This window comes from Paenibacillus sp. FSL R5-0887 (assembly GCF_038002305.1).
In the GTDB taxonomy this organism is placed as follows: domain Bacteria; phylum Bacillota; class Bacilli; order Paenibacillales; family Paenibacillaceae; genus Paenibacillus_AQ; species Paenibacillus_AQ odorifer.
In genome coordinates this window covers 2,536,445-2,651,787 of sequence record NZ_JBBOCE010000002.1, presented here as the reverse complement: position 1 = coordinate 2,651,787, position 115,343 = coordinate 2,536,445, and the positions used below count along the sequence as shown (strand labels likewise).

At 42.6% G+C, this 115,343-nt stretch carries 96 protein-coding genes, 1 pseudogene and 1 riboswitch (2 of these 98 running past the window's edge); of the genes and pseudogenes, 20 read left to right on the top strand and 77 right to left on the bottom strand.

The features are described 5' to 3' along the window. The 6 genes from MKY14_RS29475 to uvrB form a co-directional block, all read right to left on the bottom strand. Positions 1-467 carry the beginning of a U32 family peptidase gene (locus tag MKY14_RS29475; protein WP_340977985.1) on the bottom strand. It extends 2,056 nt beyond the left edge of the window, so only the first 467 of its 2,523 coding nucleotides appear in the window; it begins with the start codon at positions 465-467; its stop codon lies beyond the left edge, outside the window. A gap of 580 nt (positions 468-1,047) precedes the next feature. Further along, complete coding sequence (locus MKY14_RS29470) at positions 1,048-2,961, bottom strand: stalk domain-containing protein (RefSeq protein ID WP_340977984.1); 1,914 nt, start codon at positions 2,959-2,961, stop codon at positions 1,048-1,050. Positions 2,962-2,988: 27 nt separating this feature from the next. Beyond that, a complete protein-coding gene (locus tag MKY14_RS29465) occupies positions 2,989-4,086 on the bottom strand; it encodes a S1C family serine protease (RefSeq protein ID WP_076123778.1) in 1,098 nt (365 codons plus the stop codon). 128 nt (positions 4,087-4,214) lie between these two features. Then, complete coding sequence (locus MKY14_RS29460; protein WP_036678627.1) at positions 4,215-4,424, bottom strand: DUF2759 family protein; 210 nt, start codon at positions 4,422-4,424, stop codon at positions 4,215-4,217. 747 nt (positions 4,425-5,171) lie between these two features. After that, the gene (gene uvrA, locus MKY14_RS29455) at positions 5,172-8,045 is read right to left on the bottom strand and encodes an excinuclease ABC subunit UvrA (RefSeq protein WP_076137311.1); all 2,874 of its coding nucleotides are present in this window, start codon (positions 8,043-8,045) and stop codon (positions 5,172-5,174) included. Between the two features lie 460 nt (positions 8,046-8,505). After that, positions 8,506-10,497, bottom strand: coding sequence for an excinuclease ABC subunit UvrB (gene uvrB / locus MKY14_RS29450; protein WP_036678623.1), 1,992 nt, complete (start codon positions 10,495-10,497; stop codon positions 8,506-8,508). Positions 10,498-10,676: 179 nt separating this feature from the next. On the opposite strand from uvrB, the gene MKY14_RS29445 reads away from it, so the two are divergent. Both MKY14_RS29445 and MKY14_RS29440 read left to right on the top strand, forming a co-directional pair. Further along, positions 10,677-11,459, top strand: a complete 783-nt coding sequence (locus MKY14_RS29445; RefSeq protein ID WP_076123782.1) for a flagellar motor protein — start codon at positions 10,677-10,679, stop codon at positions 11,457-11,459. Further along, positions 11,456-12,286, top strand: coding sequence for a flagellar motor protein MotB (locus MKY14_RS29440; protein ID WP_340977982.1), 831 nt, complete (start codon positions 11,456-11,458; stop codon positions 12,284-12,286). The genes MKY14_RS29445 and MKY14_RS29440 overlap by 4 nt, the downstream gene beginning before the upstream one ends. 428 nt (positions 12,287-12,714) lie before the next feature. Here the strand turns inward: MKY14_RS29440 and gcvH are convergent, their stop codons facing one another. After that, positions 12,715-13,107, bottom strand: a complete 393-nt coding sequence (gcvH, locus tag MKY14_RS29435; RefSeq protein ID WP_036678614.1) for a glycine cleavage system protein GcvH — start codon at positions 13,105-13,107, stop codon at positions 12,715-12,717. Between the two features lie 226 nt (positions 13,108-13,333). Then, a riboswitch (glycine riboswitch) is annotated at positions 13,334-13,432 on the top strand. A gap of 186 nt (positions 13,433-13,618) precedes the next feature. On the opposite strand from gcvH, the gene gcvT reads away from it, so the two are divergent. The 3 genes from gcvT (at position 13,619) to gcvPB (ending at position 17,647) form a co-directional block, all read left to right on the top strand. Then, on the top strand, positions 13,619-14,731 hold the full coding sequence (gcvT, locus tag MKY14_RS29430; RefSeq protein ID WP_340977980.1) for a glycine cleavage system aminomethyltransferase GcvT: 1,113 nt from the start codon (positions 13,619-13,621) through the stop codon (positions 14,729-14,731). A gap of 106 nt (positions 14,732-14,837) precedes the next feature. Beyond that, positions 14,838-16,190 (top strand): aminomethyl-transferring glycine dehydrogenase subunit GcvPA, encoded by a 1,353-nt coding sequence (gene gcvPA, locus MKY14_RS29425; RefSeq protein ID WP_076279169.1) that lies wholly within the window; start codon positions 14,838-14,840, stop codon positions 16,188-16,190. Beyond that, positions 16,187-17,647: an aminomethyl-transferring glycine dehydrogenase subunit GcvPB gene (gcvPB, locus tag MKY14_RS29420; RefSeq protein ID WP_076182165.1), complete on the top strand. Its 1,461-nt coding sequence runs from the start codon at positions 16,187-16,189 to the stop codon at positions 17,645-17,647. The genes gcvPA and gcvPB overlap by 4 nt, the downstream gene beginning before the upstream one ends. A gap of 48 nt (positions 17,648-17,695) precedes the next feature. On the opposite strand, the pseudogene MKY14_RS29415 reads toward gcvPB, so the two are convergent. Together MKY14_RS29415 and MKY14_RS29410 are read right to left on the bottom strand one after the other, a co-directional pair. Then, positions 17,696-18,672 (bottom strand): annotated as a pseudogene (locus MKY14_RS29415) (reverse transcriptase domain-containing protein); the annotation flags it as partial. Between the two features lie 68 nt (positions 18,673-18,740). Then, a complete protein-coding gene (locus MKY14_RS29410) occupies positions 18,741-19,589 on the bottom strand; it encodes a helix-turn-helix domain-containing protein (RefSeq protein WP_340977977.1) in 849 nt (282 codons plus the stop codon). Between the two features lie 275 nt (positions 19,590-19,864). Here MKY14_RS29410 and MKY14_RS29405 point away from each other — a divergent pair, with 275 nt between their 5' ends. The 7 genes from MKY14_RS29405 (at position 19,865) to MKY14_RS29375 (ending at position 27,766) form a co-directional block, all read left to right on the top strand. Further along, the gene (locus MKY14_RS29405) at positions 19,865-20,335 is read left to right on the top strand and encodes a hypothetical protein (RefSeq protein ID WP_076123797.1); all 471 of its coding nucleotides are present in this window, start codon (positions 19,865-19,867) and stop codon (positions 20,333-20,335) included. 39 nt (positions 20,336-20,374) lie between these two features. After that, positions 20,375-20,596 (top strand): hypothetical protein, encoded by a 222-nt coding sequence (locus tag MKY14_RS29400; RefSeq protein ID WP_076123799.1) that lies wholly within the window; start codon positions 20,375-20,377, stop codon positions 20,594-20,596. A gap of 28 nt (positions 20,597-20,624) precedes the next feature. Further along, positions 20,625-20,837 (top strand): hypothetical protein, encoded by a 213-nt coding sequence (locus tag MKY14_RS29395; RefSeq protein ID WP_076123801.1) that lies wholly within the window; start codon positions 20,625-20,627, stop codon positions 20,835-20,837. A 519-nt stretch (positions 20,838-21,356) separates the two neighbouring features. Then, positions 21,357-23,582, top strand: a complete 2,226-nt coding sequence (locus tag MKY14_RS29390) for a peptidase domain-containing ABC transporter (protein WP_076123804.1) — start codon at positions 21,357-21,359, stop codon at positions 23,580-23,582. Beyond that, a complete protein-coding gene (locus MKY14_RS29385; protein WP_340977975.1) occupies positions 23,579-25,237 on the top strand; it encodes an HlyD family efflux transporter periplasmic adaptor subunit in 1,659 nt (552 codons plus the stop codon). Before MKY14_RS29390 ends, MKY14_RS29385 begins: the two co-directional genes overlap by 4 nt. A 16-nt stretch (positions 25,238-25,253) precedes the next feature. Then, positions 25,254-26,534, top strand: coding sequence for a hypothetical protein (locus tag MKY14_RS29380; protein ID WP_076123808.1), 1,281 nt, complete (start codon positions 25,254-25,256; stop codon positions 26,532-26,534). 44 nt (positions 26,535-26,578) lie between these two features. Next, positions 26,579-27,766 carry a copper amine oxidase N-terminal domain-containing protein gene (locus tag MKY14_RS29375; RefSeq protein WP_076123809.1) on the top strand — a complete coding sequence of 396 codons (1,188 nt, stop codon included), beginning with the start codon at positions 26,579-26,581 and terminating at the stop codon, positions 27,764-27,766. Between the two features lie 139 nt (positions 27,767-27,905). On the opposite strand, the gene MKY14_RS29370 is transcribed toward MKY14_RS29375, so the two are convergent. The 7 genes from MKY14_RS29370 to MKY14_RS29340 form a co-directional block, all read right to left on the bottom strand. Then, positions 27,906-28,712, bottom strand: coding sequence for a helix-turn-helix transcriptional regulator (locus MKY14_RS29370; protein WP_340977970.1), 807 nt, complete (start codon positions 28,710-28,712; stop codon positions 27,906-27,908). Positions 28,713-29,451: 739 nt separating this feature from the next. Further along, complete coding sequence (locus MKY14_RS29365) at positions 29,452-32,460, bottom strand: efflux RND transporter permease subunit (protein ID WP_076282445.1); 3,009 nt, start codon at positions 32,458-32,460, stop codon at positions 29,452-29,454. Positions 32,461-32,737: 277 nt separating this feature from the next. After that, entirely contained in the window at positions 32,738-33,892 is a 1,155-nt protein-coding gene (locus tag MKY14_RS29360) for a cation:proton antiporter (protein WP_076123814.1), read from the bottom strand. A 223-nt stretch (positions 33,893-34,115) separates the two neighbouring features. Further along, positions 34,116-34,439 carry an L-rhamnose mutarotase gene (locus MKY14_RS29355; RefSeq protein ID WP_038573529.1) on the bottom strand — a complete coding sequence of 108 codons (324 nt, stop codon included), beginning with the start codon at positions 34,437-34,439 and terminating at the stop codon, positions 34,116-34,118. A 122-nt stretch (positions 34,440-34,561) separates the two neighbouring features. Further along, positions 34,562-35,722 carry an ABC transporter permease gene (locus MKY14_RS29350; RefSeq protein WP_340977967.1) on the bottom strand — a complete coding sequence of 387 codons (1,161 nt, stop codon included), beginning with the start codon at positions 35,720-35,722 and terminating at the stop codon, positions 34,562-34,564. Next, a complete protein-coding gene (locus MKY14_RS29345; RefSeq protein WP_248549033.1) occupies positions 35,715-36,887 on the bottom strand; it encodes an ABC transporter permease in 1,173 nt (390 codons plus the stop codon). The genes MKY14_RS29350 and MKY14_RS29345 overlap by 8 nt, the downstream gene beginning before the upstream one ends. 17 nt (positions 36,888-36,904) lie before the next feature. Next, entirely contained in the window at positions 36,905-37,840 is a 936-nt protein-coding gene (locus tag MKY14_RS29340) for an ABC transporter ATP-binding protein (protein WP_036678569.1), read from the bottom strand. A 164-nt stretch (positions 37,841-38,004) separates the two neighbouring features. On the opposite strand from MKY14_RS29340, the gene MKY14_RS29335 reads away from it, so the two are divergent. After that, complete coding sequence (locus MKY14_RS29335; protein WP_340977965.1) at positions 38,005-39,162, top strand: sensor histidine kinase; 1,158 nt, start codon at positions 38,005-38,007, stop codon at positions 39,160-39,162. Between the two features lie 17 nt (positions 39,163-39,179). Next, on the top strand, positions 39,180-39,833 hold the full coding sequence (locus MKY14_RS29330) for a response regulator transcription factor (RefSeq protein ID WP_280753169.1): 654 nt from the start codon (positions 39,180-39,182) through the stop codon (positions 39,831-39,833). Positions 39,834-40,333: 500 nt separating this feature from the next. Here MKY14_RS29330 and MKY14_RS29325 read toward each other — a convergent pair whose 3' ends face one another. The 5 genes from MKY14_RS29325 to ftsE form a co-directional block, all read right to left on the bottom strand. Continuing rightward, a complete protein-coding gene (locus MKY14_RS29325) occupies positions 40,334-41,644 on the bottom strand; it encodes a PDZ domain-containing protein (protein WP_076144674.1) in 1,311 nt (436 codons plus the stop codon). Positions 41,645-41,758: 114 nt separating this feature from the next. Then, a complete protein-coding gene (locus MKY14_RS29320) occupies positions 41,759-43,225 on the bottom strand; it encodes a S41 family peptidase (RefSeq protein WP_076123824.1) in 1,467 nt (488 codons plus the stop codon). 124 nt (positions 43,226-43,349) lie between these two features. Continuing rightward, complete coding sequence (locus MKY14_RS29315) at positions 43,350-44,648, bottom strand: murein hydrolase activator EnvC family protein (RefSeq protein ID WP_076123826.1); 1,299 nt, start codon at positions 44,646-44,648, stop codon at positions 43,350-43,352. Positions 44,649-44,676: 28 nt separating this feature from the next. Then, entirely contained in the window at positions 44,677-45,591 is a 915-nt protein-coding gene (ftsX, locus tag MKY14_RS29310) for a permease-like cell division protein FtsX (RefSeq protein WP_076123828.1), read from the bottom strand. Beyond that, positions 45,581-46,267: a cell division ATP-binding protein FtsE gene (ftsE, locus tag MKY14_RS29305; protein ID WP_036678556.1), complete on the bottom strand. Its 687-nt coding sequence runs from the start codon at positions 46,265-46,267 to the stop codon at positions 45,581-45,583. The genes ftsX and ftsE overlap by 11 nt, the downstream gene beginning before the upstream one ends. Before the next feature lie 342 nt (positions 46,268-46,609). Here ftsE and MKY14_RS29300 point away from each other — a divergent pair, with 342 nt between their 5' ends. Next, positions 46,610-48,037: a VanW family protein gene (locus tag MKY14_RS29300; RefSeq protein WP_340977964.1), complete on the top strand. Its 1,428-nt coding sequence runs from the start codon at positions 46,610-46,612 to the stop codon at positions 48,035-48,037. Positions 48,038-48,190: 153 nt separating this feature from the next. Beyond that, positions 48,191-48,598 (top strand): CBS domain-containing protein, encoded by a 408-nt coding sequence (locus MKY14_RS29295; protein WP_340977962.1) that lies wholly within the window; start codon positions 48,191-48,193, stop codon positions 48,596-48,598. Between the two features lie 37 nt (positions 48,599-48,635). On the opposite strand, the gene MKY14_RS29290 is transcribed toward MKY14_RS29295, so the two are convergent. The 8 genes from MKY14_RS29290 to MKY14_RS29255 form a co-directional block, all read right to left on the bottom strand. Beyond that, a complete protein-coding gene (locus MKY14_RS29290; RefSeq protein WP_051491029.1) occupies positions 48,636-49,238 on the bottom strand; it encodes a DL-endopeptidase inhibitor IseA family protein in 603 nt (200 codons plus the stop codon). A 195-nt stretch (positions 49,239-49,433) separates the two neighbouring features. Continuing rightward, a complete protein-coding gene (pilO, locus tag MKY14_RS29285; RefSeq protein ID WP_339188706.1) occupies positions 49,434-50,039 on the bottom strand; it encodes a type 4a pilus biogenesis protein PilO in 606 nt (201 codons plus the stop codon). Continuing rightward, positions 50,023-51,624, bottom strand: coding sequence for a pilus assembly protein PilM (pilM, locus tag MKY14_RS29280; protein WP_339188709.1), 1,602 nt, complete (start codon positions 51,622-51,624; stop codon positions 50,023-50,025). The genes pilO and pilM overlap by 17 nt, the downstream gene beginning before the upstream one ends. A gap of 15 nt (positions 51,625-51,639) precedes the next feature. Further along, positions 51,640-52,389 (bottom strand): prepilin peptidase, encoded by a 750-nt coding sequence (locus MKY14_RS29275; RefSeq protein ID WP_339188711.1) that lies wholly within the window; start codon positions 52,387-52,389, stop codon positions 51,640-51,642. Positions 52,390-52,462: 73 nt separating this feature from the next. Next, on the bottom strand, positions 52,463-52,957 hold the full coding sequence (locus MKY14_RS29270; protein ID WP_312148767.1) for a type II secretion system protein: 495 nt from the start codon (positions 52,955-52,957) through the stop codon (positions 52,463-52,465). 189 nt (positions 52,958-53,146) lie between these two features. Continuing rightward, positions 53,147-54,352 carry a type II secretion system F family protein gene (locus tag MKY14_RS29265; RefSeq protein WP_036678542.1) on the bottom strand — a complete coding sequence of 402 codons (1,206 nt, stop codon included), beginning with the start codon at positions 54,350-54,352 and terminating at the stop codon, positions 53,147-53,149. Continuing rightward, complete coding sequence (locus MKY14_RS29260) at positions 54,352-55,401, bottom strand: type IV pilus twitching motility protein PilT (RefSeq protein WP_340977960.1); 1,050 nt, start codon at positions 55,399-55,401, stop codon at positions 54,352-54,354. The genes MKY14_RS29265 and MKY14_RS29260 overlap by 1 nt, the downstream gene beginning before the upstream one ends. 43 nt (positions 55,402-55,444) lie before the next feature. Further along, positions 55,445-57,109 carry a GspE/PulE family protein gene (locus MKY14_RS29255; protein WP_076099665.1) on the bottom strand — a complete coding sequence of 555 codons (1,665 nt, stop codon included), beginning with the start codon at positions 57,107-57,109 and terminating at the stop codon, positions 55,445-55,447. 364 nt (positions 57,110-57,473) lie between these two features. On the opposite strand from MKY14_RS29255, the gene MKY14_RS29250 reads away from it, so the two are divergent. Continuing rightward, positions 57,474-61,919, top strand: a complete 4,446-nt coding sequence (locus MKY14_RS29250; protein ID WP_340977959.1) for a DUF5057 domain-containing protein — start codon at positions 57,474-57,476, stop codon at positions 61,917-61,919. A gap of 70 nt (positions 61,920-61,989) precedes the next feature. Here MKY14_RS29250 and MKY14_RS29245 read toward each other — a convergent pair whose 3' ends face one another. Genes MKY14_RS29245 through MKY14_RS29235 form a run of 3 tightly spaced genes read right to left on the bottom strand, consistent with a single transcriptional unit; the run spans position 61,990 to position 64,919 of the window. Further along, complete coding sequence (locus tag MKY14_RS29245) at positions 61,990-63,786, bottom strand: hypothetical protein (protein WP_339245237.1); 1,797 nt, start codon at positions 63,784-63,786, stop codon at positions 61,990-61,992. 13 nt (positions 63,787-63,799) lie between these two features. Then, entirely contained in the window at positions 63,800-64,345 is a 546-nt protein-coding gene (locus tag MKY14_RS29240) for a prepilin-type N-terminal cleavage/methylation domain-containing protein (protein WP_339245239.1), read from the bottom strand. After that, on the bottom strand, positions 64,329-64,919 hold the full coding sequence (locus tag MKY14_RS29235) for a type II secretion system protein (RefSeq protein WP_340977958.1): 591 nt from the start codon (positions 64,917-64,919) through the stop codon (positions 64,329-64,331). Before MKY14_RS29235 ends, MKY14_RS29240 begins: the two co-directional genes overlap by 17 nt. A 188-nt stretch (positions 64,920-65,107) precedes the next feature. On the opposite strand from MKY14_RS29235, the gene MKY14_RS29230 reads away from it, so the two are divergent. Further along, the gene (locus MKY14_RS29230; RefSeq protein WP_076307514.1) at positions 65,108-65,896 is read left to right on the top strand and encodes an alpha/beta hydrolase; all 789 of its coding nucleotides are present in this window, start codon (positions 65,108-65,110) and stop codon (positions 65,894-65,896) included. Positions 65,897-66,009: 113 nt separating this feature from the next. Here the strand turns inward: MKY14_RS29230 and MKY14_RS29225 are convergent, their stop codons facing one another. The 30 genes from MKY14_RS29225 to MKY14_RS29085 form a co-directional block, all read right to left on the bottom strand. Further along, complete coding sequence (locus MKY14_RS29225; protein WP_038573568.1) at positions 66,010-66,846, bottom strand: phosphoenolpyruvate hydrolase family protein; 837 nt, start codon at positions 66,844-66,846, stop codon at positions 66,010-66,012. 43 nt (positions 66,847-66,889) lie between these two features. Next, entirely contained in the window at positions 66,890-68,098 is a 1,209-nt protein-coding gene (locus tag MKY14_RS29220; protein ID WP_339188727.1) for a Tm-1-like ATP-binding domain-containing protein, read from the bottom strand. Positions 68,099-68,247: 149 nt separating this feature from the next. Then, a complete protein-coding gene (locus MKY14_RS29215) occupies positions 68,248-69,447 on the bottom strand; it encodes a phosphoenolpyruvate hydrolase family protein (protein WP_076305766.1) in 1,200 nt (399 codons plus the stop codon). A gap of 138 nt (positions 69,448-69,585) precedes the next feature. Next, positions 69,586-71,001 carry an argininosuccinate lyase gene (gene argH / locus MKY14_RS29210; protein ID WP_076305767.1) on the bottom strand — a complete coding sequence of 472 codons (1,416 nt, stop codon included), beginning with the start codon at positions 70,999-71,001 and terminating at the stop codon, positions 69,586-69,588. Positions 71,002-71,094: 93 nt separating this feature from the next. Next, positions 71,095-72,330, bottom strand: a complete 1,236-nt coding sequence (locus tag MKY14_RS29205) for an argininosuccinate synthase (protein ID WP_076305768.1) — start codon at positions 72,328-72,330, stop codon at positions 71,095-71,097. Between the two features lie 292 nt (positions 72,331-72,622). After that, a complete protein-coding gene (gene argF, locus MKY14_RS29200; protein WP_036678521.1) occupies positions 72,623-73,591 on the bottom strand; it encodes an ornithine carbamoyltransferase in 969 nt (322 codons plus the stop codon). Continuing rightward, positions 73,588-74,874 carry an aspartate aminotransferase family protein gene (locus MKY14_RS29195; RefSeq protein ID WP_038573577.1) on the bottom strand — a complete coding sequence of 429 codons (1,287 nt, stop codon included), beginning with the start codon at positions 74,872-74,874 and terminating at the stop codon, positions 73,588-73,590. The genes argF and MKY14_RS29195 overlap by 4 nt, the downstream gene beginning before the upstream one ends. 69 nt (positions 74,875-74,943) lie before the next feature. After that, positions 74,944-75,774, bottom strand: coding sequence for an acetylglutamate kinase (gene argB, locus MKY14_RS29190; RefSeq protein ID WP_340977956.1), 831 nt, complete (start codon positions 75,772-75,774; stop codon positions 74,944-74,946). Positions 75,775-75,815: 41 nt separating this feature from the next. Continuing rightward, positions 75,816-77,048 (bottom strand): bifunctional ornithine acetyltransferase/N-acetylglutamate synthase, encoded by a 1,233-nt coding sequence (gene argJ, locus MKY14_RS29185; protein ID WP_076123867.1) that lies wholly within the window; start codon positions 77,046-77,048, stop codon positions 75,816-75,818. A 20-nt stretch (positions 77,049-77,068) separates the two neighbouring features. Further along, positions 77,069-78,124, bottom strand: coding sequence for an N-acetyl-gamma-glutamyl-phosphate reductase (gene argC, locus MKY14_RS29180; RefSeq protein WP_038573582.1), 1,056 nt, complete (start codon positions 78,122-78,124; stop codon positions 77,069-77,071). 177 nt (positions 78,125-78,301) lie between these two features. After that, positions 78,302-79,186, bottom strand: coding sequence for a YitT family protein (locus tag MKY14_RS29175; protein WP_076310004.1), 885 nt, complete (start codon positions 79,184-79,186; stop codon positions 78,302-78,304). A gap of 102 nt (positions 79,187-79,288) precedes the next feature. Continuing rightward, a protein-coding gene (prfB, locus tag MKY14_RS29170; protein WP_139330096.1) for a peptide chain release factor 2 occupies positions 79,289-80,402 on the bottom strand; the annotation gives its coding sequence in 2 pieces (ribosomal slippage) (positions 79,289-80,329 and positions 80,331-80,402; 1,113 coding nt in all). A gap of 342 nt (positions 80,403-80,744) precedes the next feature. Further along, positions 80,745-83,252: a preprotein translocase subunit SecA gene (gene secA / locus MKY14_RS29165; RefSeq protein WP_036678509.1), complete on the bottom strand. Its 2,508-nt coding sequence runs from the start codon at positions 83,250-83,252 to the stop codon at positions 80,745-80,747. A 269-nt stretch (positions 83,253-83,521) separates the two neighbouring features. Next, the gene (gene hpf, locus MKY14_RS29160) at positions 83,522-84,070 is read right to left on the bottom strand and encodes a ribosome hibernation-promoting factor, HPF/YfiA family (protein ID WP_036678506.1); all 549 of its coding nucleotides are present in this window, start codon (positions 84,068-84,070) and stop codon (positions 83,522-83,524) included. Positions 84,071-84,299: 229 nt separating this feature from the next. Next, the gene (locus MKY14_RS29155; RefSeq protein ID WP_340977954.1) at positions 84,300-85,736 is read right to left on the bottom strand and encodes an S-layer homology domain-containing protein; all 1,437 of its coding nucleotides are present in this window, start codon (positions 85,734-85,736) and stop codon (positions 84,300-84,302) included. Positions 85,737-86,052: 316 nt separating this feature from the next. Next, positions 86,053-86,250: a cold shock domain-containing protein gene (locus MKY14_RS29150; RefSeq protein ID WP_019915069.1), complete on the bottom strand. Its 198-nt coding sequence runs from the start codon at positions 86,248-86,250 to the stop codon at positions 86,053-86,055. Positions 86,251-86,501: 251 nt separating this feature from the next. Next, entirely contained in the window at positions 86,502-87,563 is a 1,062-nt protein-coding gene (locus tag MKY14_RS29145) for a glycosyltransferase family 2 protein (RefSeq protein ID WP_340977952.1), read from the bottom strand. Further along, complete coding sequence (locus MKY14_RS29140; protein ID WP_340977950.1) at positions 87,564-89,339, bottom strand: glycosyltransferase; 1,776 nt, start codon at positions 89,337-89,339, stop codon at positions 87,564-87,566. Beyond that, positions 89,340-90,494: a DUF1919 domain-containing protein gene (locus MKY14_RS29135; RefSeq protein WP_340977949.1), complete on the bottom strand. Its 1,155-nt coding sequence runs from the start codon at positions 90,492-90,494 to the stop codon at positions 89,340-89,342. Positions 90,495-90,582: 88 nt separating this feature from the next. Next, positions 90,583-90,939, bottom strand: coding sequence for a D-alanyl-lipoteichoic acid biosynthesis protein DltD (locus MKY14_RS30905; RefSeq protein WP_445669882.1), 357 nt, complete (start codon positions 90,937-90,939; stop codon positions 90,583-90,585). Between the two features lie 85 nt (positions 90,940-91,024). Beyond that, entirely contained in the window at positions 91,025-91,663 is a 639-nt protein-coding gene (locus MKY14_RS29130; RefSeq protein ID WP_340977947.1) for an acetyltransferase, read from the bottom strand. Positions 91,664-91,750: 87 nt separating this feature from the next. Further along, positions 91,751-92,416 carry a hypothetical protein gene (locus MKY14_RS29125; protein ID WP_340977946.1) on the bottom strand — a complete coding sequence of 222 codons (666 nt, stop codon included), beginning with the start codon at positions 92,414-92,416 and terminating at the stop codon, positions 91,751-91,753. After that, positions 92,407-93,174, bottom strand: coding sequence for an SDR family NAD(P)-dependent oxidoreductase (locus tag MKY14_RS29120; protein WP_340977945.1), 768 nt, complete (start codon positions 93,172-93,174; stop codon positions 92,407-92,409). Before MKY14_RS29120 ends, MKY14_RS29125 begins: the two co-directional genes overlap by 10 nt. 14 nt (positions 93,175-93,188) lie before the next feature. Next, positions 93,189-94,241, bottom strand: coding sequence for a ketoacyl-ACP synthase III (locus tag MKY14_RS29115; protein ID WP_340977943.1), 1,053 nt, complete (start codon positions 94,239-94,241; stop codon positions 93,189-93,191). A 2-nt stretch (positions 94,242-94,243) separates the two neighbouring features. Next, complete coding sequence (locus MKY14_RS29110; protein ID WP_340977942.1) at positions 94,244-94,483, bottom strand: hypothetical protein; 240 nt, start codon at positions 94,481-94,483, stop codon at positions 94,244-94,246. Between the two features lie 20 nt (positions 94,484-94,503). After that, positions 94,504-95,502, bottom strand: coding sequence for a ketoacyl-ACP synthase III (locus MKY14_RS29105; RefSeq protein WP_340977941.1), 999 nt, complete (start codon positions 95,500-95,502; stop codon positions 94,504-94,506). A 15-nt stretch (positions 95,503-95,517) separates the two neighbouring features. Next, complete coding sequence (locus MKY14_RS29100; RefSeq protein ID WP_340977939.1) at positions 95,518-96,573, bottom strand: glycosyltransferase; 1,056 nt, start codon at positions 96,571-96,573, stop codon at positions 95,518-95,520. Continuing rightward, the gene (locus tag MKY14_RS29095) at positions 96,563-97,714 is read right to left on the bottom strand and encodes a DegT/DnrJ/EryC1/StrS family aminotransferase (protein ID WP_340977937.1); all 1,152 of its coding nucleotides are present in this window, start codon (positions 97,712-97,714) and stop codon (positions 96,563-96,565) included. The genes MKY14_RS29100 and MKY14_RS29095 overlap by 11 nt, the downstream gene beginning before the upstream one ends. A 23-nt stretch (positions 97,715-97,737) precedes the next feature. Next, entirely contained in the window at positions 97,738-99,300 is a 1,563-nt protein-coding gene (locus MKY14_RS29090; RefSeq protein WP_340977935.1) for a glycosyltransferase, read from the bottom strand. Beyond that, on the bottom strand, positions 99,287-101,320 hold the full coding sequence (locus MKY14_RS29085; protein ID WP_340977934.1) for a glycosyltransferase: 2,034 nt from the start codon (positions 101,318-101,320) through the stop codon (positions 99,287-99,289). The genes MKY14_RS29090 and MKY14_RS29085 overlap by 14 nt, the downstream gene beginning before the upstream one ends. Before the next feature lie 195 nt (positions 101,321-101,515). Between MKY14_RS29085 and MKY14_RS29080 the strand changes: the two genes are divergently transcribed. Both MKY14_RS29080 and tagD read left to right on the top strand, forming a co-directional pair. Then, positions 101,516-103,006 (top strand): CDP-glycerol glycerophosphotransferase family protein, encoded by a 1,491-nt coding sequence (locus tag MKY14_RS29080; protein WP_340977932.1) that lies wholly within the window; start codon positions 101,516-101,518, stop codon positions 103,004-103,006. A gap of 13 nt (positions 103,007-103,019) precedes the next feature. After that, positions 103,020-103,409, top strand: a complete 390-nt coding sequence (tagD, locus tag MKY14_RS29075; RefSeq protein WP_340977930.1) for a glycerol-3-phosphate cytidylyltransferase — start codon at positions 103,020-103,022, stop codon at positions 103,407-103,409. A gap of 40 nt (positions 103,410-103,449) precedes the next feature. Here tagD and MKY14_RS29070 read toward each other — a convergent pair whose 3' ends face one another. The 15 genes from MKY14_RS29070 to MKY14_RS29000 all read right to left on the bottom strand — a co-directional run. Further along, entirely contained in the window at positions 103,450-105,429 is a 1,980-nt protein-coding gene (locus MKY14_RS29070) for a glycosyltransferase (RefSeq protein WP_340977929.1), read from the bottom strand. 22 nt (positions 105,430-105,451) lie between these two features. Next, a complete protein-coding gene (locus tag MKY14_RS29065) occupies positions 105,452-105,781 on the bottom strand; it encodes a hypothetical protein (RefSeq protein ID WP_340977927.1) in 330 nt (109 codons plus the stop codon). A gap of 11 nt (positions 105,782-105,792) precedes the next feature. Continuing rightward, positions 105,793-106,179 (bottom strand): flagellar export chaperone FliS, encoded by a 387-nt coding sequence (gene fliS, locus MKY14_RS29060; RefSeq protein WP_340977926.1) that lies wholly within the window; start codon positions 106,177-106,179, stop codon positions 105,793-105,795. A gap of 20 nt (positions 106,180-106,199) precedes the next feature. Next, the gene (gene fliD, locus MKY14_RS29055) at positions 106,200-107,723 is read right to left on the bottom strand and encodes a flagellar filament capping protein FliD (protein WP_340977925.1); all 1,524 of its coding nucleotides are present in this window, start codon (positions 107,721-107,723) and stop codon (positions 106,200-106,202) included. A 13-nt stretch (positions 107,724-107,736) separates the two neighbouring features. After that, positions 107,737-108,096 carry a flagellar protein FlaG gene (locus tag MKY14_RS29050; protein WP_340977924.1) on the bottom strand — a complete coding sequence of 120 codons (360 nt, stop codon included), beginning with the start codon at positions 108,094-108,096 and terminating at the stop codon, positions 107,737-107,739. A gap of 158 nt (positions 108,097-108,254) precedes the next feature. After that, entirely contained in the window at positions 108,255-109,025 is a 771-nt protein-coding gene (locus MKY14_RS29045) for a flagellin N-terminal helical domain-containing protein (RefSeq protein ID WP_340977923.1), read from the bottom strand. A 161-nt stretch (positions 109,026-109,186) separates the two neighbouring features. Continuing rightward, positions 109,187-109,930 carry a glycosyltransferase family 2 protein gene (locus tag MKY14_RS29040; protein ID WP_340977922.1) on the bottom strand — a complete coding sequence of 248 codons (744 nt, stop codon included), beginning with the start codon at positions 109,928-109,930 and terminating at the stop codon, positions 109,187-109,189. Between the two features lie 40 nt (positions 109,931-109,970). After that, positions 109,971-110,195, bottom strand: a complete 225-nt coding sequence (gene csrA, locus MKY14_RS29035; RefSeq protein WP_340977920.1) for a carbon storage regulator CsrA — start codon at positions 110,193-110,195, stop codon at positions 109,971-109,973. Next, positions 110,195-110,644 carry a flagellar assembly protein FliW gene (locus MKY14_RS29030; RefSeq protein ID WP_340977919.1) on the bottom strand — a complete coding sequence of 150 codons (450 nt, stop codon included), beginning with the start codon at positions 110,642-110,644 and terminating at the stop codon, positions 110,195-110,197. Before MKY14_RS29030 ends, csrA begins: the two co-directional genes overlap by 1 nt. An 85-nt stretch (positions 110,645-110,729) precedes the next feature. Continuing rightward, on the bottom strand, positions 110,730-111,638 hold the full coding sequence (gene flgL, locus MKY14_RS29025) for a flagellar hook-associated protein FlgL (protein ID WP_340977917.1): 909 nt from the start codon (positions 111,636-111,638) through the stop codon (positions 110,730-110,732). A 21-nt stretch (positions 111,639-111,659) separates the two neighbouring features. Beyond that, positions 111,660-113,243 (bottom strand): flagellar hook-associated protein FlgK, encoded by a 1,584-nt coding sequence (gene flgK / locus MKY14_RS29020; protein WP_340977915.1) that lies wholly within the window; start codon positions 113,241-113,243, stop codon positions 111,660-111,662. A 16-nt stretch (positions 113,244-113,259) separates the two neighbouring features. Next, positions 113,260-113,760: a flagellar protein FlgN gene (locus tag MKY14_RS29015; protein ID WP_340977914.1), complete on the bottom strand. Its 501-nt coding sequence runs from the start codon at positions 113,758-113,760 to the stop codon at positions 113,260-113,262. A gap of 12 nt (positions 113,761-113,772) precedes the next feature. Continuing rightward, positions 113,773-114,060, bottom strand: a complete 288-nt coding sequence (gene flgM, locus MKY14_RS29010; RefSeq protein ID WP_036678454.1) for a flagellar biosynthesis anti-sigma factor FlgM — start codon at positions 114,058-114,060, stop codon at positions 113,773-113,775. A gap of 103 nt (positions 114,061-114,163) precedes the next feature. Beyond that, positions 114,164-114,574 (bottom strand): TIGR03826 family flagellar region protein, encoded by a 411-nt coding sequence (locus MKY14_RS29005; RefSeq protein ID WP_076124340.1) that lies wholly within the window; start codon positions 114,572-114,574, stop codon positions 114,164-114,166. 169 nt (positions 114,575-114,743) lie between these two features. Beyond that, positions 114,744-115,343: the 3' portion of a ComF family protein gene (locus MKY14_RS29000; protein WP_256716465.1), read on the bottom strand. The gene runs 255 nt beyond the window's last position; only the last 600 of its 855 coding nucleotides appear in the window; its start codon lies off the right edge, out of view; it ends in the stop codon at positions 114,744-114,746.

Below are 115,343 nucleotides of genomic sequence, written 5' to 3'. Positions count from 1 at the left end.
ATTTGTTTCAAATTGTTCTCACGACCTAATACCACACGTTCCAAACTGAAAGGTTTAGTAAACTCGACCGCTTCCGGCGAAGTAATGGTCATCTGTGTCGATCCGTGAATCGGGAAATCCGGTGAGATTTCGCGGATCATTTTGACCAAACCTAAATCTTGTACAATTACTGCGTCTACGCCAGCATCCACGCACGCATCAATCAGTTCTTTTGCATCAGACAATTCATTTTCAAATACCAGTATATTAAAGGTCAAAAAGCCCTTCACACCATAGCTATGCAAAAACGCCATAATTTCCGACAGCTCGTCCATGCGAAAGTTGTTCGCTCTGGCCCGTGCATTAAACTTCTCTACGCCAAAAAAGATAGCATCCGCTCCGTTTGCTACCGCTGCACGCATGCAGTCCCAATCACCTGCGGGTGCCAATAGCTCCACGTCTTCTCTGCGTATTTGTTGCTCTTTCATTTATATCCTCCCAAACCGCCATTTGACGGGTCATTTCTAGTTGATTAACTTGATAATTGTATCAAATATCACACTTGAGCGCTATGCGTTTACCAACATTTATATAGAATAAAAGTCATAATGCTGTCAGGAAGCTGACTTCTTGCTTATTGCACTTTACTCCATGAATGTTGTAGAACATGCAACTTTATTGCCTAATCCAGTGCTTCGACAACTAAATGTTGTACATAAAGCATCATTCTCACACTCTAGTATCGACAACCGGCACAAAAAGTTGCAACATTTACAACAATTCACTAGGAATTCCGTGACATACGGGACATACGATAGAATGTTTTATCAAATACATCAATCCACCCTTTAGCTATTCACATTATACCCAACTTGGATAACATTGGCTCCGAACCTAGCGATATCAATAAATTGTGACAAACGATTCCAATCGTACACCTCATATTACTTTTCCCCCTTTATACAAAAAAAGAACGCCCCAAGCCAAATCGGCAACTGGGACGTTCTTCGTCTGATTGAATTACACGCTTCTATTCGTGTGTCAACTACGACATTGGTACTCTTTTAACTACTTGCTGCCTGTAAACCGAAACGATTGTAGTGTCTTGTCTAACAGAGCCTGCTGTTCTGCAGTGGCATTGGCATCATTCAGCGTAACGGTAATTGTGTAGACCACATCATTTTTACCAAACACAACCTGCTTACTGCGAAAAGGGATACCATTTTTGATTTGATGTGCAGTTATGATCGTAGCAGGGACATCCGCAATGGTAGACTCCACTACACCTTCTATACGAGGGCCTTTGGGATCATTATTTTTATTTTGATAAGCATCTTTGAGCACATTAACTGTATACTCCACTGAACCCTCGGGTTTTGAGTTGATCTGTAGACGTCCTCCGCTGAACCGATATTCAATCGACTGCGTCTCAAAAATATCCTGATAAGGTGTCCATAAACTTGGAATATCGATGGCATAGCCGTAGGTTTTGGATACTTTGGTTAATGTCTTATTTTTGAGCGTCTTATAATCATCACTAGCGAGCCGCCCGAAGTTCTCCTTCAGCAGAGCAAAATCAATATCAATAGAGGATATGATGGCTTTGAATTTTGCCTTATCGTCATCTTGCCCAACTGCTGTTACATATTCAAAATAATAACGATACCCATTTTTGAGTATGAGAGCTTGATATTCTGTAGTAACACCGTTGCCGTAATTTAGCTGTAGCTCATTAATTTGTGCGGATACGCCCGAGATCTCCGACTTGTTGCTGTCTTTCAGAATATAAGCATCCGCTACAAAGTTTTCTTTAGTTTTCATTTTCAGATCTTCAGCCCAGCTCTCTAGTGTAGAACCAGCAGGTGCCGAGGTAACTGCCACACTCAGATGACTTCCCTGCTTACTCTCGTAATAGAGATGCTGGTCGTCCTTACTCCAATCTGCGGGAACCTGTAGTGAAATCCCATAGTCCTCATTGTACGCGTCACGCAATCCACTTTTCACCGTAGAAAGATCACGGATTTTTTTGCTTTTAGTATCAAAAGAAGGCTGGAAAGAGTTAAGTAATCCTGTATATTTAGCAAAATCCTTATAATTAACTGCTTTGTTATCCGTCAAATAAATCTCGTAGAGTCGACCTTCAGCATATAACAGTCTGCTCTCCCAGAGCGCTCCACTGGAATCTTTACTGATCAATCTAGCATAAGGTACCGCGGCCTTGGGGAACGACTCCCGATCCAATATCAACTCCCCACCTGCCTCGACCTCCCGAACCAGCTGTTCCAGCAGCCCATCCGCATCCACCGCAACCGCCTGGTCACTTACATGAATCTCCACATAATATAGATTGTCCGCACTTGAAAAGGTAGCCACACTTTCATCTCCACCGCTATTTCCAGCAATCAGCCCAGAGGGATAATTCAGTGTCCATTGAAAATAGCTGTTCCCAATTTGAGTCTTACCAACATCGCTGTCAATCCCAGTCTCCTCTGGCGTTTCTTCTTCGTTGTCTATAGGCACTAGGGTAACCATTAGCTCACCCCCACTCCCTTGAGAGAGAGTCGCACCTAACACATCAGCTACAAAACGTAGCGGTACCATCAGCACGTCTGAAACCATCCGGGGCGCTGAGCCCAGTTTAACTTTGATCCCATCCTTCCAAGCGATATCACTCCCAATCGTCATCACCCCTGAATGAGCACCATAGGTTACTTTTACAACATTGTTCTGCTCTAAGGAAACAGTGCTGCCAAACGTCTTTTTAAAAACCCCAAGCGGGACCATAACCGTTCCATTCTCCGTATAAGGCCGCTCGATAGCCACCTTCTTACCATTCACCGTAGCTGAAGTACTGCCAACTTTTAGACTCAGCTGTAGCTTATCTCCTTGTGAAGCTAATACTGTTTGTATGGGTAATATAGAAAATAGCAGTAATAAGGTCAGCATCGCACAAAATCCTTGTTTTAAAATTTTAAAGCCCATTTACCGTCCCCCTCTCCAGTTTGCTAATCACTCTTCCGCGTGCTCGTCCCCATCCGTTTCATAATCATCTCCGCTTAACAATGGATCACCTTGAGTGAGCACGAGTTTACGGACGACGATATCCCCATCGCTTTGCATAACCAGCCGCACAGTTGCTCCCGGCAGGTAGCTTTTGAACAATTCATTAATATCAACTAGTGAGACCACACGATGCCCATCGATGCTATACAAGACGTCCCCTTCAGCAACCCCTGACTTGAGCGCTTCTGAAGACACCACCTTAGTGACGGACAGCGGGTCCAGCGTTGGCAATCCCACAATCGTAGACCAGCTCGCCTCCAGCTCTAGCCCTAGACTCGGATGCTGTACCTCACCATATTTTAAAAGCTGGTTCATAATATACTGCACAGTATTCGCTGGAATCGAAAACCCCATATTTTCCACACCCACCGCTGAGTATTTCAGGCTGTTGATTCCCAGCACCTCACCTTTCATATTTACAAGCGGCCCTCCGCTGTTTCCGGGATTAATCGCAGTGTCACTCTGGATAAGACGATAAGCCGCATCTACCTCACGGTTAAGACCACTTATAACGCCTACAGTCGCTGAGTTTCGTAGAGAAAAGCTAATCGGTGTTCCGATAGCAATAACCTTCTCCCCAACCACTGTTTTGCTATTCGCTGGAATAAACTTGGCGGGCTTTAAATGGGTGGCATTAATTTTGATCAGCGCCAGATCACTAACTTCATCCAGATAGGTTTCTTTAACGCTGTAGGTTTTGGAGTCCGAAGTGACCACTATGGCATTTTGCAGATCCTTGATTACATGAGCATTGGTTACAATCCATCCGTTCGATTTCACAATGATGCCGGAGCCATGCGTCAGATTGTACCGATCATCCGGGCCACTATTCCCGCCACTCTCGTCTTTGCCGATAATGCCCACAACAGAAGGAGTGATACTTTTAATAATTCCAGGTATCGGATCTTCTGCCGCTGCTTTACTAACCACCTTACTAGTACTATCAAAAGCAAACACCGACTGACTCCATACTCCCGACAGCACTACGCCGCACAGTAATAGACCTAATCCTTTCTTCACCAGCTTCTCCCCAACACTCCTCATTCCTCACCAGACCCTCTCTTTGCTCATGGATAAATTTTACATTATATTATTTGAAAAAAGACGCCTTCAATGCGCCCATGGCGTTAAAGGAGTCTTTTGGTGCAAAGCTGTTCAATTTAGTTCTTTCATTAACTTAACCAATGCATCACCATGGCATAGTCAGAGATCACAAAAACCAGCAAACTAACGGCTCCAAAACCAATGGCAAATTTGTTCTTCTGGGGAGCTTTCAATAGTCGAACAACCCCGACCAAAATCAAGATGGTAAATAAAATCATAAACACATCAAAGGTATGAAATTTAGACGGTCCTTGCGCGGCAACTTCTGCAAGCAGCATAACCTTACCTCCTCAAAAATGTTGTCAAGCAAGATCCAGTAATCCCCATATCACCTTCTATGTTATCGCTACCATTTGGGCGATGCAATAGGTTTTGTAGAAAAATTATGTATTTGTCGTAAAAAATATATTTTATACCTGCAAAATCCGTAATAACGATGAGATTAATCACTGACAATTGGGGCGGCTTAGTGAAAGTGCTGTGAGTCCAATCAACTCTTTCGTCGTGAAGGTTACAATAGAAAGTCCGTTAACTGCTTTAGAGATGAGATAAATTGAGCAGTGAATTGGAATTGGAATTCAGAACTTAGAACTTAGAACTCTGGGCTCGAAATTTAGGCTTTAATGAATTAGGCAAATTCTCCCTAATATTGACCGATTATCAGCTCATTTTGTGATTATCAGGGAGGTTTTCCCTAATCTAATAAACAGTTATTTGATAGAGTGATATGAAGGATTAATTATTCGGTTTTCAAGGAACTTTTGACCCTAATGTTAATCACTTACCCGTTAACTCTATCAACAGAATACTCCTCATTGAATCTTACTACGAACATGTCCTACATATGCCTACCTTACCTATTATTAAATCCATTTTTTCTATAGAATCCGTATAACTTTTGCTAGAAAGATCACATCATATATCTATGAGCCGTCTTTCGTATAATTACCGGATAATCCTACAATAAAAGCCCCGGCAAGATACCGAGGCCTTATTATACATAGGTTATATTACTTACTGTTTATTTAGAGGGTTTCCGCCGTCTCAAGCATAAGCGCTTCGGTCCGCTCTGTATCACGAATCAGAACCGGCTTCAGATACTTACCTGTGTAAGACTCTGTGACTGTAATGATCTTCTCCGGTGTCCCTGTTGCCAGGACGGTACCACCGCCGCTACCACCTTCCGGTCCCATATCGATGATATAATCCGCTGTCTTGATTACATCCAGATTATGTTCAATAACAAGAACCGATTCTCCGGAATCCACCAAACGATGCAATACCTCAAGCAGACGACCAATGTCATCTACATGCAGGCCTGTTGTAGGCTCATCCAAAATATAAAGTGTTTTACCCGTGCTGCGACGGTAGAGCTCAGAAGCCAATTTTACCCGCTGTGCTTCACCACCGGATAAAGTGGTTCCCGGTTGACCAATCTTAATATACCCAAGTCCTACATCCATCAATGTTTGCATTTTACGATGGATACGCGGGATATTTACAAAAAACTCTGTTGCGTCCTCTACCGTCATCTCTAACACATCTGAAATGTTTTTGCCTTTATATTTCACTTCTAGTGTTTCCCGGTTATACCGTTTGCCCTTACATACTTCGCAAGGGACATACACATCCGGCAAGAAGTGCATCTCAATCTTAATGATCCCGTCTCCACGGCAAGCTTCACAACGTCCGCCTTTTACGTTAAAGCTGAAGCGTCCCTTTTGGAAACCACGTACCTTAGCCTCATTTGTCTTGGAGAACAGGTCACGGATGTCATCGAATACACCTGTATAGGTTGCTGGGTTGGAACGCGGCGTCCGCCCGATTGGCGACTGATCGATTTCAATAACCTTATCGAGATTTTCTAGTCCACGAATTTCTTTATGCTGACCAGGACGCACCTTCACAGCCTTATTCAACTGCCGTGCCAGACTCTTGTAAAGAATCTCGTTGATAAGCGAGGATTTACCAGAACCCGATACACCTGTCACCGCTGTAAATACACCTAATGGAATCTTCACATTCACATTTTTCAGGTTATTCTCTTTAGCACCACGTATTTCTACCCAGCGATCATCGGTAGGACGGCGTTTAGCGGTAACCGGAATAAATTTACGTCCGCTTAAATATTCACCCGTTAATGAATTCGGATCTTTCATAATCTCTTCTGGCGTCCCTTGAGCCATAACTTGTCCACCATGAATACCTGCGCCCGGACCAATATCAATAATGTAATCCGCTGCCATCATCGTGTCTTCGTCATGCTCTACAACAATCAGCGTATTGCCTAAATCACGCATATGCGCAAGCGTAGAGATCAGGCGATCATTATCTCGTTGATGCAAACCAATACTTGGCTCATCCAGAATGTACAATACACCCATGAGACTTGAACCGATCTGAGTAGCCAACCGAATACGCTGCGCCTCACCACCGGAAAGCGAACCCGCTGCACGGCTAAGCGTCAAATAATCCAAGCCTACATTCACAAGGAATCCAAGCCGATTGCAGATCTCTTTTAAAATGAGATTGGCGATGGCTGTTTCTTTTTCGCTCAATTTTATCTCTTCAAACCAATGCTGACAGTCTCCTATTGAAAGGTCCGTAACATCAGAAATATTATGATCATTGATAGTCACAGCTAATATTTCTTTTTTCAGACGTTTACCTTTACATACATGACATGGCTTAGCACTCATAAATCCTTCGATAAATTCACGAATACCATCCGAAGCAGTTTCACGGTAACGCCGCTCGAGGTTAGGTATAATCCCTTCAAAAGCAACCATCGCATCTTTCTTTTGACCGAAATCATTTTCATAACGGAAGCGGACCTTCTCACTGCCTGTACCGTTCAGTAATTTATTCATATGATCAGGTGTCAGACTGCTTACCGGAACGTTCTGAGGAATTTTAAAGTGTTCACAAACCGACTTCAGAAATTGCGGATAGTAATTAGAAGTACTTCCAGTCCAAGCTAAAAAAGCACCTTCTTCAATGGATTTCTCAGCATCAGGAATAAGCAGGTCTGGATCGACCACCATCTTCATGCCAAGTCCATCGCACTCTGTACAAGCTCCAAACGGACTGTTGAAAGAGAACATCCGTGGTGCCAACTCTTCAATACTAAAACCACAAATTGGACAAGCAAAGTTAGAGCTGAAAAGCAGCTCTTCCTGGCCGATGATATCAACAAGGATTTTACCGCCCGAAAGCTTAAGCGCCGTCTCCAGTGAATCCGTCAGCCGGGTCTCCACATCGTCTTTAACAACGATCCGGTCTACCACAACTTCTATTGTATGTTTTTTATTCTTTTCTAGTTCAATATCCTCTGACAGATCTCTTAGCTCCCCGTCCACACGCACACGTACGAAGCCTTGCTTAGAGATATCTGTGAAAAGTCCTTTATGCTCACCTTTACGTCCTGAAATGATTGGCGCCAGGATCTGTAACCGAGTTTTCTCTGGATACTGCATAATCCGGTCTACCATCTGTTCAACGGTCTGGGAGGTAATCTCAATGCCATGCTCTGGGCAATGGGGATGACCAATACGTGCAAAGAGCAGCCGCAAATAGTCATAAATCTCCGTAACTGTACCTACCGTGGAGCGTGGGTTCCGGCTTGTTGTCTTCTGATCTATAGATATCGCCGGGGACAAACCATCAATCGAATCCACATCTGGTTTCTCCATTTGTCCCAAAAACTGACGTGCATAAGCCGACAAAGATTCAACATAACGCCGTTGTCCTTCAGCATAAATCGTATCAAATGCAAGCGATGATTTACCTGAGCCGCTAAGTCCCGTCAGCACGACGAAACGGTCACGTGGAATCGTCACATCGATGTTTTTGAGATTGTGCGCCCTCGCGCCTTTAATTACAATATTTTCGTTCGCCAACGGAACCTCTCCTTTTAAAAAAACTATTTCAACTTTATTTCAAAATATTCTCAAAGCCCTTTCAAAGCCCTTTCAAAGCCTTTCGATCCCTCCCAAACCCTCCCTTCCAAGGGAGGGCCCCAAGGGTTGCACCCTCTGGACACCCGCATTTTCTGGAGAAGGAGTATGGTGGGAGGTAACTTAGTGACTACGACGCTCGGAGCGCTTATCCCTGCGGGACCGCTTGGACATTCTCGCACTACCTAAAAGCAGGTACAAGCAACTGTCATAGACGTTGCATGGTGCTGTCCCTGCGGGATACGCATAAATGCCAAGTTCATTGCATGGTGCTGTCCCTGCGGATACGCATAAGTGTCATAAACATCGCGGGATACGCGACCCTCTATTGATTCAAAAAGAACGGTCTAGGACAGCACCGTTCAATACCTATTTTAAATATCGGTGATGCATTAATGGTTTGTTACTCAGCCCGAAGCTCCAGCAATGCGTCGCGTAGCTCTGCCGCGCGTTCGAATTGCAGGTTCTTGGCAGCGTCCTTCATTTCAGCTTCCAGACGCTGGATCAGACTTTGTTTTTCTTTCTTATTCATCTTGCCACCAACACCTGTGAGATAATCAGCTTTAGACTCAGCAACCTTCGTTGCCTCGATGATGTCACGCACTTTTTTATTAATAGTGGTTGGGGTGATGCCATGTTTCTCATTATGGGCAATCTGAATGGCGCGACGGCGCGATGTTTCGCTCATCGCCTTCTCCATCGAATCAGTGATCCGATCACCATACATGATTACACGACCCTCAGAGTTACGAGCCGCACGGCCAATCGTCTGAATTAGTGAACGTTCGGAACGAAGGAACCCTTCTTTGTCGGCATCGAGAATTGCAACTAAAGATACCTCCGGTAAGTCGAGACCCTCTCTCAGGAGGTTAATCCCTACCAGTACATGGAACGTACCGAGACGAAGATCCCGCAAGATCGCCATCCGTTCCAGCGTCTTGATGTCAGAGTGCATATAACGAACCTTAATCCCGATTTCCTTAAAGTAGTCTGTCAGATCCTCCGACATCTTCTTCGTCAAAGTGGTAACGAGTACACGTTCATCGCGTTCAACCCGGTCACGGATTTCGCTAATCAGATCATCAATCTGACCTTCTGTAGGACGGACCTCGATGATTGGATCCAATAGACCAGTCGGACGGATAATCTGCTGCACCATAGTTTCGCAGTGTTCCATTTCATAAGGTCCAGGTGTCGCGGAAACGTAAATGATCTGGTTTACTTTATCTTCGAACTCTTCGAACTGAAGCGGACGGTTATCCAGTGCAGAAGGCAGACGGAAACCATGCTCTACCAACACTGTTTTACGCGCCCGGTCACCGTTATACATCGCCCGAATTTGCGGAAGGGTAACATGGGATTCATCTACGACGATTAACATATCATCAGGAAAATAATCCATTAACGTATATGGAGTTGCTCCCGGTTCCCTGAAGGTTAGTGGCCCGGAATAGTTCTCGATCCCCGAACAGAAACCCACTTCCTTCATCATTTCAATGTCGTAACGTGTCCGTTGTTCCAAACGTTGCGCTTCCAGAAGCTTGCCTGCGTCACGAAGCACGGTCAGCCGCTCTTCTAGCTCCCGTTCAATATTGACTATTGCTACACGCATCGTTTCTTCCTTGGTAACAAAGTGAGAAGCCGGAAAAATGGCGACATGATCGCGTTCACCGATCAATTCGCCCGTTAAAACATCTATTTCAGTGATCCGCTCAATCTCATCCCCAAACAATTCAACACGAATCGCATGTTCACCCTGAGAGGCTGGGAAGATCTCAACCACATCACCACGTACACGGAATGTTCCGCGTACAAAATTGATATCATTGCGCTGGTATTGAATATCCACCAGTCTGCTCAGAATCTCATTGCGCGGTTTCTCCATCCCAACCCGCAAGGACAACAGCAAGCTTCCGTATTCCATTGGTGAACCGAGACCGTAAATACAAGACACACTCGCTACAATAATAACGTCACGCCGTTCGAACAAGGAGCTTGTCGCGGAGTGGCGAAGTTTATCAATCTCTTCGTTAATACTGGAATCTTTCTCAATATAAGTATCGGAGGAGGGAATATACGCCTCTGGTTGGTAATAGTCGTAGTAGCTGACGAAATAGTCTACCGAATTATTCGGGAAAAACTCCTTAAACTCACTTGCCAGCTGGGCAGCCAGTGTCTTGTTATGCGCAATAACCAGCGTGGGGCGATTTAATTTGGAAATAACTTGCGCGACAGTAAAGGTCTTCCCTGTACCTGTCGCTCCCAGCAGCGTCTGGTGCTTCTTACCCTGCCGGATGCCTTGTAGTAATTCATCTATGGCATGAGGCTGATCGCCCTGGGGTGTATACTCGGACTCCAATTCAAAAGTCTTCGTACTGACGACAATATCACTCATTTGCCCGTCTCCCCTCTATCGTCTAAACTAGATTAATATATTATAATTGTTGTCTGAATCTTCTCTCTCCATACGATAGTAAAAAATATGGAAGATAAGAATATGTGTTCCCGTTCATTATACAGTGTTGCTTAGATCGATGCAAACCATAATACACAGAAATGTTAGGAGCTTGAAGCATGGATATTACCGCAATAATCGGCCTAGTGGCCGGACTGGCTGCGCTAATCGGCGGCTACCTCTGGGAAGGCGGAAGCCTTTCCGGACTGCTGCAGCTTAATGCAGCTTTGATTGTATTTGGAGGTACGATTGCTGCCGTAATGATCAGCTTCCCGGCAGCTAAGCTACGCTCCATTCCCGCCGCTCTGCGCATGGCTTTTGGCCGCAATCCTGAACGTGATGAAGAGAAAGCAGAAGAGCTTATCGCAATGGCCACAGTGGCCCGCCGCGGCGGCGTTTTAATGCTCGAAAAACAAGCGGAACTGCATCCTGATCCTTTTACACGCGAAGGACTGTTGCTTATCGTCGATGGCACTGACCCTGAGCAGGTAAGACAGATTTTGGAATTGGAAATGGATGCGAAAGAATTGAAGCATGAAAGCTACGCCAAGATTTTTGAAGCCGCTGGCGGATATGCTCCAACGATGGGGATCATCGGTACAGTTATGGGACTCATTAGGGTACTGGGCAACCTTACGGACCCATCAAATCTAGGTACCTCTATCGCAGTAGCGTTCACTGCAACACTGTACGGAGTAGCCATCGCTAATCTAATATTTTTACCCATTGCTTCCAAAATCAAATCCCGCAGCCAAAGTGAGCTGCATAGCATGGAGATGCTTCTAGTAGGCATTCTTTCTCTACAGAACGGGGATCATCCGCTGCTGGTGCGTAAAAAACTGAACTCCTTCATTTCAGACACCACCACAGATGACCGTGCAGAAGCAAGAGGTTTTATATGAGACAAAGAGACCGGCGCAAACGGCGGGAAGAGAATCGAGAAAGCCGTGATCGTTGGATGATTACTTACGCTGATCTAATTACACTTTTACTTATATTTTTCGTTATATTGTATGCGATGAGCAGCCTGGACACTGACAAATATAATATCGTGACCGGCTCTTTATCCCAGACTTTCAAGTCGAACAGCACTGTTCTTGAAGGCGGGGATGGTATTTTAGATGCTGGAAAGACCCCTGACAACAAACCAGAGAGTACAGATGGGAATGCGAACGCAACTACAAAACCAAATGACGGTTCTGATGAACAAACGGAGAATGAAACACCTTCAGCACGGGAGTTGGCTTTTCGAGAACAAGAGGCGAAGCTTGCTGAGTTAATGGGTGTGATCACCCACTATGTGGAGGAGAATAATCTCGGTGAACAAATATTTGTAGCCGACAAACCGCAGGGCATAGAAATCACGCTCAGCGACCGTTTTCTTTTTGATGTGGGTAAAGCAGATGTGAAGTCACCAGCCCTTCCTGCTCTTCAGCAGTTGTCTGGCTTATTCAAAGATATCGGAGCAACGATCAGCATTGAAGGACATACGGATAATACACCAGTGTCATCAGCTTCACGTTATAACGACAATTGGGAGCTATCGGGTGCTCGTGCGCTTTCTGTGCTGCGCTTTTTCTTAGATAATGAAGGACTGAACCCGGACACTTTTCAATATGCAGGTTATGCCGATACCCGACCAACAGCAGATAATACTACGCTAGCAGGCAAACAGAAAAATCGACGCGTAGAGATCATTGTACTTCGACAGCTTCAAGAGGTGGAATAAAATATAGTTGCTTGCGCTCAGAGCTAAGTTCGGCGGCAGGGGCCTTTGCAATTACCACATTGAGCTTACAAGGGGCTTCATCCAATTTAATTAGGGAAAACCTCCCTGATTATTCACCTATTATCGTATCCAATCGCGGAATGAGGGAATTTCTCCCTGATTATTACTCTTTTTAGTCTGAAATAGTGGTTTTACCGAGATGATTAGGGAGGAATTCCCTAAAACCCTAACTCTCACGCTATAATCGTCTAAAATGAGGGAGGTTTTCCCTAATTCCATACTCCACTAGACCCTCAAACCACTCGATTGGGTTTACGAATACTCGCACAATCTACATAAGAAACACAAACAGCAAGTCCCCGAATCACAGAAACTTGCTGCTAAAAATATCACACTTGATCAGACTATTTTCCGTCCCCGATTTCCAATTATTCAGCAACTAACGCGCTATAACCAGCTGCATCTAACAGACCTTTTACAGCATCAGCATACTCTCCATCAACTTCAATCTCAAAAATCCAACCCCCGCCATACGGCTGATCATTGATAAGCTCCGGACTAGCTTCTAATCCATCATTCACCTTGGTAACCGTCCCAGAGACGGGCGAATACAACTCCGATACCGTCTTAACGGATTCGATACTGCCTACGCTGTCACCGGCCGAAATGGTCGATCCTACCTCAGGAAACTCAACAAATACGATGTCGCCTAATAAATGCTGAGCATGGTCCGTAATCCCAACACGTACTACTCGTCCTTCTACTTGCTGTGCCCATTCATGCTCTTCGCTGTAAAGAAGGTTGTCTAATACTTCACTCATTTCAAGCCGCCTCATTTCCAATTTGGAGTTCTAAATTTAGTTATAGCCTAAGTTATCCCGGCTCACAATGTCAATATTACTAACAGGAAATTTAAATTTGTCATTTTTTCGACGTTTTCTTGTTGACAGCGCCCGACTATACCCGTTTAATGGAGACATACAAGTAGAAATGACATTGTCGTCTTTTTATAGACAATAACCGTTTCTCGAAGAAATATAATTGCGGATGATGGCATAGGGAGAGACTGTCTCACTTGAAGACGGCGCCGAAGGAGTAAGCCCTAACAGGGGTGAATCTCTCAGGCAAAAGGACCTTTGTCGGACGTATCTCTGGAGAGCATCAGACGCAAGGCTAGATGCGTCAGATCACCAACGGGGAAACCTGCAAGCTAGTTACGGCAGGGTAACTCTCAGGTACAAAGGACAGAGCAGAAAGCGATTTGTGCATTTATGCATGATTGCTTCTGCCTGTCCTTTTTTCGTATGTAATCAGATCAAGGGGAGTGACGACATGGATGCTTTGAGAAGAACACCTTTTTATGATCTCTATTCCGCTTATGCGGAGTCCAGGTGCATTGACTTCGGTGGCTGGGAGCTGCCAGTACAGTTTACAGGTATCGTGAAAGAGCACGAAGCCGTTCGCCAGCAGGCTGGGCTGTTCGATGTCTCGCATATGGGTGAATTCATGGTGATTGGGAGCGGCGCAGAAGACTTTTTGCAAAAAATGACAACCAATGATGTCAGCCGCCTCACAGATGGTGCGGCGCAATATACGCTGCTCTGTTATCCAAATGGCGGAGTTGTCGACGACCTACTCGTGTATCGCCTAAGCGAAGGGCATTATATGCTCGTCGTTAATGCCTCCAACATCGACAAGGACTTCCAATGGCTGCAAGAGCATTTGACCTCTGAATTCGGCGAAGTCACGCTCACTAATGTCTCTGACGAGACGCTTTTGCTCGCCTTGCAGGGTCCTCTGGCAGAGACCATTCTCGCGGAAGTTACTGATGCCCCTATTTCAGCACTCAAGTCTTTCCATTTCATCGAACGCGCTACCGTTTGCGGTGTAGAGGTACTTATCTCCCGTACGGGTTATACCGGTGAAGATGGCTTCGAGATCTGCTCTCCGCTGGAAGGTGCAGAAACGTTATGGAATGGACTGCTTGCAGCAGGCGCGCCCCACGGATTAACACCTGCTGGACTGGGTGCCCGGGATACCCTGCGTTTTGAGGCGAAATTACCACTGTACGGTCAGGAGCTATCTGCTGATATCACCCCGCTTGAAGCAGGAGTACAGTTCTTCGTGAAGCTGGACAAAATAGACTTTATCGGACGCGATGCACTAATACAGCAAAAAGAAGCTGGCATTCCCCGTCGCCTTGTCGGCCTAGAAATGATTGATCGAGGCATTCCACGCTCCCATTATCCTGTCTGGGCAGATGGCGTTAAGATTGGTGAGGTCACAACCGGAACACAGTCTCCTACGCTGAAACGTAACCTGGGGTTGGCATTGCTTGATGCTGCTTACAGTGAAATAGGCACAGAGGTTTACGTAGAGATACGCGGCAAGCAGCTTAAGGCTGTAGTGATTAAGGCCCCTTTTTACAAGTATAAACGCCTTTAGCGTCCATATAAGGACGGTGAGCTTTTAAGCGAGAAATAGAAGAATAAAGTATAGCGTGAAAATTGTACTTTCTTATATTTTAAAAAAGCCAAGGAGTGAAACCTTAATGAAGCACCGTTATCTGCCCATGACAGAACAGGACCGCGTAGAGATGATGGAGGCCGTCGGGATTCAGTCTATAGATGAGCTGTTCTCCGATATTCCTGAAGCGGTACGTTACCAAGGCACTATGCCGATGTCTGAACCACTCGATGAATACGCCCTGCTGCGCCACATGAAAGGTTTGGCTGACCAAAATGCCGACTTTGATTCTCACGCCAGCTTCCTCGGTGCCGGATTATACGATCATCACATCCCTGTGGTCATCAACCATGTCATTTCCCGTTCTGAATTCTACACTGCCTACACTCCTTACCAACCGGAGATCAGCCAAGGTGAGCTGCAAGCGATCTTCGAATTCCAATCCTACATTTGCGAACTAACCGGTATGAAAGTTGCCAATGCCAGTATGTATGATGGTGCTACAGCTTTATCCGAAGCAGCGGTTCTCGCGGCTGGTGCTACCAAACGCAAAAAATTAATCGTCTCCCGTACCGTTCATCCTGAGGCTCGCCAAGTGCTACGTACTTCGGCTAATGCTTGGGGTCTGGAGGTGGTGGAGATTGACTATAAAGACGGTGTTACCGATCAAGCTAAGCTTGCTGAAGCTATCGATGGTGATACTGCCGCAGTACTGATGCAATCGCCTAACTTCTTCGGCAGCATTGAGGATCTTCGCTCGGTTGAGCCGCTGATTCACGCGGTTAAAGGTCTTCTTGTAGTCAGCGCCAACCCAATAGCTCTTGGTGTACTTGAAACTCCGGGCAAACTTGGAGCCGACATCGTAGTCGGTGATGCTCAGCCACTCGGTATTCCAGCTTCTCTCGGGGGTCCAACTTGCGGATTCTTTGCCGTAGCTGATCACCTGATGCGCCGCATGCCAGGCCGGATCGTTGGCCAAACGGTAGACCGTAATGGTAAACGTGGCTTCGTTCTTACACTTCAAGCGCGTGAACAGCATATTCGTCGTGAAAAAGCGACATCGAATATCTGCTCCAATCAGGCACTGCTGGCTCTCTGCGCATCCGTCTACTTGTCCGTTATGGGCAAAGAAGGCATGCGTGAAGTAGGCGAACTAAATATTCGCAAAAGCCATTACGCTGCTAATAAACTTAGCGGACTAACAGGTGCTGAACTTGCCTTCTCCTCCCCATTCTTTAACGAATTTGTTGTGAAGCTTCCTGAAGGCAGCAGCGTGACCGCTATTAATTCTAAGCTGCTGAAGGACGGTTATCTCGGCGGTTATGATCTGGGTCGTGATTATCCTGAACTTGCTGGACATATGCTGGTTGCCGTAACGGAAAAAAGAAGCAAAACCGAAATCGACCAATTCGCTAGCGCACTGGAGGGCTGTTTATGAAACCGGAGCAAAGTCTAATTTTTGAATTAAGCCGTCCGGGCCGCTCGGCCTACTCCTTGCCACTATGCGATGTACCACAGGAAGAAACCTTGGAGTCCCTGATTCCATCAGGTTTACTCCGTAGCGAACCCGTCGTACTTCCAGAAGTATCGGAAGTGGATGTCATTCGCCACTACACTTCTCTTTCACGTCGTAACTTTGGTGTAGACAATGGCTTCTATCCACTCGGTTCATGCACGATGAAATACAATCCGAAGATTAACGAAGATGTTGCCCGCTTCTCCGGCTTCGCCAAAATTCATCCCTACCAACCGGAAGAAAGTATTCAAGGCGCACTGGAATTAATGTATACCCTGCAAAATGATCTGTCCGCGCTGACGGGCATGGATGCTGTATCCTTACAGCCTGCCGCAGGTGCTCATGGTGAATGGACCGGCCTCATGATGATCCGCGCCTACCATGAAAGTCGCGGCGAGACGCGTACTAAGGTTATCGTGCCGGATTCCTCGCACGGAACCAATCCTGCTAGTGCCTCAGCAGCAGGACTTGAAACGATCACGATCCCTTCCACAGATAAAGGAATGGTCGATCTTGAAGCACTGAAAGCAGCCGTCGGTAGCGACACAGCCGCACTAATGCTGACTAACCCAAGCACACTCGGCTTGTTCGAAACCCAAATCGTCGAGATTGCTGAGATCGTGCATGAAGCAGGCGGCCTACTCTATTACGATGGAGCCAACTCCAATGCCATTATGGGCATTACCCGACCTGGCGACATGGGCTTTGACGTTGTGCATCTGAACTTGCATAAGACAATGAGCACCCCACATGGCGGTGGCGGCCCTGGGGCCGGACCAGTCGGCGTAAAATCCATCTTGATTCCATTCCTACCACAACCTACTGTGGTGAAGAGTGAAGATAGCAGCTTCTCACTCGACTTCGGCGGACCCGAATCCATTGGACGCGTGAAAGCTTTTTACGGAAACTTTGGTATTCTGGTTCGTGCCTATGCCTACATTCGCACCTATGGTCCAGACGGACTACGTGAGGTATCCGAAAATGCCGTGCTGAATGCGAACTATATGATGCACCGTCTGGCGCCGTATTTTGAAATCCCATATCCGGGTGTATGTAAGCATGAATTCGTTATGTCCGGCAAAAACCTCAAGCAATATGGCGTGCGCACCTTAGACGTCGCTAAACGATTGCTCGACTTCGGCTACCACCCGCCAACCGTGTACTTCCCTCTGACCGTTGAGGAATGCATGATGATCGAGCCGACGGAAACCGAAAGTAAAGAAACGCTAGACGGCTTTATCGATACGATGATTCAGATCGTTAAAGAAGCGCAGGAGACACCGGAAATCGTAATCAACGCACCGCATACCACAGAGATTAGCCGTTTGGATGAGACACAGGCTGCGCGTAAGCCGGTTTTGAATTGTTCTTGCGGTTAATATTTCAATAATAAATCGAGTAGGAGGGGGCGGCGAGCCCCCGGCCTCTCACACCACCGTACGTACCGTTCGGTATACGGCGGTTTTCCGTAAGGAGTTGTATCTGTCCAATACACTCTTTAATCCATTGGATTCCCAATATTGGTTATTCAATGCACGTTGCAGAATTGGACTCCCTGCAATTCGCCAATACCCTTTCCGAGTATTTCCCCACTCAAAAGGCTTATATCCTTAGGCACGCCTAAGGATATAAGCCTTTTGACTTTGGTTCTCGGGCTCTTCCATTGCTTCCAGAGACACATTCGCAATCTCCTTCGAATCCACATATCCATCGCTTTAAAGGCACTTGGCGTATCCGCCAGCGAGAAATATCCGTGCCATCCCATCAAGTATCGATTGAGCTCCTGGATTCGCTCTTCCGTTCGCATCGCTTTCTTCCGGGACGTTATCTCCCGAATTCGAGCCTTCGCTTTCTGCAAGGACTGTTTTGCTATCCTCACCTTGGGCTCTTTATCGCTACTAAAGCAAAACCCAAGAAATTTCCGTCTCCATGGGCGGTCCACCGCACTCTTCGCTTGGTTCACCTTTAGTTTTAGTCTTGTCTCAATGAATCTGGTGACGGATGCCTTCACTCGCTCTCCTGCTCTTAGTGTTTTCACATAGATGTTACAGTCGTCCGCATAACGGACGAAGCGGTGTCCACTTTTCTCGAGTTCCTTGTCGAGCTCGTCCAAAACGATGTTAGATAACAACGGACTGAGTGGACCACCTTGCGGTGTCCCTTCTGTTGTCGTATTTACTAGCCCGTTCTCCATCACACCTGACTGAGGATATTTACGAATCAGCAGGAGAACTTTCTTGTCCTTCACTTTAGCCGAAATCTTCATCATCAGTCGGTCATGGTTGACGCGATCAAAGAATTTCTCCAAGTCTAGATCGACTACGAATCGATATCCCTCTTTCATGAATGCTCTGGCTTTCCTTACCGCATCATGCCCTTGTCTTTTCGGACGAAATCCATAACTATCGGCTGGGCGCACTAAATAAAGGAGACCACTTAACACGTGGTCTCCTTTTCTCATATTAAAAAATGCTATTTTACATACAGAAGTTCTGGATTATGTACGGGATTAAATGAAAGTTTCTTAGTGAACTGCCAACGGTCAGTTACATTCATTTTGTTATATATGCTCTTCACTACATTTCTAACTGTACCTTCACTAATTCCCAACTCGTTAGAAATACACAATGCACTTTTTTCACATAACCACATTTGAGCCACCTCTTTTTCTCGGGCAGTCAAGTTGAATTGTTCAAAACTAAACTCTAGTCTAAGTAACTGCATCTCAGGGTTACTCCACATCCATTTCTCGGTAACGTTTTCAGCTATCTGTTGCATAAATGGAATAGCAAATTCGATTTGCAGTCCTTTGTAGAAAGAAATATCTACATAGCCTCTTATAACACCATCTGAGTAGAGAGGAGAACATACACAGTTCCAATTAGAAAATATAGAATTCGTATGTTCGCTCCCTTTAACTACTCCAATAGAATTCATTTCCATAGAAAGTGAAACACCATTTAGCCCGAAATCCTGTTTGGCAAAACTCTTCCCAACTCTTATTCCTGCCTTATCAAATTCTTCTTTTATATGTACTGAAGAGAAATACAGATCGAGAATTCCCCCCATATCATCTGTTAGAAAAGCCGCAAAATCTACCGATATATACTTACTAATTTTAATCATCTCGTTATGTAGGGAAAGAATCATTGCCTCGTGATAAATAGATTCCTGGCCAATCTCCTCAAAAGAGTGCGCACTCGTTCTTTGTGGGGCCTTTGAACTTTTGACTTTACCCAATGAAGAGATAGAATCCATTTGTTCCTTTTTTAGATCTTCAGCTGAACACCAAAGTTTTGTCTGATCGTATGTTACTGTCAATTCCAACTCCTCCTGATTTCCATCATTTATAATGTAAAATGATACCATTATATATTTAAATATTGAAGATTCAACCAACTATTAACATATTTATTCATATTAGTAAATATCCAATGGGGGATATTTTCAAACTTTGTTATAAAGACCATAATTACATTTGTAGAACTTAAATAACCGCTAGATGCCCCATTTATTATTAATAATTATCCTTACACTCTCTTCTATTCAATGTGCCTTAAGTCATAGAAAAAAGAAACCTCTAAGGAGATAACACAGTGGAATTGTATAAAATTAATGAAAAACAAACATTCCAGTATTTTAATTTAGTCTCATATCGCAACACTATTCCTTCCAGTTGTTTACATCATAAACTAAACGAATTTATCCTTTCACTAAACAACTATAACCTCCAAAAGAATGGTCCTTTAATCACTTCTACTCATTCTGTATCCCGAAATAATGGCATAGAGATGGTGGATTTTGAGATTATGGTACCAGTAAAAGGAGAAATTAAAAAAAATCCCCCTTTTATATATAAGCAAGAATTCAAGTTAATAAATGCAATTTGCTTGATGTATGAAGGTAAAATGAATGGCATCAATTCTGCTTATGAATTTTTAGTCAAATATATCTCTCAAAACAATCTACATCAAATAACATCCGCATATAATATAAACTTATCTGAAGGTACTAGTGAAAATATAAAAATAGATATTTGTATTGGCATCAATCCTAGTCTTCTTTAACTAGTCAAAACTCGTCTATCTCGAAAGGAGGTGAATAGAATGGAACTGAGTCTTAATAGTCAATTTTCAACATTGTCCAACATTGAAACGATGGAGATTTCCGGAGGTATAAATTGGGATAATGTTGCTTATGGAGTCTTGGGAATGGTAACCGTGGTAGCCGCTGTTACCACAGCACCAGTAACGATTCCTACTGCGATTATGGCAGTGGGTGGATCAATAGTATCTGGATATCTTACTGGTAGCGGACTAAAACATTAAATATCTGTTATAAGGAGTGAGGAATTAAATGCTTTCATATGCCCCTAGTTTTTCAGAACTTACACTTGAAGATAGTATCAATATTGATGGTGGCGTTGATTGGGCCAAGGTAGGTGCAGGAGTGTTAGGTATGGTTACAATCATGTCTGCTGTTGCTGCCGCACCAGTAACAGCCACAGCCGCAGTTGTCTACATAAGTGGTACAGTGGCTGCCGGATATTTAGTGGGTACTTCATTCTAAATTTTGATGGAGACATTCATCTTCAGATGGATATGTCTCCATCTTTTCTTCTATAAAAGAAGAGAATAATCATAAATAGATTGCGAGTGATTTTTTTGAAAATAGATAAATTAATATCGTATCTAATTAGAATAGACATTACTTTAGGGCTAGTAATATCATTCTTATTAATTGTAAGACCTAATATAATCCTCCCATCCCAATGGTTTATAATGAATTTCTTAATTTTTCTAACAGGTATATATATATATAAGAAAAATAAAAACAAGACATTTATAGCAGTTTTTATTTATGCTTTCATCTATTTTTCTTTAGTCATATTAGATATGTTAACTTCAAAAGGTATTATTCGAAGTGACAATAGATCTGGAGATATTTTATTAAGCGTAGGATTAGTGGCGTTAGGCCTGATCGGATTTTTCATTGCATTTTACATGAGCAACAAAGATAAATGATTCATTGTATAGCACAGGTCACAATATAAAATCATCATTTAATAATTGCTTTTCGGAGGATTATATGGCATTCACTAAATACCAATGTGTCAAACAACAAGATATTAAAGACTGCGGGGCTGCCTGTCTCGCCACTATAAGTAAAAACTATGGTCTCAACTATCCTATAACTAAAATTCGCGAGATGTCGGGAACCGATAAAATGGGTACCAGCGCCTATGGCCTTGTTAAAGCTGCTGAAAAATTAGGATTCACTGCCAAGGCTGTAAAAGGGACTCACGAGGCATTCTTCGAAGATTTCCCCCTTCCGGCTATTGCTCATGTGGTCATAGACCAAACTTTATTGCATTACGTTGTTATTCATAAAATCACAAAAAAAACAGTTGTCGTTTCGGATCCTGCGAAGGGCATTGTTAAATATACACCAGAAGACTTCTTTAAAATCTGGACCGGTGTTCTCATATTAATGGTTCCTACCCCTCAGTTCAAAAAGGGTGGTGAGTCCAAGGGTTTATTCACTCGTTTTTTTGGTTTACTTATTCCTCAGAGAAGAATGCTACTAGGAATTTTTTTGACATCCATGCTCTATACAATATTAGGTATATTATCAGCCTTTTATTTTCAATTTCTGCTAGATGAGATTCTTCCTTTTGGCTTAAAGAAGACTCTGAATATAGTATCCATTGGAGTAATCATTCTATATCTATTCAAAGTTTTATTGAACGCTTTTCGTAGTCACATTCTACTAACATTGAGCCAAAAGCTTGATATTTCGCTAATTCTCGGCTATTACCATCATGTGTTGAAGCTACCCATGAACTTTTTTGGTACTCGCAAGACGGGGGAAATCATCTCAAGACTTATGGATGCCTCTAAGGTACGGGATGCCATCTCCAGCGCAACCCTAACCATCATGATCGATATTATCATGGTTATTGCTGGGGGGATCATTCTTTATTCGCAAAGTGCCCTTTTATTTGGTGTAACTGTGCTGCTGGTTCCTTTGTATCTAGCGTTAGTGTGGGGATTCCACAAGCCATTCGACCGGTTAAACCGTGAACAAATGGAGAAAAACGCCCAACTTACCTCCTACATCGTTGAATCCATAGACGGTATCGAGACGGTCAAAGCCTACCATGCGGAGTCTAAAGTTGGCTTTGAGACGGAACAGAAATTCATCACGTTTCTGAAATCCGTGTTCAGCTTTGGTATTTTCAATAATATACAAGGCTCGCTAAAAGGTGTGGTTCAGTTGCTTGGAGGTGTAGCCATCCTCTGGGTAGGTGGTAATCAAGTAATAAAAGGAAATATGACCATGGGTCAACTTATCACTTATAACTCATTACTTGCTTACTTCCTTGAACCTATTCAAAATCTCATCAATCTCCAGCCTACCCTGCAAACAGCTGTTGTAGCGGCGGACCGATTGGGGGAAATACTCGACTTAGAAGCGGAGAAGCTTGAGGATGAGGACAAGAAGATTCAACCTGCTTCATTAAAAGGTGATATTAGATTTGATCGTGTCAGCTTCAGATATGGTACACGTTCCCTTGTACTTCATGATATTGATTTGAGACTTAGACAGGGCGAGAAAGTCGCCTTTGTCGGTGAGAGCGGCTCGGGTAAAACCACCCTGATCAAATTGATCATGCAATTTTACCAACATGAAAAAGGCGATATCTTAATTAACAACTACAATATTAAAGATATTCATTTAGATAGCTTGAGACAGCGAATCGCATATATATCACAGGATACTTTCTTTTTTAGCGGAACAATCCGGGAAAATTTATGTCTGGGTGTCAATCAGGATACGGATCTGGAACAAATTGTTTCGGCCTGCCAGACCGCACAGGCACACGAATTCATTAATCAGCTTCCACTCCGCTACAACACTTTGTTAGAAGAAAATGCTACTAACCTTTCCGGGGGACAGAAGCAGCGACTAGCTATCGCCAGGGCAGTTCTTAAACAGCCCGATATTCTTATAATGGATGAAGCCACTAGTAATCTGGATTCTACAACGGAGAAGGCTGTATCGGAGACGATTAATGCTTTTGAAGACATGACTACGATTATTATCGCTCACCGGTTGAGTACAATCATGCGTTGTGACCGGATTTATGTCATGGATCAAGGACGGATTATTGAGCATGGAACTCATCAAGAGCTTCTGGATTACCGTGAAAAGTACTATGAATTGTGGAAAGATCAACTCCCTGGAGTTGAACAAAAACAAGAACATAACCATCAATATGCCGCAGGAGTAGGCGAGGTGTCTCTTGTATGAGCGCACAAATACATAACTTATCAGAAATGACAGATAGCAGAGAAATCATGGAATCCAAGACCAGTCCTGTGATTTCCATTTTCATACTTATCTTATTCATTCTATTGGGGGCTGCGTTAGTCTGGTCCTATTTTGGCCAGATCGATGAAGTTGCCAAAGCCTCTGCTGTAGTTAGACCCAATGAAAAAGTCAGTACCATTCAGACTTCATCTATGGGAAAAGTGGAACAGGTATATGTCCATGAAGGGATGCAAATTAAGCAGGGCGAGCAGTTAATTTCCTTTGAGCATAAAGAACTTGATATAGAATTATCAAATCGTAATTCAGAAATCAATAAGCTCACTAAGAAACTGCACTATCTCGGGCTGTATAAACAAAGCATTAGCAATTTAGATAATCAGTTTTCTTCTGAACGTGCAGATGAGGGTTACTATTATGACATGGTAGAACAATTTCTCCTTGAATACAGCCAGCAGCAGCAGACCTTTCAAGGAACCCAGGATCAGCTTACAGCTGCCATTCACGAGAATATAGGCTTGCAAGATTCTGCTACCTTTAGTGCCGAATCTAGTTCGGATAAATCTCTTCAGAATAAAATTGAATTGGAACGAAAAAAGAAACTGCTAAATGTTGAAATTGCAAACGAGAAATTGCTTGTGCAATCCATCAAAGAGAATCAAAATCTTCTTCCAATTGAAGATACCAAACGGACGGAACAATATAATACATACCAAATTAAATATGTCCAACTGTCTAAACAATCTGCTGAGAAAAAAGAAATCTACAATCGTTCGCTCAGCTTGGGGGACCGCCTTGTGCCTCAATCCCAGATTACAGATGAACAGCATCAATATGAAAGTTCATATTTGCAAATCAACCAATTCCAAACCGAAGCCGTGCTCAGCTCAGAAAGCAATATCACCAATTACAATCAGCAATTGGTTGAAATAGAGGTCAGCCTCGATTTGCTAAAAAATGGGCACGATCCATCAGTTTCAGAACGAAAAACTTTAGAAATGCAAAAGAAACAGCTGGCTGAGCAGCAAAATGATCTACTGAATCAAGAGAAGCTTAACCGTTCATCTGAAGCAACCTCATTGAAAAAACTGAAACTTGACCGTATTGTACAGATTCATTCAGCAGTAGAAGAAAATAAAAGAACCTTAATTACGCTGCAAGAGGCTGTTAAGGGACTTGAGCTTGAACGAGACAAAAGACTGCTGATAGCACCAATTTCCGGGACCATTAATATTTTAAAAGAAACCAGCATCGGGGACATGGTACAATCCGGCGAAGCCTTGATCTCCATTATACCTAGCAACGAGTCAAAATATAAAATGAGCATCGCTGTACCTAATGCTGAAGCAGGAAAAATAGCGATTGGCAATAAAGTTGATTTCAGCTTTTCAGCCTTTCCTAAACAAAATTTCGGTTCCCAAAAAGGTACGATTACATCTATCAGCACAGATTCAATTGTTCAGCAAGACGGTCTAAGCTACTATCTGGTGGAGGCAACGATATCCAATGACCCACTTGTTAATCGCAGAGGTGAACGTGGAGAGCTTCGTGTAGGGATGATAGCGCAAGCCTCTGTTATTACCGACTCCAAGAAGATCATTGATTTTGTTCTTGAAAAAATCAACTTAAAGGAATAGTGAGGTTGCCAGCTAAATGTTAAAGAAATCAGCTCTCTTGATACTCTCCTTCTTATTACTCCTATTGCCGCATTCCATTACAGTTTATGCTGATACGCAGGTATCCAGCGCAATAAAATCGCTTTCCATGGAAGAAGCAATCCAGTTAGCATTAACTAACTATGTAGATATCAAGCTCTCACAATGGAATATTGCAGAAACGGATTCCAAATTTTCATATGTATCATCTGAAGAGAAAAAGTTGGAGCAAAAAAATGTAGTCACAACCAGCGGGCTGCTGCCAGTAAATCCTGATATTTTTATCAATAGTATTCCTGGTTACGGTGATTTAAGTGAAGAAGAACAGGCAGGGGTCAATCAATCCATTCTCATTCAAATTATGATTAACACATCTCTGAATCAATGGGTTAGCGCTCAGAATGAAAGCCAAAACAGTTACAATCAAGAGACTAAAACAGTGCAGCTTAAGGAATTTCATGACCAGTTACGCACATTAGAAACAGATAAAGTAATTAATCAGTTACGACTTCAAAAAACAGAAGCCCTCATCCGCTACTATGCTGTGCAGAAATATTATCAACTCTCTTCTCTAAAAAAAACGATTGAATATGACAAACAAGAAAGCCAATATTGGTTTCAACAGTCTGAGGATACCTTGCGGTCCTATGAGCATGGTCTTCTGTCTAAGAGAAGTTTGGACGATTTTAATCGTAAAAACATAGTACAAAAATCTATTTTTGAACGTAACCTTCGAAGTTATGAAGCTCAGTTAGAACAATTTAAGCTTGAGTTAGGATTATCATCCTATTCAGAAGTCCTTCTAGATGATGTCATTTCCAGTACACCAGAGCCTGTGAATTGTAATACAGTAATTAGCCTCTCTAGTAATTATGATTTACGCGAAGAAGATGCACGTATCACACTCGCCAAAGATAATCTTGACGCAGCTAAAGCTTCCGATGCTGAACTCATCACTTATTATTCAGTCCTATGGTCTAGCCAGATTGCACACAAAAATATAGTACAACAACAACTCGAAGAAAAACTGGCTAGTTATAAGCCGGAAGCAAATGAAATTGATTTTGAATATTCAGAACTAAAAGAGCAGCAATTGGAACTCGTACGCGTCTCCCAGGATAATGATACTCTCCTAAATAGCGGGTTAATCTCAGCGGCTCAGGCAGATCAGGACAAGCTGGATTTACTAAACTTAAATCGGCAATTCGATAAGCAAAAAGTAAAGTACGGTTTATTCCAAGCAAAAGTTACTTTGGCTCTTAGTGGAGTTATCCTCTAATAACCATTAATTTATCATTCATAACCCAAAGGAGATATCACAAGATGAAAACCATATCTAGCCTAATCGCAGCAACTCTTCTTTCTACCGCTATCGCCTGGCCTGTCCATGCCGCAGAGAAGCCAATCTCCATTCAGATCAATCAGCAACAGCTCGCACTGAAGGGACAGGCTCCCTTCAATGATAATGGTACAATTGTCGTTCCTTTTCGCCCGGTTTTTGAAAAACTAGGACTTTCAATCGATTGGAATCAAACCACAGGTACCATAACGGGTACTAAGGAAGGGCTTACGATTACACTGCAACTAGGCAGCAAGCAGGCCAGCGTCAATGGTGTAATAACCCAACTTTCTGTTGCCCCTAAGCTCATCAATAATTCCACTTACATTCCGCTGCGCTTCGTTGGGGAGGCTACAGGTAATGAAGTCTCCTGGAATGCACACTCGAAGACAGTAACCATTACAGGCAAGACTAACCAGGTAAACCCGCAGGAAATCAATGCTTTTTTTGAAAAATACGTAACCTATACCAACAATGAGAATTATGAAGGGTTCATGAGCCTAATCGATAGCAAGTCTCCTCTTGTGATCATCGGGCCACAGATTAAGAGCCAAATGGAACAATACGATCTGACCACTTCACTTGATCAATTAGAGGTTATCAGCCTTCAACCCACAGAGGCTACGGTTCACACCGTTGAAACGACTACACACCTCAGCGGTCCATTCACCTTAGACAATACCTCTGAATATATTTATAGCTTAACGCGTACTGCCAGCACTGAAGACTGGAAAATCAACAACCTGCAGATTAAAGGCGTACAATATATACTCCCAGATAAACTGCTGAACGCTAAGCCAGCTGTGACGAAGTCGGATGAAACGGATATATTAGCTGTGCTTAAGAGCAACTTGGACTATACCAATGCAGAGAATATTCAAGGTGTGCTATCTACTATTGATCCTGAGTCCCCTGCTCTCGAACAAACCAAACAGCTCTTCAGCCAAATTTTCACAGTCTATGATCTAAAGTTCACTCTGGAATCTGCCAAAATCATTCATTATACCCAGGATACCGCAGCCGTATATATGGTTCAGACGAGCATCAAGCTTAAGGGTCCTGAGTTTCAGGATAACCGCTCCACCTCTGTCACAACGCTGAAGAAATCCAAAGCAGGCAAATGGATGCTGGATCAGACCTATCCGATTAGTGTAGACAAGTTAACTCCATAATTATAAGGATTTGTAACAAAACAAAAAAACGGCAAGCCCCATTAACCCGGAGGCTTGCCGTTTGCTTATCTAAAGCGCCGGAGCTCAATCTTACCCGCTTCCCCTACGTTCTCTGGCTGATACGGATATAGAACAGTTCCTAAATAGTTGGGACCACAATGGCCAATCTTTCAATCAATTCCCATCTCTCGCTGATATTCATCTTACTGTAAATACTCTTAACGATATTCCGCACAGTTCCCTCTTTCACATTAAGGTCGTTGGAAATTTGCAGCGCCCCTTTTCTTAGTGCCCAGTGATACGCTACCTCTCTCTCTCTAGGGGATAATCGATATAAATCACACTTCTCCTGAAATATGTACTCAATTAACTTCGGGCTTCGTTCCTTCAACTTCAACACAATCTTTTCGGATAATTGTTTAATAAAGAGAATCGAAAAACCAAGTTGCCTCTCGGCTTCAAATGAGATGTCTATATATCCACATATACAATCATTTATCATTATAGGAGCGCATACACAATTCCACTCTTTAAACATTGGCATACTATGCTCTTCTCCACGCACTACTGCAATTGACTCAACCTCCATCGCTAAAGAAACTGCATTCACTCCAGAGATTTGCTTCGAAAGATTAGTTCCACTCCTAATTCCATAATGATCTACTTTCTCCTGAAACGTTTCGAATGGACTGACAATATTAATAATATTGCCGGCTCGATCTGTTAAGAAAAAGACAAAGGGCAATAAGAGAAATTCCATTACTTTCGCCAATTCTGAATGTAATACTTCAACTAAAATCTCGCAGGGAACCAGCTCTTCTATAGAAAAGGATTTTTCTGTTTTGAGGTTACTCCAGGGTTGGCAAAATTCACACACGGAATTATTAGATTCTTTATCTACATCATCTACCGTAAACCAGGCACGTTCGCATTCAACAATATTCAAACAATCCATTCTCCCAACTTATGGTATTAATGAAACAGAGCATATCATATCACTCCCTTCAAAGGAAAACAATGACATAATTAGTTAGGGTTGTGGGAGATTAGTAAGAATTGAAATAACATTGTTTGGGTTATTTTTCTATGGCCGATTATTTGATAAGAAATTTTCACCTGTCCTGTATTCTTGGAATTTCGTCAAAAAAGAATAGAGCATAACAATTACCACTTGTCTATATCCTACCTAGAATATATACGAAATCCATTTTTTCTATGAAAATAGGGATATTCGTTGATTAGAAAAAAATTTCACAATGGAGTCTGAGACTAGCGAGAAATCATGCTCAACATATTTATATCTGCTACCCTGAAAGGAATGAATTCCATCAAGAGTTTAGTAGGGATTTTCAGTAGAAGGTATACAAAGTCTATTCCATTTTTACTTTTGTTTTCATTATTTATATTGGCATTTTCTGCGGTAAATAGAATATTTCCAATAATATCTTTCTTAATAATTATGTTAAATGCTCTGTACATTGTTGTGAAAATAGCAATATTTAAAATTAAAAAATAAATATTTATTTCAGGGGGGGGATATTGCAATCTGGCAAAGCGCCTTTCAGCCTTTCCTAAACAAAGTTTTGGCTATTAGTGTAGACAAGTTAACTCCATATTTATAGGGATTTGTAACAAAACAAAAAAACGGCAAGCCCCATTAACCCGGAGGCTTGCCGTTTGCTTATTTAAAGCGCCGGAGCATTAGTCTTTTCTGCTCCTTTACGCTCTTTTGCCGATTTACGGAAGTAGAACAACTCGTAAATCGCCGGCACTACAATCAGCGTAAGCAGTGTTGCTGCGGTTAAACCGCCAATGACTACAATCGCCAAGCTTTGCGAGACGATGCTGCCCATCTCGGCATGGCCGAACAGCAGCGGTGTCATGGCGCAGATGGTGGCGATCGCCGTCATGAGAATCGGACGCATCCGTGTTCCGGCAGCTTCTAGAATAGCCTCGTGGATACTCATATTGGCTTCATTTTGCTTAATCCGGTCAATGAGCACAATGGCATTCGTAACAACAATACCTATTAACATCAACGCCCCGAACAGAGCTGTGAAGTCAGGCGTTACACCGGACACGATAAGTCCAACAATCGCACCAATCGCTGCGAGCGGCAAGGAGAACATAATCGCCAGTGGAGCCCGAAGGGTTTTAAAGGTGAGTACCATAATCAGATAGACCAACCCGATGGAGATCAATGCCGTCATGCCCAAGTCGTTGAAATCCTCTGACTGATCAACTGACGCTCCGCCTGCAAATAAGGTCACGCCTTTCGGAAGTGTAAGACTATCGGTTTCTTTTTTAATATTCGCACCGATCTCAGATACCTTCTTCGGATCAACCTCTGCTGTAATTCGTACATACGGCTTCCCATCTTTATGGAACAACATTGCAGGCTCATTCCGAACCTCATAAGTTGCGAGCTGAGACAGTGGCTTCGGCCCCTCAGCCGTCATGAGCGTCAGCGCTTTTAAATCCTGCTCCGTTTGCGGCTGAACCATAGGATCTAACACTACACCTGCTGCGTCACCATCGAGCTCAATTTGCCCCATTGGAATCGGATTAAGCATCGCTGACAGCTGCATTGAAATCTCTTGCGCATTACTTTGCGCCGGATCTACCTTAAAGGAAAATACAGGTTTCGTGTCCTCCATATTGCTGCTGACTTTTTGAATTCCCTCTACGGTCTTCAGCTTAGCGGTGACTTCTGTTGCTACAGTAGTAATATCTGTAAGATTATCTCCGACAATATCAATATATTCACTGGTAGAGCTGGATCCCATCATACTCATTTGGTTAGCAACAAGTGTTGCTCCAGTGTATGAATCTTTTACCTCACGAACATGATCAATAAAAGCCTGAGCATCTGCACCTTTTTTCATAACAACGGTATAGTCCACTAAGGTTTCAGAGGTAACACTCCCCCACTTAGCGGCGTCCGCACTATTCCCTGATTGCATGATTACCGTTTCTGCTTGTGGCTGCTTCATCAAATCTTGTTCTAACTGCTTTCCCTTTTCCAAAATATCTTTGACAGGAACATCCTTCGGATAATTCATCTGAACAGAAACATAGCTGGCATCCGAAGCATCGAGCGCCCCTTTGGGCATAGTCACATAAGCAGCAATGGAGCCAATCAGAAGCAGGAGACCCAACGATAAGCTAACCCATTTACGGCGAAGATTCCAGTCCAGAAAGCGGATAAACCATTTAGAAGGTTCGTGTTCTTTCATTGATGTTCTTCTCAGCAGCCATGAGCTTAAAAGAGGAACAACCGTCAAAGCTACTACTAGTGAAGTAAGCAATGAATAGGTCACTGTTAAAGCAAACGGCAGTAGGAAAGCTTGCAAACTACCACGCAAGAGACCCATCGGCAAAAATACTGCTACGGTAGCAATGGTTGATGAGGTAATCGCTCTAGCCACTTCCCCAGTTGCACTAATAATCATTTCACGGGAAAAGGGTTCTTTTTGCAGCCTACGGTAAATGTTCTCAATCACCACGATACTATCATCGACCAAACGGCCTACCGCAACCGCGACTCCCCCGAGTGTAATGATATTCAAGCTTATGCCGGAAATATTCAGCAGATATAAGGTGACTGCTAACGAAAGTGGGATGGATACTGCCGTAATCAGAGTAGCCCGCAGGTTACGCAGGAACAACAGAATCACAATCGTCGCAAATAATGCACCTAGCAATACCTCACGCATCATACTGTTCACCGAGCTAACTACCATATCCGATGTACTGAATACCACTGCTGCTTCTGCATTAGGAATGGTTGTATTAATATGATTTACGGCAGCCTGAATGTTATCTCCGACACTGACTGCATTCGCATTAGCCTCTTTGGTCACTATGGCGAATAGAACGTCTTTCCCGTTCGAACGGCTGACACTTTCCTGATCCTGCTTCAATTCGACAGCAGCGATATCCTGTAGCTTAACGCCCGCAGATACAGGAAGCTTTTTCAAAGTATCCATACTATCTATCGTAGAAACTACGTTAACATTGCCGGTCTGCCCACCAATCGTTTGCTCCCCAAGGGATGCCGATACATTACGTCCTTGAAGTAAACCTAATACTTGTGGAGTCGTGACTCCCTTCTCAGCCATTAATTTCGGGTCCAGCTTAACGCTGACCTGCGGAGTTACCTTACCATATAAAGCAACGTTCGCTACCCCTTCAGCTTTTTGCATCTCTGGAATGATAGTTTCTTCCGCAAGCTTAAGATTCTCTTTAGTCAGGCCTTCGTCAAAAGCAAGAGTAACCTGTGATACAGGAATCATGGAGGTATTCAACTGAAGTACAAAAGGAGCCATTACCCCTTCCGGGAACTTCAATGAATCGACGACCTTCTGAACCTCCTGCGCAGCATCCTTCATATTCGTTTTCGAATCATAAAAAATATTTACCTGCGCATATCCGTCTCCGGAAGTGGACAGTATTTCCTTCTTCCCTTTCACAAAAGCTGCTCCAGCTTCTATCGGCTTCGTTACATTAGTCTCCATAGCATGTGTATCCTGGCCAGGACCCAGCACAGTTACAGTCACTTGAGGATTATCCGCCTCTGGCATAAATTCCATCGGTAGCGAAGTGTAGCTCATCCCTCCCACCACAAGAGCCATGACTACTAAAAGCCCCACCGCAGCCTTGTTACCGAACGACCATTTTGTTAACCATTTCATTTTCTTTTTCCCCTTCCACTCCACATGATTTCTGGCACTCCCCTTATGTCTGTTTGATTATGTATTAATTTCCATCCCGAGATTTAGTTTAGTCATTTTTGGCTGAACTCAAAACAGCCCTACGGCTGGTTTCGTACTCAGTCTTAAGACGGGGAACTTTCCCCTTCTGTAGACAGATCCCCGTCCTTTTTCTTCATGATGGCAACTGGAACGTGAGCATAAAAAAAGAGCCCCGTTAGCCATATAAATGACCAACAGGACTCCCTTTTGTTATGGTTTATTTCCCTTCCGCACGTACTGGATCACGGAACATAAATTTCAATAGTGGCGGCGTTACAAGTGTAGTTACAATGACAACAATTATGACCGAAGTAAAATACTGTTGCTGTAACAAGCCGCTTTGCAGCCCTGTGGCGGCAATGATCAACGCAACTTCCCCCCGTGAAATCATCCCAGACCCAATAATGGCAGACGAGTGGTTATCAAAGCCTGTAAGACGCGCACCCAGACCGCCACCAAACAGCTTGGTCAGAATGGCAACAACCGTAAGCAAGATCACGAAGCCTATTTGACTGCCTACTCCTTCAAAGGAAACACTAAGTCCTATACTTACAAAAAAGACCGGCACAAAAATCGAATAAGCAATCGGCTCGAGCTTGGATTCTACCGTGTGCTTAAAGGAAGTTTGCGAGATAGCAATCCCAGCCGCAAAGGCACCAATGATTCCTGCCATCCCCATGATTTCAGCAAAATAGGCGAATGCGAAACAAATCATTAACGCTGCTGAAATAATCGCCTCTGTCACCTTCAACGGAGCCATCCATTTCATGACCCGAGGAACAATGAACCAGCCGGCAATAATCGCTACGGCAAAGAACAACACCTTTTTCCCAATTAAAAGACCAATAGAAACGTCTGTACCTGTACCAAAAAAGCTCATCAGAACAGCGAGCAAAATAACAACTAGAATATCATCTACTACGGCAGCCCCCAGAATTGTAGAGCCTTCACGTGTGTTCAGCTTATTCATATCTTTTAACACCTGCACCGATATGCTGACCGATGTTGCACTAAGAATAACGCCCATAAACAAAGCATTATGATAAGCAAAACCAAACATTTCTCCTAAGGCGAACCCACCCAAAAAGGGTAATATAATTCCACCGACGGCTACTGCAAAAGCTGATTTCCAGTTCTTGCGCAATTGATCCAGATCCGTCTCAAGCCCCGCTATGAACATTAACAGTAGAACACCGATCTCAGAGATATAATGAATAAACTCTCCATCCTGAACCCAGCCCAGTACCGCAGGCCCCAGTATGATTCCCACAATAAGCTTACCTAGCACAGCTGGTTGCCCAAGCCGCACAGATAGATCACCAGCTACTTTGGTGAACAATATGATCAGCATAAGATATAAAACAAACTCCATCTTTCAATCCACTCCCTTGTTGTATATAAGAACTGCCAACCAGGAGCTTCTCCAAGCCAAAAAAAGACAAAGAGGAGCCCTTGTTGACAGGCTCCTCCAAAAAACAAATAATTATTCAATTTAACTTTATAAATTATATTATACCTATATTTAAAATAACTGTAAACCAGATGCGCCGATAATATAAATTATGCACATTTGATTTGTTCTAGAATTGAATTGCTTATTTCAGATAGAACACTTCACGTAAGGGCTGCATAGGCACCTCATCATTGAAATCAAATGACCCTTCAACCATCTTAGAGGTAATCGCATTCCAGCGGTTGCAGGCATCACTTTTGGCAATGTAATCAAAAGCCGCCTTACTATCCTCACACTCATAACAGTAAAAAAATTGATTGCCATTCTGAAAGATGGAATAGTTAGAAATACCAGCCTTACTGTGCTCCTCCAAAATTTCTGGCCAAGGATTTAAATGCATAGCTACATACTCCTCTAAACATTCTTCCTTCACCCGCCATGTCCAAGCCAATTTATTGCTGCTCATCTGCTCATCCTCCTAGAAATCCCCTCTTTTACACATATTAAGAACTAGGGACATTTGATACCTATTATTGTACCTGAATAGAGTAGTCCAAGCTATGCATATCTATATGATCTGTAAATTTTTTAAGCGTTAATTCCGGCTTCACTCGGACGTAGAATAGCAGAACCAATCGCCAGCAGCACCGCGGCCATAAGACCCAAGATGGCAAAAGGCAGCCATAATTCATTCCAGCCTCCACCTGTAGCAGCGATATCGATCGCTTGGATCGCCCATTTTTGCGGTACAAAATTAGCTGCCTTCTGCATATAATCCGGCATAATGGATAACGGCCAGAAACAGCCTCCAAGCATACAGGTCGGGGTCAGGATCAGCGAATTAAGCATGCCAGTATTATTGGGATTGCGAATCAGACCTGCTACCGTACTGGCTAAGCCCATGGAAACGAGCATAAATGCTGCAAGAACCAAAAAATACAAGTAGAGCGGTAATCCAAAGTCAAACTGCAGTACATAACGGCCCAAAGCAAGTACTACAACAATTTGAATTAACCCAACAATGAAGCTTCCCAGAAAATTACCGAGGGCAATCTCATACGAACGAACCGGGGCACTGAACATACGTTTCATTGTTCGTTCTCTTCGATCATCCATAATAAGCGACACTGAACTTGTAACCAGCCCCATTAAGAACATCAAAGTAAATCCTGTGACGATGCTTAAGCCCTCTTTGGGATATAAATCATAATCTGTTCTTATACTGCCTACACTATGTTGCTCAGCTCTTTGCATTACGGCAGCAAACTGTGAGTCCGAGTCCGTAGCCTCAGTCCGAGCTGCTCCAATTAGTCCAGCAGTGTTTCGCATTTCATCAGCAATTACACTGATTTTCATTTTTACCATAATGGATGTTTCAGTAGCCTTAAGCTCATACACACTAATTTGTGGCTCTTCTCCAGCAAGCAGTGCGGAGGTGAAGTTTTGCGGTATCAAAATACCGGTTTCTCCGTTCTGATCGATAATACTCTCCCTCAAATCAGCCTCATCTGTCTTCTCTACCAGCTTATAATCACCGGTATTCTCCAGCTCGGTAAGCAAATGTTTGCCCGCTGCACCATCGTCCATATTCGAATATAAAATAGTAGCCGGTCTCTCACCCATACTTCCACTAATTGCTACTACCCCGGCCACGACAAGACATGGCAGAAGAATATACGAAAGCAGCCCATTCCGAGAACCAATCGTTCTTTTCACCATATTCCAAGCAATCGTTAAGATCTTATCCATGGTAACCTACCTTCCGGTACGAGATAACCGCTGCACTGAATAGAACCAGACAGATGATCGACAAGACCAGCAGATTCGGCAAAATCTCTGAGACCTCTGCATGCAGCATCATTTTTAGAACAGCTTGTAGTACCCAGTGATTCAGGGTAAATGCCCCGACCGAGTTCACCCATGATTCCGGAAGTGGAGCCATCCCTCCACTAATGAAGGTCATGACCACAGTGATAACATTAACAATACTTCCTGCACTTGCTTTAGTTTTGCAAAACATTGAAATAACAATCGATAATGTCATGGAAGCTATGATCATTAAGAGACAGAAGAGCAGCAGCAAGCCCGGACGATTGCCCCAATTTACGCCAAACAACAAATGAGTCAGGATAATAATCGCTGCGCACTGCACTACACTTACAACCCCTACGCCTAGCATTTTACCAATAAACAGCTCAGAACCTTTTACCGGCATTGAGGTTATTCGGAAGAGGGTGTGATTTTCTTTTTCATTAAAAAGAGAGCTGCTGACGGTCAAACCGCTATATAGCAGAAACATCAGCATCATGGATACCGCATAGAATTGGGAGGCTGTATAGGATCGGCCACCTTCACTGAGCGCCCCAACCTTAACAGAAGGCTGCTCTCCCAAACTTGGTGCAGTAGCAGTCAAAGCTTCTGGACCCAACGTCATAGCTACGGATTGCTTATAGTTAATATTGTTCAAAAAGTTATCGAATACCGTCCCCGCAACCATGTTATCTGTCCGATCTTTGCCCAGAACAAACTCTAACTGTGCAGTTTCGCCGCTTTGTACTTTCTTATCGAAGCCTAGGGGAACAATAACCGCATAACCATATTTCCCGGCGCGCAGGCCGCTTTCCGCTGTCTCTCGGCTCCCTACTTTGACCGGAATAATGATATCCTTAAGCTCCGGCGTCTTCAAAAAGCTGTCTATCATCGCCGAGCTTTCATACCCTTCTCCAGAAAGATTAACTACACCAACACGTACAGGGTCAATCTTAGACGCTGCCTTATCACCGATTACACTGGAGAGGGAAGCACCCAGCAGAAAGATCAAAAGCAGCGGTAGCAGAAACATATTAATGATGATTGAGCGTGAAATAAACAGCCTGCGAAGCTCATAAATCATAATTGTCCAAATATTTCTCAAAACGTTCTCTCCCTCCTTTAATCTCGCAATGTCCGTCCTGTCAAACTAAGGAATAATGTCTCCAGATCCGGCTCCTCAATATTTAAAGAACCAATAACGCCTTCATGTTTAGCAAAAATAAATAAGATATCCTGCAGCTCATCCTGTGAGGAGGGGAGATACATTTCTACCGTTCCCTCTTTACTTTCCACTCTCGTGATCCGCGGGTGTAGACTAAGCTCATTGATTAGCTCCGGGGTGATGTTCGTTGCTTTGACCACTATTTTTTCTTCTTGAGAAACCCGTTCCCGCAGCTCCTTTTCCGTGCCACAAGCAATGATATGTCCCTTATCCATAATCGCTACCCGATCACAAATGGCTGCAACCTCTTCCATATAATGACTAGTGTAGATGACAGTTGAGCCAAGTCGATTCAGCTCTTTGACCGACTCAAGGATATGATTACGAGACTGCGGATCAATCCCTACGGTCGGCTCATCCATAATAATCAGCTTTGGATGATGCATGATGGCACAAGCGATATTCAAACGTCTTTTCATCCCTCCGGAGAAGGTGGCTGGTTTTTCTTTGGCCCGGTCACTAAGTCCTGTGAAAGCAAGAGCTTCCGCCACCCGCTCTTTCAGCAATTTTCCCCGCAAGCCATACAATCTTCCGAAAAAAGTTACATTTTCAGCTGCTGTCATTGTATTGTACAAAGCCAAATCCTGCGGAACTAAGCCGATCTTTTTCTTAACCTCCAGTGCATACGAAGAGACTGATAACCCATCAATAACAATGTCTCCACTATCAATCTTTAGCAGGCCGCAAATCATACTTATAGTTGTACTTTTGCCCGCCCCATTCGGCCCTAGCAGGCCAAAGATCTCTCCTGCTTGAATCGTAACATTCACATGATCTACCGTTAATTTGTTCTCATACCGTTTCACCACATCGGTCAACACCGCGATTGCCATCTTTTATCTCCCCTGTCGTGTGTGCTTCTATATTTTCAATTTTATTCTAGGTTGAATTTTTACGGATGTACGAAAGGTCATTTTTTGAAGGTGACTAAAGTCATCTCCTGAAGTAGTGGGATAATATGCTAAGATTATTAAAAAACATAAAGGATGACTAAGGCGTGCCCAGAGAGCTAAACTTATTGCGTTACGGACTCATCTTAATCCCTGCGTTTATTACCATTTATGTCTATCAATATAACGATTATGGAATCTTCACGCTGCATATCCTGATGCTTCTATTCCTTGTGGTCATGGTGCCAAAGCTCCCTCGATCCATTCATGCTTTGATTAGTATCATTGAAATCTTGTTCACGGCCTGGTTATGTTATCAATATGGCAGCATGATGATTTTTCCTGCTATATCAGCACTGCTTTATTATTCCAGACTCCAGCCTAAAGCGGTGCCTTACGTGTTCACAGGTGTACATCTGATAGCTTTGAACGTTGCACTCCAGAATTCTCCATCGCTCGTAGTGACTTACATTAACCTTTCATTTCTGCTCACTGCCTACCTAAATAAGCTATTATTGAAAGCTGGCCAGCGGCGCGAAGACACTCTTCTTCTATATGATGAGTTGCGCAAAAAGCATTTCGAGCTTGATGAAGCTCGCAACCGCCTGCTGGAGTTCAGCGCGCAAGTAGAAGAGTCTGCCCAGTCCAAAGAGCGCGTCCGAATCTCACGCCAGCTCCATGACGATATCGGCCACCGGTTAATCCGGATTAAAATGATGATGGAGGCCGCCCTCCAGACCTTGCCCACCTCTCCCGAGAGCGGAATGCAAATGATGGAATTGATTCGTGACCAGCTGTCGGCTAGCATGGACGATATGCGGTCCGCAGTTAAACGTATCAACTATACCCCGAAGCTTGAGGGAGCTTATGCGTTAGACCGGCTGCTCGAAGAGATTGGGCGTGAGACGGGGATCGAGACCTCATACCAAGTACAAGGCATACCTTATCCGCTCTATCCTAGTATTCAAGTGATCCTGTACAAAAACGCCCGTGAGGCTATAACTAACGCCTTGCGGCATGGAAAAGCAACGTCCATCCGGATCAAAATTGACTATGTGCAAGCAGGAATCACTATGGAGGTTAGCAACAATGGATCACTTCCAGAAGAAGAGAAGCTCCGCAAATTATTGGGGAGTGGTGGGGACGGGATGAAAGGCATGTACGAGCGCACTCATCTGATCGGTGGAACACTCGAACTAAGGCAGGAGCCACATTTTACAGTCATTACGCGGCTGCCCATTTATAAGCAAGATGAGATTGTATAACGAAAGGAGCCATGCTAATGATTAAAGTGTTAATTGTTGATGACGACCCCTTTATTCGCCAAAGTCTGCAAGTATTGCTAGGGATGGACCCAGATATTGAAGTTGTTGGAGCAGCTTGTGAAGGTAACGAGGCTTTAGAATTACTTCAAGAAGGATTAATGGCCGATGTGGCTCTGATGGATATCCGCATGCCCGGCTGCGGTGGCGTTGAAGGAACGGAGAAGATTAAGCAGGCTTTTCCGCAAATTGCAATATTGATGCTGACCACCTTCGACGACGATGAATATATCATTGAGGCACTGCGTAACGGAGCTAGTGGATATTTGCTCAAAAACATACCGCCAGACCGGATCATCCAGGGCATTAAAACGGTTTTTGAAGGGAACATGCTTATCCACCCTGATATCGCCCGCAAGCTGGCAACCTTTCTGCAGCCTACGGCACGGCAAGAATTGCCACAGGTACAGCCACTGGAATCCTTCGGATTGACCAAAACAGAGCTGGCTGTAGTGGCTTCTATCGCTGAGGGGCATAGCAACAAAGAAATCGCCGGACAACTTTTTTTAAGCGAGGGCACCGTCAAAAATTACATAACGGATATATTAAGCAAATTAGAGCTCCGCGATCGTACGCAAATTGCAATTTTTTATTTGAAGAACATGCAAGGTTGAACTAGTAACATATAGCATATGAATAGTCCACTGCCAAAGTTAGTTTTTCTTACGGACTCCAGTGACGCGCTGCTCCTTGGACGCGGGTTCGGACTCCAGCGACGCTGCTCCTTGGGCGCGAGTTCGGACTCCAGTACCGTTACTCCTTGGGCACGGGCTCGGGTTCGGACTCCAGTGACGTTACTCCTTGGGCGCCGGTTCGGACTCCAGTGACATTACTCCTTGGACGCGGGTTCGGACTCCAGTGACGCTATTTACAATTTTATCGGCGTTTGAGCAGAGTTTCGGACCCCAGCGACGTTATTCCTCAGAAAGAGGCTCATTTGGGGTGTTTTTGATGCCAATAGCGCCTTTTGGGTCCGTTACCATTCTAAAAAAGCGAAGATGCTGTGATTAGGGGCAACTGGGTCCGATAGCAACTTCTCGCACGCGAAATTACCATCTAATCAAAAACAAAGATACCCCATTCACCATTTCATGGCTTATAGGGCATCTTCTAGTTATCCTTCCGCTGATTCCTGCTTGGCTTCAGTGGTTTTTTTTCGTTTAAGTTGGCCGTCCGGAAGATTCCGGCTGCGTATGCCTGTCTTCATCCCGATGATGCTGTAGATGCTGGAAGGCTTCGCCTCAGCGGTAATCATCCCATCTGTCTCCGGCACCAAAATAATGCCGAGCTGATGGTGATCCCCATCATAGATCGGGCTTTGAAGGTATTTACTCTCCCCTTCACGGTTCAGCACCTCCAGCTTGCAGAACGCTGGATTCATGCGCAGCGCCTCATGTAGCTGCGCCGCATCGGTCAACAGGACCCCGTTGACCTTCAGTAAGATCTCGCCGGGCAGGATGCCCAGCTCTTGACCGGGACTGCCCGGCAGCACGGCCAGCACTTTGCGGCCGCGCGGTGGATGCACGAAGATGGGGCTGATGCTGCGCTCTTCCAGAGCGCTGTACCAGCTTAACCCTTCGTGCAGCACAATAGCTGCGAGCGCCGCGACCAGAGTCAGCGGGCTCCACCAAGCGGCAAGCAGGCTTAAGCCGAGCAGGACGATGCTGTAGATCAGCAGTCGTCCTGCAGTGCGGGCCGCCTTGCGCCCGGGCAGCATGCCCTGTGTCATCTCGCTGAAGCCGATGATGACGGGCAAAGAGACGATGCCAAGGCTGCCGCCGAGCAGCGAGTGCCATGGCAAATCCGTTCCTGCTCCCGATGGGAGCAGCAGGAACAGCGGCAGCGGCCAGAAGGCCTGCAGCTGATAGCCGCCGACGACCATGCCGCGCTTTCCCTTCAGGAAGAGCGGCGTTGCAAGCTTGGCCCCTTGTCTGCGGGCCAGCAGTGCCTCCGCCATGTGCAGCAGCGCAGCTAACACTAGCAAAGCAGGAATATCCATCTCCCGTATGGCGGTGGTAATATTCCCTACCGTTCCACTATCTAAAGCATCTGGAAAGAAAGAAATTACAAACTGAATGATACCTAACAAGCCTATAGAATACGCAAAGCACAAATACCGTACACGCAATAGCGACAACACGAGACTAACTACCCAAATGCAGGCTACAGCGGTACCTGATAATGATATTCCTAGCAGAACGGCTGCTATAGAGACGACCAAACCCATGACTAGACCACTCCATACCGTCCGCCACGTTTCCTGACCCCAGCTATGTAATTTCACATGTATCAGCTTTCGTTCTAATGCCACCTGCCTACGGTAATATAACGCAATAAATATAATAGCAATGTAGTAATACGGCTGGATCAATAAGTGTAAGAACGCAGTGCCCAAGCTTCCTAACAGTTCCTGAATCACATTCAAACTGTTCGTCACACTCCTTTTCGTCCGATGACTGATTTGTATATATTCTAATTCCTCTACGTCGGTTGGCATTTTCTTATCTAAAAGAAAAAAAGAAGGCTGAATTCAGCCTTCTTACTTTTTCGACGCTGCCGCCTTAATTTCCTTCTGAATCTCAGCAATCCCTTTATTCCGTTGGTTGTCGTGAACAGGGTCTTGAATGACCTTGATCAGCGCCGCTTCCAGCGCCTCGGCTGTCTTGGCGTCAATTATGCCTGTGACTTGAAGCTTTGCTGTACTTTGGAACTTCTTCACTGCGTCCTTAGTGCCAGCATCGAAATAGCCATCTTTACGTCCAGGCTTATAACCCAAACCGTCCAGCATCGTCTGTGCACTCTTCACATCAGCGTTGTTCATATTATATTGCAGCGCCACGCTCTTGTTAATTGGAGCCACCGAGAAGTAATCCGGCTGCGCTACCGCGATATCCGGTTTAATGCCCTTACCGTGAATCCATGTGCCGTCTGGCGTAAGCCATTTGGCAATGGTAACTTTCAGCAAGCTGCCGTCTCCAAGCTGTTTGTCAAAGCTCGTCTGCACGGTACCTTTACCGAAAGAATTGTCACCGATCAGCTTAGCTCCTGCCGACTGTTGCAAAGCACCCGCCAATATTTCCGAAGCACTTGCGCTACCTTTATTCATCAGCACGACCACTGGATAAGCTTTACTCGATCCTTTTGAGGTACTAACTTCGCGTTTTTTGTCTTTATATTCTATTTGCACTATAGATTTGCCAGCTGGAACGAATTGCTCTGCCATTTCAATAACAATCGGAAGAACACCACCTGGATCATTACGGACGTCAATAACAAGTCCCTTCATGCCTTGCTTCTCCAGCTTCTCCAGCTCTTCCTTGAATCGTTCTGCGGTATTCAGGGAGAACTGCGTAACCTCGATTACACCCACATTGTCCTTTTCCATGGTAGCGTAGACTGTTTCAAGCTTCACATCATCCCGGGTAAGAACAAATTCGAGTGGCTCTACAGAGCCGGAACGTTGTATTTTCAAAGTGGCCTCACTGCCCTTAGGACCGCGAATCTTGGCAACAGCTGCATTCAGCTCCATGCCTTCCAGCGATTCACCGTTAACGGACAGAATAACATCTTTGGCCTGAATCCCAGCTTTCTCAGCAGGTGAGCCCTTGATCGGAGAGACCACGACTACCTTGCCATTATCCGAAGAGACCTCCGCACCGATACCTGAAAAGGAACCCTCAATGCTTTCTTCGAATTTCTCAGCTGTTTCTTTGCCCATATAGTTGGAATAAGGATCGCCCAGCGCTTCCATCATACCGTTGACAGCACCGTCTATCAGCTTCTCCCGATCTACTGTCTCGTAGTAATTGCTCTCAATCAGACTGAGAGCCGTTCCAAGCTTCTGGGATTCCTTCTGCTGAAGGCCAGTAACCTGCAATGCCGAGGCCAGTCCTTCTCCTGCAGCTTGTCCAATAACATGACTATAACCCGTCACGCCCAAGGTCACCAGACTACCGCATAGCAGGGCGGCGATAATCATAAACGCCGCTGTGCTTTTTTTTAACATGATGTTCCCACCGTCCCTTCTTGTCCATCTCGCAAACAACTCCATAAGTCCGTCCTGAAAGGTACGGTATCTCTTCCAGTATATGCCGTACGCTCAAATAATATGAGTTATAAGTTCTTAAAAATTAGAGATAAGGCATCGGATTTACTGTCTTGCCGTCGATCCGAACTTCAAAATGGAGATGGGGGCCCGTCGAATTACCTGTAGAACCGGATTCAGCAATCACATCCCCACGATTGACTCTATCCCCAGGACTAACCTTGATACCACCTTTACGGATATGTCCGTAGAGGGTCCAAACTCCGCCGCCATGATCAATAATTACACAATATCCATAACCGCTATACCATTCAGCTACGATTACCGTTCCCGAATCAGCCGCATGAATATTGGTTCCTTGTGGAACTGCAAAGTCTACCCCGGTGTGTACTTTCCCCTTCTCCCCCGTAATAGGGTGTGTCCGTGGTCCGTAAGAGGAAGAGATTCTTGCCGAGCCTACAGGGAGCAGGAAGGGTCCATCTCCACCAGCATACGCAGTTGAGGAGCTGGAGCTTGAACTGCTGCTTGCCTTGCTGGCTGCGGCTTTCTTGGCAGCTGCTGCTGCCCGGCGTGCCGCTTCTGCTTTGGCGGCTGCTGCTTTGCGCGCTGCTTCCTCAGCTTTAATCTTATCCTTTTGGGTTTCCAAAGCAGAACGTTCGCTTGCCAGCTTAACCAGCTTCTCATTCTGCTCTTCACTTAGATCATCGCTTTCTTGAATCTGCTTATCATAAAATGCGATAAGCTCCTGCTTCTCCGCTTCCTTCTCTTTCAGCAGGCTTCTCTGATTTTCCAAGGAGGTGTATAACTGCTTGGCTTGAGCATATTGCCCCTCAAGCTCCTGCTTTTTCTCTACAACTGTCTGCTTGTCCAGCTTGTGTTGGACTAACAGCTCCTGATCCTGATCCACAATCATCTTAAGCGAATCGGTGCGGCCCAGAAAATCAGAGAAGCTTGTCGATGAGAGCAAAACATCTAGGTAAGATACCGCTCCATCCGTGTACATCAACCGGACACGGGATCCTAAGAGTTCTTCTCTTGAGGCCACTCGTGCCTCTGCTTCATCCAATTCCGTTGCTGTAACATTAAGAGATTCTTCTGTATCGGAAATTTTGTTAGAGATTTCGGTCATTTTGCCTTTAACTTGATCCACTTGCTGCAATACATATTGTAAATTGATATTTGTCTTATTCTTATAGTGCTGCGCTTCCTGCGTTTGGGACTCCGCTTTCTCTTGCTGCGCCTTAGCTTCCTGCACCTCTTGTTGCAGCTGCTTTAATTGCTTATCGATTTCGGCAACACTTGTTTTTTTGGCATATCCATCAGAGGGTTGGAATATAGTGACAGCTAGTAACATTACGGCTAGTCCGGCGGCAATCTTCTTCAACTCGCACTCCCCATCCTTCACTCTTAAATTAAACTTTCAAAAACTTACGAATAGAAACCGTACTTCCCCAGACGCCGATCAACACACCTAGTCCAACTAACAGACCTACGAGCAGCAGCCAAATATCACTGAAAGGGATCAGCTGCAATCCGAGCATTGGATCTCCCTGTATCGAAGATTCCAAACCCTTGTAGCCGGCATATAAAACACCCGAAGTAATCAATGATCCAATGAGTCCAATTAATGCCCCTTCTATAAAGAAAGGCCAACGAATAAAATAATTTGTCGCGCCTACCAGCTTCATAATCCCAATCTCTTTACGCCGGGCAAGAATCGTTACCCGAATAGTATTGGAGATGAGGAACATAGACATAAGTGCCAGCCCCGCTACAAAAATAAAGCCAATGTTGCGTACGGCACGCGTGATTTTAAACAATGTTTCTATCGAGCCTTTGCCATATTTCACTTTGTAGATAGGCTGTTCGGTATGTGTCTTGTTAAGGGCTTGAATCTTCTCAGCCACAAAAGCAACGGTAGTAGGTTCAATAACTTCTACCTGAAGGGTATCTGGAAGAGGGTTATTGTCTTCATCGAACCCTTCCAGAAGCTCTGCTGCCTCCTCGCCCATATCTGCGCGGAGATCTTTAAGTCCCTGTTCCTTGGAGATGAACGTAATCTTGCTGATCTCCGGCATATTGCCAATTTCAGTCTGCAGGGTCTCACGCATCTTCTGATCTGTATTCAAAGCTAGATGCACTTTGATCTGTACCTGACTGTCTGCCTCATCAGCTACAGAATTTACGTTAAGAACAAGAAGAATAAATACACCTAGAACAAAAAGAGAAACAACAATCGAAGTGATTGAGGCGATCGACATCCAGCCATTACGGAATACGCTTTTGAAGCCTTCCCGCACATGTCGCAAGAAGGTTTTAAAACTCATAACCATATTCCCCTCTCGCTTGGTCTCTGACAATGTTTCCATTCTCAATCGCAAGCACCCTTTTGCGCATTTTGTTCACAATATCTCTGTTATGGGTAGCCATTACAATCGTTGTTCCACGAAAATTAATCTCGTCAAGCAGCTGCATAATGCCCCATGAAGTCTCGGGGTCTAAGTTACCTGTAGGCTCGTCCGCAATAATAACAGAAGGATTGTTGACGATAGCCCGTGCAATAGCGATCCGTTGCTGCTCACCACCAGAAAGCTGTGAGGGCTCACGATTTGCTTTACTTCTCAGTCCAACCAAATCAAGAACCTCATTCACACGTTTCTTGATGACTTTTTTCGGCGCTTCAATAACTTCCATAGCAAAAGCTACATTCTCGTATGCCGTCATTCTGGGCAAAAGCCGAAAATCTTGAAATACAACGCCGATATTACGGCGGACATAAGGGATTTTGCGTGGTTTTAGCTTTCCTATATTGAAACCTCCCACCGAAATCTGTCCTTTGGTAGGCACTTCTTCTCTATAAATCAATTTCATAAAAGTAGATTTACCCGCGCCGGAAGGGCCGACAACGTACACGAATTCATTGCGGTCGATTTTCACTGAAACTCCTTGCAGTGCGTGAGTTCCGTTAGGGTACGTTTTCCATACATCTTGCATTTCAATCATTTTCTCACTTCCCAATTATGACATTTTCCACTTGTGCGAATCGACATTGTCCACCTCAAGTTTCCATAAACTTCAATATTTCCGCAATGTATCTATTGTAACAAATCTGTAACTGATTGAGTACCCCGTAACTGCACGACTATTCGAAAGTTTTGTAGTGACTGGACATATACATATAAAAAAGCACCTAGCGGTGCCTGTTATCAGATGTCGTAACTCCCTTTATTAGAGACTACTTATTTCTTACTAATTTATTATCGGTATCCCACGAAGTGTTCTTTAAGTTCTGTTACAGGGCCGCGCCTGCTTAGCGCAATCCAAATCCCCAAAAGGAGATTAATCATGAAAAAAATCCATGCTGCCCTCATAGTGGTCATCGCACTCGTCCTTATCGGCTCCTGTATTTACGGAGGGCTTCATCTATATGGCAGCAAAACCACGCTTCCAAAGGGTACAACCCTTGCCGGCTGGCAGGTCGGAGGCATGACTCTCACCGAGGTCCGCTCCCAGCTGGATAAACGGCTGCATGCCCTCGAAACCGTCCCTCTAGTGCTAAAAGTGGAAGGCAATGCAGATCTCTCCCTAACCCTTAATAAGACTGGGTTGAGCTATGAAGCCTTTGCTTTTCAGCAGGGCTTAAAAGAGCTTGCCGAAGGAACGCTTTGGGAGCGGGTAAAGGCACGCTATAACTTCCCTAAGTTGTGGAAGCTTGAAACCCATCTGGAAATCGCACAATTTCAAAAGATTCTAAGTCCCAGTTGGGAGAAGGAGTCCTTTGGTGAACCAGTGGACGCTACACGACGAATTACAGGCGATGACCGAATCGTATATACTTCTGAGAAAACTTCCCTGGAGGTTGATTGGGCAGCTCTGGAGACTTCCTTAGGAGCAGCTGCCCCCACCAGCTTTAATCATCTGAATGCCCTGCTGGAGAAGGGAATCACGATGCAGGTCCCTTTGTTAATCCTGCAGCCTGACATAACTTTAAAGAAATTAAAGGAACAAGGTATCGAGCGAAAAGTAATGCAGTTCAGCACCTCTCTAGGTGCAAGTGGACCTGGACGAAGCTACAACGTGGAAGCTGCTGCCAAAGCTGTGGATGGAACCATTCTCCCGCCTGGAGCCGTCTTTGATTATGGAAAAGCTATAGAAAAAGCAAAGGTAAATTACGGCTTCCGTGAAGCGCCGGTGATTGTGAACGGCAAGCTGCAAGCAGGTGTTGGTGGAGGGATCTGCCAAGTGTCGAGCACTCTTTACAATGCCGCACTGCGTATAGGGCTAGAAATTGTGGAACGCCGTAATCATTCCTTGCCCGTCAACTACTTGCCCAAAGGTCAGGACGCAACATTCGCTGAAGGTTATATCAACTTTCGTTTTCGCAATACGACTGGCAAATATCTCATAATTAAAGCAGCTGTGCAGGGTAAATCACTGACCATAAAGCTGTTCGGCACGTTTCCGCAAAATGTCACTTACAAAGTTCATTCAAAAACAGTAGAGGTGCTCCCTCCAGTCGATAAATACGTAAACGATTCTTCACTGCCTCGTGGCAGCTCACGCGTTATTCAAAATGGGAAAACCGGATATATTGTTGAAACCTACATTACAAAGTATGTTGACGGTAAATCCACTGAGGTGAATAAACTGTCCCGCGACGTATATTACGCACAAAAACGATTAATCGCCATTAATCGTGGAGGCGTGAGCAAATCCATAATCCCGGATGTCCCCCGAAAGCAGCTGGTGGAGGACGGCGTCCGCAGTGAATAGCTAACAACAAATAACCGGTCAGAGCCCCTAAGGTCTGATCGGTTATTTGTGCCAGCAATCTATTTTACCTGTAGCTTACGTTACCCGGCTTTGAAATTTACGATTCAGGGGTACATTAGAAGTAGACCCATAATCAGAAAGGATGAACATCCTATGACAACAGCTCTTGTAAATGATCTTACTGGTATTGTCCGCAGTGCTCCTGCTATTTTTGCCTCACGCACTTGCAGAGAAGCCCTTCGCGTCATGTTTCAGCATCCAGAATCCAAATGTATCGTCGTCTGCAATGCTACGAATGAACCCCTCGGATTGTTGATGAGCGAACGTTTCTTTTTGAAAGCTACAGGAAGATCCGGAGTAGATCTATTCTACAGAGAACCTGCCATGAAGCTTATGAACAAAACCCCGCTCATTCTTGACATTTCCACTCCACTCGATATGGTATTGAGCCTCGCTATGAACCGCCCAGATCCTATGAAAAATGATTGTGTCATTATCACTCGCAAAGGTAAATTCGCTGGTGTTGCATATACCTCTGACCTTATCCGCGCCCAAGCGTAGAACCTCTTTACCTTTCCTCTTCTACCCTAAACCTTCCTCAAAAAAGAATATCCGGTGACGTATCAATTCTCCAGTATCCATTCACCTTTTTCAGCTTCACATACACCGACTCACTGCCTTCCTGCCCGCTCGAATAAGGAACTGTTAAGTCAAATTCAGCGGTTGTTGCAGTTTTGGAGAGCATTCGGGCGGTGGCTTTTTCAAACATCAATGAGTTTCCAAGATCCGCATTCACCTGTGACATTCTACCTTCATGCTCCAAAAATTGAGTCTGCACATAATAAGCTGCTGCATTATGCGTGTAGGCTTTTTTTATGTAATTCATCAGCTTCGCCTTTGTCCCAATATCATTGGAAAGGTAACGGTACTCTTGCGCTTTATACATGAAGGTTTCCATCGGGAAAAAGTTGCCCCCGCGGCTAGTATAGAAATAGATTGCTCTGGCATGTACAACAAGCGGTACAACACTTTTTACCGTCAAATTGTTTATGGTAGCTGGACCTTCTTTTCCTGTACCAATCACAGCCACATTTTTTATTGCCGAGCTTCCCACTGATGATGAAGCTGCCATAACTCCGCTACCTGCTGATAAAAGGCCTAAGGAAAGGGCCAACGAACCAAGCATCCATTTTTTGTTCATCTGAAGTTCCTCCTCTTTCATCTAAAAAATACAGGCGATCGCCACTGTTTCAGCTTATGCACCCCGCAAGCTAAAATACCCAATAAACAGAGGAATGAAAACGTATTACAACTCTTTTGGAAATATAAAAAACTCCACCCTCCTGATTCACAGGAAAAGCGGAGTAATATAATTAAATAAAGTAGTACTAGAACCCTAATTGGATGCTGCTGCGGTGGCCTCATAATACGCTGTAAAAGCTACGTTAGCAGTCAAAATACTCTCCGTATTGTTCTTAGTACGATCCTCGTAGGATTGCTGAAAATTGAAAGAGTCCACATTCACAATACGAGGTAAGGCTTGTAGTTCATCCATCCATTGCCGTATCCCCGAATATGTCCCCTCCACCACTGCAGTCATTTTGATCTGTTTGACCGTCGGGAATGACACCTCAGCTGAACCTGTCATTTGCTGAATCGGATTAGCCTCATCCAAAACAAAACTAAGATCCTTTAGCCGCGCTTGTGAGGACGTGCTAACCTCCCGCAAATCAACAATCAGACCTTCGCTGTCATCGCCCTTTGGGAGTTCCCCCAGTAATTCCTTCTGTTCTAGATCTCCCTCATTGCCGCTGCCCTTCAGCTCATTGATTTTGGTTTGGAGCATTTCTGCTTCCTTTTCCAACTGACTGATCTCGCTGCTCTGTGCGGAAATTTCCTTAGTAGTCGGCTGAACACCCAGCATATAGAATGCAAACAATATCAGGAATAGAATTAACACCCCTAGTACGATGGGAGAGCGATATTTATTGATCTGTTCCATCGCTGCTCACCTCCCCTTGGCTGGCATCCGTTTCACTGTTTTGCTGCTTAGCCGCTGCTAAGTTCACTTTATAAATAGCCGTATACGTATTGTATGAAATGGCATCGGCGGCACCTTCAGTAAGCTTTTGAATAGAGGCATCGGCCGTAAAAGACATTTGGCGAAGTTGTCTTAAATAGTTGGAAGCATCCTCCATAGTGGATACATTTACAGTCAGATCTATAGATGTCCGGTAGGTATAGTTAATATCACGGATTAGTGCCTCCTTAGGCAATCCTTCCACTAATTCGTCCAAGATAGGGACTGCAATCACCTTATTGTCCTGAAGCACTGTGATGGCTGCTTTCCGATCTAGCTGTCCAGGTCCGCTGTTCTTAAGCTTCGCGAGCTCTACTTGGAGCATTAAACTGCGATCCTGCAGGCCTTGCAGCTCTTCTTTACCATTAGAAATTTGACCCTTATTGGCCGAAAAATAAATCCCCGTTCCGATCATCCCCAGCAGCCAGATCGCTACAAGCCCCATCGTGACATAAGGAAATAGCAACGTCTCTCGATCTTCTCTCGGCAATAGATCAATCGTATCCGTGTTGATGCTATTTTTTAGAGCGGTCCCGGCAGCTACACGGTAATCATTTAGATCAGGGTCAGAAACAGCAGCACTAGCCATCTGTTCCAGACTTATTGGTGTTATTTCAAGTTCAGCTAGGGACTGCTGGAGCTCCAGGTCCAGTTGTTTACGAATCGAGGGAGTGCCCGTAATCACTAAATTGTTGATACGAGTGGAACCGTCATGCAAGCTGTATTGATAAAAGCTGAGCATACGGGAGATTTCCGCAGTGATTTCCACCATTTGCTCGGGTGATAAATGTTCTTCCACAGCGACAGCTGTTTCTGCCAAGGTTTCACTGTCTGACAAAAGATCCATTCCCGCTAAATTTCTTCCTTTATGTAGATCAAGTAAGTTTATCGTACGAATGAAGACCGGATTCCCGTTTCTGAACATATAAATGTCCATTACCGATGGCTCCATATTAATCAGCATCGTCTCCGCAAAGCTCTCCCCGTGCCCAGTGGTTATAGCACGCGCTAAGGCGGTTGCCGAAATTTCGACACTACTTATCCGAAGACCCGCCCGCTCCAGAATTTCTACGTAATCCTGAATCGATTTTCGCGGAGCAGCAAATACGAGCAGGTGACTTTGCTCCTCATCCACTTCGAGCGTTACATAGTCGTAGACAGGATTTTCAAAAGGTAAATGCAGTCCCGTCTCCACTTCCAGCTTCACGAGTTGTTCTACCTGTTTGTCATTGGTACTAGGAATACTCATTTTACGGATAATGATCTGCGAAGGTGGAATGGACAAAGAAACCTTACTTCCCCTTAACCCTTCCTTCTTCACCCACTGCCTTACCCGATCATAAAGCGCCTCGCTATCCGCCACCTGATTCTCAATGATCATGCCTGGAAGGAGCGGGAGAAACCGTTTTTTACGGACTTCCCATGACTGTTTATTCTTAAAACTAATATAACGGATTCCGGCAGCTTCAATTGAAAGTCCGGCCACTTTGGGGCCTAATCCAAGCATGTGATCGATGTCCTCCTATCCGATGAGCGAGAGATACGCGCCGATGATGTGTGAACCATATCCAAAACTAATTAAAGCTCCTATAGCTAACCATGGGCCGAAGGGTACCGGCTGTTTACGTTTGATTACACCGAGCAGCATCAGCAGTCCGCCCACCACGCTCCCAAGCAGACAAGCCACAAAAAAGGCCAAAATCACATTCAGAAAGCCAATCACCAAGCCCAGCAGCGCAAATAACTTCACATCTCCAGCCCCCATGCCACCTAATAGAACAAAAGGGATAAGGCCCCCTCCCCCAAGCACAGCTCCTAGCAGATGATGCCATATCGGTCCTTCTGGAAATAGTAGTACAAGAATCAGCAGCAGCGGTAAAAAAAACAACAATACCTTGTTGGGAATCAGCATGTACTTCAAATCCGCAACCGTCACGATAACCGCTAAACTCACAAGAATGAACCCGATGATTCCCTTACCCGTCAGACCAAATTGCAAATACACCCATAAAAAAAGCAAACCCGTTGCCGCTTCTCCAAGCGGGTATAATGGCGAAATCCTTGTGCCGCAGTATCGGCACTTGCCTCCTGACAGCAGGTAGCTTACCACCGGAAGCAAATCCCGCGCTTTCAGCCGCGTATTGCAGTTCGGGCAATGTGACGGCGGATTAAGCAAGGATTCCTTGGCCGGCACCCGCAGCGCTACTACGTTATAGAAGGAGCCTAGAACCAGGCCCAGTAATGTGATGTAACTTGCGATAAATATCGTCATGGCTGTCCTCTGTTAGCTTCTGGATTTTAAAAAAGGAATCGGGAAGTCCGATTCCTTGAAAGTCTAATTCATTTTATTTTTTTGATTTCTCAGATTTGAGAACATCGGCAACAACAAAAGTATGATCTACCGCTGCTGGGGCAGTCCCTCCTGATGGAGTACTACCAGTTGTACTTAGAGAAAGAGCTGTTAATGCGCCATCAGTAAAGGTAACTGTGCCTGCGGTAATTGTATGTTTATTGCTGGGCAACAACAGATTAGGCTCAAGATAATGACCTGCTATTAATTCTGCAACTGTAACATTAACTGCAGTACCAGTTGTCGTAGTGTCAGAGTCGAATGCTCCATTTAACTCGGAAGTAATATACATACGAGTTGCATCATAAACTTGACGAGCAGTAGCAACATCAGCATCCTCTTTTGTGTTATTAATTATTCCACCAATCATCGGAATTGCAATAACCGCAATAATCCCCAAAATAACAATAACCGCCAGCAACTCAATCAGCGTAAACCCCTTTTGATTTTCCTCTTTGCTTAATCTTCTTTTAATCGCTTGTGCTAACATTTGATTTCCCCCTCTAAGTGGTGTGTGATGATAAGACCTATATCCTTTATTTCAGTGAATCCAGCATCAGCTTTCTTGTGCTTACGGAAACAGCTCGTCCATCGTCGTCTAATCGCCAGCGTAAGTTCGTGGATCTTGCCCCGCCTCCCCGGCGTCACCCCTCTCAATATATACAAGGAACCAAGAGGTTCACATATTACCGTACAGACTGAACATAGGCAGCATAATGGCTGCTACAATGACACCTACAACAGCGGCTAGAAAAGCGATCAATAGTGGTTCAAGCAGCGATTTCAGACGGTCGACGGTATTCTCCACGTCCATCTCATAAAAATCAGCTACCTTAGACAACATCGTGTCGAGCGCCCCTGTCTCTTCGCCAATCGCTATCATCTGCGTAACTAGTGGCGGAAAGACCCAAGCTTTTTTTAGCGGCTCAGATAGTGGATTACCTTGTCTCAGCGAATCCCCTGCACTACGGATGAATTTCCCGATGACCTTATTTCCTGCTACCTCCTCAACAATCACCAAGGACTGTAGGATCGGTACAGAGCTGGCATAAAGAGAAGAAAAAGTACGCGTAAACTGAGCAATCGAGCCTTTTTGATTCAGCTTACCGAACACAGGTATCTTAAGCTTGGCATAATCCAGAGCGTAAGCACCCTTTTCCGTACGTTTTGTAATCTGAAAAGCTATCACTAGGAGAAGTACTCCGAGTATCCAGAAATACCATTGACCTTGAATGCTTTTGCTAAGTGCCAAGACCATCTGTGTAATTGCCGGAAGCTCGGCATCCATCGATTCAAACATCGTTACAAACTGTGGCACAATCGCCCAAAGTAGATAGATAACCGCGGCAATCGCCATAACCCCTACGGTAATCGGGTACGTAAGCGCTGATTTTATCTTCTCTGTCGTGGTGTGCTGTTTCTCAAAAAACATAGCCAACCTGTCCAACGTCCCCTCAATATCACCGGATTCCTCACCGGCACGGATCATGCTGACAAATAGCTGCGGGAAGATTTTTTTATGATCCTGAACGGCTTGTGAGAACGATATCCCGCGCATCAGGCTGGAATTAACATCTACTAACGCTTTGCGCAGTGGCTTACTCTCGGTCTGCTCTGCCAAAATACGCGTTGCATCCACAATCGATACCCCCGCCCGCATAAGCGTGGCAAATTGTCTGCAATAAATGATGAAATGAAGCGGCTTAACGGGATTACCAATATAAATGTCCATCGATAAAATCGTGGTTTTGCGCTCAATCAGTGAAAATACCGTAAGTCCCCGCTTGCGTAGCTCCTCCATCGCCGTAGGTTTATCGGTTGCTGTTAGTTTCCCTTTGATAGATTTGCCCGCGGATGTCTTCACCTGATATTCAAAAAGAGGCATCAGCTGCTCACCTCCGCCATAAACGCCTTAGCTGCTGCTGGATCAATAAGCCCCTGCGATAAATAGTCACGGATGCTCATGTCCAAGGTGTGCATGCTTTGTGAGCGCCCGGTTTGCATTACATTTTTGATCTGATGTGTTTTTTCGGTACGAATAAGATTGGCTACGGCTGGTGTATTGATCAAAATTTCCGTAGCGCATAAACGCCCCCGAACTCCAGCCCTTGGGAACAACCGCTGACTGACTACTGCCAGCAGCACTGATGCTAATTGTGAACGAATCTGTCCCTGCTGATGGCCCGGAAAAGCGTCGATAATTCGGTCAATCGTCTGTGGTGCGTCTGTTGTGTGTAAGGTTGCCATCACAAGATGACCTGTCTCTGCGGCCGTAACCGCTGCTGAAATGGTCTCCAAATCCCGCATCTCACCAACGAGAATAACATCCGGGTCCTGACGTAAGGCAGCACGTAATCCATTAGCAAAACTAGCCGTATCACTTCCCACTTCACGTTGATCTACTAGACAGGTTCCATGGTTATGTAGAAATTCTATCGGATCTTCCAACGTCACTATATGCTTGCTCTCCGTCTGGTTAATATAATTCAGCATAGCTGCAAGCGTAGAAGATTTGCCGCTGCCTGTGGGTCCTGTAACCAAAATTAGACCTTGTGGCTTAAGCGACAAAGTAGTTAAAATCGAAGGCATCGACAGCTGTTCCAGACTCGGAATCTCTGCAGGAATGGCCCGGGCGGCGATACTAACCTCGCCCCGCTGACGATAAACGTTCACCCGGAATCTTACCCCACCATCAAGCGGATATGAAAAATCCAACTCGCCCGCATTCCGAAATGCTTCAATTCGTTCACTACCAAGTAGCATTTTGGCCATATCTGCCGCTTCTTCAGCAACCACGGATTCACCCTCAAGCGAGTGCAGCTTTCCATCCATCCGAATAACCGGCGGTGATCCTACGGAAATATGTAAGTCAGAAGCTTTGGAGGAGTAAGCCGTTTGTAATAGTTGTCTAATATCCCGCATATACGTTGGCATTAGCCGCTCCCCCTAAGTTAGAATGCTAAATCCCTGTTAACCTCTAATGTGAGACCGTCTCGCGCATGACTTCTTGAAGCGTTGTAATTCCTTGACTGACCTTGAGCAGTCCGTCATCCATCAGTTGAACAAGCCCTCGAGCTTTACCTGCTGCACGCAGTTCTTCTACTGAGGCAGTGTTTGTAATGAGCTGCCGTAAGTGATCATCAATACTGAGTACTTCATGAATCGCTATTCGTCCACGGTAGCCAGAATTGTTACAGCTACCACAGCCGCGTCCACGCTGTAATTCTTCCGCAGGTAGTCCTAAGCTACGTAGCATAATTGCTTCCTGTTCAGATGGTTTGTAGGTTTCTTTGCAGTCAGTGCAGATTTTGCGCACCAGCCGCTGTGCTACCACACCAATCAGCGAAGAAGCGATCAAATAAGGTTCTACCCCCATATCCCGCAATCGGGAGACGGAGCTAATCGCATCGTTTGTATGTAAAGTAGACAACACTAGATGACCCGTTAATGAGGCGCGAACAGCAATTTCAGCAGTTTCAGCATCCCGTATCTCACCGACCATTACGATATTCGGATCTTGTCGAAGAATCGAACGTAGCCCAGCTGCAAAGGTTAGTCCAATAGCCGAGTTTACGTGCACCTGATTTACTCCTTCAAGCTGGTATTCCACTGGATCTTCGACTGTGATAATATTTGCGCTTTCTACATTAAGTTGATTTAACGCTGAATATAAAGTTGTTGTTTTTCCGCTACCTGTAGGGCCCGTGATTAGCAAAATCCCATAAGGACGAGCTATCATCTCCTTAAAAGCTTCTGCATTCCCCTCACTGAATCCCAAAGCATCTACGGATTTGACCCCTGTGCTTAAATCTAGCAGCCGCAGCACAATCTTCTCTCCGTGCATCGTTGGTAATGAAGACACACGAATATCTACCATTTTGTAATCGAACTGCATTTTGATCCGCCCGTCCTGCGGCAAACGCCGTTCTGCGATATTCAGGCGGGCCATTATTTTCAGACGGGCGGTGATAAAGCCCTGCATCTGCTTAGGAATAATCCGCTCTGTCCGTAAGGTTCCGTCAATGCGGTAGCGGATGGTTAAATTATTTTCACCTGGATCCATATGTATATCAGACGCCCGCAGGGCAACTGCCTGCTGAATCATCTGGTTGACCAAACGTACGATCGGAGAGTCCTCATCTGTAATCTCGGTCTCTTCTATTTCTTCCTGTGTCGGGAGTTCTACCAGCATCTGATTCATAGAATCGCGCATGCCATAGTGACGCGCAATCGCCCGCTGCAGCTCATCTCTCGTAGAAATAGCGGGTTCGATCCGGAAGCCAGTACTCATACGTAAATCTTCTATCGCAAAATAATCCAGCGGGTCCGCCATCGCAACCATCAGCTTGCCGCCCTCTTTTAAGAATGGAAGCACCTGATATCGCTTAGCCATACTTTCAGGGATAATCTGCGTGATTGCGGGATCTATCTGGTATTTAAATAAACTGACATGCGGGATGCCGAGTTGAAATTCAAGCACTTCAATCAGCTGCTGCTCCGTGATATAACCTTGAGAGATTAGCAGATCGCCGAGCTTACGTTTGCTCTTACGCTGTTCCGCGAGAGCCTCAAGCAACTGGTCCTGCGAAATAATATTATTTTCTACCAGCAAGTCGCCCAGTCTCTTTTTCGCGATAGCCAAGTCTATTCATCTCCGTATGCCGTTATTTATGCCGGCTGAAATAATGGATATTTTTTATAGAAATAGAAATCAAACTCCCAGCAAAATTCGCTCAAAAACGAAAGATATAATTACCATAAATACACCTTCCATAAATTTGTCAATTTTGAGTATTTTTCAATATAACTAGGACTTTAGTTATAATTTAATAGGTATATTTCAATAGATTTATGTTGTCTATCAATGCTGAATGTCCTAGAATGTATATAACATAGATTGGATAATTTTACAACGACACGGAATGAAAAAGGCTGTCGGAATCTAGCATATACGAGACGGAATACGACCATATCTGCCAATAGTTAACAATCAGGGAGAGATGACAATGAAACTTGCCAGTAACAAAAAAGTTTTTATTTTTACAGTAACTACCCTGCTTCTCCTTCTGCTTGTTCTGCCAATCAAAAATCACTTTATGAATGTCGATGCCAGTTCTAATGAATACCAAATTCGTATGCTGGAGGTTACAGAGAGTGGGGTTAGTGAGCTTGCGTCTCTAAAAACGGGAATATCTAACCTTACCATCGACACGATGAGTATGAAGCGCTTTGTGGCGCTGCGGGATGATCTGGACGGAAGATATGATGCGGTATATATCGGGAAGGGGACTTACAGTACAAGTGGGGTCTCCGGAAAAGATCATAATACCAAAGCAGTTATGAATGACATAACTGCCCTGAAAGCCAAAGAAATTACCGACTATTTTATTAATAAAGGACTTTACGTATTACTCAACAAAGAGCCGTTTGATACGCAAACAACTAACCAACGCGGAATATTGTACAACACCTTCAATACCTACCGGACATTAACACCAAAATCAAATGTTCTATTCTTCAATGATTCTGAGTTAAATGCCTTTATCTCCGAATTGAAAAAAAGTAATTCCACTTATTTGTCCAAAATGAAGCAAAGACCTCAACTAAACATTACTAACAAGAGTCAAATTATCGAATACGGTGCGACTGTGCCCAAGATCTATACGCCCGGCGACGAGCTCACATTCAAGTTCAATGTTTCAAATGTTAATTTAGGAACGAATCCTATACTTGTTAAGCTCTATCTGGGCTTAGATAAGTCCATAAAAATGACTGAAGATCAAGTCGTTGCTACCACGTCCTTGAGCACTTCGCCAACCGGTGAAATCAAATATAAGCTTCCTAAAACTTATTCAGGTCTATTATATTGGAAGCTAGAAGCAGTAGATTCTTTGAATCAAAAGGTTCTAAGTGATTTCACTACCGGTACTATTCAATTTAAGGGTAAGAAGACGATGGTTAATGTATTGCAGATATTACCTGATGGAAATAATGACAGCCAACTCATTAATAATGAATTAGTTATGGATTCCAGTTTTCTAAATAGTCTAGACAAAGACTACGAACTGGTTATCGATACAAAAACAATGACTCAATTCAACGATTACATTAAGAATAAGGAAAGTTCTACACCAAAATACGGTTTGAATGGCACATACGACATGCTCCTATTTGGATTCCGGGATATATACAATGAAAAAGCTCCAATTAACGAACTTTCGGCGGATGCCGTATTAAAATTCATAAATGAAACTAAACAATCTGCCATGTTCACTCACGATACTATTTATATTAATACCAGCAACAACAATAGCAGCCAATGGACGAAGAAGTTCCAAGGAATTACCGGTCAAACCACCCCTCAGACCAACTTGGGATTAAATGCTCCAAGCACATCAACATCAATTACTCCTGTGAATGATGGGTTACTCACACAATATCCTTTTAATTTAAGTGTTCAAGATGGTAGGAATACTGTAGCCAGTACACATAATCAATATTTCACCCTTGACTTAGAGGACCCCTCAGTGACCCCTTGGTACAATATCACTGGTAGTAACCGAGATAGCAATGATAGCTGGAACCATTACTATACGTATTCTAAAGGAAATGTAACTTACTCCGGAACCGGACATATCATTGGAACGTCTTATAAAAAAACTGAAGCAACGTCTTTCCCAAAGTGGGAACAAAAGTTGTTCGTAAATACAATGTACCGTGCATTTACAGGTGCTAATCATGCTCCAGAAATCACAGTGCACACACCCACTGACAACAGCATAAAGCCTTCGTATCAGAACCAACTGGTCGTCAGTTATACAGTCGATGACTGGGATTTGAAGGACAAGAACCTATTTACCAGTGTAAAGTTTAAACAAAACGACAATGTAATTGCCGGCTACATAATGAACGAGAAGGCAATTTTTTCTGGAGAGACAGTTACTCAGGCTTTTAACAACCCTCTCCCTGCAGGTGGAAATCTTCAAATCGAGATTACTGCTTGGGACAAACAAGGCGCACTCTCAACTAAAATCGTAAACGTGACTGTACAAAAGATCGATTCGAACCTCACGATTCAACGTACACAGCCTTCCGCTACTGTTGAGAAGGGTAAGCCGATTATATTTACGTACACTGTAACGCCAAACTCTGTTCCCTATCTTGCTGTTGATCCCGGTGAACAAGGAATTAATAACCTAGTGATTTCAGACGTTCAGTTTGAAGAAAAGTTCCCTCCGAATTTGGAATTTAGCGAACCTCTCCCGAATGGTATGACCAAGAGCGGTACTTTAAGCACAGGATATACTTTAAGAAAAAATCTAGGAAACATCACTTACAAGTTAACCGAGAGTAACAACGTCAAATCTTATACGCCAGAAAACAGAACTACTATCACTTTTAGTCTTACAGCAGTTCCGCAGGAAAAGAAGTTATACCTGCTAGATAATTCAAAGATTACTTATGAGGATATCCATGCTGAGATGCTTACATTTCCTGGTTCCAATGCTCCAATTACTTCACTCGGCATAGCTAATGATTATTCAATCTTTATGCTAGAGAACATTGATTTTCGAAACTTTGGATTCACCAATAACTGGCGCATAGCAGCAGGTGGGAATATACACATCAGTTCTTTTGGTGTAGGGAAATCATTAACAAATACCGATACTACTGCGACTATTGTGGCAGGAGGAAACCTGACCTTAAATGACGGTACACTGAATGGGATGGCTTATTACGGAGGTAGTATAACTGCTCCAGATTATCTCCTCAACCAAACCATGCATAAAGATAAGTTCATTAATTTCGCTGAGGTTGCGAAAGTCCTGAAAAGTCGCTCATTATCGTATGCAGCATTACCCGAGACTGCCAAACCAACAGGTCCGGAGCACACCATCACTCTAAAAGGAATTGATCCTAACCTTAACGTCTTTTATGTAACACCAATCAATGGAAATATTAAAAGTCTGAACATTAATACACCACCTAGTTCCACTACTGTTGTCAATATTCCTGGACAGAATGTAACCGTCAGCAATGGCTCCAATACCCTCGAAGGAGTGCTCAGTAATAACGTTTTATACAATTTTTATGAAGCTACTTCATTGAACCTACATGGATACAAAATCTATGGTTCAATTCTGGCTCCATTAGCAAATATATCTTTTACAGGTGATATTGTTGGCTCGGTAATCGGAAAATCCATCTCTCCATATAATGGTGGGCACAGTATTGAGTTATCTTCATTCACTGGGAATTTACCGAACCCGACACCAGTCATACGGGACCGAGTAACAATAAGCTTCTCGCCGATCTCCTTTGAAGCGATCGTTAAAGTAGCGAATATTCAACTTCAAGATACTCGGATTCGGGTAGGTAGTGAGCTGAAACTTCTACCGGTTATAACGCCTGAAGATGCAAACAATAAAGAAGTAATTTGGTTATCGATGCAGCCAGATGTTGTATCAGTTACAGAGACAGGGGTCATTACAGGTTTGAGATCCGGAGCAGCAACACTAGTAATTACGGCAAGAGATATAAGAAATGATGGAGGTAAGGTTTCTACCACTGCAATAGTAACTGTCGTTTCACCTGATTTAACTATTAAGGGAGCAGATCACGCTATAGTCGGCGAGAAAGTTTCCTTCGAAGCGAGCTATGAGCCCTTTGAAGAAACGATAACTGGCTACGAATGGTCCATCAAGCCAGGATCTAATTCAGCCGATGCAACGATAACCAAGAATCCGGATCCATACATCGGAAGTAACGCCACCTTGCAGGCTAAACGATCTGGATTTGTGACTATTGTAGCTACGGTGAACACAACCCGAAAGCCTGATGGAGCCGATACTGAAGAACTTACAATTAAAATTACTAATCCTGTTCGTGAGATAAGGATTAACGGCGATTCTTTTGTGAATATTGGAAGCGAAATTCCGTTAAATGTGTCTGTCGTTCAACCTGTAGAGAATTCCGATCCGGTTGAATACGTATGGAGCCTGGAAGGGGATGGAAGTAATTATGCGACATACGTACCTACCCCTGATAACAAAACTATAAAGTTAAAGGGCTACGTGTTTACCAAATCAGTCAAGGTCAAAGTGATTGTAAAAGGATCCTCCCCTGTTATTGAAGCCTTTAAAGAAATAGCAATTGGTGTTAAATTAACTAACCTATCATTACCCGCGCCATTCAAAATAGGAGTTGGGCCGGATAATTCCAGAGATTTATTTAATAACGGTCTTGTACTTTGGCCAGAAAGCTTAATCAAAAGTGACTTTAAAGATAAACTCCTCTGGACAAGCAGCAACACAGCCATCCTAACGGTTTCAGCAGATGGTAAAATAATCGGTCTAAAGAAAGGGAAAGCCACTATTACTGTTTCGTATATTGAAGACCCTAAAATCCAAGCCTCTGTAGAGGTAATTGTAGAGAACGAAGATCGTTACTAAAAAGGCAAAACCCCCGAGTCGCAAAGATACTGCGACTCGGGGGTTTTATATTCCACATTTATATCATTTGCTACTCCAATTGCATGTCTTCTACGCTAATATTCACTGTCTTGACACGGGGAAGTCCGGCCTTCTGATCCTCAAAGATCTGATCGTTATAAACTGCCTTAAACCGGATCAAATTGCTGTTGTTGTCTATTACAATATCATTATCTTTCCCTACAGCTGTTCCCCGTACAGCATTTATAGTAAGATTCCCCTTTGCAAAGAATCCTCCACTAAGCGAGAAAATAGATCCTACACCATATAAATCTGCATCCGAGTCTGTATAGAAAAAAGCATCTAACTTAGTAGGAGTGTTATTGAAGGCGGCCAATCGATTAATAAGTATTGGCCCACGGGAGATCAATACTAGTTCCTTACCATCCAAGCCTTGAAGTGTTGCATCTTCCACCAATGTAGTATGTTCGGGAATTCCATTAATTGTCGAGGGTTCTTTAAATACAAACATAGTGGAATCAATTTGAACGTTCCCCCGAATTTCCACCTTTCCAGTCACCAAAATATTAGCACTTATCTGTACTGGTTTTTCATTACCGTAATTATCAATGATTAAATTTCCGTCTACAATGAACCACTTACGGGATAATGTTGAGTTTTTGTCATTTACTAAATATAAAATACCCGGAAAGTCACCACTGCCGTCCAGATCCAAATCTCCTTTATAAATAACTGATTTGGTTGGATGCTTTATAATGTTTACTTTTTCATTGTATTCCTCCATCTCCTCAACAAAGTCCTCCTGAGCCTCAGGCGAATCATCCATAAGGACTGGTTTGATCAAGTCAACCTGGTCAATAGCATCAAAATTATAAAGATTCATACCTGCTAAATAAGATGCTAGTTCGCCTTCAGCAAGCTTATTCCTAATCGTAGTTCTGTCAGCCCCCGCCCCTATTGCTTCCGCTACTTTATCCACAAATGAACCCTCAACATTAACTTCTACAAACGTTCGACGGTTTCTAATTCCCACCTTATCTTGAGGGATTTTTCCTGTCATAGAGGTTACTTTAGTAATTTCAGAAGCCTTCAACTCACTTTTGCCTTCCTCTCGATATATCAGCTTATCAAGAGATTGAACATGCGCCTCACCATCTATTTCAAAGGGACTTGATACAAGTGTATGGAATTTCTTCTTATAGGTGTACTCAGCCTTGTCGCTGATAATCAGTGTATCTCCTGCATAAATATTTCCAATAATTAAAGGGGCTCCATTAATCGTAAGATTCTTTTCTGACCCTATAGTGTATTTAAGAAAATCTGGAAAAGTGTCTATAAACACCCTTTGCTTAAGGCTACGCTTGACCCCGTTAACTTCAGCCTCCGAGTTGATAGTCACTATGTATTTGACCAACTTTCCAGTTCCAATCGTTCCCTCTATTGCATATGTAACCCCATTTATCTTCCCACTTGCGTTTGCCAAACCAGTACTTGTCTTAAGGCCTGCCGAAAGTGTATCTGGAAGTGTGGTTGGAAGTGTTCCCAAAAAATTCTTTATAGACTGATCCAAGTCTTCCTGGCTCATATCTACATTATTTTCTATCTTTTTATTTAAGCTCGATGTAATATACGCCACAGCCTCATCAAGCGTTTTTTCAGCTAAGTGTAGACTTTGCACATCATTTTTACGCGTCTCCGTCCGTTGTGTACCGCCCACTGTAGCACTAAGTACACTCAGACCGAGAATAGTAAGAATCAGTACAATGAACATGACCAGTACAAGTGCCGAGCCTCTCTCTTCCTTTAAGCATTGCAAACTAGTATGAGCTATTCTGACGCGGGTAGACCGTGATGGTTGTCCTGTCATTGTGTGATTCCTCCTAAAAACCAAATTTGCTCACCATCTCCATATCATATGTCCTTCCATCGTAATGCTGAGTTAGAAGTAGTTTTATATCGACTAGTCCGCTTCTACAAGGTACATTAACATTGCAACCCGTACCATTAGAATTGGTAGAAACAATCGTAGAACCAAAAAGATCGGAATGAATTGAGGTACGAGGATCGTTTATGACACTATTAATGGTAAGTGTGGTAATGCCACCTCCCCCGCCCTCAGAAGTAACAAATTGAATAGTTCGCGTAGATATCACACCATCTGAATCCTTTATCAGATTCAATCCATCTGTTGTATTCTCCACTCTAGTAGGCCCGAATACATATAATTCATTAATGATAGATGACATAATCAAATCTGCTTCCTCACGAAGTGAGTTCTCAATCGTTATTTTATGATAGCTGCGAAAACCGAACATCATCACCATAGAAATCATTCCTGCAACCATAGCGAAGAGGGTAATTGCGGCGATCATCTCAATCAGTGTGAAGCCCTGCTGATATTTTAGGCGGTCAGCGAATCTTCTCATCCGTAATATATCCCTCCACCACCGTTGTATAAGCTGTTCCACCAGGCCCACCATTACCATTAACTTCCACCTCAACAGGTATAAGATAAGGAGCCATCTCGCTCTTGCGGGTATCTACCCCTCCACCACTGTTCTTTCCATCCTGCATCTCCTGATGTAATTGAAACTGGTATCGAATATTAATCTCATATTTAATGTTGTTAACGACTGGATTTAATACATCTGGTAAAGCTCCACCATTTACAAAAATATTGCTATAAACACATGTTATATTCGCCGTGCACTCAGAAGCCTTAATCATGGGCAGTTCCCCACCTGCATCTACAACCTTCTTATGCTCTAATGGATCTGTTACAAAAAATTCCTGCATCGCCTTAAAATCCTGCTTCTCCACATAAAACAGCGCGTTTCGCGCCAGATTGACCATAATCGTTTTGTTCTGGTTCGATTTAGAGTAACTCATGGCGTTAGTAAAGTAAGACGTAAGCACCAGAGAAACTATCGATAAAATTACAATAGCGGCCAGAACTTCGATTAACGTAAATCCTTTTTCCTGCTTTAGGCCCGGTTTCATCCTACTTTCCGCCTCTCGCCTATGAAAATACTTTTCGTATTTGCACGTTTTTCCTAAATTTTCTACTTCCATTATATTCTCTCATATCCAGCTACAGCAATCCTCAAAACCCTTATAATTCAGATATTTCTACAATATCTCTCACTTTAGGTCTATGCTATGATTTGGAAAGAGAGGAGATGAATGAAATGGCTTTAATAGAGTGCAAATTTTATTCTGAAGTACTAGGTTTGAATACCTCAATGACTGTAATTTTGCCGCAAAAAACAACTACACAAATCGGGATGAGTAATGTAACAAGAGGTGATCTTCACCCTACTTTGTATTTACTGCATGGCTTGTCTGACGATGATTCGATCTGGCTGCGCCGGACTTCCATAGAACGGTATGTAGCGGAGATGGGGATAGCTGTGGTAATGCCGAATGTGCACCGCAGTTTCTACACAGATATGGCGATGGGAGGCCGTTATTGGACCTTCATTAGTGAGGAGTTGCCGATGCTGGCGCGCTCATTTTTCCCGCTTTCCGATAAACGCGAGGAGAACTTTGTAGCCGGGTTGTCGATGGGTGGTTATGGAGCAATTAAGCTGGGACTGCGTAAACCCGAGTCTTTTGCAGCGGCAGCGAGTTTGTCTGGAGCACTTGATATGGCGCATAATTTCTTGAACGGGGAAGGTGCTACCACTAAAAGTAAAGAATACGAAATGATCTTCGGAAAAGAAGATACCGCCGGAACGCCGGAAGACCTTCTTTGGCTGCTTGAGGTAGTGAACCGCTCCACGGGACCAAAACCAGCGTTGTATCAATGCTGTGGCACAGAGGATTTCCTATATACCGATAACTTGAGATTCCGCGATGCCTGCCAGGCAACCTCACTTTCTTTAACCTATGAAGAAGGTCCGGGGACACATGAATGGGGATACTGGGATGCCAAAATCCGCGATGTGCTGGCATGGCTACCTTTAAAAAGTAACTAGCTGTACCTAATAGACAACAAAAAGATGCAGCCATAAGCTGCATCTTAATATCTGTTCTACTCAGATTGCCCTCTTCGGAGGGTTCTTTTTAATTATAAGGACGCCGAAGGCAATTATGCTTGTTTGGTGATATTTTTAAATAATCCAGTCTGTTCTGTGATTCCTTTTTCAGCAGCAAATCTTTCAATACTCGATGCACCAAAGAATCCGTCTATGCCTTCTGTCCGTTCAATTACGTACGCCGCATCTTCCGGCTCTGCAATCGGTCCACCGTGACAAATCACCATAATATCTGGATTTACTGCTTTCCCTGCTTTAATAATCGCTTCGATTCTTTCTACACAATCATCCAATGTCAGAGCGGTCTTAGCTCCAATTGTACCTTTGGTAGTCAAGCCCATATGTGCCACCAAAATATCTGCGCCTGCTTCTGCCATGGCTTTTGCTTGCTCAGGATCAAATACATAAGGAGTGGTGAGCATATCCAATTCATGCGCAGCTCTAATCATATCTACTTCTAAACCATATCCCATGCCGGTCTCTTCTAGATTCTGTCTGAACACGCCATCGATCAAACCTACGGTTGGGAAGTTTTGCACGCCGCTAAAACCTTGTTCCTTAAGTTGTTTTAAATAAACTTCCATTACTCTAAAAGGGTCCGTTCCGCATACGCCTGCCAATACAGGGGTGTTTTTAACAACAGGCAATACTTCCGAGCCCATTTCGACTACAATTTGGTTGGCATCCCCATAAGATAATAACCCTGCCAGTGATCCACGGCCTGCCATTCTGTATCTTCCTGAATTATAAACAATCAGCATATCCGCTCCGCCAGCTTCGCTGCTTTTTGCAGTAATTCCAGTGCCAGCTCCCACGCCTAAAAGAATCTTTCCATTTGCCACTTCTTCTCTAAACTTCGCCATGATTTCAGTTCTTGTATTTTTGTTCATGCGTAGCGCCTCCATTTAAATATTTATTTATCTTATAAAAGCCTTATTTGCTCATGAGATCTATTAGCTTCTGCGCTGCTGCTTCTGCAAACTCCATATCATTAATGGCACAATCCATTTCGATAACCTCGACAACATTTCTGTTTACACCATTTCTTAAGGTATCAAATAACATTTGATCTTCCTCTACCCCATAAAAAGCTTCCCCTGCAACATCAATGCCGGATATCCCTTTAAGCGGCAGCATTAACACCGTTTTCTCTTTGGCCATATTTAATTTCTCGACAAGCTTTTTGCCGATAGCTTCATTTTCTTCTACTGTTGTTCTCATCAGAGTAACTGTTGGATTGTGTTTATAAAACTTATGCCCAGCAAATTTCGCTGGTACCGTATCATAAGGACCAAAGTTGCACATATCAAGCGCGCCTACCGAGACAACCTGTGGAATATGATGTTTACCAGCAGCTTCTAACCGATGAGGTCCAGCATTCAGCACGCCGCCAATAATTTCGTCCGCCCATTCTGTTGTGGTCAGATCCAATACACCTTCAATAAAACCAGCCTCGATTAGCGCTTCCATGGACTGGCCACCTACCCCTGTTGCATGGAATACAAGCACTTCATATCCTCTAGCCTCAAGATAGTTACGGGCCGCCGTTACACATGGGGTTGTTACCCCAAACATTGTTGTAGCTACTAATGGCTTTTTCTCTATCACTTGTTTATTCTCAAATTTAAGCATACCGGCGATGGCGAAAGCTGCATTGGTAAAAATCTTTGTTGAAATAGAGTTTAGTCCAGCAACATCCACTACGGATGGCATCATGACAATATCACTAGTGCCTACATATGGAGCAGTATTCCCTGAAGCTACGGTCGAAACCATCACTTTAGGTACACCAATAGGTAATGCCCGCATACCCGGTGTTACAAGTGAAGTGCCTCCAGTGCCCCCAAAGGAGATAATTCCATCAAATTTGCCTTGCTTATATAATTCAGGTACTAATTTTTCCATACCTTTGGCTAATAATTCTGTTGCTAGTGCTCTATCTTTTTTGGCAACGAGCTCATCTATACTTACACCCGCGGCTGCTGCTACTTCTCTATTAGAGATATCCGGTGTAAAAGTGGGCTCAAACACACCTGTATGAATTGTAAATGTACCCAGCTCCAAGCTTTCCAGTAAATTTTTAATGTAGAGATATTCTTCACCCTTGGTGTCAAAAGTTCCGGCAATAGCAATCGTCTTCATTTCTTCAACCTCCTCTTCAAATATCTACAACAAGAAATATAAGGATAATGTATAATGTGAAACTTATACTTTCTTATATTAAAAAAAGCATGATCAACTTATGAGTTAATCATACTTCTTTGATTTATGGATGAAAACGCTTTTATGTCTTATGTTTTTGTGTTTATGTTAGATTTATATTGTTTTGGAGAGAACCCTTTATACTTCTTGAACATTTTGCTAAACTGCGCATAATCCTGGTATCCAACTAATGGCGCTAGCTCAGATAACTGGATAGGGTCTCTATGTAATATTTCCGCCGCCTTATCCATCCGAAATTGCACGAGATACGTTTGGAAGCTGCAGCCTACTTTTTTGGTGAACAAACTACTCAAGTAACTTCGGGATACATGTGCCACCTTAGCTAAATCTGCAAACAAGATCTCATTCCTATAATTTTGAGCTACGTATTCTTTTACAAATTCAACATAATCATAGTGCTTTGTGATGCCGTCTAACATTTTGACCATAAAATCATCTTCATCCAGCGTCCCCGACACTTTAAAAGCTTTGGTTATATTCGTAATGGACTTCTCCGAGGGAATTCTTTCAAAAGCAGAGCCCCCGATATACCCCATCAAGTTTTGATTATTGCTGTACATATATTGCACATCAATTGGCGTTTTCACCGGACCACCGTAAACCAGCTTAATTAAATCTGGCTTTAGCTCATTGCATGTATTAAATATCTTGTCCGCTTTAGCCTTGGCAGCTTCCAGAGAGAATACTTTTTTAGCGCCTAATAACCCGCCTTCTGTTAGACCTAGATGTGCACAAATAATATCCGCTCCAGCCTCAATCATCTGTGCTGCCTGGATTTCGTCAAATACAAAAGCAATGGTAAACAAATCCTTCTCATGGGCTATTCTTATGGCTTCTACTTCAAGTAGATAACCATTCCCCTCTTCTTCGAGCGCTTCTCCAAATTGACCATCTATTAAACCCACCGTGGGGTAATTATTAACGCCGGCAAAGCCTCTATTCTTTATTTCACTTATATAGGATTCCATATCTTTGGTCGGATCAGTTGCATTGAGGCCAAAAATAATAGGGATATCTCTGACCAACGGTATGATCTCTCTAGATGCAAAGTCCATCACCATATCATTGCTATTACAAAATGGTAAAATACCAGCGAGAGAGCTCCTCCCCATCTGGCGAAATTTACCCGAGTTTAACATCAGAATGAAATCAGCTCCACCCTGCTTCGCATACTTTGCCGTTATACCAGCACCGGTGGCTACTCCAATAATATGATTGCCTACTTTTAATTCCGATCTAAGCTCGTCTAGGATTTGCTCTCTGTTCATACCTACGAACCCTCCTATCCCTAACCTAAGGATAACCGTAAAGAACACTGCTAATCCAGTCATAGTTCATTTAGATAATAAAAAAAATCCCGCCTGCCACCTATAAAGGTCTGAGGCGAGATTTGATATTGATACGGTTTACAATATAGCGTCCCCGTGTTGTACAATCCATTCATTAGCTTCGTGCAATGTCAGCTCTGCCCGTTCAATTGCAGCCTTCACCTGAACGGTGGCTGTGCCGCCATAAACGTTACGAGCGTTAACTACAGCTTCCGGTTGAAGAACAGCATAGATATTCTCGTCGAACAGCGGTGAGAATTGCTTGAACTCTTCCAGCGTCAAATCCAACAAGAATTTGCCTTCGTTGATGCAGTAGAGTACCGTTTTCCCAATTACCTCATGCGCTTGGCGGAAAGGAAGCCCCTTACCTACCAAGAAGTCGGCTATATCCGTTGCATTCGAGAAATCCGTGTTCACAGCTTCACGCATACGACCTTTGTTCACCTTCATAGTGGAGATCATCGGCGCGAACAATTGCAGTGCACCAGTCAGCGTAGTAACCGTATCGAACATGCCTTCTTTGTCTTCCTGCATATCCTTGTTGTAAGCCAGTGGCAATGATTTCAGCACCGTCAGCAAGCCAATCAGGTTGCCGTAAACGCGGCCTGTTTTGCCCCGTACCAGTTCTGGTACGTCAGGGTTCTTCTTCTGCGGCATAATGCTGCTGCCTGTGCAGAAAGCATCATCCAGTTCTACAAAGCTGAACTCTGTGCTGCTCCACAGGACCAGTTCCTCACTGAGTCTGGATAGATGTGTCATGATAAGGGAAGCATTCGCCAAGAACTCCACGATGAAATCGCGGTCGCTGACAGCATCCAGACTGTTCTCATACACACTGTCAAAACCCAGTTGTTCCGCTACAAAATGACGGTCAATCGGGAAGGTCGTTCCCGCAAGCGCTCCTGCTCCGAGTGGCAGCACGTTGATCCGTTTGTAGCTGTCCGTCAGACGTTCTGCATCGCGGCGGAACATCGATACGTAAGCCAGCAAGTGATGAGCAAACAGAATCGGTTGTGCCCGTTGCAAATGCGTATAACCAGGGATGATGGTCTCCACATTGTCTTTTGCTTGTTCGATCAAAGCTTCCTGCAGCTCATGCAGCAAACTAACTAGCTCAACTACACGGCCACGTAAATAAAGGTGCATGTCCGTCGCCACTTGATCGTTACGGCTACGTCCTGTGTGCAGCTTACCACCAACTGGACCGATTTCCTCGATCAGATGTTTTTCAATATTCATATGGATGTCTTCATCCGATACTGAGAAAACGACCTCTCCAGCATTAACCTTGTCCAGCACTTTGTTCAGACCTTGTTTGATTGTTTCCACGTCTTCTTGTGGAAGGATTCCGCATTTGCCCAGCATCGTGACATGTGCCAGACTGCCTTGCACATCCTCTTTGGCCAAAGCCTTATCAAAGCCAATGGAAGCCGTATATTCCTCAACCAGCTTGTTCGTTCCTTTAGTAAACCGTCCGCCCCAAAGCTTGCTCACCTATTGTTCCTCCTCTTGGACGCCAGAGGGCCGCTCCTATCCTGACGGGAGGAACGGCCTTCGGGGTTGCCCGTTTAAGTATATGTTATCGTACTATTTAGAAGCTCCATTTACACCTGTAGAAACTTTAAGGCGCAATGCGTTCAAGTGAATAAAACCAGTGGCATCCCCTTGATCATAAGCTTGTGTAGGATCAGCTTCCATCGTTGCAATCTCAGGATTGTACAGGCTGACTGGGCTCTTCACTCCAGCGCCGATGATGTTGCCTTTGTACAGTTTAAGACGAACAGTACCCGTTACATTTTGTTGGCTCTGTGTTACAAGAGCTTGCAGTGCGATACGCTCTGGAGCGAACCAGAAACCGTTATACACCAAAGTGCTGTAACGAGTGATCAGGCTGTCACGCAGGTTCATCACTTCACGGTCCATCGTGATGGATTCCATTTTGCGATGAGCGACGAACAGGATTGTTCCACCTGGAGTCTCATACACGCCGCGGCTCTTCATGCCGACAAAGCGGTTCTCAACCATATCCACACGCCCGATACCGTGTTTACCACCTAGCTCATTGAGTTTCTCCATCACTTGAAGTGGGTTTAAGGATTCACCATTCAGGGCTACGCAGTCTCCCTTAACGAATTCGAGCTCCAAATATTCCGCTTCATCCGGAGCATCCTCAGGAGCGTTGCTCAGCAGGAACATTCCTTTGTTCTCTGGTGCACTTGGATCGAACCAAGGATCTTCCAGTACGCCGCTCTCATAGCTGATGTGCAGCAGGTTACGGTCCATCGAATACGGCTTCGCCGCAGAGGCTTGTACCGGAATATCATTAGCTTCCGCATAAGCGATCATTTCCGCACGACCTGGGAATTGATTGCGGAACTCTTCTAGACGCCAAGGTGCAATCACCTTAATGTTCGGAGCCAATGCAGCTACACCAAGCTCGAAACGGACTTGGTCGTTCCCTTTGCCTGTCGCGCCGTGCGCGATAGCCGTTGCGCCTTCAGCGATGGCGATATCTACCATGCGCTTGGCGATCAATGGACGAGCAATACTAGTTCCGAGCAAGTATTGGCCTTCATAAAGGGCACCAGATTGGAACATTGGATAGATGAAATCGCTAGCGAACTCATCGCGCAGGTCGTCAATGTATACTTTCGATGCGCCAGTAGCGAGTGCTTTTTCCTCCAAACCGTCGAGCTCTTCCTTTTGGCCGATATCAGCAGTGAAGGCAATGATCTCCGCGTCATAAGTTTCTTTAAGCCATTTTAAAATAACAGATGTATCCAATCCGCCGGAATAGGCGAGTACAATTTTTTCTTTAGCCATGGTGTGGCAACTTCCTTTCGTGTGGGCTATATAAATTAAAATAAACGTGCCTTTGCCAGCACTCTGACGATAAATCGCAATTACACTGAATATTTGGACTTCCGGTCGCTGTTATCATCAGATTTCTTTTATTTCAAACCGCATTGTGCGGATAAAATCTGATGATAAAGGCGAACGCTACGCTCCTACAGTTCCAAAAATTCCGCTCCATTACTCCATCGTCCAAAGTCTAACTTCGCCCAACATTAATTCAATTTATATAGTGATTTATATTTTATATTTTTTAAATTCCTTAACTCATCAACGCAGCCATTAAAGCTTTTTGCGCATGCAGCCGGTTCTCAGCCTGATCAAAGATCACCGAGTTAGGGCCGTCAATCACGCCTGTGCTGACTTCTTCCTCACGGTGGGCTGGCAGGCAGTGCAGGAAGAGATAATCGCTCTTAGCGCCTTTTACAAGCTCCTCATTAACCTGATAGTCCTTGAATGCCGCTTCACGTGCCTTTTGCTCCTCCTCGAAGCCCATACTCGCCCATACGTCTGTATAGATGACGTCAGCGTCTTGTACAGCTTCTTGCGGGCTGCGAGTGACCACAATCTTCGCTCCGGTTTCTTTAGCGATCTCACGAGCTTCTGCGACAACCGCTGCATCTGGCTCATAACCTTCCGGTCCGGCGATAGATACGTCCACGCCCAGCTTAGCTCCGCCAATCATTAAGGAATGCGCCATATTGTTGCCATCGCCGATGTAAGCCAGCTTCAGGCCCTTGAGCTTTCCTTTGTGCTCATAAATCGTTTGATAATCGGCCAGCACTTGGCAAGGATGTGCCAGGTCACTAAGACCGTTGATTACGGGAATAGAGGCATAACGAGCGAGATCCTCAACCTTGTCATGACCGAAGGTACGGATCATAATCCCGTCGAGATAACGCGACATTACTTGCGCTGTATCACCAACAGTTTCTCCGCGTCCCAGCTGGATATCATTTTTGCTCAAGAAAAGGGCATGCCCTCCCAGCTGATACATTCCAACTTCAAACGACACACGTGTACGTGTAGAGGATTTTTCAAAAATAAGACCAATGGTTTTACCCTTCAGCGGCTGAAATTCTTCGCCATTTTTCTGCTTCTTCTTCAGCTCAATCGCCGAATCAATCAGATACGTAATTTCCTCCGGGCTGTAGTCGTTCAGCTCCAGTAAATCACGGCCTTTCAGTTGCTGCGCAATGGTGTGCTTGTTACTCTGTACGCCCTGACTCATGAGCTTACCTCCCCGTTTGCTTGTTTAGCATAAGTATGAATGAGTTCGCATAGGATGTCCACCGCTTGGTCGATCTCCTCTTTGCTTACATATAGATTAGGCAGCAGACGAAGGACATTAGGACCGGCTGTCACGAACAACAGGCCTTTCTTTTGTCCAGCCAGTACAATATCGCCCACTGGGGATTGACATTCAATCCCGATCAACAGCCCTTTACCACGGATATCCTTCACAAAAGAACAGTCCGCCAGCTTCTCTTTCAAAAGACCTGTCAGGTACTTACCCATATCTTCGGCGCGCTGTGGAAGCTCATCTTCCAGCATCGTCTCAATCGTCGCTGCCATAACAGCTGTTGCTAGCGGTGTTCCCCCGAAGGTGGACGCATGGCTGCCCGCTGAGAAGGCTTCACGCAAATACCCTTTGCCAAGCATTAAACCTGCCGGGAACCCGCTAGCTATCCCCTTAGCCAAGGTGAAAATATCCGGTTCAATTCCATAATGCTGATGAGCGAACAGCTTACCTGTACGTCCCATACCTGTCTGTACCTCATCTACAATCAGAAGCAATCCGTGTTTCTTACACAAGGCCACTACAGCGTTCAAGAACTCAGGTTCTACCTCAAGCACGCCACCCTCTGCAAGCACCATCTCCAGCATGATAGCAGCTGTATGATCTCCGATAGCAGCTTCTAACGCTGGGAGATCATGCAAGGGTACGGTCTTGAAACCTGCTGGAAGTGGCAGGAACCCTTCTTTCACCTTTTGCTGGCCTGTAGCTGTTAGTGTGGCCAGTGTACGTCCATGGAAGGATTGTTCGAATGTGATAACCTCATAACGGTCGACACCCTTAATCTTCTGATGGTAACGGCGGGCCAGCTTAATAGCAGCCTCATTCGCTTCTGCCCCGCTATTGCAGAAAAACACTTGATCAGCGCAGCTATTCTCTGTCAGAAGGTTGGCAACTTTATCTTGTCCCGGAATATGGAACAGATTCGAGACATGCCAGAGCGTATCAATCTGATCCTTCAGCTTAGCGCCGACTTTTTCAGGAGCATGACCTAGACTGGTCACAGCCAATCCACTGGTGAAATCCAGATACTTATTGCCTTTATCATCCCATACCCAGGTACCCTTGCCTTTAACTAAGCTGAGATCATATCTGGCGTAAGAAGGGAACACTGCACTCAGCTTGCTTGTTGCAACATCCGGTGTACCTGATCCTACTGTATCGGTCTGCTGTGCCCCTGCTTGCGAATCCAACTCCGCTTGTGTAAGCTTGCTCATTCTAAGTCACTCTCCCATCGGCTGCTCCTGTGAACAGGCTGCGCCTCTAATTTGTATTCATCTATGATTCTACGAACGAATAATACGTGTACCTATCGCTTCACCTTGCAGTACTCGACTAAGCACCCGTGGTTCTTTTCCATCCACAATGATAACCTCTGATACGCTGCCCTGAATGCAATCTATAGCTGCCCGCACTTTAGGGATCATGCCACCGTAGATTTCTCCACTTTCGATCAAGGCTTCGATTTCCTGTACAGTAACGGAGGGAAGCACAATCTTTTCACCTTCCACTGTACTCATGATGCCTGGAACATCTGTGACGACAATCATTTTGGGAGACTCCACATAGGAAGCAACTGCCCCTGCTGCCGTATCTGCGTTAATATTGTAGCGCTGACCTGCTGCATCTACTCCGATAGGTGCAATGACAGGAATATAACCCATCCCAACAATACCAGTTACGATCTCAGCCTTAACTTCTGTTACTTCTCCTACCAAACCTACTTCGGCGCTGTTCGCCACTGGTTTAGCAATAATCATATTGCCATCGATGCCCGAAAGCCCCAGAGCTAGACCGCCGCTCCCTTGAATTCGCCGGACAATCGCCTTGTTTATACTTCCTGCCAGCGTCATCTCTACAACATCTAGTACTTCCTCGGTGGTTACTCGCAGGCCATTCACAAAGCTGCTTTCAATGCCCAGTTTCGCTAGATTCTCGGAAATGGCTGGCCCTCCACCATGAACAATTACTGGCTGAATGCCCTCCTCCTGCAAATCTCGCAAATCCTCAAAAAAAGAATCAGGTAGAGCCGCAAGCGTACTGCCGCCGCATTTCATTACAAACAATCCACTACCATCTAAAGCATCTATAAGTTCAAGCTCGCTATTTAGCGTCATATAATCGGTATCCTTCCCTTATGGGCTTAACACGCCATAAATTAAGTGCGGTATGCGGCGTTAATACGCACATAATCGTAAGTTAGGTCACAGCCCCAAGCCGTTGCTTTTCCGCTTCCATCATGCAGATCTACAGTGATCAGCACAGTTTCACTTTTTTGCAAATAGGCCAAAGCCTTTTCCTCGTCAAAAGCAACTGGCTTCGAGTGCAAAAGCACCTCAATATCCCCTAACGAAATGTTCACATGCTCCGGCGATACCGGAACACCCGCGCGTCCAACCGCAGCAATAATCCGCCCCCAGTTCGCATCCGCTCCAAAAATAGCAGATTTCACTAGACTAGAACCAACCACTGTCTTGGCAATCGCCGCCGCCGCCTCATCATGAACAGCACCATTCACTTGAACCTCAATCAGGTGAGTTGCACCTTCGCCATCTCGAGCAATCGCTTTGGCAAGCGTCTGGCACACATACGTGAATCCAGCAGCAAAAGCGTCCCAATCCGGATGCAGTCGTGTCAGCTTCTCATTACCGGCAAGCCCACTCGCCATCGACACTAACATATCATTGGTACTAGTATCTCCATCGACTGTAATCATATTAAAAGTAACATTCGTAGCTGAACGCAGAAGACTAAGTAAATCCTCCGCTGCAATATCAGCATCCGTGGTCATAAAGCCAAGCATGGTAGCCATGTTAGGATGGATCATCCCTGAGCCCTTTGCAGCTCCGGCAATTGTAACTTCTACACCGCCAACGAGCACCTTCACGGCGATCTCTTTTTTAACTAAATCAGTGGTAAGTATAGCTTGGCAGAATTCCTCCGCGCCAATAGCTCCTCCATCCAGCTTCTCTGGTATTGCAGTTATCCCGCTACGTACGCAGTCCATCTTTAACAGTTCACCGATAACTCCAGTCGAAGCAACAGCCACATCATTAACGGCCACACCTAAATGCTGAGCCGCAGCAGCGCGCATCTCATAAGCATCTGCTTCACCTTGTTCGCCTGTGCAGGCATTGGCATTCCCGCTGTTCACGATAACCGCCTGCAATACTCCGTTCGAAAGGCTTTCCCGAGTCACTTTCAGCGGAGCCGCCTGAAAAACATTCGTCGTATACACGGCCGCAGCCGTTGCCGGAACTTCACACAGAATCACTCCGAGATCGTTGCGATCTGTTTTTTTCAATCCACAATGCAATCCTCCGGACCTAAAACCCTTAGGTGAAGTGATGCTTCCACCCTCCAAGGTGGTAAATAACTCAATCTCGCTCATATTATTTGTACCGCTGATCCTTATGGATACACAGGTGTGTAGCCGAGGCCAAGGGTTTCCTCCCATCCCATCATCAAATTAAGGTTCTGTATTGCCTGCCCTGCCGCACCTTTTACAACATTATCAATGACGGAGACTATGGTCACCCGCCCTGTACGAGCATCTGTTGCAAATCCGATATCACAATAATTAGAGCCGCTAACTTCTTTTGTCGCCGGAATCACACCTACATCACGCACCCGCACATATGGCCGGCCCGCATAATATTCACGGTATAAATTCACAAAATCCTGTTCCGTATAATTGTCCGTCATCCCTGCATACATCGTACTCATAATTCCCCGGCTCATCGGCACGAGATGTGTGGTGAACGTTACCGTTACCTTTTCTCCAGCAATCTCTGTGAGCGTCTGCTCAATTTCCGGTATATGTTGATGCTTATTGATTTTATAAGCTTTAAAGTTCTCATTAATCTCTGCATAATGTACCATCAGGCTTGTTCCGCGTCCTGCTCCAGTAACTCCTGATTTCGCATCAATAATAATACTGTCGTGCTTAATCCAACCTGCCTGAATTGCAGGAATTAGTCCAAGAAGTGTAGCTGTAGGATAACAGCCTGGATTAGATATAAAATCAACCCCTGCCGCACGCTCTCCAAACACCTCGCAAAGTCCGTATACAGCCTGCTCTAGATATTCATCAGCCGGAGCGGGATGTTTATACCAGTGCTCATACTCTGCACCATCCTTCAATCGGAAATCACCGGACAGATCCACGACCTTAAGTCCAGCTTCCAGCAGCTGCGGCACCAGCTTTGCGCTCACACCCGACGGCGTCGCCGTAAATACCACATCCGCCCGCTCAGCCATTTGAGCCGGGTCAACGCCATCCAGCCTTCGATCAATGATGCCCGTCAAATGCGGAAAACCTTCCTCTATAGCATCCCCTGCGCTTGATGAGGAAATTACCGAAGTAATCTCTACCTTAGGATGACTTTGTAGCAGCCGAATCAGCTCTACGCCCCCATAACCCGTTGATCCAACAATCGCCGCTCTCAGCTTGCCCTCCACTGTCATCCCCACTTCCTGCTTATCATGAATTATAATAAATAATATAATGCATACCGTCTTAGAAATATGTATTATTATACGACTCAATTAATATAAATACAACACATAGTGTTAACTTTCTTTATTCCTAAATATAATTCTATTTACAAAAAAAGAGAAGCGTAGCTTCTCCTTTCGGAGAAATTACACTTCTCTTTTAAAGCCTTCACCCAGCACCTCATGCGCCTCAGTGATAATCACAAAAGCACTAGTATCTACCGATTGAACAATCGCTTTTAATCTGGAAACCTCATTCTGACCTACTACAACCATTAGCACCGTACGCTCATCACCAGTATAACCGCCATGTGCATCCAGCTTCGTCAGACCCCGATCCAGATCATTCAAAATCGCCTCAGATATTTCTTCCGTCTTGTCCGAGATTATGTAAGCCACCTTTGTATAACGGAAGCCTACCTCTATCGCATTAATGGCCTTACCTGTAACAAACAGACCGATCAGTGCATACAGTGCTTGTTCCATACCGAGTATAAAAGCAGCCAGCACAATGACCGTCCCGTCCAGCAGCACTACAGAAATCGAGAAGCTGAGACCGGATATCTTTTGAATAATCTGCGCCAAAATAGTAAGTCCACCTGTCGAGCCCCGTCCGCGGAACACAAGACCTAACCCCACCCCCACACAGATACCGCCATAAATGGAGGCTAAGAGTGGATTGGTGGTAGGTGCAGGCAAATCTTTTGTTAACAAGATAAAGAGCGGCAACACAAAGCTCCCAAGGAGCGAGCGAACTCCGTATTGTTTACCCAAGAAGATTACCCCGAGTACAAACAACGGAATATTAAGCGCCCATTGCGTAAATGCCGGCTCAGCCCCAAACCAAGCTTCAGCCAATACCGACAGACCGGATACACCACCAGAAGCAATATGATTAGGCAGAAAAAAAAGATTAAACCCCAGTGCTGTAACTAGCGATCCGAGCAAAATTAACATCGTATCCACCACATGTCGGATTGGCCCATTCAGAGGAATCAGTGGGGGTTTATTACGTGAATTGACTTTTTGCATTTCAAAGGCTCTCCTTAAAGTGTCATCTTGCTCTACGAAAGAAGAAACGGCCATCCCATCCTAATCCATGAATGGTATCCGTTTCCCCCGAAACTTTCTCTTTTATTCTGCCTCAATCTTGATCTGGCTACGCAGGTAACCATCAATGAATACATCAATATCTCCGTCCATCACAGAACCCACATTCCCCGTTTCCACGGAAGTACGGTGATCCTTAACCATGTTATACGGATGGAATACATAGGAACGGATCTGACTGCCCCAAGCAATATCGGATTGCTCGCCGCGAATCTCATCCAAATGCTGTTGCTGTTCTTGCAGTTTACGCTCATACAACTTGGAACGCAGCATCTTCATTGCTTGCTCGCGGTTTTTGATCTGTGAACGTTCGTTCTGACAGGTTACCACCACACCCGTAGGTAAGTGGGTAATCCGCACCGCAGAGTCTGTGGTATTAATATGCTGTCCACCCGCGCCGCTCGCCCGATACGTATCGATCTTCAAATCCTCAGTACGAATTTCAACTTCTACATCATCGGCAATTTCCGGAACGACATCACAGGATACAAAAGAGGTATGCCGTCTGCCCGAAGAGTCAAACGGAGAAATCCGTACTAGCCGATGTACACCTTTTTCAGCTTTCAGATATCCGTAGGCGTTGAAGCCTTTAATAAGTAATGTGACACTCTTGATTCCCGCTTCATCACCCGGTAAGTAGTCCAGCACCTCAACCTTGAATCCACGTTTTTCAGCCCAACGGGTATACATCCGCAGCAGCATCTGGCCCCAGTCTTGGGATTCCGTACCGCCCGCACCCGGATGGAGCTCAAGAATAGCATTCAGCTTGTCATACGGCTGGTTAAGTAGCAATTGCAGCTCGAATTCATCCACTTTACTGCCTAAACTGCTGATCGTCTCCCCAATCTCTGCCGCAAGACCTTCATCGCCCTCTTCATCCGCAAGCTCCGCCATCATCGCAGCATCGTCGTATTCTTGTTGCAGCTTCTCGTATTGATCCACGGACGATTTCACGGCATTCATCTCGCCGATCACGCTCTGTGCCTGCTCTGGATTATCCCAGAAGCCTGGAGCAGCCATTTTTTCTTCAAAGTTCGAGATCATCTCTTGCTTAAGATCTAAGTCAAAGAGACCCCCTAAGGTCAGTTAGTTTCTTGCCTATTTCACGCAGATCCTGCTTTACATTAGCTTCAATCATATGGTCACTTCACCTTTCAAAATAGGTTGTTACGGTCTTCACTATTGGAAAGTTAGTAATGAGTGAATGTTCAGCCATTCCGAGAAGGATTGGACTTCCGATCGCTGTTGTTTCCAGATTCCTTGAATTGATAACCGCATAGGTGTTGGAATCCCGAAACAAAGGCGAACACTCCGTTTCTCCCACATTCACTCAAGTGCTAAATATCCAAAAAAGCGACTGGGCCGTAAACGGGGGATACCCCCGGGCCCAGCCGCTCTTTATGGTTAGTATACCCGTAGAGATCAGGGCTAAAGACTTACATCTTCAACACCTGAATATGAGCGCTACTAAACGTTTGTCTTATGCGTTTTGACCGTGGCAGTTCTTGTACTTCTTGCCGCTTCCGCAAGGGCAAAGATCATTACGACCAGCTGCCGCCTCAACATGTACCGGACGTTTCTCAGCAGGTTCGCTGTTAGTGGAAATTTTATTTTCCTCTACAACGGATTGACGCTCCTGATTTGTCTCGATGTGAGCCTTCATAATATAAGTAGCTACTTCTTCTTGAATCGTAGCCGTCATAGTATTAAACATTTCGAATCCTTCGAATTGATACTCGCGAAGTGGATCTGTACCACCGTAAGCACGTAGGTGAATCCCTTGACGCAGTTGATCCATCGCATCGATATGATCCATCCACTTGCTGTCCACGGAGCGCAGCACGATTACCTTCTCGAATTCACGTACCAATTCTGAACCTAGGCGTTCTTCACGAGCAGCATATTTCTCAAGTACACGTTCAAAGATGTACTCAATGATCTCTTCTGCTTCCTTGCCCCACAGAATATCGCGAGTCAAAGCACCTTCTTCAAGCAGCTTGCTGTTTACGTAATCAGCAACTTCTTGCAGCTCCCAGTTCTCAGGAATATCGTCACTGCAGTGTGCGTGAACAATACGTTCAATAACTGGCTTGATCATTTCAAGTACGATATCTTTAATATTTTCAGACTCCAGAATCTCACGGCGTTGTTTATAAATAATTTCACGCTGTTGATTCATCACGTCATCATATTGCAATACGACTTTACGAATATCAAAGTTATTACCTTCAACACGTTTCTGAGCAGATTCCACAGCACGCGTAATCATGCGGCTCTCAATGGGCTGATCTTCCTCAAACCCAAGGCGATCCATCATACTCAAAACGTTGTCAGCGCCGAAACGCTTCATCAATTCATCACCAAGGGACAAGTAGAATTGTGTAGAACCTGGGTCTCCTTGACGACCCGCACGACCACGCAGCTGGTTATCAATCCGGCGCGATTCATGACGCTCTGTACCAATGATATGCAGACCACCAAGATCTGTCACACCTTCGCCCAGAACGATGTCCGTACCACGACCTGCCATGTTGGTAGCAATCGTAACTGTACCAGGCTGACCTGCATGTGTAATGATTTCAGCTTCCGCAGCGTGATGCTTCGCGTTAAGTACTTGGTGTCTAACGCCTTTGCGCTTCAGCATTTCAGATACGAGCTCTGAATTCTCAATTGACACTGTACCCACAAGTACAGGTTGGTTCTTTTTGTGACGTTCTACAATTTCTGCCACTACAGCGTTGAACTTACCGTTCTCACTCTTGTAGACAACATCCGGCATATCTATGCGCTGATTCGGTTTATTCGTAGGGACTTGAAGAACTTCAAGACCATAAATCTTCTTGAACTCTTCTTCCTCAGTTTTAGCTGTACCTGTCATACCGCCCAATTTGCGGTACATACGGAAATAGTTCTGGAAAGTAATCGTAGCAAGCGTCATGCTCTCATTCTGTACTTCGATTTCTTCCTTCGCTTCAATCGCTTGGTGTAAACCGTCACTATAACGACGGCCTGACATTAAACGTCCTGTAAATTCATCAACAATAACGACCTCACCCTCGTTAACAACGTAGTCTACGTCACGACGCATAATTACGTTTGCTTTCAGGGCTTGGACGATATGGTGATTCAAGGTTACATGACTGTGATCATACAAGTTCTCAATACCAAAAGCACGTTCAGCAGTAGCTACACCTTTTTCAGTCAAGGCTACGGACTTCACTTTGATATCAACTGTGTAGTCTTCTTCAGCTTTAAGCTTTTTCACAAAACGGTCTGCTGCAAAGTACAATTCAGTAGACTTCTCAGCTTGTCCGGAAATGATAAGAGGTGTACGTGCTTCATCAATAAGAATGGAGTCCACTTCATCAATAATACAGAAATAAAGAGGGCGCTGAACCATTTGTTCTTTATAAAGCACCATGTTGTCACGCAAATAATCGAAACCAAATTCGTTGTTCGTGCCATACGTAATATCGCAGGCGTAAGCATCTTGTTTATCAGCATGGTCCATACCGCTTAGGTTAACCCCAACCGTCATGCCCAGGAAGTTATAGATTTGTGCCATTTGTGCGCTGTCGCGCTGAGCCAAATAGTCATTGACCGTTACTACGTGTACGCCTTTACCAAGCAAAGCATTTAAGTACACTGGCAATGTTCCTACTAGAGTCTTACCTTCACCAGTCTTCATCTCGGAGATTCGGCCTTCATGCAGGGCCATACCACCAATTAACTGTACATCAAAATGCCGCATGCCAAGCGTCCGTTTGGAAGCTTCACGTACGGTTGCAAACGCCTCAGGAAGAATTTCTTCCAAGGTTTCGCCTTTCTCAATACGGGCGCGGAACTCTTCCGTCTTAGCTTTTAAAGCTTCATCGGATAGTGCTACAAATTCCGGCTCCAATCCATTAATTACATCGACTGTCTTCATGAGACGTTTAACGTCACGATCGTTTGTGTCTCCGAATATTTTCTTTACAAGTCCTAGCATGGTTAACCCCTTTCATGCAACACAGATGGTGGAACCGAGCCCATCCTCACAAAATTGAAAGGGCCATTTATAAATTCGATTCCGCTGCTTCATAAATTGTAACAGTTTGTAAGAGATGCCGCAATACAAGGTGTAACAGCCACATTTTTCATATATACGCACAAGAGCCCTATTCGCTATAAGCGAATAGGGGCTCGGTTTAAATTTCCTAGGTTCTGACTAACTCTCGAGGCCCTTTATACTTAGAGCATAACTGGCATCATTGTATCTTAGCCCTGTTCAATCAGTCCATATTTACCATCATCACGTTTGTAAACTACGCTAACTTCCGAGGTGTCGATATTGGAAAACACAAAGAAATTATGTCCTACCATGTTCATTTGCAGAATCGCTTCTTCCACATCCATCGGCTTCATCGTAAAGCGTTTGTTCCTAACCACTTCTAAATCATCATAATCTTGTTCTTCTACAGCAACAGCGGCACTAGCTCCATCCACAAACAGCGTCTTGAGTCCCTCTTGACGGAACTTACGGTTCAGCTTCGTTTTGTGTTTGCGAATTTGGCGTTCCAGCTTGTCCACAACGGCGTCTATGGAAGCATACATGTCATCGCTGCGATCTTCCGCACGAAGCGTCACGCCAGCAAGCGGAATGGTTACTTCCACCGTATGAAGGCCGCGAACTACGCCAAGCGTCACAGACCCTTCAGAGGTAGGGGGTGCTTCGAAATACTTCTCAAGTTTGCTGAGCTTCTTATCAACATACTCTCTCAAAGCGTCGGTCACGTCAATTTGTTGACCTCGAATGGTGAATTGCATGGCCACTCCTCCTTTAGTTACACCTTCATTATACCAAATTGTAAGCGCTAAGTAAAAAGCAATTCCTTACAGCCCTTACATTTAGATAACAAATGTTGTCATAGCGTTCACAAATAAAACAAGTCCGGTAAGAGCAACCAATCGCCCTACCGGACCAAAAGTAAACCTGTCGTTATTATAGTACGGATTCCACTCTTATATTCTCCGAATGAAATCACATAAGGTCAGGCTATTTGGTATGAATTTGAATGATTTCTACAGGTGACCATTGAGAACCCGATCCTGCAATAACATATACCTTATAGGCAGTATTTGCTGCTAAACCAGTTAAAGTCTGTGTATGCTTTACACCAGGAGCAAACGTAAGCGTGTTAGTCCATGGAGCAGCCAATGCAGTACCGCTACCATTTTGACCTAAAGCAATCTGCGCTGCAGTAGGTGCCTTATCATTTGCTGGCAATACTACATATCTAACTGGGGTTGTAGTGCCACCTGTCACACCATATTTAACATATACATCTGCTGTAACTGTACTAACTTGTCCCGGCTCAAAAAGCGAAATCGAGCTAGCAGTAGCTTGAGCAGTAGTCAACCGAACTGTCGTTACAGTAGACAAGTTACCAGCTGCATCCGCCAGCGTGATATATGTTGCATATTCTGTACCAGGATTCAATCCGTAAACAGAGAATGTAACCGTTGTTTCAGCTACAGTCGCAACACTACCATGGATACCACTTGCAGTCCCGTTACTAATTTGTCCTTTTTCCACCTGCAATGCAGTTGGAGCAGTTACATCAGCATTATAAGGAGCTACAACATAATATACTGCACCAGTTACGGAAGGTGTCAGGTATACATCCGCTGTGACCGAACCAACATTACCGTAGGTTGCCCCACTTACTGTTGGCGCTGTGCTACTTTCGCCGCCACCGTTACCACCACCAGAACCTCCGCCAGTACTGCCACCTGGAGCAGCAGTTGGGGTTGGTGTAGCTGTTGGTGTCGGAGTAGCCGTTGGAGTTGGTGTAGGTGTTACACCACCACCTGTGCCACTACCCGGATAATAGATGGCTGAAGTATTGATAATACCTACAGCCTCGGCACGTGTTAACGATCTCTTAGGACCAAAGGTTCCATCTGGATAACCGTTAACAATCTTCTTTTCCACTGCGGCTGCTACAGCACCTTTTGCCCATGCTGCAATTTGTGCATTGTCTTTAAATTTGTTCGAAGTTGTATTGGTGCTCAATTTAAGTAATTTTGCAGTAATTACAGCGGCTTCTTCTCTTGTAAGCGGATTATTAGGACGGAATGTATTATCCTCGTATCCTCCGATATATCCAGCTTCCACGGCTTTAGCCACTTCACTGTAATTCCAGTTTGTGCTCTTCATGTCTTTGAAAGTTACTGTTGCTTTAGTTGTAAACCCTAACAGGCGATTTACCATAGTCACATACTCACCACGCGTAATTGCTTTGTTTGGTTTCACCGTTCCATCTGGGTAGCCTCCAAGGTAACCTCTATCTAGCCATTCCTGCAGCTGACCTTGCGCCCAGTGGCCTTGAATATCCTTAGGTACAGTTGCAGCAGATACGCTGCCGAGAGACCCCAATAACATACTAGTACCTAATATTCCGGTCATAAGACCGCGCCACATCTTCTTCATCCTGCTAATCACCCTCCTAATTGTTTTGATAGCTTAGGCTATATTGAATTTCTTCGTGAATGTAGTAACCTAGGCTAACATAGTGTGTGTCGAGGTAAGATAAACAGCTCAACGTATATCTATTACCCACCTTTTGCAGAGTTCTAACATTTTCCATAAAATGAATTTACAAAATAGGCTATTTTCTTTACTAGGATTGGCTATACTAGACACATATGAACGCACAAAAAAAGGATCTTGGAAGATTCCAAGATCCCTGCTAGCGCTGTCTAAATTGCTAACCATCTACTTATATGTAGTCGGCTTCGCCGGATGATTATAATTTGATTACGTTAGCTGCTTGTGGTCCACGTGCACCTTCAACGATATCGAATTCTACGGATTGACCTTCATCCAATGTCTTGAAACCATCAGTTTGAATCGCGGAAAAGTGTACGAATACGTCGCCACCGTCTGCAGTCTCGATAAAACCATAACCTTTTTCTGCGTTAAACCATTTTACTTTACCTTCCATTGATTAAACATTCCCTTCGTCATCAGATGAACGTGAGTCTTGCTCACAATTCGACTATACCACCGTAACTTCTTTATTGTCAATTGGAAAAGAAAATGTTTACATTCAATAAAATACCATTAGAATATTAAGTAATTATTTTCAACATTTTTCTACAAAAGACGTTATCAGAAGACAATATGGATTGTCGTTTAAGGGTGCTTAACTAGTAGATTCAGTAATGAAACATCAAAAACAAAAAATCATATGATTTATTTGAATAACTTTAATCTTTCAATAGAAGGATCGTAATCGAAGCCTTTTGCATATAAATATTGCTGTTTTGCTTTAGTAGCTTCGCCTATTACCTCATAATACACACCTAAATTATGATAAGCAGCAAAGCTTCCTGTTCCTAAAACACTGCCTTCTTGTCCCGTCTCACCTATCTCTATTGCCCTTAAGTAGAAACGCTCAATATAAGGAATTAAATTGCTGTACGCCTCAGGATCACTCAGAATCAATTCGAGCAAATAGAGAGCTGACACAAAGTAAAAATCAGAAGAATTACTAAGAAAATCTTGCTCAGCTTCAATAATAGGCAAGCCTTCATTTAAGTGACCCGAAGCGATTATCGCATACAAAAAATTAACGATAAGGCTGGGAGCATACCCTTCTTGATGAGTGAATTTACTGTATGCTTGTTTTAAAAAAATATAAGTATGTTCATGCTCTTCCAAACCCCGATACTCTTTCGCCAGTTGGTAATAGTAGTACGGATCATTGGGATAATCCTCTATTTCTTTTAAAAGCATGGGAATATTTCTGCCTGTTTTCTTCTGCTCAAAGTATCCATCATGTTGAATTTCGATTCCCACTCTAACCCTAGGCAGCTCAGATTGAATTTGTTCATGGATTCTACCGGAGTACCGGCAGTTGGATGGAAACAGACGAGAAATATAACTTTGTTCGAAACTGATTCCGTCCTTGCCCATGAATTTATCAATTCTTTTAATTTGACCTAACCCTGGAGGACGGGAGATGAATTCACGGATGGCATTAGTACAGTCGTTTGTAATATATTCGTCAGCGTCCATCACCAGACTCCATTTACAAGTTGCCTGAGCCAAGGCATAATTGCGTGCGGCCGAAAAGTCATTTGTCCATTCATAATCAAAAACTCTCGATTGATATTCGAGAGCAATTGATTTCGTATTATCTGTTGATCCGGTATCTACAATTATGATTTCATCAACGTATTTGAAAACACTTTCCAAGCAACGTCTTAATGTAGATTCCTCATTTTTCACAATCATCACTAAAGATAATCTCATTTATATCCCCTCCAAGCTTTGAAGGACATTATGTAGAAGCATGGATGACTCTTCATCTTCAGAATCCATTAACTTCAGGTATTGTAATGCCGCCTCGCTTGCCCCTACGCTATGGAGAATAAAGGCATAATTATACAACGTGTCATGATGTTTGGGATTCAGTTCTAGTGACGCATTAAGAAGAGGTACAATGTCATTGTATAACCCCGCTTCAAAGAATTTTTTGGCCAAGAAATTATAGACACGCTGTTTATCAATAGTCAGTGACTTCATGACATCAATGATAATCGATGAGTCTATCAGGTGCTCATTCATCATGCCAATTATCTTACTAACTGACGATTGTCCTTCTTTATTACTACCGCTTAATTGCTCCAACAAATTCTTGATTCTATCCATGGAAGATGAAGGGGTCTGATTCGTTATCTTTAGGAAATATCGTATTGTTTTAAGATGATCCGAATTATTTAATCCACTTAATTTTGCGATTTGATCAATAAATTGTTGTTCTGTTTCAGAGGTATGATTCTGTTCCTGCGAATATTCGATCTGACTAAATCCAGCTTGAACAAAGAGTTTTTGAATTTCTGTTAGTGTAAACAGACGTAATTGATTATCATTTAATACATCATTGTCTCCATAGAGCGATCTGTTCTTTAACAAGGAAAATAATAATCCGTAGTGAGAGGCGTTTGAAATACTAACGATTATTTTCCCATCCGTTTTTAGAGCGCTCTTAAGATCTAAAATGTAACTCCATGGATTGACCAGTTGTTCAACTACATCACTGAGAATGATGTAATCATAGAAGTTTTCTTCCAGCCTAACCTCTTCAGTCTTCCCCACTTTAACATTTGCAAATATACTTGCGAATTCAGCTGCTCTTACATTTTTTTCTATACCATATACATCGGCTGCAGGGTAATGGTACTTAACCTTTAACAGCGCACTTCCGCTTCCACAATTTACATCCAATACCCTAATGGCCTTTTGGCGATCCGGTTCATCGATCAGCTGAACGAGTTCTTCTTTAGAACGGTACGCTGTAGGGAACCCCCACTTCTCGACAAATCTTTGTCTATTTCGTGCCCATAATTGTTGGCGTTGTTCAGGCATCTCTCCGAAAGAGGTAGATCCGAAATGATGAATAAATATATTTCGGCATACCATCAGTTTGTATCCTGCCTGAATGATGCGTAATGAATAATCACCATCCTCGCACATTCCTGGGCTAAATATTTCATCTAAGAGTCCGATTTGTTCAACAACATCTTTTCTGATTAACATACAAAAACCAATCAGTTTAATTTTTTGTTCCCAATCAGGTGCGGTAATAATGTTGTAATTGTTGGCATAATCCCACATTTCATCAAGTGTAGTATAGGTTGCATTAATTTCCTGATCTCCGTATGCACTATTAGAGACAGGTCCCACAGCACCAATATCATTGGAGCTGTATAAGCAATCATTCATTAAACTTAACCAGTTCTGGGTTACCAGCACGTCATTATTCAGTAAAAGGATATTGTCACCCGTTGCAATTTCTATCCCCTGATTACAGCCTTTTGGAAACCCCACGTTTTCTTCATTAAAAATAGTAAGAATGTCCATCTGGTCCGCCAGCCAATCACGTGTCCCGTCTGTCGATAAGTTGTCCACAACGATTAGTTGATAGGTACCCTTAGGGGTATACTGGCGGATGCTTTCTATACAGGCCTTTGTATATTGGAGTTTGTTGTACGTTAAGAGGATGATGCTTGTTTTTAGGGGATACATCTAGTCAACCCTTTCATTATGCTGAATTCTAAAGTTCTCGCTCCCATTAAGCCACTCAACCGCATCGAAGTATTTATTTGAATTTAAGTGAAGGTATTGGTAAAAACCTGCATACTGATGCCTAACTTCTTTATCTTGCCATCCTTTTAAATGTATATTGTGAGGATAATCATAAGCTTGGTGCGAAAAACTGACTTTTTTATCTGTATCTTTTAAAATCGTATTAAAAATACTTGCATCTTCTTCACATACCGCGGAAAACTTATAATAAATATTATCCCAATTAAATCGTTCTAATCTTTTCTTCCATTTCCCTTCAGCTTCTTCTGCATTCCTGTAATGATTAAAAAAGATATATACGTCATCCAGTAGCCCGATAGGATGATTATATCCAGGGATACTGATAAATTTTAATTTTTGATTAAGGTAATAGGGGATATCACTTATTAATTTTAAGTAGTCGTTATTTCTAATATACATCCACATAAATGGTGTGTTGTAGGATAAACCTAATTGCTTATAGAGAAACCCTCCCCAACAATCATCCGATATCAAACTAAAATCGTTATTTTCCAAGTTAAGAAATGATTCTGGTTGAAACGTTTCAATACCGTTCCTACTGGGATAACTCGAAGGTAAAATAATACTACGGCTTACCGACAAATAAATGAGTCCAGCTTTAATTTCCTCATATTCTTTGCATTTTATATTTATAAAATCAAATCCATAATTATTAATATTCAGAATATCCAACTCAATGCCCAAGTTTACTTCTTCATATCCTGTAATAGTGAGAATTCGTTTTCCGGCATAATTATTCACAAAATACTTACACCCGCTCAATTTAACCACAGCTTTAATAATATAAAATTGAGGAAACAGATCATTCAATAGGATATATTGGGGCTGCGAATGATTAATGTTGAACTTTTCAATATAGTTTACTAATGTTGAAGAAAATTGATTAAAAATCTCCATATTGACCCCGCTACTAGCCATGTGTTCATAAAGAGTAACATAATCGTCAACCATATTATTAAATGAAATCTCAAAATCTTTTTCTTGAAATTCAAGCATCCCAATCTTGTTAATTAAATATTGAATGTTTTGATCTAGTGCATTTACAAGTTTAATTGATATATTAATTATAAGCACCTCCTTGTCCACTTGATATTAGTTGTTCCCCCTAATCATACCAATATCAAATTGTCCCGTATTTTTTCCCTAAGCAATAGTCTATCATTTACCATGAAATATTCCGTTCAAGATACAATGTCATCTTCCTTGCACCTATCTTGTTGAGATGATCTCCATCCGAAAAATCTTTTTCCTTAAAATAGGAGGATGAAAACATATCTATCAGTTGAAAATCGTGTTGCAATTTTACTTCGTCCAAAATCTCATAAAATTCTGCTAATCTATTTTCTGAAAAATAGGATGAATATATCTTTTGTGTAGGATATATTATAACCGTTGGCTTGATGTTGTTAGCCTTCAGTAAGAAAAGTATAGAATTAAATGTTTCCACATTTTCTCTTCTTGTTTCATGATAATCTAGTTTTGAATGAGACTCTGCCCTTTTTTTTGCAAGCCACTCCAATGGAATATTTTCAGTTGTATTTATTCCAAAATTTATCGTTGATACGAGAAATCTTGTTCTTACTATAGTGCTTAATAAAAGCTTCCTAAATATATCTTGCTGGAATACCTGCTACTGTTTTATATGGCTCTACTTCTTTAAGAACTACACACCCTGCACCGACCGTAGCAAATGTGCCAATCTTGCTATTAGGCAGCAGTCTTGCTCCTGATCCTAAAAACACCCCATCGTCAATCTCACAAAAACCTGTTATATCACAGTGGGCACTGATGATTGTACCTTCCCCTATTTTTGAATCATGACCTATGGTCGAGCAAATATTTACAGCAACATGATCTCCCAATTGCGCATTCACAGAGACAACTGCATAGGGGCATAGCACAATTCCTAACCCCAATCTAACTCCACTGCCAATTATCGCTGTCGGATGAATTATGTTTGTAAATGTAACATTCTTCTTCTTTAGCCTTTTGACTATGTTTAACTTGCCTTCTGGACTTCCTATCGCGCATATAACCACATCATTTTCTAAAGGTAAGTAATCGTCAATATTCGATATTATTGGACAATTGATCTGTGACTCAATAATTTTTTCAGTAGTATCTATATCATTAATAAACACGACTGAATCCCAACATTTATTTTTTTGTGCAATATGTTTTGACCATTGCCATACCTCTCTACCAAAACTTCCAGCGCCAGCAATAACGAGACGTTTTCTCAATGCCTCACCTCTAGTCAATAGATATTTCGATTACATTCCATATTATTCATTGTTTCAAAATAACCCTTGAAGCCATTAATTACTTAATTATTTAGTAATTTTATCAACATAATACGCAGGGTTACCAGTAACCACCCTGTTCGCTCGGACCTTCTTTAACACAACACTTCCAGCACATACTACTGAGTTCTCTCCAATGATGCTTTTGGGAAGGGCACTTGTACCTGAGCCAATTAAGGCACCTCTTTGTATGTCGCAATATCCTGTTATGTCGCACTGAGAACCTATTGTAACACCCTCGCCAATCTTTGCATCATGACCAATTGAAGAAGCTACATCGACAATAACATGATTGTCAACCGAAACATTCACGGTCATTACAACATAGGGACACAAAATAATGCCAGTTCCCAGTCTACAACCGATGCCGATAATTGCTGTAGGATGAATTATATTAGTAAACTTAACTCCTCTCTCCTTCAACTTCTCAACAATATCTAATTTTGTTTTTGGATTAACAATAGAGCATATGCAAACATCGTTAAACTGAGGTACATAATCATCAATTGTTGAAATAATCAGACAAGATATATTGGCATTATAAAGCTCAATTTGTGTATTTTTTATTTCATCATTAATAAAAACTACATTATCCCAATCTTTAGAATCAGAAGGTATATCGTTACTCAAATGCCATACCTCTATTCCAAAAGCATCGGCACCTACAATAACAAGTCGTTTTCTTAATGACATGTGTATCCCCCGTCAACAGTCAAAACAGTTCCTGTAATCCATTTAGCTGCCTCTGAAAGCAAGTATACCACTCCATACGCAACATCTTCTGAACTCCCTATTCCTAATGGATGTTTAGCTATTATCTTCCTCCGTTGCTCTTCTGTAAGCTTTTCAAATAAATCATCTGACATCTCAGATACAACAAACCCAGGGGCGATAGCATTGACTCTGGCCTTCCGAGGTGCTAACTCCAACGCTGCAGATTTCACAAAGGAATTAATGGCACCTTTTGAAGCAGCATAAGCAGTAATTCCAGCTTCACCGACACTCCCCATCACTGAGCTAATAAATATAAAAGAAAATGTAGAGTTAGCATATTTTTTATTAAGCATACTTTGTAACAAGGCTACCCCAGCCTTAAAATTTATTCGTATGATCTCTTCGTAGTGATCAATATCATTAATGCGTAAAGGTAAAGTGTACTGAATACCTGCTGAATGAACCGCTCCATCTAATTTAATTGAATGCTTAAATGTGAATTCATTCATCCATTTTTTTATTTCATGTAAATCTTTTAAATCAAATAAAGCCAAAAGATGCTCTTTGTTCGAATCCAAACTCTCTAACGTTTTCGTCAATTCTTCCAGATTTCTTCCCATTAGAATAAGTCTAGCACCGGATTGATCGAGAATTCGTGATATAACTCTTCCTATTCCAGAAGATGCGCCTGTTACTAAGATTATTTTTCCTTCTAAGCTATATGGACTATTATCCAAATTATCCCCCATCTTTACACATAGATAATTGATGTAATAAGGTTTTTCACTGATAGGGAGGCAGCTCCCCAGGAAAGACCGACACCAAACCCACATATAACTATATTTTTTCCCCCATCTTTACTGATTACATCTCCAAAATCACATAATAGTAAAGGAATAGATGCGGAACTTGTGTTACCAAACTTTTCAATATTAATAAGTAATTTTTCCGGACTAATGCCACTTTTTTTCCTGATAAAATCTAACATAAACCTATTTGCTTGGTGGAGTAAATAAAAGTCAACATTCTCTTCTTCCCATTTGCAATAATCAATGATTCCTTTTAATAATGAAGGGACAACTTCACCTGTAAAATTAAAGACCTCTGTCCCGTTCATAAATAAATCTTCCATTGATCGTATATGCCCATCTTCTTGAAGTACTCTATTTTTAGATATATCATTATTAGGATGTCTATATCCTCCATAGGGAACGATGAGGTGTTCTGAGCCTTGCCCATCAGTTCCTAATGAAAAAGAAATCTTTTCTGCATTTTCACAATACTCCATTGCTGTTGCAGATCCTGCATCGCCGAACAGCAGAGAAACCGATCGATCAGAGGGAGATATCATCTTAGAAATAGTATCTCCCACTAAAAGTAACGCACGTTTGATAGCTCCTGATTCAATAAGCTGTGAAACAACATACATACCATATACATAACCAGAACACCCTAACGAAAGGTCAAAAGCTATACATTTTGAAGAAAGCCCTAATTTACTTTGTAAAATACAGGATGTTGCAGGTAATATAAAATCTGGTGTCTGTGTCACAAAAACAAGTGCCTCTACACTTTCTCTTTCCCAATTCAGATCTTTTAATAGTTGTTCAGCTGCAGAAAAACATAAATCACTTGTAGTTTGATTTTCAAGTGCTCTGAAAACTTTTTTTGTACCAATCATATTTAAAGTCTTTTTTATTTCTCTGGTACTAAATTGTGGAGATTCTTCAGTCAATTCAATTTCATTGTCCGGCAGAGCAGCACTAATACCCCGTATGCATACATTTTTAGTTGTAACCAACATTTTTAGTCCTCTATTTTTTCTGAGACTAAATTATAAAGATCAAGAATTTTTTTGCATTTTTCTAATTGGGTGGGTGTTATGTTTACGTCTAGTTCTCTATCGGCAAAAGCTAAAAATGAAATTTTGGCTAGTGAATCCCACTCAACAAGGCCATCAAGACTAGTTTCTAATGTAATCGAACCCTCTATCTCCGGCATTATTACCATTTCTTCTAAATTTTGCACAAATTCAACTCTATTCATTTTCATCTTCCTCTCTTTTATCATTGCTTAAATATAAGGTTACAAGCAGCCCATGAGTAGCCTACACCAAAACCAACTAACATCAATTTATTGTTTCCTAATATCTTGTAATTTCTAATATCTTCGCACAGCGCAATAGGGATACTAGAAGAGACAGTATTTCCGAACAGTGCAATGTTTTGTGAGAACTTTTCTTCAGGAATCTTTAATATTCTTCTTAAACTTTCATTCATATATTTATTAGCCTGATGAAATACAAATCGATCATAAGCTTCCAAGGTTGAGCCCGATAATTTTAATAAATTTTCAATTGCATTAGGTATCTCTTTTAATGCAAAATTAAAGATAGCCGTGCCATTCATATATAAATTATTCCTTGATCTCAGATTTCCGTATGCATCTACTTCCTCAATTCCCGATTCGTTAGATATTGGCTCCCTTAGACCTCCAGCTTTAATAATCAAATTCTCTTTTCCACTTCCATCAGTACCAAAAATAAACGGACCAATAAGCTCGTAATTTGAATCAACCCAAGATACATGCGTTGCACTTGCTCCATCTCCAAAAAGAACTTTAACGCTTCTATCTTTCTTATTAATATATTTACTATACGTGTCAGAAGTTATTAATAAAATATTGTTAGCAATTCCAGATTCGATAAATGCCTTTGCTATTGACAATCCATAGACATATCCTGAGCATCCTAAGTTTACATCAAAAGCAGCACAATTTCGCGGTAAATCTAAAGCATTTTGAATAATACACGCAGTAGTAGGAAGAATATAATCTGGTGATTGTGTGCAATAAATTAGCATATCTATCTCACTCTTGTTTAAATTTGAATTGCTATCAAATAGCTTATTCGCAGCAACAATTGCCAAGTCAGAAGCGAATTCGTCAACCCCAGCAGTAGGTCTTTGAAGTATTCCAATCTTACCAGTAATACTATCTTCTGTAGAATTCACCTCATAATTCTCAGGAACATAATATTCTATGCCCTTTACAATAGCTTTTCTCATAATTACCTCCTATTCTTAAGAGTTAGCTAATATTATATTCAGTTTTTTTTTAACATTCATTTTAGCATCGAGTAAAGATTGAGCCTTCCTTGCAGCTTGATACCCCATTTGTCGAATCGCAGGGAAATCATCACGAAGAAGACTCAACCTTTTATAAAGCATTTCAGGACTATTCTCTTTAATCTCGTAATAATCATTTTCTGCCTGAAGCATCCTCTCGTCTTTTCTTGCATTAGTACTTACAAGAATACAACCTGTCGCCATCGCCTCAGCCGCCGCTGTTGTTGGAAAACCATCCAACGCAAACCTATCTTGAGTACTACAACTTATAAAAACATGACATTGTTTATACAATTGTCTTAGTTGTAATGGATTTAATAACCCATGAAAAGTGAAATTACGATTGGTAAAGCTATTTAATTCCTTACTCCAGTTTCCTACTATATGCAAGTGAAAATCATCATCTAATTGATTGAAGGCTTGAACCAATGTAGGAAATCCTTTTCGAATAGCGTTATCTGCACAAAATACTAGCTGTACGGGCAACCCACTTTGCTTCCCTTCCATCTTGTAAAAGTCAGTATTGATTATTCCTGGTATGTATATACTATACGGAAGTATATTAGAGACTTCTTCTATATTAGTAAATACTGTTTTACAACTTTCCCCTAATCGGACAATGAATTTTTTTGGAGTACTTGGATCCAATCCTCCACCTGGGTAGAGCGTAGTATGCAGTTGAAGATTGTATTTCTCTATGGTTTCTCTGATAGACCATAAAGAATTCGAGCCTGGTACTTTTTCATTTCCCATAACGTTCTCTCCAAGTAAACTTAGCGCCAAATTCAAAAATACACAATATACATCAGTTATCCCATGTTTTACTACCATCTTTTCAAATTCACTTAAATGATGTACTTTCGCTGGAAATGGGTCTGAGTGTGGTTGTACAGCAAAAAAGAAGGTATCCGGATGTTCTTGATTTATATAATAATTCTCCCAATAGCGAAAACCACTCATCATCCAAGGGAATTTCGTATCTATAACAGCAAGGCGTCTTTTATGCTTCATGCATTGATTCTCCCAATAGCACTAAATTTATTGCAGCTAATGCTTCGATTACATAATCAATTTCTTCATCTAAAAGTTCTTCCCAAAGTGGTAAATTAATAACACGTGAAGCTATCTCCTCAGTAGTACTAAGATCAGAGGAAGGGTAATTCGAAAAAAAACTTTGTTGATGACAGGCAGGAGAGAAATATGTTCTGGCTTCAACTCCAAACTCACCTAACATTCTAACGATTTCGTGTGCTAAATGCCCTTTCGGACATAGAATTGATACATTTTGATGGGCTACTTTACCTATTGTGTGGTGGTAGTCCCAACCATGATTAAACAGCCCCAATTTATCCATTTTAGAGATATATGTTTCTTTAATAAATTGTCTTACTAGGCATTTTTCACTGAACACCTTCAGAGTCGCCAAACCAATGGCTGCAGCATACTCAGACAACTTACTATTTAAACCCATTTGGGTACTCTCTCTTGCCTCGCTAAACCCGAAGTTACCAGCCTGTCTAAGTTGTTGTATAAAAAGCTCATTCTTGCAATATACTAATCCTCCTTCCCCTATGCCAAAAGATTTAGTGGCATGAAAACTGTATACTATAGGTCCGCTGAAGGTCTGTTCGATCCCTTTACCATTATGCATACTACCAAAGCTTGCTGCAGCATCTATTACGACAGGCATGCCATTATCTAAAAGGTGTTGATAGTACGAGAAGTCTGCGACTGTGCCAAACGTGGCATACGGGATAACGACAGCAACATCATCGCCTAATTTTTCAATGTGTCTTGCCACTATTTTTTCATCCATGCACCAGTCATCTGCTCTCACGTCGATAAAATATGGTTGAAGCCCGCACCATAAAGCTGCCTGGGCAGTAGCTGCAAATGTAAAACTAGGCATAATTGCATATTTACCTTGAGGGCGTTTAGCAATCATTATTGCAAGCATCAACCCTATCGTCGCATTATTAACAGTCGACGCATAACCTTCACCTTGGTATATTTGTGTTATAATTTCCTGTTCAAATCGAGTATTCAACTTGCCATAATTGCTATATATTCTGGAATAATCAATTTCTTTTAATAGTTCAATGTATGTTTCGCTCTTTACTAAATTCGGCTTCATAAAAGGTATACGTTTCATTACTCTCGCCTTCTTCCTGATATTTAGGCTAATAATTCTTCAATTGCTCTCGAAAGATATATGTCAACAGATTGCTCAATTAACATATTTTCTAAATTTAAATCTTGAAAGAAAACAATGTTATCTAACACTAATTTTATATAGTTACTGATGGCTTCCTTATACATTCGTTCCTCTGTTAAAAAACCACGATTCTTAGATTCAAAGATTAAGTTAAACCATTCACTATTAGTTAAGATTTTATACTTCGGATTTAATTGATTCTGTTCTCCATGCTGTCTGAAATAACTGAGTGGCTCAGATAAATATATAACGTCCCCCTTCTCCATTAAAGAAATCCAACTTGCGAAATCATTCAGAAAAGTGTAACTTTCTCCATGAAAGTAACCAAATTGAGTGAGATCATTTTTACGAAACATTGCCGTGGTCGGTTCTCCCACAGCATTCCAATTTTGGCTTATTAACATAGAACCAAACTGCTTGCCGTTTATAAGAGTATCTTTGTCAAATAATCTTCTAGTGGATGGCTTTGAAGGAATATGTTCGCCGTTTTGATCAATTAGCTCTCGAAATGAAGTCACTAGTGATATATTTTTATTAAGGTAGAATACCTGAACCATTTTTTCTATTTTCTCGTAACTAAATAAATCATCGTCCATGAGATAATTAATATATTCTCCATGTGCACGATCATAAAGTTGGTGCCAGTTGCCTATACCTAAGTTTTCAGGGTTTTTATAATAAAAAATATTATCGTACATTTCTAAATAAGGTGCTATAACTTTCTGAACCTCATCATTCGTACTATCGTCACCAATAATAATTTCAATGTTTTTATACGACTGATATATAGCACTCTGTAAAGCTAGTTCCAAATAATATGGTCTATTGTAAGCTGGAATTAAAATACTGACCAGCGGGTGTATGTCCTTAGAGTATTCATTAAGAAATGCCACCCTCCCCTGTTCAAAGCCTTCAAAAGTCATTGGTCCAGAATCATGAATAACCCATGGGTTATTTTGATTAGCAACACCAACTTCATAACCTCTTCTTATAAACTCTGAACACTGAGCTGCATCATACATATGCCAACCCTTCATCAAATCAGCACGCCACGTAAGATCGTATTGAGTAATAAGAATTAATCCGTCTACAGCCTCTACAGATTCATAATCAGAGGTCACTTCATTGTGTAGGCGTAATTGCATTAGATTATCTTTAGAACTTTCATATGTCTTCCCATATAATTCAGCAGCCTCCCACCATAAACCACTAGGTGGCATCTTCGCCCCCCCCTTAACACCAATTAAAGCAAGGTTGGGATTTTTAGAAAAAAGCAATAACACATCACTTATAAAATCGGGGTTAACAATGAAAACATCTTGATGTAAATAAACTTTATATTTCGCATTCGATTGACTCATTGCCCTATTATAACCATCTGCCATTCCTTCAGCATCACGGATAGATATCATTTCTATTTGGAAATCATCTGGAATTTTTAAAGAACTAATATATCGGACAGATTCTTCATACAGAATTTCATCATCAAAACAAGTAATAAAACACATTTTATTTAATTCCATGATTCATACACCCCTCAATATCCCGCTGTAAGCGAAACACATCTTCATCCGGTCTAGGAATTTTCTTCACAAAATCCAAGGCTTCATTAAAAGCTCCAAATTTATATAATATATAAGCTAGGTTAAATAAAGTATCTTCATTTCTAGGATCAACTGTATAGGATTCTTCCAATAATGGAATTACATTTTCAAACAATCCTGAATTAAAACAATTTATTGCTACACGATTTAATGTCCCTGTTTTATCTACAATATCAACCATTACTGATTTTATAATTTGATTAGTAGAAACTCCATTTTGTTGTAATAAATCTATTAGCTCCATCGAAGAAGTTTCACGTTCCACATTATTTTCAATCCTTCTCAAAAGAAACTTAACTTTTGTATTAGCAATTCTCTTATCATAAATGTCTTTTTCTAACACACCAATCCATTTTATAACATCCTTACTCTTGTCTCTGATCCTTTCAAGCCATTCCAAAGCCTTTTCAATATTGCCCACTGAATGCATAACTGTAGCTAAATTAATAATTGTCAAGTAATTATCATTTTCAAGTTCGTGAGCTCTTGCTAAGTATGGTAGAACGTCATCTAATTTTTCCCTTTCAAAATTAGCTATTCCTAAATAGTTCAATAAAGGAATAGCCACCCCCTCATAGTTATCTATTGATGAAATAATTTGCGTTGTTGAAAAGCGAAGTATTTCGTCCAATACAGCATCACTATAAGTCTGATTCAACATATCAAACAGTCTATGCAATAACTGATGTTTGGGGATGATTCGCGCACTTACCAAGAAACTTGAGACTTCAAACTCCCGAGGCAACTCCTCAACCAAATCTCCAAGTCCTGCAATAATGGAATTATCATACCCCGAAAGATTATCGTTAAATATATAGTCAAAATCCAATTCCTGAAATCCAGCCTTTTCAAAGATAGGAGCAATCTCAGTTAGGTTCCAATAGCGTTTCCCCTCATCTAAGCCTTCTCCTAGCAGTAACTGTCGAACTACACCCAGATAATTTATATTGAATAGCCGAACAAGTAATTTACCCTCATCAGTTAATATCCCTTTCATTAGTGCTATAGTATCTTCACAATATATTCCGGAACTTAGTATGATGCAGTCAAACTTCTCATGAATTAAAGAATTTGAAATCTGACTAAGAGAATAGTATGCAACCTCAGCATTGGGGTACATTTTCATAAGCTTGAATACTGTTGCACTACCACCTTTAAAAAAGCCTACTACTAAAACTTTAAAGGCATTTTTGGTAGGCAAAACAAGCGAATTTATTACGTCGTACTCCATCATAATGTCCTTGACGTTAAAATCCCACTTTCTCTTGAAATTCTTTTCACTGTTATTATCTACGCTTATTTCATTAGTTCCATAATGGTATACATACACATGTCTACACAGCGCCAACCTGTAGCCCTTCTCTTTGATCCGTAAACAAAAATCAATAACTGAGATCTTCCCATTCAGTTCCTCATCAAATATCCTTGTATTTCCCATAACAGATCTTTTAAACAATAGGCAAAAATCAGATAAAGTTACTCTTTCATCCACTGACTTTATTTCATTTAATCCTTTTGAAAAAGAGAGTAACTCTTCCATTGATGTAAATTGAACAGCGTGAGCCTGGTCATCATCAGCAAAATTTGTTAGAGGGCCTACAGCTCCTGTATTGCTATTTTTATAAAGTTCATCCAATAATAGCTCTAACCAGCCCTCAGTTACTAATGTGTCTTCATGCATGATCAGTATAGAATTATACTTAGAAATTTCAATCCCTTCATTTAACGCTGCACTCGTGGATATTACCTCATCAAAAAACAAGGATCTGATTTCCGTTTCCTCAGCCAGCCAACTCCTTGTTTCTAAACAACCACCGCTTTCCACAAGAATTAATTCATAAGATTCTTTTGTAGTAAATCTTCGGATACTATCAATGGATGCCTTCATATATTCAAATTGGTTTGGAAAAACAGCCATAATTATACTTGTCTTTTGCATATATAAGCTCCCCCAATAAACGATACCTTTTAAGATTATATCGGTTATTTTGTCGAATTCATGGAGCTTTCTTCATAAAAATATAATATGAATATTTTAACAACTGCAATAAGGATGGAATCATCTTTATCCTCATAATGAATTAACCGATAAGAAAGTATAAGATAAATAATATTGCTCTAGAAAGGACCACAGATGACTACTAACAAAATCAAAATCACATTATTTCATACCTCTTCATCAGGTTCTAACAGTTACCATTTATATAACGCTGCTCCAGACGCGTTGAGAGCCAAATATGATATTGAATTACTCACATCACAACAAGCCTTGTATAACCGTAATCTCAATAATAGCGATGTGTATATCACTACACATGGTGAACATGCTACGCGGGATGACAAAATAAATATTGAATTGTGGCACGGCTTCCCTCTCAAGGGGATGGCCAAAATGGACAAGCAAGAAACTGCAACGGATGAAAAGATCTCTAACTATTGGTCAAATGTTGATATGATCATGTCCTATTCTTCCTTCTATAACACAGCTATGAATTCTTGCAGTGGAGCACGGATTCAGCAATACCAGATTACAGGTGTCCCACGCAATGATGCCTTGCTTTCAGCAGACGGCCGAGCCAATTTAATACGTGCAATTCCTGAGTATCAAGATTCTGGAGAGAACATTATTTTTTTTATGCCTACATTCCGGAAATCAATTATTAATCCTGATAAAATAGAAGGGGGCAAAAACTTCAGTAATCTTTTTGGATTATCTGAATTTAGTAAGGATCAGCTGCTACAGTTCCTTCGCAAGCACAATAGCATACTTATTATTAAGCTCCATCCTTTTGAAGAGCGTTTCTTCTCTAAGGAATTACAGGAGCTTACTACCGAGAAAGTGTACACATTAAACGAGGAACGGTTAGAAACAGCTGGCTTAGATCTTTATGATGTCCTTAATTCAGCTGATATGCTTCTTACCGATTACTCCTCAGTGTACATCGACTATTTGTTATTAGATCGGCCTGTGATGTTCCTTCCTACTGATCTAGAAGACTATAGGGAAAGTCGTGGGTTATTGCTAGAACCTTATGAATTCTGGACACCCGGACCCAAAATCTCATCACAAAAAGATTTGCAAGAAACCTTTATTCGCTTTCTGAGTGAACCCGAGTGGTACAAGAGTGAGAGAAGTACAATTCTGAATCTATGCCATAAATATCAAGATAACCATTCATCCGAAAGAATCTGGAATCTTATTGATTCTTATGTTCAGGACAACACCGAATTAATTTATCATAGACGAGAAAAATCACTGCAGCATTGGCAGATGCAACAGCAGGTTAAGAGCATGATCCAAGGGATCATCGATCAAGGCCATCTTGCGCAGGGCAATGAAGCTATACAGAATTATCTTGAGAGCAATTCAGCAGATCCAGACATCTTTTCCATGAATGGGATGCTTCATTTATTAAACAATGATCCTCAAGAAGCAATTCATACGTTTCAAGCTGGTCATAAGCATTTCCCATGGGACGAAGATATTTTGTACAATTTAGGATATGTCTTTGAATTGCTAGGCGATAAGACAGAGGCCATTAGGCATTATGAAGAAGCTCTTCGATTAAGTTCCAGAGTGGAGATGACAGAACTTCTAAGAGAAAAGCTAAAATCTATAACTTGAACAGGAGGCAGCTATGAAAAAAGTAATTACTTATGGCACGTTTGACCTCCTGCATTACGGGCACATTCTTTTATTTCAACGGGCTAGGGCACTTGGTGATCATCTTACTGTAGCTCTTTCTACTGATGAATTTAATACCATCAAACAGAAAGTTGCATATTTCTCTTATGAAGAACGTAAAATGATGCTGGAAGCCATTAAATACGTGGATGAGGTTATTCCGGAACAATGCTGGGAACAGAAAAAATTGGATATCGCAAAATACAATATTGATGTATTCGTTATGGGAGATGATTGGCATGGAAAATTCGATGAACTCAAGCCTTTTTGCGAAGTCATTTATCTCGAAAGAACACCTGATATCTCTACAACTTCCATTAAAACAAATTTAAAACTAAAATAAATTTAAAAAGGCACATCCATTATAGTGGACGTGCCTTTTCTCATCTTATTCCAGACGTTTGTTTTTCTTTTGTTAAGAACTCTTTCACGAACGAAATATCGATAAATTCTGAGCATTCATCCATAAATTGATCGATATAAGAAAACTTGGATTCATTATCAGCATGTTTGATTAAAGAATAGTAAAGATGCTTCGAAGAAGGGTTCTGCTGTACAGCTGCACTAAGAAATTCAATGGCATCCTGATAATAGTGTTGATTGGCATGATACATTCCCAGGTTGACCAGGCTGGATAAATCCAACCGTTGTTCCGCGAGCAGTATTGAATAATAGTTCATCGCCAGCTCGGTAAGACCTAAATTAAAGAAATAATTAGCCAACTGATTAATCAGTTCCGGGGTTTTCAATACATGGATAAATTTATCGAAATTCTCATAATCCTTTATCAAGAATAATTGTTTAGCTACTGAAAATAAATTATCAGCATATTGGATCAGCATTTGATCTTCATTGCCAAGATTACCTTGAATAAAAGAACCTATAATTACAGTTAAGTCATCTAGACTCTTATTTTGATACTGCTTAGCAACGTCTTGAAGTTTGGAGGGATTGTTCCATTTAATAGCCCCTACAGCTAATTGAATCCAAGCTTGAAACTGATTTTTATACACAGATTGATGCAAATCTGAATAATCTAACCAAGCTTTCTCATCTTCCATTATAATTGCATACCGCAATAAATCTAATGAACTAAGGTTTTCTAGTGTGCTCAACAGGCCGGCATAATAACGGACTAAACCAGCTTGCCCCAGTACAAGTGAAACTTTAAATAATAACTCGCAGTCAGAAGTATTAGTAACATCATAAATTTTATTTAACAATTTGGTTACTTCATCTTGGCTTTCATGCTGGCACAACCACTCTACCAACTTTAATAACACTTGCGGATTCCTGTTATTTTTATGAAGAAGCTTTGATAACCAGTAGATGGCCTGCTTACTCTCACTCAGTCTAAAGTATATCCCTACCAACTGCTGTACGGGAGTCTCGAAGCTATACATCGGATCGACCAGCCAGATTTCCTGATCTTTAGTAGCACGTTCTTCCGCGATTCTGACGGCTTTAAGATAGCACTCTTCCGCTTGTTTAAAGAAACCCATCGTTTCATATTGAATACCCTTAATCGTATAATAGTCAGCGTATTCATTAAATATAACCAACTTATTTGTGGTCCACTCATCCACCAATTGCAAACGATTTTCTTGGAAGTACAAACTAATCAGTCCTATTAAGCAATGCGGGTACCATGCCAAACTGGAGGAATCATCCACTAATGCTCGTTCATAACAGCGGATAGCCTCTTCCTCATTTTTTGCATACCGGTACTGGTTGCCCAAGGTAAACCAATCGTATTCACTCATCCTATCGTCTTTTTTCATCGTGTTAAAAATAGACATGTTACGTTCATGCTTATTCTTTTCAATTAATCTTTTCGTTTGATATCCTGTATGATAAATATTCATAGCAATTTTTTTATGGAAAAGCTCACCTTGGGTATCTCTTGTCAATTGCTCATGAATGGGCCTTTCAAAATATATCCCTTTAAAATTAGGGAATAAGCGAGTTACTGGTGCCGTGGTCATCTCATCATCTGATTCTTTATCTCCTGTGAAATTGATAACTGGCAGAGTATATGCAAGGTGGCCAAGAGGCTCCTCTCTCTCTAAAAAATCATTCCACAGACTGAATTCTTCCTTAGCCAAATACTCATCAGCATCGAGCACTAATATCCATTTTCCTGATGCATGACGAATAGATTCATTCCTAGCCGCAGCAAAATCATTAGACCAAGTATAATCAAACAGCAGTGCAGAATATTCTTTTGCAACCTGTTTAGTACGATCAGTTGAACCTGTATCCACAACAATAATTTCATCTGCAATGCCTTGTATACTATCCAGGCAGCGGGGCAGCAGCTCCTCTTCGTCTTTAACAATCATGCAAACGCTTAGACGCTTCATGTGAATAACCCCAACCTTTTTATTATTTCTTATGATCTACATAAAAACTATCTACATTGTAAGCAGCACCGTAAGCATTTTTCTGTTCTCTGATTGCTCCTTGTTTGGATAACCACGTACTCGCTTCATTTTTAAAGCATTGCATTTTAGATAGAATTAATTGATCGTATTCTCCAAGTCTGGTTAAACGCTTGTAGTGATCATTTGAAAGGACTTCCTCTAATTCTATCATCTGTAGTACTATTAATTCTCTTTGTTCAGAAAATACAGCGAGATCTTCATAGCTAGCATGCTCAATGCTCTGAAGCAAACTTGCTGTAATGGTCTCAAGCTGTCCTATGAAAACCTCCATTGGAGTTCTCATTAGCTTTGTTCAGTGGCGGCATTTAATGACTTATTAGCAGCATCCCATGCTTCTCGCAACTCTAACAAATAGGACACAACCTCATCTGCCGGTCTAGTAATTTTTTTCATATTAGCACTAATAAGCTGGTGAATCATATACTCATAAACCTGGTAAAGCGTCTTGGCGATGGGATAATCATAATTTAGCGCTGCGATCAACTCATGAATTACAGCTTGAGCTTTGCATAAATTGATGTTTGCCTTCTCATAGTTCTTCTCTTGGATTGCGGATATTCCTACTCTAGAAAAACGAATCGCACCATCATAAAGCATCAGCAGAAGTTGGGCTGGTGAAGCTGTATGCAGTTGGGTCTGTTGATATTTTTGGTGGGGTGATGTAATCAAAAGAAATCTCTCCCTTTTTATTAAGATAACATACTGGTCAAGCTGGACGAAGTGCTATTGTATTTATTCATAGCAGTCTCCATTGCGGTAAACTGTTTATAATATTGGGTTTCTTTCATCGTAAGCCTTCTGTTCAAATCAGCAATCCTCGTCTCAAAAGCTCTCAATTGGTCGCCCATCTGGCTTGTAACCAAAAATGAGGTTGTCAGGTCACTGCTTATCCGCGATGTTCCTGCCTTGTCATACATTGAGGATAAAGCTACATTATCGATCTTTCTCAATCGATTGAAGAGACCATCACTTGGTGTGTAGTCTGTTTTGTTCGAGGTATCCGTCTGCCCTAACAAAGCATAGACATCCTCAGCATTGGACTCTAAGGCAGTACGCAGTTTGGTCTCATCAAGAATCAGTTTCCCTTTTTCACTGTAGTTTCCTGTTGTAATGCCTATCTGTGTAATATTCATTTTTTTTCCGTTAACCAGTACATCACTGATCATTGCGGTTCTCATATCCGCCAAGGCCTTGTCTATTATTGAGTCACCTTTAAGCATACCGCTTTTAGCTTTATTCTCCCAAAGAGTAATCTCATCTTCTTTCATATCCGCTTTTTGCTCTGTACTTAAAGGTAAGAACGTTCTGAATCGTTCTTCAGATGTCTTTTGATTGAGTGTCGCAATGGTTGCATTATAAGACTCTACGAATGCTTTAATTGATTCAACCATTTTATCGACATCCTGGGTCACCTCAATTTGACTGGTTTGTCCTGTGGGAGTAGTTCCAGTTAAGGAGATTTCAATGCCGTTAATAGTAAACCTATTAGAAGATTGAGTTGTTGTAATTCCATTAATTACAACGGATGCATCTTGTCCTTGTGTTACCTTTGATGTATTAAATTCAAATCCCTCATTCAGAAGTGCACCGGTCAGGACAATAGCCTTATCTCCGGTTTCTTTGCGGGTTAAAGACATGCGGCCTGTTGTTGAGTCATAAACCGCAGTGACCCCTGCGTCTTTATTACTGTTGATCTTGTTAATTACAGACTCAATGGTATCTGAGGGTGAAAATGTTATTGTCGCAGCCGTTTCTCCAGGCACTCCTGTTCCTATAGTGATGCTTGTTTCACTACCGGAATATATGGATGAGATAGGCTGGGATGAAGCAACCCCCGCATTTTTAGGAGTACCTGTAGAAGATCCATCAGCAGCTTTGTAATCATTGGAAGCTATTGAAGTAGCCTTCGCCAGACTATTTACTGAGATATTCAATACTGAATTCGTGGCTGCTCCCGTTGCTTTCGCTGTTACAACACCCGTTGCTCCAGTAACCGTTGCTTTTTTAGAGTTAATAGCCTCGGCTTTATTTAAAGTAGACAACTTCTCATTAAAACTAACTAAGGTTGTACTAACTGTTCGGTACCCTTCTCTTTTCCATTCCAATAGTTGTTTCTGCTGGTTCAATTTGTCCAAAGGAACTTTTGCTGCTGTCATTAATTGCTTTACCATTGCGTCAATGTCCATACCTGAAGATAGTCCGCTAATTCTCATAATAGCCTCCTTTTTATACTCTCTCGTCTACAATAATTCCGCTCAGTTCCATCAAGTTTGCAGCTACATCAAGTAACTTTTCTGAAGGTATCTCTCTTATCAGGTCACCTGACTGTTTATCGAACACCTTGACCATAATTGCATGTGTCTGTTCGTGGATGGAAATTTCAAACGTTTTCTCAGGTCCCTGTACTGCCCTAATTGCTTTCTCCAATTGTTGAATTATTTGTTGTTTTTCGACAGATTGGGTGGCTATGGTGATAATTCCCTTGTCACCTTTAATTGAAACATCATTTTCATTACTGCCCTTCGTTGGATATACGACACCCGATCCGGCAGTAGAACTTGCTCCTGGTACAATTTTGTGGCTCAAGGCCCATACCTCCTCATTTATGTGAGTAGTCATCTAGTCAGTTTATGTTTGTTACTTTATATATCGGATTATCCAGAAGGAATATGTAGTAAGGTTTGATATGAAATAAAGAAAAGAGACCTTGAATTTCAAGGCCTCTTTCCAAAAAGAAGTATAGATTAACGAAGTACAGACAAGATACCTTGTGGAGCGGAGTTTGCTTGAGCCAGCATAGATTGCGAAGCTTGCAGCAAGATGTTGTTCTTGGAAAGAGCAACCATTTCTTTAGCCATATCAGTATCACGGATACGGGATTCTGCAGCAGACAAGTTTTCTACTGTTGTACCAATGTTGTTGGAAGTATATTCCAAACGGTTTTGTACAGCACCGAGCTTAGCACGTTCAGTCGATACTGCATTAATTGCATCTTCGATCTTAGAAAGACCAGAGCTGGAGCCCAGAGTACTGAAGCTAGTAGTTGTAATTTTCCCAATTGTAATAGAACCAGTTGCTTTATCATTGACTGTAATTGTAGCACCTTTAGTAATACTGATACCATTAAAAGTAGTCTTAGTCATGATATTATCAATTTGTTTACCCAGTTCAGACAACTCTTCATTGATATTGCTCTTATCATTAGAGCTATATGTTCCACTGGATTTTTGAACGTTCAGTTCTTTCATACGAGTCAGCATCGAAGATACTTCGTTCATTGCACCTTCAGCAGTTTGTACGTATGAGATACCATCTTGAGCATTACGTTGTGATTGCTCCAGACCACGGATTTGACCACGCATGGATTCGGAGATGGACAAGCCAGCTGCATCGTCAGCTGCACGGTTGATGCGCAGACCGGAAGACAATTTCTCCATGTTTTTGCTTGTTGCTGATGTGTTCAGCCCCATGTTACGGTGTGTGTTTAATGCCGGAATATTGTGATTGATAATCATTTGATATTTCCTCCCTGAAATGGTTTTATTCCCACGTCCATGTGGTATTAGCGTCTTCACAGGTCGGCCGCCCTGAAGAATTACCGCTCTAAACTATATATCGACTTAATGAAGAGAATTGTTTAGAGTAATTTCATAAATCTTCTACTTTTTTTATTTAATTAATTCAGATCTTCTTTTGACCGCTGAATCCATTTAATTAGTTCTATGCTTTTTGCTTTGGTTTCAGCAATGTCTAAGTATCTTCTCGCCTTGTCCTTATCCACAACACTCATCTCTCTGCCAAGATGGAGCCATAATCTAGCATTATCATTATCTTCTTTCAGGCTTTCAATCAGCATATTTAAGTTACGCTTCTTTTTTTCTTTTAAATCGATAAAATTGATATCATAACCATCGTGCAGAAGATGGATATCACTTTGGATTCTCTTTAAAGTACCAAATGAGATCTGCTCATGAATTTTATCTTCGTATCTCAATTCACTTGGGAATAACCGTACATATCCATTCGATATAGATTCAGTAATAATACCATCAACTGTATTATCATAGACAATATCAAAAACGGCCTGCTCGTTTTTCTTATTCATTCTATTAACATATTCTCTAACCTTGGGCTGATCCTGTTCAGGCAACACATCGTCAGAATCAACAATGAAAACCCAATTATTAGTCACCTTAGATAAAGAATAATTTCTGGCTGCTGAAAAGTCATTTATCCAAGCAAAATGAAATAATTTGACGTGATCATGTTTGTTTTGATAGGACTCTATGATGGCTACGGTTCTGTCTGAAGAGCCTGTATCCACCACTATCACCTCATCCACTGCATCTACAATGCTATCCAAACATCTGGCCAAACAGCGCTCAGAATCTTTTACAATTAAAGCAGCCGATACTCCCATATCTACTCTCTCCCATAAAAGAAATATTTCTCAAACATATCTATTCTTTAAAACCCAACATAGCTTTCTGGATAGCCTCCAAATCCATGACTGCATTCTGATTATTCTGCTGGATGGCGTCAAAGATCTCCTTGCGATAAATATCGATATCTTTAGGAGCCGAAATACCAATCTTAACAACATCTCCTTCAACAGATAATACTGTAACTACAATATCATTCTGAATGATAATAGATTCACCTTTTTTACGTGTTAGTACTAACATCAGGACTCACCGCCTTCATCACATTTTACAGAATCTGGCCATAAAAGATGTCTGGTTGTATATGTTGTATTCTGTAGTACAATCTGCTTGCCTTTACTATCAACTGTGTTAAAAATAAGCGGAGCCAGCAGATTCACCGACACCTTTCGTCGATCGCTGTGCCAAGTGACTATGCAACGCACAGAAACTTCCTCTTTGTTATTCACTTTGATCTCTTTAATCGTATCCTCTGGAAGAACAAATTCGTAATCTTGATAGAACTCAAAGGGATTAACTGTTATAAAAGTTACTTCCGGTTGATCTACTGCGCATAGCAAGCTAAATGTATCATTGTGTACCTTAAGTGAAAATTTTTTTAATTCTTCAAATCCGGGCAAACCCTTGGAAAATATATATATAGGTTCATTCGTATCAATAGAATTATTCTGAATAACATGTTCTTGCATCATTATCTCATCCTCCTCGGAATACTCACAAAAGAAGCTATGGACTGCTTTGTCCATAGCTTCTCACTACTATTTCAAAGAATCAAGTCTATCTCATGAAATCCATCAGTGAAGGTTGTAATATTTGAGCAGATGATTTTAAAGCAGCTTCATAAATCGTCTGACTGGTCGTAGCTTTAATCATTAAGCTGGCAATATCCGCATCCTCCGTCTTGGATTGCAGTGTCGTTAGATTTAAGTCTCTGTCATCCAGACGGGCCTGAACAAGTTCAACTCGGTTTGTTCTTGCCCCCACTTCAGATAGACAAGACTGCATTTTAGAAGATCTAGATTCTATATTAGCTGATTGAGCAGATATAGTCGTAACATCACCACTGTTTAGTGCTGCAATCAAATCATCCATTACCTTGAAAATATTATCACTATCAGTAGAACTGCCAAAAAAGTCATTACCCGCTGTATTTACCTGAAAAGTTGATTGATCCCCTATGGCATATTTAACCGCCCCAGAATCTGTATCAATTTGAGAAAAATTCGTTATTGTACTAGATAACTCATAGGGAACCTGATCATAATTTTGACCATTAAAAATATATTTACCTCGGATTTGAGCATTTCCGATGTTACCCATTTGCTCTTTAAGCTGATCAACCTCCAGTTTAATTGCATCTAAACCAGATTGCGGAAGTGTTCCATTTGCTCCTTGTACAGTAAGCTCTTTCAATCGTCGCATTACTTCCGTTGCTTGTTGCATAGTTGAGTCCGTAAAATCCAACCAACTTACAGCAGAATCCGCATTGGACTGAAACTGCTCGTTAGAAGCCAGTTCTGCTCTATAGCGAAGGGCATAAGTTACGCCAACCGGATCATCGGATGGTTTATTGATCTTACGGCCGGTAGAGATTTGATTCTCCAAATTACTCATGTTACTGTAGTTTCTATTTAGATTGCTGAGTGTCTGCATACTCATCATACCTTGTGTCACCCGAATAGACATATCAACCCCCCCTTCCATATATTAGAGACCTACTCTTCCAGTTCCATTAATTAGTTTATTTAGTAATTCATCAAACGAAGTCATGAAACGAGAAGCCGCACTATAGGCATGTTGAAATTTAATCAAATCGGTCATTTCTTCATCCAAAGATACACCACTAATCGACTGTCTATTCAGGTCCACTTGTTCAGTTAGTTGTTCTGCATTCGCAGTTTGACGTTGTGCTTCCTGCGTTTGAACACCTAATTGTCCTACGATAGAGCTAAAGAAATCATCAACTGAGCCCGGTGTTGACAATGCGTTACCAAAGTCGAATTTAGCAATTTTTAATCTCGCCATAGCCAATGCCATATCATTATTTCCAATCACTACCTTCTCATTTGCTGTACCAGCACCTGTCACACGCATTGAAGTAGATATTTTATTAGGATCGTTTGAAATAACAGGATTTAAAGTGATATTTCCAGCCGTAATCGCTCCCCCATCTTTAGATGTAAAGAGGGGTAGTCCCGTCTCAGGCGTAGTACCACTAACCGTGTAACCCAGTTGTAGTAACCCGTTAATTCCTTTAACCGTTACTTTAGTGTCAGCGGTCAACGTTCTGTTATTATTGGCATTGGAGTAAGTAACCGCTGTTCCATTAGTTCCGGTATTAAGTACCGTGCCTTCAGGAAGAACTGTACCTGCAGGCAGTGTTATTTCAACTTCACCGCTAGCCAGTGTACTGGCTAATTGATCCATTTGACTTTTATAGTCTGCTACATACTTATCCTTAGACATAATCAATCCGTACACTTCACCGCCGGTAAGCGTACCACCATCATATGCTGATTTTAGACTTTCTGCCGATACTGTTGCCGTTACCTCACCTCCGGACACCACTAATTGTCCGCCAATTGTAACTTGATAACCATCACTCAGTTGAGCAACCTGAACGTTGGCTATTTTCGAAAGTTTATCTATTGCCAGATCCCGTTGATCGCGGAGATCATTTGGATTGTCTCCCAGCCCCTCCAGCTTTGTGATGCTATTATTAAGATCCGCTACAGTCTGCAAAAGGGAATTAGACTCTGACGCCTTCAACGAAATACTAGTTGTCAAATCAGAGGTCAGTGCGTCCAATTGTGTACTCATCTGGTTCATAGCATCGGTCAGAGCTTTCGTAGTTTCACTGACGATCTTACGATTCGTGATATTCTCAGGGTCTTGACTCAAGTCAGACCATGCACTCCAGAAATTATCTAAAACCTTACGTAGTCCCGTATCCGACGGTTCGTTCATGAGTGTTTCAAGCTTCTGTAAAGTATCAAACCGAACACTCCAGCTGCCGTAATTTGAGTTTTCATTTCGATATTGATCATCCAAATAACTCTGTCTTACCCGTTCAATCGAATTAAACTCAACTCCTGTACCCATTTGACCAGCTGCTGTTGATCTCAAGAAGCCGTAAGCTTCCATAGGAAGAGATGCTTGCATTTTAACAATTTGTCTGGAATAACCCTCTGTGTTTGCATTAGAGATATTATGTCCTGTCGTATTCAAAGCCACCGTTTGGGTATTAAGGCTTCTCTTAGCGGTTTCTATACCATGAAATGTTGAGACCATCTTCTATTCCTCCAAATTAGGCTCGAGTATCGAAAAGCCCGGAGCGCTTTGCTCCAACCATTTTTTCCGCCGGATGATGATAAGTGGCTTCTGATTCTGAGTAATAAGACATGCTTTCTATCGAAAAATCTATATAAGAGAGTGCCTGTTGAAGTAACTGCTGGTTCAGTGTATTAGCATCCTTAAGTTTCTGCAATGTACCTGATAACTTGTGCTGTGACTGTTGTAGTTGCTGCTTTTCTTCAAGATCAAACACAAGCCTAGACAACTCTGTCAAATTCAGATTTAGGTTGGAACGGATTCCAATATCCCGTAAAAAGACAAAGGTAGCTTGCTTACGCTCTTCTTCAAGGTGCTCAATGAGCTTCACAAATTTGGACTCTTTATTAAGGATTTGAATAAGTACTTCAACCTTATTTTCTTTGATAGCTTGTTTCTTGTCTGCGGCCAGAGTCAGCATTTGATTATGCACTTCGTCCAGCCGCTCCAATAATTCCAGCAATGTCGTCAATGCCATGGATGTTTTCACCTAATTCTCGGAGGATTGCTTAAAGTAAGGGGCGAGTTTCTCTGCTAGCTTAGATGCATCAACTTGATAGGTACCTGCGGAGACCTGCTGCTTTAGATTGTCGATCTTAAGTGCGCGTTCTGGATCATTCTTGCCAGTGTTTTGTGCTTGCAAGAGTTGAATCGCTTCATCAGAGATCGAAACCTCATCCTTGCGTGTGCTTTTCTTCATTTGTTCCTGCCTTTGCGCTTCCGCGCTGCGTTGATACGGATTAATCGCGTTAATTCGTCCGGTCTCGTTAATTTTCATAACTTCCACCTTCCTTCTAATATAAAAAAGCCGATAATCTTTACTAAGTTTATCGGCGTAGACTGAAACATTCTTTATAGCTGCAAACGTTTTTTTGCAGATTTTATAGGTCACGCAGCTTATCTATGGCACGATATGCACCATCAGATGTCTTTTTAGTAGTATCCTCAGCAGAATTTTCCTTGACAGCATTCGTGAGATCTTTCCTGAGCCGGCTACGACAGCTGTCACACATATGGCCATCCCGAATCAGTGTACCACACACTTCGCAAGGGTACATCATATTGGGTGCATTAGCTATAGAAATCCGGCCTTCGCGAATAAAGCGGGTAATCTCTTTAATAGAAATCCCCGTAGCATCGGAGAGCTCCTGAATGTTGGTTCCTTTGTTTTCCCGTAAATAATTCACGCAGATCTCATATTCATGCTCCAGCTCTTTGATACAGGCCGAGCACAACCCCATAAGATTCTTGACAAACAACCGGCCGCACCTTGGACAATTGTCTAGATTCATAACAAGCAGCCGCTCCTCTCCGTACATTCTGTGCAATGCATAATATTCTTATGCTCCTAGATTACATGATTGCAAGGAATTCGTCTATGGGACAGAAGAAACGCTACCAACCGCAACTAATCCTTAATGGAATGGATATAGCTGTTCACAATCATGCATTTTTCGCGTTTTAGGAACGCGCCCAGGTTAGGCTATAGATTTCTGCAGCATAATCATAGTTAGAAACCATTTGTTTTAGAATTTCGGCACAAGCACGAATCGTGCTTCCGGTTGTATAGATATCATCAACAATAATAATTCGAATAGGACGGCTTATAGGTGAGTTATCTTTCAGCCAATCCTTAAATAGTGTGGAGACTGCCGGATTTGCTCCAAAAGCATTCTTCATATCTGCCAGTCTCTCCGCACGTCCTTTAAAGCTCTGCTTACCTGTATGATGTGTACGAATTAGTAGCGGTAGCTGTGGAATCTTTCTATGCCGAGATAGGACATCGGCCAATCTTTCCGCTTGATTAAAGCCCCGTTCTAGAAGCCTGGTATCACTGACAGGTACCGGAACTAATAAATCAGCTGACCAAAGGCTGTTTTTTATGTACCTTTTATGTTGAATAAGATGAAAAAAAGATGCTTTCTGAGATAAAAGAGCCCCCTGCTGCTTTTCCTCCTTTAGGGTTAAATATGCCCTATCCAGCATGAGTCCAAGCAGAGGGGCATATCGTTCATTCCCGCGATATTTATATTGACCGAGCCATTCTCTCATCTCATTAGT

Bases quoted from the DNA above. Each gene is read 5' to 3' on its own strand.
- MKY14_RS29440 (WP_340977982.1), top strand. From the start codon at position 11,456: ATGAGACAAAGAGACCGGCGCAAACGGCGGGAAGAGAATCGAGAAAGC.
- MKY14_RS29380 (WP_076123808.1), top strand. From the start codon at position 25,254: ATGTTAAAGAAATCAGCTCTCTTGATACTCTCCTTCTTATTACTCCTA.
- MKY14_RS29290 (WP_051491029.1), bottom strand. From the start codon at position 49,238: ATGAACAAAAAATGGATGCTTGGTTCGTTGGCCCTTTCCTTAGGCCTT.
- MKY14_RS29100 (WP_340977939.1), bottom strand. From the start codon at position 96,573: ATGAAGCATAAAAGACGCCTTGCTGTTATAGATACGAAATTCCCTTGG.
- MKY14_RS29175 (WP_076310004.1), bottom strand. From the start codon at position 79,186: ATGCAAAAAGTCAATTCACGTAATAAACCCCCACTGATTCCTCTGAAT.
- gcvT (WP_340977980.1), top strand. From the start codon at position 13,619: ATGGATGCTTTGAGAAGAACACCTTTTTATGATCTCTATTCCGCTTAT.
- gcvPA (WP_076279169.1), top strand. From the start codon at position 14,838: ATGAAGCACCGTTATCTGCCCATGACAGAACAGGACCGCGTAGAGATG.
- MKY14_RS29365 (WP_076282445.1), bottom strand. From the start codon at position 32,460: ATGAAATGGTTAACAAAATGGTCGTTCGGTAACAAGGCTGCGGTGGGG.
- pilM (WP_339188709.1), bottom strand. From the start codon at position 51,624: ATGCTTGGATTAGGCCCCAAAGTGGCCGGACTTTCAATTGAAGCTGCC.
- MKY14_RS29260 (WP_340977960.1), bottom strand. From the start codon at position 55,401: ATGCCAACGTATATGCGGGATATTAGACAACTATTACAAACGGCTTAC.
- flgK (WP_340977915.1), bottom strand. From the start codon at position 113,243: ATGGTCTCAACATTTCATGGTATAGAAACCGCTAAGAGAAGCCTTAAT.
- tagD (WP_340977930.1), top strand. From the start codon at position 103,020: ATGAAAAAAGTAATTACTTATGGCACGTTTGACCTCCTGCATTACGGG.
- pilO (WP_339188706.1), bottom strand. From the start codon at position 50,039: ATGGAACAGATCAATAAATATCGCTCTCCCATCGTACTAGGGGTGTTA.
- MKY14_RS29225 (WP_038573568.1), bottom strand. From the start codon at position 66,846: ATGAACAAAAATACAAGAACTGAAATCATGGCGAAGTTTAGAGAAGAA.
- MKY14_RS29400 (WP_076123799.1), top strand. From the start codon at position 20,375: ATGGAACTGAGTCTTAATAGTCAATTTTCAACATTGTCCAACATTGAA.
- MKY14_RS29460 (WP_036678627.1), bottom strand. From the start codon at position 4,424: ATGCTGCTTGCAGAAGTTGCCGCGCAAGGACCGTCTAAATTTCATACC.
- MKY14_RS29125 (WP_340977946.1), bottom strand. From the start codon at position 92,416: ATGTCATTAAGAAAACGACTTGTTATTGTAGGTGCCGATGCTTTTGGA.
- MKY14_RS29015 (WP_340977914.1), bottom strand. From the start codon at position 113,760: ATGGCATTGACGACATTGCTGGAATTATTGGAGCGGCTGGACGAAGTG.
- MKY14_RS29360 (WP_076123814.1), bottom strand. From the start codon at position 33,892: ATGGAGTTTGTTTTATATCTTATGCTGATCATATTGTTCACCAAAGTA.
- MKY14_RS29150 (WP_019915069.1), bottom strand. From the start codon at position 86,250: ATGGAAGGTAAAGTAAAATGGTTTAACGCAGAAAAAGGTTATGGTTTT.
- MKY14_RS29330 (WP_280753169.1), top strand. From the start codon at position 39,180: ATGATTAAAGTGTTAATTGTTGATGACGACCCCTTTATTCGCCAAAGT.
- MKY14_RS29445 (WP_076123782.1), top strand. From the start codon at position 10,677: ATGGATATTACCGCAATAATCGGCCTAGTGGCCGGACTGGCTGCGCTA.
- MKY14_RS29320 (WP_076123824.1), bottom strand. From the start codon at position 43,225: ATGTTAAAAAAAAGCACAGCGGCGTTTATGATTATCGCCGCCCTGCTA.
- argJ (WP_076123867.1), bottom strand. From the start codon at position 77,048: ATGAGCGAGATTGAGTTATTTACCACCTTGGAGGGTGGAAGCATCACT.
- hpf (WP_036678506.1), bottom strand. From the start codon at position 84,070: ATGCAATTCACCATTCGAGGTCAACAAATTGACGTGACCGACGCTTTG.
- argC (WP_038573582.1), bottom strand. From the start codon at position 78,124: ATGACAGTGGAGGGCAAGCTGAGAGCGGCGATTGTTGGATCAACGGGT.
- gcvPB (WP_076182165.1), top strand. From the start codon at position 16,187: ATGAAACCGGAGCAAAGTCTAATTTTTGAATTAAGCCGTCCGGGCCGC.
- MKY14_RS29350 (WP_340977967.1), bottom strand. From the start codon at position 35,722: ATGGATAAGATCTTAACGATTGCTTGGAATATGGTGAAAAGAACGATT.
- MKY14_RS29145 (WP_340977952.1), bottom strand. From the start codon at position 87,563: ATGAGATTATCTTTAGTGATGATTGTGAAAAATGAGGAATCTACATTA.
- MKY14_RS29030 (WP_340977919.1), bottom strand. From the start codon at position 110,644: ATGATGCAAGAACATGTTATTCAGAATAATTCTATTGATACGAATGAA.
- MKY14_RS29195 (WP_038573577.1), bottom strand. From the start codon at position 74,874: ATGAGCAAGCTTACACAAGCGGAGTTGGATTCGCAAGCAGGGGCACAG.
- MKY14_RS29215 (WP_076305766.1), bottom strand. From the start codon at position 69,447: ATGAACAGAGAGCAAATCCTAGACGAGCTTAGATCGGAATTAAAAGTA.
- flgM (WP_036678454.1), bottom strand. From the start codon at position 114,060: ATGAAAATTAACGAGACCGGACGAATTAACGCGATTAATCCGTATCAA.
- MKY14_RS29385 (WP_340977975.1), top strand. From the start codon at position 23,579: ATGAGCGCACAAATACATAACTTATCAGAAATGACAGATAGCAGAGAA.
- secA (WP_036678509.1), bottom strand. From the start codon at position 83,252: ATGCTAGGACTTGTAAAGAAAATATTCGGAGACACAAACGATCGTGAC.
- MKY14_RS29375 (WP_076123809.1), top strand. From the start codon at position 26,579: ATGAAAACCATATCTAGCCTAATCGCAGCAACTCTTCTTTCTACCGCT.
- MKY14_RS29065 (WP_340977927.1), bottom strand. From the start codon at position 105,781: ATGGAGGTTTTCATAGGACAGCTTGAGACCATTACAGCAAGTTTGCTT.
- MKY14_RS29005 (WP_076124340.1), bottom strand. From the start codon at position 114,574: ATGAATCTAGACAATTGTCCAAGGTGCGGCCGGTTGTTTGTCAAGAAT.
- MKY14_RS29390 (WP_076123804.1), top strand. From the start codon at position 21,357: ATGGCATTCACTAAATACCAATGTGTCAAACAACAAGATATTAAAGAC.
- MKY14_RS29220 (WP_339188727.1), bottom strand. From the start codon at position 68,098: ATGAAGACGATTGCTATTGCCGGAACTTTTGACACCAAGGGTGAAGAA.
- MKY14_RS29205 (WP_076305768.1), bottom strand. From the start codon at position 72,330: ATGGCTAAAGAAAAAATTGTACTCGCCTATTCCGGCGGATTGGATACA.
- MKY14_RS29140 (WP_340977950.1), bottom strand. From the start codon at position 89,339: ATGTATCCCCTAAAAACAAGCATCATCCTCTTAACGTACAACAAACTC.
- MKY14_RS29110 (WP_340977942.1), bottom strand. From the start codon at position 94,483: ATGAATAGAGTTGAATTTGTGCAAAATTTAGAAGAAATGGTAATAATG.
- MKY14_RS29250 (WP_340977959.1), top strand. From the start codon at position 57,474: ATGAAACTTGCCAGTAACAAAAAAGTTTTTATTTTTACAGTAACTACC.
- MKY14_RS29090 (WP_340977935.1), bottom strand. From the start codon at position 99,300: ATGGAATTAAATAAAATGTGTTTTATTACTTGTTTTGATGATGAAATT.
- MKY14_RS29040 (WP_340977922.1), bottom strand. From the start codon at position 109,930: ATGGGAGTATCGGCTGCTTTAATTGTAAAAGATTCTGAGCGCTGTTTG.
- argF (WP_036678521.1), bottom strand. From the start codon at position 73,591: ATGAGTCAGGGCGTACAGAGTAACAAGCACACCATTGCGCAGCAACTG.
- MKY14_RS29340 (WP_036678569.1), bottom strand. From the start codon at position 37,840: ATGGCAATCGCGGTGTTGACCGATGTGGTGAAACGGTATGAGAACAAA.
- ftsE (WP_036678556.1), bottom strand. From the start codon at position 46,267: ATGATTGAAATGCAAGATGTATGGAAAACGTACCCTAACGGAACTCAC.
- MKY14_RS29275 (WP_339188711.1), bottom strand. From the start codon at position 52,389: ATGACGATATTTATCGCAAGTTACATCACATTACTGGGCCTGGTTCTA.
- ftsX (WP_076123828.1), bottom strand. From the start codon at position 45,591: ATGAGTTTTAAAACCTTCTTGCGACATGTGCGGGAAGGCTTCAAAAGC.
- MKY14_RS29045 (WP_340977923.1), bottom strand. From the start codon at position 109,025: ATGATTATCAATCACAATATTCCGGCATTAAACACACACCGTAACATG.
- MKY14_RS29395 (WP_076123801.1), top strand. From the start codon at position 20,625: ATGCTTTCATATGCCCCTAGTTTTTCAGAACTTACACTTGAAGATAGT.
- MKY14_RS29155 (WP_340977954.1), bottom strand. From the start codon at position 85,736: ATGAAGAAGATGTGGCGCGGTCTTATGACCGGAATATTAGGTACTAGT.
- MKY14_RS29230 (WP_076307514.1), top strand. From the start codon at position 65,108: ATGGCTTTAATAGAGTGCAAATTTTATTCTGAAGTACTAGGTTTGAAT.
- MKY14_RS29070 (WP_340977929.1), bottom strand. From the start codon at position 105,429: ATGAAGCGTCTAAGCGTTTGCATGATTGTTAAAGACGAAGAGGAGCTG.
- uvrB (WP_036678623.1), bottom strand. From the start codon at position 10,497: ATGAGTGATATTGTCGTCAGTACGAAGACTTTTGAATTGGAGTCCGAG.
- MKY14_RS29470 (WP_340977984.1), bottom strand. From the start codon at position 2,961: ATGGGCTTTAAAATTTTAAAACAAGGATTTTGTGCGATGCTGACCTTA.
- fliD (WP_340977925.1), bottom strand. From the start codon at position 107,723: ATGAGAATTAGCGGACTATCTTCAGGTATGGACATTGACGCAATGGTA.
- MKY14_RS29270 (WP_312148767.1), bottom strand. From the start codon at position 52,957: ATGTTAGCACAAGCGATTAAAAGAAGATTAAGCAAAGAGGAAAATCAA.
- MKY14_RS29465 (WP_076123778.1), bottom strand. From the start codon at position 4,086: ATGAGGAGTGTTGGGGAGAAGCTGGTGAAGAAAGGATTAGGTCTATTA.
- MKY14_RS29115 (WP_340977943.1), bottom strand. From the start codon at position 94,241: ATGTTGGTTACAACTAAAAATGTATGCATACGGGGTATTAGTGCTGCT.
- csrA (WP_340977920.1), bottom strand. From the start codon at position 110,195: ATGTTAGTACTAACACGTAAAAAAGGTGAATCTATTATCATTCAGAAT.
- MKY14_RS29105 (WP_340977941.1), bottom strand. From the start codon at position 95,502: ATGAGAAAAGCTATTGTAAAGGGCATAGAATATTATGTTCCTGAGAAT.
- gcvH (WP_036678614.1), bottom strand. From the start codon at position 13,107: ATGAGTGAAGTATTAGACAACCTTCTTTACAGCGAAGAGCATGAATGG.
- flgL (WP_340977917.1), bottom strand. From the start codon at position 111,638: ATGTCTATTCGGGTGACACAAGGTATGATGAGTATGCAGACACTCAGC.
- MKY14_RS29295 (WP_340977962.1), top strand. From the start codon at position 48,191: ATGACAACAGCTCTTGTAAATGATCTTACTGGTATTGTCCGCAGTGCT.
- MKY14_RS29355 (WP_038573529.1), bottom strand. From the start codon at position 34,439: ATGAGCAGCAATAAATTGGCTTGGACATGGCGGGTGAAGGAAGAATGT.
- MKY14_RS29300 (WP_340977964.1), top strand. From the start codon at position 46,610: ATGAAAAAAATCCATGCTGCCCTCATAGTGGTCATCGCACTCGTCCTT.
- MKY14_RS29245 (WP_339245237.1), bottom strand. From the start codon at position 63,786: ATGACAGGACAACCATCACGGTCTACCCGCGTCAGAATAGCTCATACT.
- MKY14_RS29095 (WP_340977937.1), bottom strand. From the start codon at position 97,714: ATGAAACGTATACCTTTTATGAAGCCGAATTTAGTAAAGAGCGAAACA.
- MKY14_RS29240 (WP_339245239.1), bottom strand. From the start codon at position 64,345: ATGAGAAGATTCGCTGACCGCCTAAAATATCAGCAGGGCTTCACACTG.
- MKY14_RS29080 (WP_340977932.1), top strand. From the start codon at position 101,516: ATGACTACTAACAAAATCAAAATCACATTATTTCATACCTCTTCATCA.
- argB (WP_340977956.1), bottom strand. From the start codon at position 75,774: ATGACGCTAAATAGCGAGCTTGAACTTATAGATGCTTTAGATGGTAGT.
- MKY14_RS29085 (WP_340977934.1), bottom strand. From the start codon at position 101,320: ATGCAAAAGACAAGTATAATTATGGCTGTTTTTCCAAACCAATTTGAA.
- MKY14_RS29235 (WP_340977958.1), bottom strand. From the start codon at position 64,919: ATGAAACCGGGCCTAAAGCAGGAAAAAGGATTTACGTTAATCGAAGTT.
- MKY14_RS29265 (WP_036678542.1), bottom strand. From the start codon at position 54,352: ATGCCTCTTTTTGAATATCAGGTGAAGACATCCGCGGGCAAATCTATC.